Below are 109961 nucleotides of genomic sequence, written 5' to 3'. Positions count from 1 at the left end.
TGGCCTAAACTGTCCTCCCACCGGCGCCCGGCCGCAATGGCTTCCGGGAAGCCTCCCGCCCGGCGCTTGCGTGGCGGGCCCCTTGGCGCATCATGCCCACCGGCAGCGACGCAGGATCCGCATGAGCACCCGCAAGCCCATCAAGCTCGGCCTCTCGATGCGCTATCTCGGCTACCACGCCGCCGCCTGGCGCCATCCGGAAGCCGATCCCGGCGCCGCCTCGAAGCTGGGCCACTTCCTCCGCATCGCCCGCACGGCGGAGGCGGCGAAGTTCGACATGCTCTTCCTCGCCGACGGGATCGGGCTGCGGACGCGGGACGAGCCGCCGGGCGCGCTCTGCCGCTCGCACCAGACGGCGGAGCTGGAGCCGCTGACCCTGCTCTCGGCGCTGGCTGCGCTGACCAGCCGCATCGGCCTCGTCGCCACCGCCTCCACGACCTACAACGAGCCCTTCCACATCGCCCGCAAATGGGCCTCGCTCGACCATCTGAGCGGCGGCCGCGCCGGCTGGAACATCGTCACCTCCTGGTCGGAGGCGGAAGCGTGGAATTTCAACCGCGACCAGCACATGGAATACGACCTGCGCTACGAGCGCGCGGCCGAATTCGTCGAGGTGGTAAAGGGGCTCTGGGACAGCTGGGAGGGCGATGCGCTGGTCCACGACAAGGCCAGCGGCATCTTCTTCGACCAGTCGAAGCTCCATGTGCTGAACCACAAGGGCAAGCATTTCCAGGTCCGCGGCCCGCTGACCGTCGCCCGCACGCCGCAGGGACGGCCGATCCTGGTGCAGGCTGGCGCCTCGGAGCAGGGGCTCGAGATCGCCGCGCGCAGCGCCGATGTCGTCTACTCCGCCTCCCACACGCTGGAGGCGGCGCGGGACTACTACGCTAACCTTAAGGGGCGCCTCGCCAGGCATGGCCGCGGCTGGGATGACCTCAAGGTGATGCCCGGCGTCACCTACTTCATCGGCCGCACCCAGGCCGAGGCCCAGGCGAAGCTCGACCAGCTGAACGAGCTCGTCGCGCCGGAGCTCGGCCTCTCCTACCTCTACGGCCAGATGGGCGATCTCAGCGGGTATGACCCGGATGGGCCGGTGCCGGAGCCGCAGGACCCGCGCATCCGGAGCATGGCGCGGATGGCGCTCGAGCTGGCGCGGCGGGAGAACCTCACGATCCGCCAGCTCTACAGCCGCATCGCCGCCGGCTTCGGCGGGCGCGTCGTGGTCGGCACGCCGGAGAGCATCGTCGACGACATGGAGGAATGGGTCGCGGCCGGCGCGGCGGACGGGTTCAACATCTGCCCGCCGGTGCTGCCGGTCGGCCTCGATGATTTCGTCGAGCTGGTGCTGCCGGAGCTGCGCCGGCGCGGGATGTTCCGCACCGAATACGAGGGCACGACGGTCAGGGAGAATCTCGGCGTGCCGATGCCGGCCAACCGCTACACGGCCGGGTAGGGAGATGCGCGTCGCCATCCTCGGCACCGGCGCCATCGGCCTCGGCGCGGCCGCCCTGCTGGCGGAGCACGGCCATGCGCCGGTGCTCTGGACCCGGTCCGGCACGGCGCCGCCGGTGCAGGAGGTGAGCGGCGCCCTGGCGGGCCGCTTCGCCTTCGCCTTCGAGCCCGACATCGCCCGCGCCGTCGCCGGCGCCGAAGCGGTGGTGCTCGCCCTGCCGGCCCATTGCTACAGGGCAGTGCTGGATGCCGCGCTGCCGCATCTCGCCGAGGGCCGACCGGTGATCCTCAGCGGCCATCTCCCCTTCGCCGTTCTCTATCTGGCAAGGCGCCTGGCCGAGCGGGGGTGCGGCTGCCGATCATCCTCTGGGGCGCACCGTCATCACCGGGCGGCGGCTCGGGCCGGAGGCCCTCCGCATCGACACGCTTCGCGCCAAGGTCGACCTGGCAGCGCTGCCGGCGGGCTGGATCGCGGAGGGGATGGCGCTCTGCGAGGCGCGCTGTTCGGCCCCCCCGCCTCGTCGCGCGGAGGGACCTGATCGCCATCGCGCTCAGCAACGTCAACCCGCCGAACCACATGACGATCGCCCTCTGCAACCCAACCCGCATGGAGCGCGGCGAGGCCTGGTCACAGATCGAGAACATCACCGATGCAGTCGCCGCCTGATCGAGACGCTGGATACGGAGCGGTTGGCCATCGCCGAGGCCTTCGGCGCCGCGGTGCGGCAGCATTTCCGCCTGTCCTTCCACATTCCCGAGGCGCAGCTCGCCGAGATGGCCCGGGCGATGCTGGCGCGCGGCGACCGGAGCCTCGCCCCGGCGACGCTCGAGACGCACTAGGTGCTGGAGGATGTGCCCTTCGGCCTGGTGCCGACGGCCCGGCTCGGCCGCCTCGCCGGGCGCCCCGCCCCGTTGCACGAGGCGGGGATCGCGCTGCTCTCGGCGCTCTATGGCCGCGACCTCGCCGCTGCCAATGACCTGCTGCCCGCCATCGGCTTCGACAGGCTGGGCGCGGAGCGCCTTCGCACCCTGGCCCGCGACGGGATCCAGAGCGGGTTCCGTTCGCATAGGCTCACGGAACCCGCTCCAGCTTGTTGTTCGATCGAGCAAATACCTCCGATCGGGTGCTTCCACCTGATCGGAGCTTGCTCTAGCCCCGCCGCAGGCCCTTGAGGTCGCGCACCGCGCCGCGCGCCGCGCTGGTCACCATGGCTGCATAGGCCTTCAGCGCGGTCGAGACCTGGCGCTTGCGCGGCCGGGCCGGCTGCCAGGCCTCGGCGCCCTTGGCCTCCATGGCCGCGCGGCGCTCCGCCAGCACCGCATCCGGCACGGCGAGGTGGATGCGCCGGTTCGGGATGTCGATCTCGATCCGGTCGCCATCCTCGACCAAGCCGACCAGCCCGCCCTCTGCCGCCTCCGGCGAGAGATGCCCGATCGAGAGGCCGGAGGAGCCGCCGGAGAAGCGCCCATCCGTCACCAGCGCGCAGGCCTTCCCGAGCCCCTTCGACTTCAGGTAGCTCGTCGGGTAGAGCATCTCCTGCATGCCCGGGCCCCCGCGCGGCCCCTCGTAGCGCACCAGCACCACGTCGCCGGACTGCACCGCGCCGCCGAGGATGCCCTCGACGGCTGCATCCTGGCTCTCGAAGACCCGCGCCGGGCCGGCGAAGCTGAGGATGCTGGCATCGACGCCCGCGGTCTTCACGATGCAGCCCTCCTCGGCGAGGTTGCCGTAGAGCACCGCGAGCCCGCCATCATGCGAGAAGGCATGCGCCCTGTCGCGGATGACGCCGCCCGCGCGGTCGGTGTCGAGGCTGTCCCAGCGCTGGTCCTGGCTGAAGGCGACCGTGGTCGGGATGCCGCCCGGCGCCGCCTGGTAGAAGTGCCGGACCTTCTCATCGGCGGTGCGCTGCACGTCCCAGCGGGCCAGCGCCTCGGCGAGGCTCGGCGCGTCGACCCGGCTGACGGAGGTGTCGAGCAGACCCGCCCGGTCCAGCTCGCCGAGGATGCCCATGATGCCGCCGGCCCGATGCACGTCCTCGACATGCACATTGGCGACCGAGGGCGCCACCTTGCACAGCACCGGCACCCGGCGGGAGAGCCGGTCGATCTCGCGCATGGTGATGTCGACGCCGCCCTCATGCGCCGCCGCCAGCAGGTGCAGCACGGTATTGGTCGAGCCGCCCATGGCGATGTCGAGGGTCATCGCATTCTCGAAGGCGGCGAAGCCCGCGATGCTGCGCGGCAGGACGGAGAAATCCTCCGTCTCGTAATGCGCCCGGGTGATCTCGACGATCTTCCGCCCGGCCTCGAGGAAGAGCTCGCGGCGGTCGGCATGCGTCGCCACGATCGTGCCGTTGCCGGGCAGCGCCAAGCCCAGCGCCTCGGTCAGGCAGTTCATCGAATTGGCGGTGAACATGCCGGAGCAGGAGCCGCAGGTCGGGCAGGCCGAGCGCTCGATGACGGCCACCTCTTCATCCGTCACATTGGGGTTGGCGGCGACGATCATGGCGTCGATCAGGTCGACCGAGCGCTTCTGCCCCCGATGCACCACCTTGCCCGCCTCCATCGGCCCGCCGGAGACGAAGATGGTCGGGATGTTGAGGCGCATGGTCGCCATCAGCATGCCTGGGGTGATCTTGTCGCAGTTGGAGATGCAGACCATGGCATCGGCGCAATGCGCGTTGACCATGTACTCGACGCTGTCGGCGATCAGGTCGCGCGAGGGCAGGCTGTAGAGCATGCCGTCATGCCCCATGGCGATGCCGTCATCCACCGCGATGGTGTTGAATTCCTTAGCGACGCCGCCCGCCGCCTCGATCTCGCGCGCCACCATCTGGCCCAGGTCCTTCAGGTGGACATGGCCGGGGACGAACTGGGTGAAGCTGTTGACCACCGCAATGATAGGCTTGCCGAAATCCCCGTCCTTCATGCCGGTGGCGCGCCAGAGGCCCCGGGCGCCGGCCATGTTGCGGCCATGGGTCGTGGTGCGGGAGCGGTATTGCGGCATCGAGGCTTTCCTCCGGGGAGGCGCTTCCATATTACGGCAGCGCGAGCTTGGCCAAGCCCCGTCGCGGGGGAGGAGGAGCCTGATGACCTATGCCTGGGTGGTCCTCGGCAGCGCGCTCGGCGGCCTGGCCCGCTACTGGCTCGTCTTGGCGACCTTCCCGCTCTTCGGCCCGGTCTTCCCCTGGGCGACGGTGCTGATCAACATCCTCGGCTCCTTCGTCATCGGCCTGTTCGGGGCGCTGACGATGGAGGGGCGCTGGGCAGTGCCGGCGGAGGTCCGGGCCTTTGTCATGGTCGGGCTTTGCGGCGGCTTCACCACCTTCTCCTCCTTCAGCCTGCAGACGCTGGAGCTGATCCAGAAGGGGCGGGTGGAGCTGGCGCTGGCCAATATTGGGGTGTCGGTGCTGCTCTGCCTCGGCGCGGTGGCGCTGGGGTACTGGCTCGGGCGGCCGAGCCCCTAGCTGGAGCGGACGACGAGGTTCGAACTCGCGACATTCAGATTGGAAATCTGACGCTCTACCAGCTGAGCTACGTCCGCATACGGAACGAGGCCGCTACGCCGCCCGGCGTTGACCCCGCTCACGCTTCCTGATAGGGCCAGCCGCGCCGGCCGGCAAGGGTGCTGGCTGGTATTGCCGAGAATTATGCCTATATCCCGCGCAGTTTTGCGGGGGTGATCAGGCGGCGGCCCCCTGTCCGCCGGACGGGCCTCGGGCAAGCGACACGACCAGTACGGGATAGCGGAGCCGGGCAATGGCGAAGGCGAAGTTTGAGCGGAACAAGCCGCACTGCAACATTGGCACGATCGGGCATGTGGATCATGGCAAGACGTCGCTGACGGCGGCGATCACCAAGGTTCTGGCGGAGACGGGCGGCGCGACGTTCACGGCGTATGACCAGATTGACAAGGCGCCGGAGGAGCGGGCTCGTGGCATCACGATCTCGACTGCGCATGTCGAGTACGAGACGGCCAACCGGCACTACGCGCATGTGGACTGCCCGGGTCACGCCGACTACGTGAAGAACATGATCACCGGCGCGGCGCAGATGGACGGCGCGATCCTGGTGGTTTCGGCGGCCGACGGCCCGATGCCGCAGACGCGCGAGCACATCCTGCTGGCGCGCCAGGTGGGCGTGCCTGCGCTGGTGGTGTTCCTGAACAAGATGGACCTGGCGGATCCCGACCTGGTCGAGCTGGTGGAGATGGAGGTGCGCGAGTTGCTCTCCTCCTACCAGTTCCCGGGCGACGACATCCCGATCATCAAGGGCTCGGCGGTGGCCGCGCTCGAGGACAAGACGCCCGAGATCGGCAAGCAGGCGGTGCTCGAGCTGATGGCGGCGGTGGACAGCTACATCCCGCAGCCGGAGCGGCCGAAGGACATGCCGTTCCTGATGCCGATCGAGGACGTGTTCTCGATCTCCGGCCGCGGCACGGTGGTGACGGGGCGGGTCGAGCGCGGCATCGTCAAGGTCGGCGAGGAGGTCGAGATCGTCGGCCTGAAGGCCACCGTGAAGACGACGGTGACCGGCGTCGAGATGTTCCGCAAGCTGCTCGACAGCGGCGAGGCGGGCGACAACATCGGCGCGCTGCTGCGCGGCACCAAGCGCGAGGACGTGGAGCGCGGCCAGGTTCTGGCCAAGCCCGGCTCGATCACGCCGCATACCGGCTTCAAGGCCGAGGCCTACATCCTGACCAAGGAGGAGGGCGGGCGCCACACGCCGTTCTTCACCAACTACCGGCCGCAGTTCTACTTCCGGACCACGGACGTGACCGGGATCGTGAAGCTGCCGGAAGGCGTCGAGATGGTGATGCCGGGCGACAACGTGACGATGGATGTCGAGCTGATCGCGCCCATCGCCATGGACCAGGGCCTGCGCTTCGCCATCCGCGAGGGTGGCCGCACCGTCGGCGCCGGCGTCGTTGCGAGCATCGTGAAGTAGGCTGGCCTACGGGGTCGGGCTATCGGACGGGCCGCCTCAGGGCGGCCCGCTTGCGTTCGGGGGGGCTGCCTCTCCCCCTCGACAGCCCGCCACTGCTGACTTATAGGCATCGCCTCGCGCCGCGGCTCCGCCCGGCGTGAAGGGGCGTAGCTCAATTGGTAGAGCGCCGGTCTCCAAAACCGGAGGTTGGGGGTTCGAGACCCTCCGCCCCTGCCACCTGCCCCGGGCTCCCCCGGGTCTTACTGCCTTGTCCAGGGTGGCATCCCTCCCCATGCTGCGGGGGTGGGCGGCCGCCCGCGAAGCGTTAACCGCAGCACAGAAGGTTCCCTGACTTGGCCAAGCTGGATCCCGCGCAGTATGTCCGGGACGTGCGGACGGAGGTGGCGAAGGTCACCTGGCCGAGCCGCAAGGAAACCCTGATCACGACCGGCCTCGTGCTGGCGATGTCGGCGCTGGCGGCCATCTTCTTCTTGGTCGCCGACCAGCTGATCGCCCTGGCGATGCGCGGCCTCTTCGGAATCGGGTGAGGGAGCAGCAGGCGATGGCCAAGCGCTGGTACGTGGTGCACGTCTATTCGGGCTTCGAGAAGAAGATCGCCCAGCAGATCAAGGAGCAGGCCGCCCAGAAGGGCCTCGGCGACCAGTTCGACGAGATTCTGGTCCCCGCCGAGGAGGTGACTGAGGTCCGTCGCGGCCAGAAGGTGAATTCCGAGCGGAAATTCTTCCCGGGCTATGTGCTCGTGAAGATGGAGATGTCGGACGACGCCTGGCACCTGGTGAAGGACACGCCGAAGGTCACCGGTTTCCTCGGCAACAAGAACAAGCCGAGCCCGATCACCGAGGCCGAGGCCCAGCGCATCGTCAACCAGGTGAAGGAAGGCGTCGAGAAGCCGCGCAAGCCCGCCGTGATCTTCGAGGTGGGCGAGCAGGTCCGCGTCGCCGACGGTCCCTTTACCAGCTTCATGGGCACGGTGGAGGAGGTGGACGAGGAGCGCGGCCGGGTGAAGGTCTCGGTCAGCATCTTCGGCCGTTCCACCCCGGTCGAGCTGGAATACACCCAGGTCGAGAAGACCTGACGCCGCCGTATACGCAGCCGCGCGCATCGCGCCAGCCTTGCCGCCGCACGGGCCAGAGAGCCCGGCGGGAAACGGCGGAAAGGCGGGCGCGCATGGCGATCACCCGAAGGGTCCTGCTGGCCGGAGGCGCGCTGGCGCTGCCGGCGCCCTGGGCGAGGGCAGGGGAGGAATACCCGGCCCGGACCATCACCTGGGTCGTCCCCGGCGGGCCAGGCAGCGTGCTCGATGTCGCCGCCCGCTTGATCGCCCTCAAGCTCGGCACCGCCCTCGGCCAGAGCGTCGTCATCGACAATCGCATGGGCGCCGGCGGCACCGTCGCCGCGGAATATGCCGCCCGTGCGGCGCCTGACGGCTACACCCTCTTCTTCGGCAATTTCGCCACCTTCGCCATCGCGCCGCTGCTGATCCCGGGCCTGCGCTTCGAGGCGCGGCGGGACTTCGTCCCGGTCCATGGCATCGGCGCCTCGGCCAATATCGTCATCTCCGGCCTGCGGCAGCCCTTCGCCAGCATCCCGGCGCTGATCGAGCATGCGAGCGCAACCCGGGCGGGGTGACCTACGGCGCCAGCATCGGCTCCGGCCAGCATGCCGCCGGCGCGCTCTTCGCTCAGGCGGCGGGGGTGGAGCTGACGCTCATCCCCTATTCCAACTTCGCCCAGGCGCTGAACGACACCGTCGCCGGCCGGCTCGACCTGATGTTCGACTACCCGCTGAGCGCCCTGCCGCATGTGCGGGACGGCAAGCTCCGGGCGCTGGCCGTCAATGCCGGCGAGCGCCTTGCCATCGCCCCGGAGGTGCCGACTCTGGCGGAGGCCGGGCTCTCGGGCGCCGAGCTGCTGGGATGGTCGGGCCTCTACCTCCCGGCGCGGACGCCGCCCGCCATCCTCGCCCGCCTCGCCGCGGCGACGCATCGCGCGTTGCGCGACCGCGAGGTGAAGGCGCTCTTCGACAACACCGGGACGATCCTCTGGGACGGCGTCGATGGGCCGGCGCTGGGGCGGGCGCTCGAGAAGGAGATCCCCCGGATGCAGCGGCTCATCGGGCCGGCCGCCGCGCGGTGACGCCGAGGAGGCGCTGCCTCCCCGGCTTCTTCGGCAGACTCAGCGCTGGGGGTTATGCCCGCCGCCGAAGATGCTGTTCAGCAGGCCGCCCACGCTGCCGCCCTCCACCTCGCCCTCATGCTGGGGGAGGCGGCCATGCGGAGTCATGCGGTCCACCATCTCGGGCAGGACGCGGCTGACCTCGTTCATCAGCGTGCCCCGGTCGGTGCCGGCGTGCTGCGCCGCCGCGTCGATATCCTGCGGGTCGAAGACGCGCGACAGCTCGTCGGGCGAGAGGTGCTGGTTCGGCCCGGGCTGCACCCAGCTGTCGACATGCTGCTCGAACCCCTGGGTGCGCAGCCCGCCGAGCAACCCGCCGAGGCCGCTGAGCAGGCCGCCTGCCGCTCCGCCGCCGAGCAGCCCGCCCAGCAGGCCACCGAGCCCACCGCCGCCCGTCTGACCGCCGCCCAGCATGCCACCGAGCCCGCCACCTGCCTGACCGCCGCCGAGCAGGCCACCGAGCCCGCCGCCAAGCCCGCCGCCTTGGGGCATGGACGACGGCGCCGCCTGGCTCCCCGAATGTTTCATCAACTGCTGGATGAGCAGCGCGACCGCCGCTGCCTTCATCCCCCCCGAAAGCCCACCCGCCAGGCCACCGCCCGAACGTCCGAACAGGTTCTCGCTCATGGACCACATCTCCCTTTGGCTGCTGCCGGCGAGAACGCGGCCAACCCCCAACACGTTGTTCAAAATTGTATACGTAAAACGGAACCAAGGTCCCGGCTCCGGCTTATTGCCGCGCACCAACAAGGATTCCCGGCCATGGGCATCATCTGGACAATTATCATCGGTTTCCTCGCCGGCCTCGTCGCCAAATTCCTGCATCCGGGCCGGGATCCGTCCGGCTTCATCATCACCACCTTGCTCGGCATCGTCGGCGCCGTGGTCGCAACATATCTCGGCCAGGCTGTCGGCTGGTACCGGGCCGGGGAGGGGGCCGGCTTCATCGGCGCCGTGGTCGGCGCCATCATCGTTCTCTTCATCTACAACATGGTGACCCGGCGCTCCGCCGCGAACCGCATCTAACGCCAAGGGGAGGGGGCCAGCCAGTTAGGGCTTGACTCCCTCCACCGACCCGCCCATACGCCCCCGCTCTACTCAGATCGGGACGCGGGAGGCGTCCGGCCGCCCTATCAGGGCGGCCGGCGCCGTGAGCACCGCGGCTCCCTGACCGCAGGGACGTATCATGGCGAAGAAGATCGCAGGCTACATCAAGTTGCAGATACCGGCCGGCAAGGCGAACCCCTCGCCGCCGGTGGGCCCGGCGCTCGGTCAGCGCGGCCTCAATATCATGCAGTTCGTGAAGGAGTTCAACGCGGCGACCCAGGGCCTCGAGCCGGGCACGCCGACGCCGGTGGTCATCACCGCCTTCTCTGACCGTACCTTCTCCTTTATCACCAAGACCCCGCCGAACACCCATTTCCTGCTGCGCGCCGCGGCGGTGACCAAGGGCAGCCAGACGCCGGGCAAGGGCGGCTCCGTCGGCCGGGTGACCAAGACCCAGCTGCGCGAGATCGCCGCGACCAAGATGAAGGACATGAACGCCAACGACGTGGAAGCGGCGGTGCGCATGCTGGCGGGCTCGGCCCGCTCCATGGGCCTCACCGTGGTGGAGGGCTGATCCGATGGCCAAGCAGGGCAAGCGCCTCAAGGCGATCTATGGCTCCTTCGACCGCGACGCCATCGTGCCGCTGCAGCAGGCGATCGGCCTGGTGAAGGCGAATGCCAAGGCGAAGTTCGATGAGACCATCGAGATCTCGATGAACCTCGGCATCGACCCGCGCCACGCCGACCAGATGGTCCGCGGCGTGGTCGGCCTGCCGAACGGCACTGGCAAGACCGTCCGCGTCGGCGTCTTCGCCCGCGGCCCGAAGGCCGATGAGGCGCTGGCCGCCGGGGCCGACGTGGTAGGCGCCGACGACCTCGCCGCCGCCGTGCAGGAAGGCCGGATCGAGTTCGACCGCTGCATCGCCACCCCGGACATGATGGCCCTTGTCGGCCGGCTCGGTAAGATCCTCGGTCCGCGCGGCCTGATGCCGAACCCCCGCCTCGGCACCGTCACCATGGATGTCCGCGGCGCCGTCACGGCGGCCAAGGCCGGCCAGGTGGAGTTCCGGGCCGAGAAGGCGGGCATCGTCCATGCCGGCATTGGCAAGGCGAGCTTCGACGAGGAGAAGCTCCTCGAGAATGCCCGCGCCTTCGTCGAAGCCATCCAGCGCGCCCGGCCGGCCGGCGCCAAGGGCACCTACGTGAAGAAGGTGTCCCTGGCCTCGACCATGGGCCCCGGCGTGAAGGTCGACATCGCCACCTTGAGCGCGACGGCCTGACATCCCAATTCGCCCGTCCACTGGGACGGGCGCGCAGGGGCGGCCTCGCGGCCGTCCCGAACCTGTCCGAGACCGCGGGTGCCCCCTCGGGGGCCTAAAGGGGCAATCCCCCGCCAGCGATAGACGGGGTGCGGAGCGTTTCGACGCCGGGACGACCCGGCGACGCTGATGGCTTGGCAATCCCGCTCAGACAGTCGAGTCGGGGCTCGTGGCATTCCGCCATGGGCCCCCGCGTGAACCGGCCGGAGCCCCTCCACCAGGCGCCGGCCACCGACGGAGACGGGATATGGACCGCACGGAAAAGCGCGAGTTCATCGCCCAGCTGTCCGCGGTGTTCGCAGATACCTCCTTCGTGCTCGTCGCCCAGAACAAGGGTCTGACGGTCGCGGATGTGAGCGAGCTGCGGCGCCGCATGCGGGCGGCTGGCGCGACGTACAAGGTCGCGAAGAACCGGCTGGCCATGCTCGCCCTCGACGGCACCCGCTTCCAGACCGTCTCGCCGCTGCTGAAGGGCCCGACCGCGCTTGCGTGGTCGACGGACCCGGTGGCGGTGGCGAAGACGGCCGTGGATTTCGCCAAGGGTAACGACAAGTTCGTCATCCTGGGCGGGGCACTCGGGACCCAGGCCTTGAACCCCGATGGGATCAAGGCCCTGTCCGAGCTGCCTTCGCTCGAGACGCTGCGGGCGCAGCTGCTGGGTCTGATCCAGACCCCTGCAACGCGTATTGCCGGGGTGCTTCAGGCCCCCGGCTCGCAGCTGGCGCGGGTGTTCAGCGCCTTCGCGAAGAAGGACGAGGGTGAGGCGGAAGCCGCCTGACCATTGGGATAGCCCCTGCCGCCGGTGGGGGTGTTGCAAACGGCAAGCCAAGCCATTAGATCAAAGGGTACATAGACATGGCCGATCTCGCAAAGCTGGTCGATGAGCTCTCCAGCCTGACCGTCCTGGAAGCCGCCGAGCTCTCCAAGATGCTGGAGGAGAAGTGGGGCGTCTCCGCCGCGGCTCCGGTTGCGGTGGCGGCGGCGCCTGCCGCTGGCGGTGGCGCTGCGGCGGCTCCGGCTGAAGAGCAGACGGAGTTCACCGTCACCCTCACCGCGGCCGGCGACAAGAAGATCAACATCATCAAGGAGATCCGCACCATCACCGGTCTCGGCCTGAAGGAGGCCAAGGATCTGGTCGAGGGCGCGCCGAAGGTGGTGAAGGAGGCTGCGTCGAAGGACGAGGCCGCCAAGATCAAGAAGGTGCTGGAAGAGAACGGGGCGACCGTCGAGGTCAAGTAAGGTCCCCCTTGCAGCAGACCTGATCCCGGCTGCCCTTGCTCGCAACGAGGGCGCCGGGGGAAGGACCAGAGCTTCGGAAGTGCGGGCGGGAACCTCTCGGGTTGCCGCCCGTGCTGCCGTTTTTCCCCGGTGGGGCAACGCGGCAGGCGGGTACGGGTAATGCACGCGGCGGGCGGCGGCCCGGGCGAAAGGGATACGGGACAGGCATGAACGCTATCACCAAGTCGTTCACCGGGCGCAAGCGCATCCGCAAGAGCTTCGGACGGCTGCCCGAGGTGGCGCCGATGCCGAACCTCATCGATGTGCAGCGCGCCTCCTACGAGGCCTTCCTGCAGATGGAGGTCAACCCTGACGCGCGCACCCATACCGGGTTGCAGGAAGTTTTCAAATCGGTTTTCCCAATCGACGACTTCGCCGGCCGCGGCCGGCTGGAATTCGTCCAGTACGAGCTTGAGGAGCCCAAGTACGACGTCGAGGAGTGCATCCAGCGCGGGCTGACCTTCGCCGCCCCGCTGAAGGTGCGCCTCCGCCTCATCGTCTGGGACGTGGATGAGGACACGGGTTCTCGTTCCGTCCGCGACATCAAGGAGCAGGATGTCTACATGGGCGACATGCCGCTCATGACGGACAACGGCACCTTCATCATCAACGGCACCGAGCGCGTCATCGTCTCCCAGATGCATCGCAGCCCGGGCGTCTTCTTCGACCACGACAAGGGCAAGACCCATAGCAGCGGCAAGTACCTCTTCGCCGCCCGCGTCATCCCCTATCGCGGCTCCTGGCTCGACTTCGAGTTCGACGCCAAGGACATCTGCTATGTCCGCATCGACCGGAAGCGGAAGCTGCCGGCCTCGACCCTGCTGCTTGCGCTGGATTCCGCCCGGACCGAGGCGCTGCGCGCCGAGAAGGGCAGCGCCCTTGAGCCGAACGAGATCCGCGGCATGGATGCCGAGGAGATCCTGGGCGAGTTCTACAAGCAGGTCGCCTTCACCCGCAGCGCCCAGGGCTGGTCGCGCCCCTTCGACCCGGAGGCCTTCCGCGGCATCAAGCTGCAGGAGCCGCTGATCGACGCCAAGACCGGCGCCGTGGTTGCGGAGAAGGACGCGAAGCTGACGCCGCGCGCCGCCCGCAAGATCGCCGAGGGCGGCACGACGGAGGTGCTGGTCGGCCGAGCCGACCTGCTCGGCCGCTTCGTCGCCGAGGACCTCGTCGACATGAACACCGGCGAGATCTGGGCCGAGGCGGGCGAGGAGCTGACCGAGCCGAAGCTGGCGGCGATCGAGGCGGCCGGCCTCGACCGGCTGCCGACGCTCGCCATCGACCAGTCGGTCGGCCCCTGGATGCGCAACACCCTCACGGTGGACAAGAACGCCAACCGTGACGAGGCGCTGATGGACATCTACCGGGTCATGCGCCCGGGCGAGCCGCCGACGCCGGAGACCGCCGAGACCCTGTTCCGCGGCCTGTTCTTCGACGGCGAGCGCTACGACCTGTCCTCGGTCGGGCGGGTGAAGATGAACATGCGCCTCGGCTTCTCCGCCGAGGAGGTGCCGGACACCACCCGGACGCTCCGCAAGCAGGACATCATCGCCACCATCCGCGTCCTGCTGGAGCTGAAGGACGGCCGCGGCCAGATCGACGACATCGACAATCTCGGCAACCGCCGGGTGCGCTCGGTCGGCGAGCTGATGGAGAACCAGTACCGCGTCGGCCTGCTGCGAATGGAGCGCGCGATCAAGGAGCGCATGGGGTCGGTCGATATCGACACCGTCATGCCGCACGACCTGATCAATGCGAAGCCGGCCGCGGCGGCGGTGCGGGAGTTCTTCGGCTCCTCGCAGCTCAGCCAGTTCATGGACCAGACCAACCCGCTCTCCGAGGTGACGCACAAGCGCCGCCTCTCGGCCCTCGGCCCGGGCGGCCTGACCCGTGAGCGCGCCGGCTTCGAGGTGCGCGACGTGCATCCGACGCATTACGGCCGCATCTGCCCGATCGAGACGCCGGAAGGCCCGAATATCGGCCTGATCAACTCGCTCGCCACCTTCGCCAAGGTGAACAAGTACGGCTTCATCGAGACGCCCTACCGCCTGGTGCGGGACGGCAAGATCGTCGGCGAGCCGCGCTACCTCTCCGCCATGGAGGAGGAGCGGCTGGTCGTCGCCCAGGCGGATGCCGAGGTCGATGCCGAGACCGGCGAGTTCAAGTCGGAGCTGGTGAGCGTGCGCCAGGGCGGCGACTTCCGGCTGGTGAAGCCGGAGGAGGTCACCGCCATCGACGTCTCGCCGAAGCAGCTCGTCTCGGTCGCGGCGGCGCTCATTCCGTTTCTCGAGAACGACGACGCCAACCGCGCGCTCATGGGCTCGAACATGCAGCGCCAGGCGGTGCCGCTGGTCCGCGCCGATGCGCCGCTGGTCGGCACCGGCATGGAGGCGGCGGTCGCCCGGGACTCGGGCGCGACCATCGTCGCCCGGCGCGACGGCGTGGTGGACAGCATCGACGGCGCCCGCATCGTGGTGCGCGCGACGGGCGATGACGGCACCACCCGCGGCGTCGACATCTACCGGCTGCGCAAGTTCCAGCGTTCCAACCAGTCCACCTGCATCAACCAGCGCCCGCTGGTGAAGGTGGGGGATGGCGTGCGTGCTGGCGAGATCATCGCCGACGGTCCGAGCACGGAGCTGGGCGAGCTGGCGCTGGGGCGTAACGTCCTCGTCGCCTTCATGCCTTGGAACGGCTATAACTTCGAGGACAGCATCCTCATCAGCGAGCGGATCGCCAAGGACGACGTCTTCACCTCGATCCACATCGAGGAATTCGAGGTCATGGCCCGCGACACCAAGCTGGGCCAGGAGGAGATCACCCGCGACATCCCGAATGTGGGTGAGGAGGCGCTGCGCAACCTCGACGAGGCCGGCATCGTCTATATCGGCGCCGAGGTGCAGCCGGGCGACATCCTGGTCGGCAAGGTGACGCCGAAGGGCGAGAGCCCGATGACGCCGGAGGAGAAGCTGCTCCGCGCCATCTTCGGCGAGAAGGCCTCCGACGTGCGCGACACCTCGCTCCGGCTGCCGCCGGGCGTGGCGGGCACCATCGTCGATGTCCGCGTGTTCAGCCGCCGCGGCGTCGACAAGGACGAGCGCGCCATGGCGATCGAGCGGGCCGAGATCGAGCGGCTCGCCAAGGACCGCGACGACGAGAAGGCCATCCAGGAGCGGTCCTTCCACAGCCGGCTGCGCGAGCGCCTGCTGAACAAGAAGGCCTCCGGCGGCTTCCGGGGCGTCAAGGCGGGCACGGTCATCACCGATGAGGTACTCGACCAGTTCGCGAAGGCCACCTGGCGCCAGATCGGCGTGCAGGACGATGCGGCCATGGCCGAGATTGAGGCGCTGAAGCGGGAGTTCGACGCTGCCGTCGAGCGGCTGCAGAAGCGGTTCGAAAGCAAGGTCGAGAAGCTGCAGCGCGGCGACGAGCTGCCGCCCGGCGTGATGAAGATGGTCAAGGTCTTCGTCGCGGTGAAGCGGAAGCTGCAGCCGGGCGACAAGATGGCCGGTCGGCACGGCAACAAGGGCGTCGTCTCGCGCGTCGTCCCGGTCGAGGACATGCCCTTCCTCGAGGACGGCACCACGGCCGACCTCGTACTGAATCCGCTCGGCGTGCCGTCGCGGATGAATGTCGGGCAGATCCTCGAGACCCATCTCGGCTGGGCCTGCGCCAATCTTGGGCGTCAGGTCGGCGATCTGGTCGAGGAGTATCGCCGCACCGGGGCGATGCGGGATGAGCTCATGGCCCATCTCCGCGCGACCTATGGCGACGAGGTCTTCGAGCGGGACATCGCCCCGATGAGCGACGACCAGCTCATCGAGCTCTGCGATAACCTGAAGAAGGGCATCCCCATTGCGACGCCCGTCTTCGACGGTGCGCGGATGGCGGATATCGAGGGCATGCTGGACCGCGCCGGGCTCGACAGCTCCGGCCAGGTCTGGCTGACCGATGGCCGCACGGGCGAGATCTTCGAGCGGAAGGTGACGGTCGGCATCATCTACATGCTGAAGCTGCACCACCTCGTCGACGACAAGATCCACGCCCGGTCCATCGGTCCCTACTCGCTCGTCACCCAGCAGCCGCTGGGCGGCAAGGCGCAGTTCGGCGGCCAGCGCTTCGGCGAGATGGAGGTCTGGGCGCTGGAGGCCTATGGCGCCGCCTATACGCTGCAGGAGATGCTGACGGTGAAGTCGGACGACGTCTCCGGCCGCACCAAGGTCTACGAGGCGATTGTCCGCGACCAGGACAATTTCGAGGCCGGCATCCCGGAGAGCTTTAACGTCCTGGTGAAGGAGCTGAAGTCGCTCGGCCTCAACGTCGACCTGGAGACTCGCGGCAGCTGAGGCTGCCGCCCATATCTTTCCTACACAGCCGCCCCGACGCGCGCGGGGCGGCGGGCTGGACCACAAGGAAGGCCGCATGAACGAGCTTATGAAGATCCTGGGCCAAACCGGCCAGGCAATGACCTTCGACCAGATCAAGATCTCGATCGCCTCGCCGGAGCAGATCCGCTCCTGGTCCTATGGCGAGATCAAGAAGCCGGAGACGATCAACTACCGCACCTTCAAGCCGGAGCGGGACGGGTTGTTCTGCGCCCGCATCTTCGGCCCGATCAAGGACTACGAGTGCCTTTGCGGCAAGTACAAGCGGATGAAGTTCCGCGGCATCATCTGCGAGAAGTGCGGCGTCGAAGTGACGCTGGCCAAGGTCCGGCGCGAGCGCATGGGCCATATCGAGCTGGCCAGCCCTGTCGCCCATATCTGGTTCATGAAGTCGCTGCCCAGCCGCGTCGGCCTGATGGTCGACATGTCGCTGAAGGAGCTGGAGAAGGTCCTCTACTTCGAGTCCTATGTCGTCCTTGAGCCGGGCCTGACCGATCTGAAACTGCATCAGCTTCTGAACGAGGACCAGTACCAGGCGAAGATGGACGAGTTCGGCGAGGACGCCTTCTCCGTCGGCATCGGCGCCGAGGCGGTGAAGGGGATGCTCTCCGGCATCGACTGCGACAAGGAGGCCACCCGGCTGCGCGCCGAGCTGAAGGAGACCACCTCCGAGGCGAAGCGCAAGAAGCTGGTGAAGCGCCTGAAGCTGATCGAGGCCTTCGCCGAGAGCGGCGCGCGTCCCGACTGGATGATCCTCGGCGTCGTGCCGGTGATCCCGCCCGAGCTGCGCCCGCTGGTGCCGCTGGACGGCGGTCGCTTCGCGACCTCTGACCTGAACGACCTGTACCGCCGCGTCATCAACCGGAACAACCGGCTGAAGCGCCTGATCGAGCTGCGTGCCCCGGACATCATCGTCCGGAACGAGAAGCGCATGCTGCAGGAGGCAGTGGACGCGCTGTTCGACAACGGTCGCCGCGGCCGCGCCATCACCGGCGCCAACAAGCGCCCGCTGAAGTCGCTCAGCGACATGCTGAAGGGCAAGCAAGGCCGGTTCCGGCAGAACCTGCTCGGCAAGCGCGTCGACTACTCGGGCCGTTCGGTCATCGTGGTCGGGCCGGAGATGAAGCTGCACCAGTGCGGGCTGCCGAAGAAGATGGCGCTCGAGCTGTTCAAGCCCTTCATCTATTCGAAGCTCGAGAAGTACGGCCACGCTACCACCATCAAGGCCGCCAAGCGGATGGTGGAGAAGGAGCGTCCCGAGGTGTGGGACATCCTCGAGGAGGTCATCCGCGAGCACCCGGTCATGTTGAACCGGGCGCCGACGCTGCACCGCCTCGGCATCCAGGCCTTCGAGCCGGTCCTCGTCGAGGGCAAGGCGATCCAGCTGCACCCGCTGGTCTGCACCGCCTTCAACGCGGACTTCGACGGCGACCAGATGGCCGTGCACGTCCCGCTGAGCCTCGAAGCCCAGCTGGAAGCGCGCGTGCTGATGATGTCGACCAACAACATCCTCAGCCCGGCCAACGGCAAGCCGATCATCGTGCCGAGCCAGGACATCGTCCTCGGCCTCTACTATCTCAGCCTGGAGACGCCGGAGTTCCGCGTCGCCGACGAGAAGGAGGCCCCGGCCTTCGCCTCGATGGGTGAGATCGAGCAGGCGCTGGCCGCCGGCGCCGTCCAGCTCCACACCAAGATCCGCATGCGGCGCCAGGCGATGGACCGCGACGGCAAGGTGGTGACGGAGCGGGTGGTGACGACGCCGGGCCGGGTCATGATGGGCCAGCTGCTGCCGCTGCACCCGCAGCTGCCCTTCAGCCTGATCAACCGCCAGCTGACGAAGAAGTCGATCTCCGACGTCATCGATGCCGTCTACCGGCATTGCGGCCAGAAGGAGAGCGTGATCTTCGCCGACCGGCTAATGGGCATCGGCTTCCGCCAGGCGGCGAAGGCCGGCATCTCTTTCGGCAAGGACGACATGATGATCCCGGCCAGCAAGCCGGAGATGATCGGCAAGACCAAGGCTGAGGTGAAGGAGTTCGAGCAGCAGTATCTCGACGGCCTCATCACTGCGGGCGAGCGCTACAACAAGGTCGTCGATGCCTGGTCGCGCTGCACCGAGGAGGTGGCGCAGGCCATGATGAAGGAGATTTCCCGCCAGGAGGTCGGCCGGCCGACCAACAGCGTGTGGATGATGTCCCACTCCGGTGCGCGCGGGTCGCCGGCGCAGATGCGCCAGCTGGCCGGCATGCGCGGCCTGATGGCGAAGCCGTCGGGCGAGATCATCGAGCAGCCGATCATCTCCAACTTCAAGGAGGGGCTGACGGTCCTCGAGTACTTCAACTCCACCCACGGCGCCCGGAAGGGCCTCGCGGACACGGCGCTGAAGACCGCCAACTCCGGCTACCTCACCCGCCGCCTGGTGGATGTAGCGCAGGACTGCATTATCGTCATGAATGATTGCGGGACCGAGCGCGGCATCACCGTCCGGCCGGTGATGGACGGCGGCGAGGTCATCTCCTCGCTCTCCGAGCGCATCCTCGGCCGCTTCACCCAGCGTGACGTGGTCGACCCGGCGACGGGCGAGGTGCTGGCGGCGCGGAACACGGTGATCGAGGAGCCGGATGCCGAGCGCATCGAGGCGGCGGGCGTGGAGGAGATGTATATCCGCTCCGTCCTCACCTGCGATGCCGGCGTCGGCGTCTGCGGTCACTGCTATGGCCGTGACCTGGCGCGCGGCACTCCGGTCAATGTCGGCGAGGCGGTGGGCGTCATCGCCGCGCAGTCGATCGGCGAGCCGGGCACGCAGCTGACTATGCGCACCTTCCATATCGGCGGCGCGGCGCAGCGTGGCGCCGAGCAGTCGGCGGTGGAGGCCACGGGCGACGGCACGGTGAAGATCGTCAACCGCAACGTCGTCGCCAACAGCGCCGGCGCCCCGGTGGTGATGAGCCGGAACTGCGAGATCGTCCTCAGCGACGCCGCGGGCCGGGAGCGCGCGCGCTACCGCGTGCCCTATGGCGCGAGGCTGCTGACGGATGAGGGCGCGGCGGTCACGCGCGGCCAGAAGCTGGCCGAGTGGGATCCCTTCACCCTGCCGATCATCACCGAGCGGGCAGGCACGCTGGAATTCGCCGACCTCATCGAGGGCGTGACCCTCTATGAGGAGACCGACCCGGTGACCGGCCTCAGCTCCAAGGTGGTGCGCGAGCCCGCCGACAAGGCGCGCAACGCCAATCTCCGGCCGCGGCTGCTGCTGCGCTCGGCGGATGGAATGCAGCAATACTTCCTGCAGCCGGCCTCGGTGCTGAACGTCGAGAATGGCGGCGTGGTGAAGGCGGGTGACGTTCTGGCCCGGCTGCCACGCGAATCCTCGAAGACCCGCGACATCACCGGCGGTCTGCCGCGCGTCGCCGAGCTCTTCGAGGCCCGCCGGCCGAAAGACCACGCGATCATCTCCGAGATCGACGGCCGCGTGGAGTTCGGCAAGGACTACAAGGCGAAGCGCCGCATCGTTGTGGTGCCGGAGCAGCAGGGCGACGAGGCCCCGGTGCCCCGCGAGTACCTGGTGCCGAAGGGCAAGCACGTCTCGGTGCAGGAAGGCGACTATGTGAAGGCCGGCGACCCGCTCGTTGACGGCCCGCGCGTGCCGCATGACATCCTGCGCGTGCTGGGCGTCGAGGCGCTGGCGAACTACCTGGTAAATGAGATTCAGGACGTCTATCGACTCCAGGGCGTGAAGATCAACGACAAGCACATCGAAGTCATCGTTCGGCAGATGTTGCAGAAGGTCGAGATCCTCGAGCCCGGCGACACGACCTATCTGGTCGGCGAGCAGGTGGACCGGATCGAGTTCGAGCAGGAGAACGAGAAGCGGCTCCAGGCCAAGGAGCGGCCCGCCCGGGCCGAGCCTGTGCTCCAGGGCATCACCAAGGCCTCGCTGCAGACGACCAGCTTCATCTCCGCGGCCTCCTTCCAGGAGACGACGCGGGTGCTGACGGAGGCGGCGACGGCCGGCAAGGTCGATGTGCTAGCCGGCCTCAAGGAGAACGTCATCGTCGGCCGGCTCATCCCGGCCGGCACGGGCTCGGTGATGAACCGCCTGAGGGCCCTGGCGGCGCAGCGGGACCGTGGACGCCTGCCCACGGCCCAGCCGGCGCTGCCGGAGCCTGGTGGACGTCAGGCCGCCGAATAGGCCACCTCTACTTCGATACGGGGCCGGGTTCCTTTGGGAGCCCGGCCCTTTCTTTTAGGCGGGCTTTTTCGTTCTCATTGCTTCGCTTCGCTTGACTCATCCCCCGGCACCGCGTAGGTAGCCGGCCCTTGGCGAGGCCGGGCGCTGCGGCGCCGGACAGCCAGGAACTTTGGTCCACAACGCTGCGCGTCCGGCACCGCGACCTCTAAGGTTGCTCAGGCCGGGTGCCGGTCAGGGCGCCCGCCGGCGAGCCATAGGCTCCGCCCGTGCGGGCTTCTGGCTTTGCGTGGCTGCGGGGCCCAGGACGGTACACGAAGGGGCGTCATGCCGACGATCAACCAGCTCATCGCCCAGGGGCGCGAGCCGAACGCGAAGCGGAACAAGGTTCCGGCGCTGCAGGGCTGCCCGCAGAAGCGTGGCGTGTGCACGCGCGTCTACACGACCACGCCGAAGAAGCCGAACTCGGCGCTTCGCAAGGTGGCCAAGGTGCGCCTGACCAATGGCTATGAGGTGGTGAGCTACATCCCGGGCGAGGGCCACAACCTGCAGGAGCACTCCGTGGTGCTCATCCGCGGCGGCCGCGTGAAGGACCTTCCGGGCGTCCGCTACCACATCCTCCGCGGTGTCCTGGATACGCAGGGCCTGCCGAAACGTCGCCAGCGTCGGTCGCTGTACGGCGCGAAGCGGCCGAAGTAGGAGAGGCCTGAGGCATGTCTCGCCGCCACAGCGCGCAGAAGCGCGAAGTACTGCCCGACCCGAAGTTCGGGGATCTCGTCCTCAGCCGTTTCATGAACGTGCTGATGTACGACGGCAAGAAGAGCACCGCCGAGCGTATCGTCTACGCCGCCATGGACACGCTGAAGCGGCGCGTCGGCCCCAATGGGGACCCGCTGCGCATGTTCCATGAAGCGATGGACAACGTGAAGCCGGCCGTCGAGGTTCGCAGCCGCCGCGTCGGCGGCGCGACCTATCAGGTGCCGGTCGAGGTTCGCCCGGAGCGCCGCCAGGCGCTGGCGATCCGCTGGCTGATCGAATCCGCCCGCAAGCGCGGCGAGAACACGATGGAGGAGCGCCTTTCCGGCGAGCTCATGGACGCGGCGAACAACCGCGGCACGGCCGTCAAGAAGCGCGAAGACACGCACCGGATGGCGGAGGCCAACAAGGCCTTCAGCCATTACCGCTGGTAATCCGGACCCGATCGAGGAACGACGACGATGGCGAAGGCGAAGTTTGAGCGGAACAAGCCGCACTGCAACATTGGCACGATCGGGCATGTGGATCATGGCAAGACGTCGCTGACGGCGGCGATCACCAAGGTTCTGGCGGAGACGGGCGGCGCGACGTTCACGGCGTATGACCAGATTGACAAGGCGCCGGAGGAGCGGGCTCGTGGCATCACGATCTCGACTGCGCATGTCGAGTACGAGACGGCCAACCGGCACTACGCGCATGTGGACTGCCCGGGTCACGCCGACTACGTGAAGAACATGATCACCGGCGCGGCGCAGATGGACGGCGCGATCCTGGTGGTTTCGGCGGCCGACGGCCCGATGCCGCAGACGCGCGAGCACATCCTGCTGGCGCGCCAGGTGGGCGTGCCTGCGCTGGTGGTGTTCCTGAACAAGATGGACCTGGCGGATCCCGACCTGGTCGAGCTGGTGGAGATGGAGGTGCGCGAGTTGCTCTCCTCCTACCAGTTCCCGGGCGACGACATCCCGATCATCAAGGGCTCGGCGGTGGCCGCGCTCGAGGACAAGACGCCCGAGATCGGCAAGCAGGCGGTGCTCGAGCTGATGGCGGCGGTGGACAGCTACATCCCGCAGCCGGAGCGGCCGAAGGACATGCCGTTCCTGATGCCGATCGAGGACGTGTTCTCGATCTCCGGCCGCGGCACGGTGGTGACGGGGCGGGTCGAGCGCGGCATCGTCAAGGTCGGCGAGGAGGTCGAGATCGTCGGCCTGAAGGCCACCGTGAAGACGACGGTGACCGGCGTCGAGATGTTCCGCAAGCTGCTCGACAGCGGCGAGGCGGGCGACAACATCGGCGCGCTGCTGCGCGGCACCAAGCGCGAGGACGTGGAGCGCGGCCAGGTTCTGGCCAAGCCCGGCTCGATCACGCCGCATACCGGCTTCAAGGCCGAGGCCTACATCCTGACCAAGGAGGAGGGCGGGCGCCACACGCCGTTCTTCACCAACTACCGGCCGCAGTTCTACTTCCGGACCACGGACGTGACCGGGATCGTGAAGCTGCCGGAAGGCGTCGAGATGGTGATGCCGGGCGACAACGTGACGATGGATGTCGAGCTGATCGCGCCCATCGCCATGGACCAGGGCCTGCGCTTCGCCATCCGCGAGGGTGGCCGCACCGTCGGCGCCGGCGTCGTTGCGAGCATCGTGAAGTAAGCCTTAGGCTCAGTCGAGGATCGGTCCGCTCACCATGGACAGCCAGAATATCCGCATCCGCCTCAAGGCGTTCGATCATCGCGTGCTCGATGGCAGCACGCGGGAGATCGTGAATACCGCGAAGCGGACGGGCGCCCGTGTGCGCGGCCCGATTCCGCTGCCGACGGAGATCGAGCGTTTCACCGTCAACCGCTCGCCGCATGTCGACAAGAAGTCGCGGGAGCAGTTCGAGATTCGCACGCATCGCCGACTGCTCGATATCGTCGACCCCACCCCGCAGACCGTGGACGCGCTGATGAAGCTCGACCTCGCCGCGGGCGTGGATGTCGAGATCAAGCTCTAAGGCCAGGGGAGACTATAGCCATGGCCGCCAAGACCGGCCGCACCGGCCTGATCGCCAAGAAGCTGGGCATGACCCGGATCTTCAATGACGACGGCAGCACGGTCCCCGTGACCGTTCTGCACCTGGACGAAGTGCGCGTCATTGCCCGCCGCAGCGCGGAGAAGGACGGCTACGATGCCGTCCAGCTCGGCATCGGCCGCGCGAAGCCCAAGAACGTCACCAAGGCCAATCGCGGCCATTTCGCGAAGGCCGGTGTCGAGGCGCCGAAGAAGCTCGTCGAGTTCCGGGTGGGCGCCGACGCGGCGCTCGAGCCCGGTGCGCGGCTCGGCCCGGCGCATTTCGTGAAGGGCCAGATCGTCGACGTCACCGGCGTCTCGAAGGGCAAGGGCTTTGCGGGCGCGATGAAGCGCTGGAACTTCGCTGGCCTCGAGGCCTCGCACGGCGTGTCGATCAGCCATCGCTCGCATGGCTCGACCGGCAACCGGCAGGATCCGGGTAAGACCTTCAAGAACAAGAAGATGGCAGGTCATCTGGGTGTTGAGCGCATCACCACCCAGAACCTCGAGGTCGCTGGTATCGATCTCGACCGCGGTCTGCTGCTGATCAAGGGCGCGGTGCCCGGGTCCAAGGGTGGCTATGTGCTGGTGCGGGACGCAGTGAAGCGCGCTCGCCATGCCGACGCTCCCTTCCCGACGGCCGCGGCGTAAGGACCAAGTACGATGCAGGTTCCGGTCATCACGCTGGATAACGGCACGGCAGGCGAGATCGAGCTGCCGGAGGCGCTGTTCGCGGCGCAGCCACGCGCCGATATCATGGCGCGGGTCGTTCACTGGCAACTCGCCAAGCGGCGGGCGGGTACCCACAAGGTGAAGGGGATGGGCGAAGTCTCCGGCACCACCAAGAAGCCGTATCGGCAGAAGGGCACCGGCAATGCCCGCCAGGGCTCGCTGCGCGCGCCGCAGTTCCGCACCGGCGGCGTGGTGCATGGCCCGGTCGTCCGCGACCACGGCTATTCGCTGAACAAGAAGGTGCGGCGCCTCGGCCTCATCAGCGCGCTCAGCCAGAAGGCGGCTGAGGGCAAGCTGGTGGTGCTCGACACCGCCGCGGCCGGCGAGGCCAAGACCTCGGTGCTGGCGAAGCAGCTCAAGGCGCTCGGCTGGTCCAGCGCGCTCGTCGTCGACGCGCAGGTGGATGAGGGCTTCGGCCGCGGCATCCGCAACCTGCCGAACATGCATGTGCTGCCGACGATCGGTGCCAATGTGTACGACATCTTGAACCACGACGTCCTCGCGGTGACCCGCGCCGGCGTTGCGGCGCTGACGGAGCGGCTGGCATGAGCGAGGCCCAGGAGAAGAAGCCGCTCCTCTCGCGGGAGCGCATGTACCAGACCATTCTCTCCCCGGTGGTGACGGAGAAGGCGACGCTGCTGACCGAGAAGGGGCAGGTCGTCTTCAAGGTGTCGCTCGAAGCGACGAAGCCGGAGATCAAGGCCTCGGTCGAGACGCTGTTCGGCGTGAAGGTGCTCGCGGTCAACACCCTCGTGGTGAAGGGCAAGACGAAGCGCTTCCGCAACCGGCCGGGCCAGCGTTCGGACTGGAAGAAGGCCATCGTGCGCCTGGCCGAGGGCCAGACGATCGATCTGACGACGGGGCTCGCCTAAGCCATGGCGCTCAAGAATTTCAATCCGGTCACGCCGAGCCTCCGCGGCACCATCCTGATCAAGCGGGATGAGCTGTGGAAGGGCAAGCCGCTCAAGCAGCTCACCGAGGGCAAGTCGCACTCCGGTGGCCGCAACAACCACGGCCGCACCACCGTCCGGTTTCGGGGCGGCGGGCACAAGCAGAGCTACCGCATCGTCGACTTCAAGCGGCGGACGAAGCTCGGGGTGCCGGCGACGGTCGAGCGACTGGAGTATGACCCGAACCGCACGGCCTTCATCGCGCTGGTAAAGTACCAGGACGGCGAACTCGCCTATATCCTGGCGCCGCAGCGGCTGAAGGCGGGCGACCAGGTCGTCTCCGCCGAGCGTGCCGACATCAAGCCGGGCAATGCGATGCCGCTGGGCTCCATCCCGGTTGGGACCATCGTCCACAATGTCGAGCTGAAGCCGGGTGCCGGCGGCAAGATCGCGCGGTCGGCCGGCACCTATGTGCAGCTGGTCGGCAAGGATGCCGGCTATGCGCAGGTAAAGCTGATGTCGGGCGAGGTCCGCACCGTGCGCGCCGAGTGCATGGCGACGATCGGCGCGGTGTCCAACCCGGACAACTCGAACCAGCAGATCGGCAAGGCCGGTCGCTCCCGCTGGCTGGGCCGTCGTCCGCATAACCGCGGCGTGGTGATGAACCCGGTCGACCACCCGCATGGTGGCGGCGAGGGCCGCACCAGCGGTGGCCGTCACCCGGTCACCCCCTGGGGCAAGCCGACCAAGGGCGCGAAAACGCGCAACAACAAGCGGACGGACCGGCTCATTGTCCGCCGCCGCACCGCGACGAAGGGCTGAGGGCTATGCCGCGCAGCGTATGGAAGGGGCCGTTTGTCGACGGCTTCCTGCTCAACAAGGCAGAGGCCGCCCGGGCTTCGACGCGCAACGAGATCATCAAGATCTGGTCGCGCCGCAGCACGATCCTGCCGCAGTTCGTCGGGCTCACCTTCGGCGTTTACAACGGGAAGAAGTTCATTCCCGTGCAGGTCTCGGAGAACATGGTGGGGCACAAATTCGGCGAGTTCTCGCCGACGCGGACCTTCACCGGGCATTCGTCCGACAAGAAGGCGAAGCGGGGCTGATCCGATGAGCAAGCCGAAGCACGAACGCGGTCTCCCGGAGACCGAGGCGCAGGCCATCCTGCGCAACATCCGCGTCAGCCCGCGCAAGCTCAACCTGGTCGCCGGCCTGATTCGCGGCCGGCGCGCGCAGGACGCCATTGCGACGCTCGCCTTCAGCAAGCGCCGCGTTGCCCAAACCGTGAAGAAAACGCTGGAGAGCGCCATTGCCAATGCCGAGAACAACCACCAGCTGGATGTCGACCAGCTCGTGGTGTCTCGCGCCGAGGTCGGCCGCTCGCAGGTGATGAAGCGCTTTTCCGCCCGCGGCCGCGGCCGCGCGGCGCGCGTCGAGAAGTGGTTCAGCCATCTGAAGATCGTGGTCGCCGAGAAGCCGGCCGCGGCACCGGCCCAGCAGGAGGCCGCGTAACATGGGTCACAAAGTCAATCCGATCGGCTTTCGGCTCGGCATCAACCGGACCTGGGACAGCCGCTGGTTCGCGGATGCCGACTACTCCCGGCTGCTGCATGAGGACCTGAAGCTGCGCGACACGCTGCGCACGCGCCTCAAGGGCGCCGGAGTCAGTCGCGTAGTGATCGAGCGCCCGGCGAAGAAGCCCCGCGTCACCATCCATGCGGCCCGCCCGGGCGTCGTCATCGGCAAGAAGGGCGCCGATATCGAGGTGCTGCGCAAGGACCTGGCCAAGCTCGCCGGGGCCGAGGTGTCGCTGAACATCGTCGAGATCCGCAAGCCCGAGATCGACGCGACCCTGGTCGCCGAGAGCATCGCGCAGCAGCTCGAGCGGCGCGTCGCCTTCCGCCGTGCCATGAAGCGCGCGGTGCAGTCGGCGATGCGGCTGGGCGCCGGCGGCATCCGCATCAACTGCTCCGGCCGGCTCGGCGGCGCCGAGATTGCCCGGATGGAATGGTACCGCGAGGGCCGCGTGCCGCTGCATACGTTGCGCGCCGACCTCGACTTCGGCACCGCCACCGCCAAGACCACCTATGGCACCTGCGGCGTGAAGGTCTGGATTTTCAAGGGTGAGATTCTGGCCCATGACCCGATGGCGCAGGACAAGCGCGCCGCCGAGCAGGCGCCGCAGCGCTGAGGGATGATGTGATATGCTGCAGCCCAAGCGCACCAAGTTCCGCAAGGCCCATAAGGGTCGCATCAAGGGTCTCGCCAAGGGCGGGTTCTCGCTGAGCTTCGGCGGGTTCGGCCTGAAGGCGCTCGAGCCGGAGCGGGTGACCGCCCGGCAGATCGAGGCCGCCCGTCGCGCCATTACCCGCGCGATGAAGCGGCAGGGCCGCGTCTGGATCCGGATCTTTCCGGATGTGCCGGTCTCGACCAAGCCTGCTGAAGTCCGCATGGGCTCCGGCAAGGGCGCGCCGGAATACTGGGTGGCCCGCATCAAGCCGGGCCGCATGATGTTCGAGATCGACGGCGTCTCCACCGAGACGGCGCGCGAGGCGTTGACCCTCGGTGCGGCCAAGCTGCCGATCCGGACCAAGATCGTGTCGCGCCTCGGCGCGGCGGAGGCGTAAGACCATGACCAAGATCGCGGATATCCGCGCCAAGACCCCGGACGAGCTGCAGACGCAGCTCCTCGACCTGCGGAAGGAGCAGTTCAACCTGCGCTTTCAGCGGGCCACTGGGCAGCTCGAGGCGACCGGCCGCATCAAGCTGGTGCGGCGCGACATCGCTCGCATCAAATTCGCCCTGTCCGAGCGGCGTCGCTCGGCAGCCTCTCAACCCAGGGCTTAAGGGGAGACCGGCGGCTATGCCGAAGCGCGTCCTCACGGGCCGGGTGGTCAGCGACAAGATGGACAAGACGGTCACCGTCCTTGTCGAGCGTCGCGTGATGCATCCGCTCTATAAGAAGTTCATCCGGCGTTCGAAGAAGTACGCCGCTCATGACGAGGCCAATCTCTGCAAGGAAGGCGACCTCGTGCAGATCGAGGAGTGCCCGCCGCTGTCGAAGCGGAAGGCCTGGCAGGTGGTTCTCCGCAACGGCAATCCGTTGGTGGCTACGAATGAGGCGGTGTCGGCATGATCGGCGTCGAAGCAAATCTTGACGTCGCCGACAACTCCGGTGCGCGCCGCGTCCAGTGCATCAAGGTGCTCGGCGGCTCGAAGCGGAAGACGGCCTCGGTTGGCGACGTGATCGTCGTCTCCGTGAAGGAGGCGATCCCGCGCGCCAAGGTGAAGAAGGGTGAGGTGCATCGCGCCGTCATCGTCCGCACCTCCTACCCGGTGCGCCGCATCGACGGCACGGCGATCCGTTTCGACAACAACGCCGCTGTTCTGATCAACAAGCAGGGCGAGCCGATCGGCACCCGTATCTTCGGACCGGTCGTGCGCGAGCTGCGGGCGCGGAAGTACATGAAGATCATCTCGCTGGCGCCGGAGGTCCTCTGACCATGGCCGCGAAGATCAAGAAGGGCGACCGGGTCCAGGTGCTGACCGGCCGCGACAAGGGCAAGCGCGGCGAGGTCATCGCCGTGATGCCGACCGAGAAGCGCGCCCTCGTGCAGGGCGTGAACGTGGTGAAGCGCCACCAGAAGCCGCAGGGCATGAACCAGCCCGGCGGTATCCAGGAGAAAGAGGCGCCGATCCACCTCTCGAACCTGGCGCTCCTCGATCCGAAGTCCGGCAAGCCGGCCCGCGTTGGGTTCCGCGTGCTTGAGGACGGCAAGAAGGTGCGGGTGGCAAGGCCTTCGGGCGAGGTGCTTGACGCATGAGCGATTCGAAGAAGGGCGGCGCCAAGAAGGGCGCCGCGGCCAATGCCAAGAAGCCGGAAGCCGCCCGCGAGGAAGGTAGCCGCACCGTGACGACCGTCGCGGCGAAGCCCGGCAAGTCCGCCGCTTCGCCGGCCGAGCGCACGCGCCTGGCGACCTTCTACAACGAGGTCGTGCGGCAGCGCCTGGTTGAGGAGTTCGGCTACAAGAATCCGATGGAAGTGCCGAAGCTCGAGAAGATCGTCATCAACATGGGCGTCGGCGAAGCCGCGGCCGATGGCAAGAAGCTCGACGCCGCGGTTGCCGACCTGACGGCCATTGCCGGCCAGCGGCCGGTGCGGACCAAGGCGAAGAAGGCGATCGCCGGCTTCAAGATCCGCGAAGGCCAGCAGATCGGCTGCAAGGTGACGCTGCGCAAGGCTCGGATGTACGAGTTCCTCGACCGGCTCGTCACCATCGCCCTGCCGCGCGTTCGGGATTTCCGTGGCCTTCCGGGCACCAAGGGCTTCGACGGCCGTGGCAACTTCGCCATGGGCCTGAAGGAGCAGATCGTCTTCCCCGAGATCAACTACGATCGCGTGGATACGGTCCGGGGCATGGACATCCAGTTCGTCACCACGGCGAAGACCGACAAGGAAGCGAAGGCGCTGCTCAAGGCGTTCCAGCTTCCCTTCCAGAACTGATCTTGGAAAACCGCCCGGCACGCCGGGCAGGTTCCGGAGGATAGAACCGTATGGCCAAGACTTCGGCAGTCGAGAAGAACAAGCGTCGGGCGAAGCTGTCGTCGACGCATGCTGCCAAGCGCGCGGCGCTGAAGGGCATCGTCATGGATCGCACCCTGCCGGTCGAGGACCGGTTCGATGCGACCCTGAAGCTCGCCCAGCTGCCGCGCAACGGCGCCAAGGTGCGCGTGCGCCTGCGCTGCGAGCTGACCGGCCGCCCGCGCGGCAACTATCGCAAGTTCAAGCTGAGCCGGAACATGCTGCGGGAGCTCGCCAATACCGGCCAGCTTCCCGGCGTGACCAAGGCCAGCTGGTAAGGGAGCGGGGATATGTCTCTGTCCGATCCGCTCGGGGATCTGCTTACCCGCATCCGCAACGCCCAGCGGGCCCGGCAGACGCGCTGCGTCGCCCCGGCCAGCCGGCTGCGGACCGATGTGCTCGACGTGCTGAAGCGTGAAGGCTACATCCGCGCCTGGCGGGTGGAGCAGGAACGCCCCGGTGTCAGCCGCATCGAGATCGAGCTGAAGTATTCTGAAGGCGAGCCCGCCATCAAGGAGATCGCCCGCGTCTCCAAGCCCGGCCGGCGCGTCTATTCGAAGATCAAGGATCTGCCGAAGTTCTACAACGGGCTCGGCATCTCCATCCTCTCCACGCCCCGTGGCGTGATGAGCGATACCGAGGCCCGCACCGCCAATGTCGGCGGTGAAGTCCTCTGCCGCGTGTTCTAAGGGAGGGATACAGCATGTCGCGCGTCGGCAAATATCCCGTCCCGGTCCCGAGCGGCGTCCAGGTGGCGCTGCAGGGCCGGACCGTGGTGGCCAAGGGCCGGAATGGCGAGCTCAAGCTCGACCTGACGGACGAAGTTGATGTGGAGATCGCGGACAACCAGGTGGCGGTGAAGCCGCGCCGGGACGACCGCCGTAGCCGCACCATGTGGGGCACCACACGCAGCCTGATCAACAGCATGGTGACGGGCGTTTCCACCGGCTTCACCAAGTCGATGGAAATCAACGGCACCGGCTACCGCGCCGCGGTGCAGGGCAAGGATCTGGTGCTGAACCTCGGCTACAGCCACGAGGTCCGCTACCCGATCCCCGAGGGCATCAAGATCACCTGCGAACGCCCGACCGCCGTGAAGGTGGAAGGGGCGGACAAGCGCCAGGTCGGTCAGGTTGCTGCCGAGATCCGCGCCTGGCGTGGCCCCGAGCCCTACAAGGGCAAGGGCGTGCGCTACACCGATGAGCAGATCCTCCGGAAGGAGGGTAAGAAGAAGTGATGGCCGACAAGCTCGCACTGCAGACGCGCCGGCGGTCCCGCCTGCGCTACCAGCTGAAGATCAAGAGCGGGGGCCGTCCGCGGCTCTCCGTCTTCCGCTCGGGCAAGCACATCTACGCCCAGGTGATCGACGACGCCCAGGGCCGCACCCTCGCCGCCGCGTCTTCCCTCGAGAAGCCGATGCGCGAGTCCCTGAAGACCGGCGCCGACAAGGACGCCGCGACCCAGGTCGGCAAGCTGGTGGCCGAGCGCGCTCGTGCCGCCGGGGTCGACAAGGTCGTCTTCGACCGCGGGCCTTACCTGTATCATGGCCGGGTCAAGGCCCTGGCCGACGCCGCCCGCGAGGGCGGGCTGTCGTTCTGAGGATCGCATAGATGGCACGTACCCCCCATAGCGGTGGCGGCGGCGAGCATGGCGGCGAGGGCGGCGATCGCCGTCGTGGCCGCGGCCGTGGCCGCGAGAACGAGAACCGCCAGGAGCGCCAGGACGGCGACGAGCTGAAGGACAAGCTCGTCACCATCAATCGAGTTGCCAAGGTGGTAAAGGGTGGTCGCCGGTTCAGCTTCGCCGCGCTCGTCGTGGTGGGCGACCAGAAGGGCCGCGTCGGCTGGGGCGCCGGCAAGGCCCGCGAGGTACCGGAGGCGATCCGCAAGGCCACCGAGCAGGCGAAGCGGACCATGATCCGCGTGCCGATGCGCGAGGGCCGGACGCTGCACCATGACGTCATCGGCGAGTTCGGTGCCGGCCGGGTCATCCTTCGGGCGGCTCCGGCGGGTACCGGCATCATCGCCGGCGGCCCGATGCGCGCGATCTTCGAGACGCTGGGCATGGGCGATGTCGTGGCGAAGTGCCTCGGCTCGACCAACCCGCACAACATGATCAAGGCCACCTTCTCGGCCCTGACCCGCAGCACGAGCCCGCGTGCCGTCGCCTCCCGGCGCGGCAAGAAGGTCTCGGACCTGCTCGGGCCGCGCAAGGACCAGGCTCCGGCCGAGACCTCGGCCGCGGAGGCTCCGAATGTCTGAGACGAAGAAGACCGTGAAGGTGACCCAGACCGGGTCGCCGATCGGGCGCAAGCCGGGCCAGCGCGAGACGCTGATCGGCCTCGGCCTCAACAAGATGCACCGTTCGCGGGAGCTGGAGGACACCCCCTCCGTCCGCGGCATGATCCGCAAGGTGGCCCACCTGATCAAGGTGGAAGGCTGAGCGGGGAGCAAGACCCATGAAACTGAACGAGCTGCGCGACAATGAAGGCGCGCGCTATAAGTCGAAGCGGCTTGGCCGCGGCATCGGCTCCGGCAAGGGCAAGACCTCCGGCAAGGGCGTGAAGGGCCAGAAGGCGCGCGAGGGCGTGTCCCTGAACGGCTTCGAAGGCGGCCAGCTGCCGATCTATCGCCGTCTGCCCAAGCGGGGCTTCGTCAACATCTTTCGCAAGGAATATGCGCCGCTGAATCTCGGCCGCCTCGAGCAGGCGATCGCCGAGGGCAAGCTGCCGGGCGACCAGCCGATCGACGAGGCGGCGCTGCGCACGGCCGGCATCGTCCGCACCGGCCCGAAGCTCGTCGGCATCCGGCTGCTCGGCCATGGCACGTTGAGCCGGGCGGTGACCATCACCGTCTCCGGCGCCTCGGCCAGTGCGGTTGCGGCGGTGCAGGCGGCAGGTGGCACGATCACCCTGCTGAACCCGCCCGCGGCCACCGAAGAGGCCCCCGCGGAGGCGTGACGCTTGCGGCCCGCGGGGCCGCTCGCTACCTAAGTACAGGTTCGTGGCTGCGGCGCCACGGCCGGGGGGCTCCCCTCCGGTTGTCGGCGCCGTTGTCGTGAGGAGGGTTTAGGATCCATGGCCTCCGCAGCGGAGCAGCTTGCGGCCAATCTCAACCTCGGGGTGCTGTCGAAGGCGACCGAGTTGAAGCGGCGCCTCTGGTTCACCCTGGGCGCGCTCCTGGTCTACCGGCTGGGCACCTATATTCCGGTCCCCGGCGTCGATGCGGGGGTGATGGGCGAGATCCTGCGCCAGCATGGCGGCGGGATCCTCGGCATGTTCGACATGTTCACGGGCGGCGCGCTCGGGCGCATGACCGTCTTCGCGCTGAACATCATGCCCTATATCTCGGCGAGCATCATCATCCAGCTGATGACGGCCGCCGTTCCCGCGCTCGAGACCCTGAAGAGGGAAGGCGAGTCGGGCCGGAAGAAGCTGAACCAGTACACGCGCTACCTCACCGTCCTGATCGCCATCTTCCAGGCCTATGGCATCGCCGTCGGCCTCGAGAGCATGCGCGGCAGCTTCGGGCCAGCGGTGGGCGATCCGGGCCTCTTCTTCCGCCTGTCCTGCGTCATCACCCTGGTCGGCGGGACGATGTTCCTGATGTGGCTGGGCGAGCAGATCACCGCGCGTGGCGTCGGCAACGGCATCTCGCTGATCATCTTCGCCGGCATCGTGGCCAACCTGCCGCATGCCCTGGTCTCGCTGCTGGAGCTCGGCCGCACCGGCGCGCTGTCGACCATCTTCATCATCCTGTTCATCGCCATCGCCCTCGGGGTGATCGCGCTCGTGGTCTTCGTCGAGCGGGCCCAGCGGCGCATTCCGGTGCAGTACCCGAAGCGCCAGGTCGGCAACCGCATGTTCGGCGGCGAGAACACCCACCTGCCGCTGAAGCTGAACACCGCGGGCGTTATCCCGCCCATCTTCGCCTCCTCGCTGCTGCTGCTGCCGGCAACCGTGGCGGGCTTCGCCACCGATCCGGCGGGGGATGGCTGGCTCAGCACCGTTACCAACGCGCTCGCCCATGGCCAGCCGCTCTACATGGCGCTCTACCTGGCGCTGATCGTCTTCTTCTCCTTCTTCTACACGGCCGTGGTCTTCAACCCGGTCGAGACCGCTGACAACCTGAAGAAGTATGGCGGCTTCGTCCCCGGCATCCGCCCGGGCCAGCACACGGCCGACTACTTCGACCGGGTGCTGACGCGGCTGACGGCCATCGGCGCGCTCTATCTCTGCCTGATCTGCATCCTGCCCGAACTGCTGATCAGCAATTACGGCGTCCCCTTCTATTTCGGCGGCACCTCGCTGCTGATCATCGTGTCGGTGACGATGGACACCGTGGCCCAGGTGCAGTCCCATCTCTTCGCGCACCAGTATGAAGGCCTCATCCGCAAGGCCCGGCTGGGTGGCCGCGGTGCACCGCGGCCGCGCTGAGACAGGGGGAGGGGGAAACGCCATGAATCTGATCCTGCTGGGGCCGCCCGGAGCGGGGAAGGGGACTCAGGCCAAGCGCCTGGAGGACCGCCACGGGCTGAAGCAGATCTCGACCGGCGACATGCTGCGCGCCGAAGTCCGTTCGGGCAGCGAGGTCGGCCTGCAGGCCAAGGCGATCATGGAGCGGGGCGAGCTGGTCCCCGACGCCATCATCATCGCTATGCTGGCCAGCCGCGTGGCCCAGCCGGATGTCGCCCAGGGCTTCATCCTAGATGGTTTCCCCCGCACGGTCCCCCAGGCGGAGGCGCTCGACCTGATGCTGAAGGAGAAGGCCATGCCTCTCAATCACGTCATCGAGCTCCAAGTGGATGACGTAGCGCTCGTCGACCGCATCTCGGGCCGGTTCACCTGCCCGAAATGCGGCGAGGGCTACCACGACCAGTTCAAGCCGACCGCCAAGCCCGGCATCTGCGATGTCTGCGGCAACACGGAATTCACCCGTCGCGCCGACGACAAGGCGGAACTGGTGGCGGCGCGGCTCGAAGCCTATCACCGCCAGACCGCCCCCCTCCTGCCTTACTATGCCGCCCAGGGCGTGCTGCGGGTCGTGGATGGCATGGCGGAGATGAACGAGGTCTCGGCGCAGATCGAGGCGATCCTCGGGGAGAAGGGTTGACGGCAGGGGGGCTCTCGGTATAGTCCGCGCCTCTCGCGGTCAGAGGTAGCCCCTGGGCTCAGGTCCAGGGCACTCCCGGCCGCGTTTCGCCGTTGGCATTTTGGGTTGATCATATCGTCGTGGGTGGGCTGTCCACTTCGGCGGGAGCAGGAGCGACAGGCTCCAGGAGTTGAGCAGTGGCGCGCATCGCCGGAGTGAACATCCCCACGAACAAGCGCGTGCAGATCTCGCTGCGCTACATCTACGGCATCGGCCCGAAAAACGCGGCCGAGATCTGCGGGAAGCTCAGCATCCCGGAGGACCGTCGCGTCAACCAGCTGACGGACGAGGAAATCCTCCGCATCCGCGAGCTGATCGACCGTGAGTACCGCGTGGAGGGCGACCTCCGCCGTGAAGTCGCGATGAACATCAAGCGGCTCATGGACATGGCCTGCTACCGTGGCCTGCGCCATCGCCGGGGCCTGCCGGTCCGTGGCCAGCGCACCCACACCAATGCCCGCACGCGCAAGGGCAAGGCCGTGGCCATCGCCGGCAAGAAGAAGGTGACGAAGTAAGATGGCCCGCGAACCCCGTGGCGGCGCCCGCGCGCCGCGCAAGAAGGAACGGAAGAACATCTCTTCCGGCGTGGCCCATGTGCTCGCCAGCTTCAACAACACCATCGTGACGATCACGGATGCCCAGGGCAACGCGATCGCCTGGTCCTCCTCCGGCAGCCAGGGCTTCAAGGGCAGCCGGAAGTCCACCCCCTATGCGGCGCAGGTCGCGGCCGAGGATGCCGGCCGGAAGGCCCGCGAGCACGGGATGGAGCAGCTGGAGATCATGGTGAGCGGCCCCGGCTCGGGCCGCGAATCGGCGCTCCGCGCCCTGCAGGCGGTCGGCTTCTACGTCACCGCCATCCGGGACGTGACGCCCATCCCGCATAATGGTTGCCGCCCGCGCAAGCGCCGCCGCGTCTGAGACGCGCATCCGCTGTTGCCTGAGGCTGGCCTAGGAGACTGTTCGTGATCGAGAGGAACTGGCGGTCGCTCATCCGTCCCGAGAAGCTGGGCGTCGAGGTCGGCGCCGACCCCGAGCGCACCGCGACCATCGTGGCCGAGCCGCTGGAGCGTGGCTTCGGCATGACGCTCGGCAATGCGATCCGCCGCGTGCTGCTGTCCTCCCTCCAGGGGGCGGCCGTCACGGCGATCCGCATCGACGGCGTGCTGCATGAGTTCAGCAGCATCCAGGGCGTCCGCGAGGACGTCACGGATATCGTGCTGAACGTGAAGCAGCTCGCCATCCGGATGCAGGGCGAGGGGCCGAAGCGCCTGGCGCTCACCGCGACCGGTCCAGGCGAGGTGACGGCCGGCCAGATCCAGACCACGGGCGATATCGAGATCGCCAATCCCGATCTCGTCATCTGCACCCTCGACGACGGCGCCCGCCTCTCGATGGAACTGACGGTCGGCACCGGCAAGGGCTATGTCCCCGCGGCGATGAACCGCCCCGAGGATGCGCCGATCGGCCTGATCCCGGTCGACGCCATCTACTCACCAGTCCGCCGCGTCGCCTACCGGGTCGAGCCGACCCGCGTCGGCCAGGTGACCGACTACGACAAGCTGGTCATGACCCTCGAGACTGACGGCACCGTCGCCCCCGAGGATGCCGTGGCGCTCGCCGCCCGCATCCTGCAGGACCAGCTGCAGCTCTTCATCAATTTCGACGAGCCGCGCGAGCGCAAGGTGGAGGAGGAGCGGGACGACCTGCCCTTCAACCGCAACCTGCTTCGCAAGGTGGACGAGCTCGAGCTCTCCGTCCGTTCGGCGAATTGCCTGAAGAACGACAACATCGTCTATATCGGCGACCTCGTGCAGAAGACCGAGCAGGAGATGCTGCGCACGCCGAATTTCGGCCGCAAGTCGCTGAACGAGATCAAGGAAGTCTTGGCCTCGATGGGCCTCGGGCTCGGCCTCACCGTCACCGGCTGGCCGCCCGAGAACATCGAGGACCTGGCGAAGAAACTCGAAGAGCCGTTCTGAGTCCGGCGGATTAGGAAGCCCATACCATGCGTCACGGGATTGCCGGCCGGAAGCTCGGCGTCACCTCCACCCATCGCCTCGCCATGTTCCGCAACATGGCGACGAGCCTGCTCAAGCACGAGCAGATCACCACCACTCTGCCCAAGGCGAAGGAGCTGCGCCCCTATGTGGAGCGCATCATCACCCTCGGGAAGCGCGGCGGCCTGCATGCGCGCCGCCAGGCCTATGCGCAGATCATGGACCAGAAGGTGGTGGACAAGCTCTTCACCACCATCGCCGAGCGCTACAGGGCCCGCAACGGCGGCTACACCCGCGTGCTGAAGGCCGGCATCCGCTACGGCGACGCGGCCACCATGGCGGTGATCGAGCTGGTCGACCGCGACCTGGCGGCGAAGGGCCTCGACAGCGGCCCGAAGCCGGAGCGCCCCGAGGCCGAGGAAGCCGAGGCGGGTTGAGATCCGAGAGGGCGGCAGGGCAACTTGCCGCCCTTCTCAATTGCGCATCATCACCAGCTCGCCATGCGGAAGGGCGGGCAGGCTGGCCGCCGGCACCTCCCTCAGCACGCCATCCTTCGCCACCCGCCAGAAGCCGAAGCCCAGCTCCCCACCCAGCCAGGCAATCAGCGCGCCGAGGTCGCAGCGCATGGCCATCATCGGCGCTGACCACTCGGTGACGATGCGCAGCCGCGGCGAGCGCCCGATCAGCGCCGCCGCCCCGCGCATCACCTGCGGCTCCGACCCTTCGGCATCCATGCGCAGCAGGTCGAGGGACGGCAACTCCGCCAGCGTCGCATCGAGCGTCACCGCCGGCACGGTCACACGCCGCGAGTAGTTCGGCGCTTCCGCCGCGATGGCGAGGTGCCCGCTGCCGATATGGTCCGGGTCGCTGCTGAAGGCCACCTCGCCCGCCGTATCCAGGGCCGCCACCGGATGCAGCGTGACCCGCTCGCCGAGCCCGTTCACCGCGATCGTCGCCCGCAACAGCGGCAGCACCGCCGGGTTCGCCTCGAAACTGTGGACATGCCCGGTCGGCCCGACCGCCTCGGCCATCGTCAGGGTGTGGTAGCCCATATTCGCCCCGACCTCGGCGACGCGGTCGCCGCGCCGCAGCAGCCGGCCGAGCACCGCCTCGACATCCAGCTCCCAGCTGCCATGGATGGCGATATGCGGGGTCAGGCCGTGGTCGCGCGTGTCGAGATAGATCATGTGCCCCCGGCGCGTCAGCGCCAGCGCCCGGTGCCCGCCGAGATAGCAGTAGGGCTGCGGGGGTCGTGCCGGCGGATGGGGCAGCGCCGGGTTCCCCAGCCGCATCCGGCGCAGCGCCGCACGCATAATGAATGGCATTCCAGACCCGACCCCCGACACCGCCGCAATCTCCATCCTGACCGGCCTCCGCACAAGCCTCGCCCGCGGCTTGCGTCGGGCCGGCCTGCATCGGACACTCGGCGCCGGGGCTTCGCGCCCAGGGAGGAAAGAACGCATGCGCCCTTGGCTTCTGGCGGGCATCATCGCAACCGGGCTCGGCAGCGGCGGGGCCTCGGCCCAGCTGCTGCTGTCGGCCAACGACAACAAGATGACCCTCGAGAACGGGGCGGTCCGCACCCTCCGCGAATCGCCGCCCGATACGCTGACGGTGATCGACCTCGCCTCCGGCACGCCGCAGGTCCGCGCCGAAATCCCGGTCCCCGCCAGCGTCGTCGGCCCACCCGTCTCGGTCGCCCTGACGCCGGATGAGCGCCTGGCGCTGGTCACCGCCAACCAGCAGCGCGACCCGGCCGACCCGGCGCGCCTCATCCCCGGCAACACCATGGCCGTGGTGGACCTCGCCGCCACACCGCCCCGGGTCGTGGCGACCGTCCCGACCGGCGCCGGCCCCGCCGGCCTGTCCATCAACCGCGCCGGCACCCTGGCCCTCGTCGCTAACCGGGCGGAGGGGACGGTCGGCGTCTTCCGCATCGCCAACGGCCAGGTGACCCCGATCGGCAAGGTCGAGATCGGCCCGGTCTCCTCCGAGGTCTCGCATGTCGCCTTCACCCCGGACGGGCGGCGGGCGCTTGTCACCCGCTATGGCGACCATCAGGTCAATGTCCTGCAGATCGAGGGCGAGCGGGTGGTGAAGCTCGACCGCGAGATCACCACCGGCGTCCGTCCCTACGGCCTCGCCGTCACCGCCGATGGCCGCCATGCGGTCGTCGCCAATATCGGCCGCGGCAGCGGCGATGCCGACACGGTCAGCCTTATCGAGCTGACGCGGGAGCCCTACCGCATCGTCGACACGGTGAGCGTCGGCCAGACGCCGGAGGGCGTACAGGCCAGCCACGACCCGCGCCTCGTCGCGGTGACGGTGATGAACGGCTCCAACAAGCCGGCCGGCTCGCCCTTCGCCGGGCCCGGGCTGGTGAAGCTCCTGCGCATCGAGAATGGACGCCTCTCCGTCGTGTCGGAGGCGCAGGTCGGCACCTGGTCCCAGGGGGCGGCCTTCTCGCCGGACGGGCGGATGCTCTTCGTCGGCAACATGATCGAGAAGGACATCTCCGTCTTCCGCGTCGCCGAGGACGGCAAGCTGAGCGATGGCGGCCCGCGCATCCGCGTCGGCGGCGGCTCGGCGGCGCTGCGGGTGGCCGACCGGCCGCGCTAGAGCAAGCTCCGATCGGGTGGAAACACCTGATCGGAGGTATTCGCTCGGCAAAACAATAAACCGGAGCGGCTTCCGTGAGCCGGTGGGAACGGAAACGCCCTAGCACCTCGGTTGACCGCCCCGCCGGGCGTTCCTTAGCCTCCTTCGACGTCTGAGAAGAAAGGCACCTCCATGGCCCATCGCGGCTTGCGCTTCGGCATCTTCCTCGCGCCCTTCCACCGCGTGGGCGACAACCCGACCCTCGCCCTCGGCCGCGACCTGGAGCTGATCCAGTGGCTCGACACCCTCGGCTATGACGAGGCCTGGATCGGCGAGCACCATTCCGCCGGGTGGGAGATCATCGCCTCGCCGGAGATCTTCATCGGCGCGGCGGCCGAGCGCACGAAGCACATCATGCTTGGCTCCGGCGTCACCTCGCTGCCCTACCACCACCCCTTCCTGGTTGCGCAACGCTTCGTCCAGCTCGACCACATGACGCGCGGGCGCGCCATGCTCGGCTGCGGCCCCGGCGCCCTGGTCTCGGATGCCTATATGATGGGCATCAGGGCCGAGGATCAGCGGCGGATGATGGATGAGAGCCTCGGCGCCATCATGCAGCTCCTCGCCTGCGAGGAGCCAGTGACGATGAAGACCGACTGGTTCGAGCTGAACCAGGCGCGCCTCCACCTCGCCCCCTATACCTATCCCTGCTTCCCGATCGCGGTGGCCAGCGCCACCACCCCATCCGGCGTGCTGACCGCGGGCAAGTACGGCGTCGGCCTGCTCTCGCTCGGCGCCGGCCTGCCAGGCGGCAATGCCAAGCTTGCCGAGCACTGGCGCCAGGGCGAGGCCGAGGCGGCGAAGCATGGCAAGACCATGCCGCGCGACGGCTGGCGCCTGGTGGTCAACATGCACTGCGCGGAGGAGGATGAGCGTGCCCTCCGCGACGTCGCCCGCGGCGAGCGGCTGGAGACGCTCACCTATTTCAGCGAGACCCTCGGCCGCCCGCCCATGCGCAGCGAGGACCCGCTCGGTGACGGGCTGAGGGCCGGCACCACCTTGGTCGGCAGCCCGGAGACGGTGGCGAAGGGCATCGAGCGCCTGCTCGAATACACCGAGGGGGGCGCCGGCGCCGTGCTCTTCCGCGCCCATGAATGGGCCAACCGCGAGGACACGCTGCGGAGCTACGAGCTCTTCGCCCGCTGGGTCATGCCCCGCTTCCAGGGCAGCCTGGCGATGCCCGCCCAGTCGCGCGAATGGTGCAGCGAGAACCGCAGCGGCATCTTCGGCCCGAGCATGAATGCGCTCCGCAAGGCCTTCACCGATGCCGGGCAGGAGGTGCCGGACCATATCCGGCTCCGCCTGCATACTGGCAAGGTCGAGTTGTAGCGCCTACCGGAAGGGCGCCACCACCAGCGCCGGCAGCACCACCGCCGGGCGCAGCGCCGTGAGCCGCGCCCCGGCCGCCCCGGCCTCGAGCTGCAGCACCCGGTCATGGTGCTCGGCAAGCCCCGGCCGGTGGCCGATCGAGACCAGCGTCGCCTCGGCCAGGTCGGTGGCGAAGAGCCCCATCAGCGCCGCCTGCCCGGCATCGTCGAGCGCCGAGGTCGCCTCGTCCAGCAGCACCCAGCGCGGCCGGTGCAGCAGCAGCCGGGCGAAGCCGATGCGCTGCTGCTGGCCGAGGCTGAGCGAACGGTCCCACCGCCCCTGCTCGTCGAGCCGGTTGATGAGCGCCGGCAGCCCGCAGCGGATCAGCGCCGCCTGCACCGCGGCATCGCCGAAGCGCCCGGCCGGCGCCGGGTAGCAGACCGCCTCGCGCAGCGTCCCGAGCGGCAGGTAGGGCCGCTGCGGCAGAATCATCATCGCCTCCCGCGCCGGTGCCCGGACCACGCCCTCGCCCCAGGGCCAGAGCCCGGCGGCGGCGCGGAACAGCGTGCTCTTCCCTGTGCCGCTCTCGCCGCGGATCAGCACCCGCTCCCCGGCGCGGATCTCGGCCGAGGCGCCGGCGATCAGCACATTCCCCTCCGGCCCGCGCACCGTGAGGTCCTCGAAGGCCAGCACCTCGCCGCCTTCCTCGATCTCGATGGCGCTCCCGGCCGCCAGCGCCTCCGCGGCGTCGAGGCTGTCCTCCAGCGCGACGATGCGCTCCACATGGCTGCGCCAGTCGGCCAGCCGCGGCCAGCTTTCCTGGAACCAGGACAGGGCGCGCACCACCTCGGTGAAGGCCTGCGCCATCTGCATCAGCGCGCCGAGCGTCAGGGCGCCTGCAAAATACTGCGGGCTCGCCAGCAGCAGCGGGATGACCGCCGCCACCATTCCGAAGCCCGAGCCGAGCCACATCAGCTGCCGCTCCGAGCGCAGCAGCTGATGCATCACGCCGACGACGCGCCCGAAGCTGCCGCGCAGCCCCGCCGCCTCGTCCGCACCGCCGCGGATCAGCGCCACCGCCTCGGCGCTCTCGCGCAGCCGCAGCAGGGCGAAGCGATGGTCGGATTCCGCATGGTTGCGGCGGATGTTGATGCCCACCATCGGCCGCCCGATCAGCCAGGTCAGCACCCCGCCTGCCAGCGCATAGAGCCCGGCGACCAGCACCAGGCTCCCCGGCACCTCCATGCCTCCGAGCCGCACGGCGTCCGACAGCGTCCAGAGCACCCCGGTGAAGGAGGCGAGGGTCAGCAGCGCCTGCAGCAGCCCCGTCGCCAGGTCGACCGCCATGGCGGTGGCCCAGCGGGTGTTCTCGCTGATCCGCTGGTCCGGGTTGTCCACCGCATCCGGCATCAGCCCCATGCGGTAGTGGCAGGCATCCGCCAGCCAGCGCTCCTGCAGGTGATGCACCAGCCAGCGCCGCCAGCGCAGCGCCAGCATCTGCCGCGCCCAGAGCAGCGCGACGGCGATCGCCATGCTCAGCCCCGCCAGCAGCAGGAAGAGCGAGACCTGGTCGCCGCTCGCCCCCGCCTGCCGCTGCTCCAGCGCGTTGAAGAAGTCGCGGTGCCAGAGATTGAGGCGCAGCTGCGTGCCGATCTGCGCCAGGGTCAGAAGAAGGGTTGCCGCCGTCAGCGCCCAGGCCACGCCCCGCTCTTCCGAGCCGTACCAGCCGCGGGCCATGCGCCAGGTCCGCCGGAAGGCCCCTTGGGAGGCGGTCGGGGTGCGGGAAGCGGCCAAGGCGAAATCTCCCGTCTGAAATCAGTACGGGATGGGATATACAAAACGCCGTGAGGGTCGCAAGCAAATTGGGGCAGGATTGCGGCGGAAGCATGGCAAGTGTGGCTTTCCGGCACGCCAACAATCCGCGACATTCCCATGGCAAGACGCTGGAATCCTTAACGCCTTGTCCCTGCGCCAATGAAAAGGGCCGGTCTGCGCCGGCCCTTTCCCTCCGCTCGAATGTGGCGAAACCTGGCTACATGGTCGCACCCATCGGCCAGGGCGCGAATTCCGCCCCTCCGAAATCGAAGGCCTCGCTCTTCGTCCGCTTGCCGCTCGCCGTCCGCAGCATGTGCTGGAAGATGCGCTCGCCCACCTGCTGCACCGTCTCCTCGCCGGTGACGATGGTGCCGCAATTGATGTCCATGTCGTCCACCATCCGCTCGTACATCGGCGTGTTGGTGGCGAGCTTGATGGAGGGCGTCGGCTTGCAGCCGAAGACGCTGCCGCGCCCGGTGGTGAAGCACAGGAGGTTCGCGCCCCCCGCCACCTGGCCGGTCGCCGCCACCGGGTCGTAGCCCGGCGTGTCCATGAAGACGAAGCCCTTCTGCGTCACCGGCTCCGCATAGCGGACCACGTCGACGAGATTGGTCGAGCCCGCCTTCGCCATGGCGCCGAGCGACTTCTCGAGGATGGTGGTCAGCCCGCCGAGCTTGTTGCCGGGAGAGGGGTTGGCATCCATCTCGGCCCCGAGCCGCGCCGTGTACTCCTCCCACCAGTGCATCACCTCGACCAGCTTCTGTCCGACCTCCTGGCTGACGGCGCGCCGGGTGAAGAGATGCTCGGCGCCGTAGGTCTCCGGGCTCTCGGAGAGAATCACCGTGCCGCCATGCCGCACCACGAGGTCGGAGGCCGCGCCGAGCGCCGGGTTGGCCGTGATGCCCGAATAGCCGTCGGAGCCGCCGCATTGCAGCGCGACGCAGAGTTCGCCGGCCGGCACCGTCTCGCGCGTCACGCGGTTGGCCTCGGCGACGACTTCGCGCACGAAGTCGATGCCCGCCTGCACGGTCTTCCGGCTGCCGCCCATCTCCTGGATGTCCATGCTGCGCAGCCGCCCGGCCAGCCGCTGCTCCTCGAGCAGCCCGCCGATCTGGTTCACCTCGCAGCCGAGGCCGATGCCGATGACATGGCTGAAATTCGCATGACGCGCGAAGCCGCCTAAGGTCCGGCGCAGGATGCTGAGCGGCTCGCCCTGGGTCATGCCGCAGCCCGTCTTGTGGGTCAGCGCGACGACCCCGTCGACATTCGGCCACTCCGCCAGCGGGTCCTCCCCGGTCAGCGGGTTGCGCCGGAAGGCCTGGGCGATGAGGTCAGCCACATGGGCCGAGCAGTTCACCGAGGTCAGGATGCCGATGTAGTTGCGCGTCGCCACCCGCCCATCCGGCCGGCGGATGCCCTGGAAGGTCGCCGGCTCGGCCACGTAGTCGGTCGGCCTGGCATCCACGCCCCAGGCATAGTCGCGGGCGAAGTCGCCCATGGCGAGGTTGTGGCTGTGCACCCATTGCCCGGGCGTGACGGCCTCCGTCGTGAAGCCGATGATCTGGCCATAGCGCGTCACCGGCTCGCCCTTCTGGTGGAAGCGCACCGCCACCTTGTGTCCGGCCGGGATGCGCGCCGCCGCGACCACGTTCGGCGCGACCGGCGTCCCCGGCGGCAGCACCTGGCGGGCGATGACGACGCCATCCCCCGGATGCAGGCGGATGACGGGCGGCTGGGTGATGGCATCCATGACGGGGCTCCCTTTCCGGCCAATCTAGCCCCTGGCACCGGGGGTTTCGATCCCCCCTGGGCCTTGTCCCGGTCCCGCCGCATGATGCAGGCCCGGGCCGCAGAGCCCGTCTTGGGAGGGTGTTCGGCATGAAGGGTGTGGTCTTCCTTGGCGACCGGCAGCTGGCCCTGCAGGACTTCCCCGACCCGACGCCCGGGCCGGACGAGGTGGTGCTGGAGATCAAGGCCTCCGGCATGTGCGGCAGCGACCTGAAATTCTACCGAGCGCCTGCCGGCGGTGCTTCCGCCTCGCTCGGCTTCACCAAGGGCCTCTCCGGCCCGATCATCCGCGGGCATGAGCCCTGCGGCGTGGTGGTCGCGGTCGGCAAGAACGTCTCGCCGAAGCAGGCGCGCATCGGCCAGCGGGTGATGCAGCACCACTACGTCGGCTGCGGCGTCTGCCCGCAATGCTCGACCGGCTGGATGCAGCTCTGCGACGACGGCGTCGACCAGGTCTATGGCGCGACCGGCCACGGGGCGCACGCCAATTACATGGTCTGCCCGGCGCGGACGGTGGTAACGCTGCCGGAGGAGCTGTCCTTCGAGACCGGCGCCGCCATCTCCTGCGGCACCGGCACGGCCTGGGGCGCGCTGCAACGGCTCGGCCTGCAGGGCGACCATACGATCGCGGTCTTCGGCCAGGGCCCGGTCGGCCTGTCCGCGACGCAGCTCGCCTCGGCCATGGGCGCCCGCGTCATCGCCCTCGACACCAGCCCGGAGCGCCTGGCCCGGGCCCGCGAGTTCGGCGCCGACCTGCTGATCAACCCGGTCGAGACCAATGACGTGGTCGGCGCCATTCGCGAGGCGACGCATGGCCTCGGCGCCCATCTCTCGCTCGACGCCTCCTCCTCGCCCCAGGCGCGGGCCCAGGCGGTGCGCTGCATCCGCACCTGGGGCAAGGCCTGCTATGTTGGGGAGGGGGGCGAGGTGACGTTGGATGTCAGCCCGGACATGCTCCGCCGGCAGGTGACGCTGATCGGCTCCTGGACCTTTTCCACCGTCGGCCAGGCGGACTGCGCCCGCTACATCGCCGATCGCGGCATCGAGGTCGACAAGCTCTTCACCCATCGCTGGCGGCTCGACCAGGCAGAGGAGGCCTATAAGCTCTTCGACGCCCAGACTTCCGGCAAGGGCGTGATCCTGCCGAATTAGCCGGGGAGCAGGTGGATCGCCGCGTCGTCGGCAAAGCGCTCCGCCAGCCGCCGGTCCGCGGTGGCGAGCGGGGCGCCCTCCTGCATGGCGAGCGCGACGTAGAAGCAGTCATAGGCCGGGTGGTCGCGGCGGAGGGCGAGGTCGAGGGCCGCCGCCGCCAAATCCTCGGTCGGTACCAGACGATCGAAGTAGTTCGGCACGCGGGCGAGGATGCGCCGCGCATCGGCCCCGCCGAGGCGCTGCGTCCGGTGTGCCCGCCAGAGCCCGTTGGCGATCTCCGCCAGGATCATCTGCGGCGCGACCACCGGCTGCCCGGCGAGCGCCGCCTTCGCCGCCGGTGACGCAGCCTCCTCAAGGTAAATCGCCAGCATCACCGAGGCGTCGGCGATGATCGTCACCGGTTGTCGCGGTCCTCGCGGATCATCTCGGCCACGGTCGGCTCGCCCGGCTGCAGCGGACGGGTACGGGCGCGAATGGCATCGGCCTCGGCCAGCAGTTCCTCCTTGGTCGGCCGCGCCGCCCGGCGCAGGATCTCCCGCATCTCCGCCTCCAGGCTCCGCCCATGCGCGGCGGCCATGGCCTTCAGCCGCGCGATGGTCTCCTCTTCCAGGCTGCGCACCAGGACCTGTGGCATGGTACCACCCAACTTGCTATCACGGTGATAGCATAGGCAGCCGCCCTCGGAGGAACAACCATCATGACGCCGATCCGGCCCACCGAAACCGACATGCTCGGCCTCATCGACGTGCAGCCGGCCTTCATGCCGGGCGGCGCCCTCGCCGTGGCCGGGGGCGATGAGGTCGTCCCGGTCATCAACCGCCTGCTCGCCGGCCCCTTCGACCACGCCTTCGCCACCCAGGACTGGCACCCGCCCGGCCATTCCTCCTTTGCCTCCAGCCATCCCGGCCGAACGCCCTGCGACAGCATCACCATGCCCTATGGCCGGCAGACCCTCTGGCCCGACCACGCCATCCAGGGCAGCGCCGAGGCTGCGCTGCACCCCGGCCTCGACCAGCGCCGCATCGAGCTGATCGTCCGCAAAGGCTTCCGCCCTGCCATCGACAGCTACTCCGCCTTCTTCGAGAACGACCGCACCACCGCCACCGGCCTCGACGGATGGCTACGCGCCCGCGGCATCCGGCGCCTTTTCCTGGCCGGGCTGGCGACGGATTACTGCGTCGCCTTCTCCGCCGAGGACGCCGCTCGCCTCGGATACCACGTCTGCGTCATCGAGGAGGCCTGCCGCGGCATCGGCTTGCCCCTGCCCGAGGGTGGGGACACCATGGCCGCAGCGAAGGCGAGGCTGGCTGCGGCCGGCGTGCGCTTCATCCACGCGGCCGACCTCGCCTCCTGAAAGGCGCATCGGCATGGGCGAGGCAAGGCTGCTGCTGGAATTGGCGGGCGAGGCGGCCTTGCTGCTCTGGGGCCTGCACATGGTGCAGAGCGGCGTGCAACGCGCCTTCGGCAGCCGGTTGCGCCAGGCGCTCGGCATCGCCCTCGGCGGGCTGGGCCGCGCCTTCCTCGCCGGGCTCGGGGTGACGGCGGCGCTGCAGAGCAGCACGGCGACCGCCCTGATGGTCGGCTCCTTCGCCGCCTCGGGTGCGGTGGCGCTGGCCCCGGCGCTCGCGGCCATGCTCGGCGCCAATCTCGGCACCGCGCTGATCGTCCAGCTCCTCTCCTTCGACGCCACCGCCGCCTACCCGGCGCTGGTCCTGGTCGGCGTGCTCGCCTTCCGCCGCGGCAGCCGGGCGCGGACGCGCGATCTCGGCCGGGTGGCGATCGGCCTCGGGCTGATGCTGCTGGCGCTGCACGAGCTGGTCGGCAGCATGGCGCCGGTCGAGGCCTCGCCGACGCTTCGCGCCCTGCTCACCGCCGTCGCCGACCAGCCCCTGCCCAACCTGCTGCTCGCCGCCGCCATAGCCTGGGCGGCGCATTCGAGCATTGCCGGCCTGCTCTTCGTCGCGGGCCTCGCCGGCAGCGGGGCGGTCGGCCCGGCGGCGGCGCTGGCGATGGTGCTCGGCGCCAATCTCGGCAGCGCGCTGAACCCGCTGCTGGAAGCGGGCGGCGACCGCGAGGACCGGGCCCGCCTCCGCGTCCCCGCCGGCAACCTGCTGAACCGGCTGATCGGCTGCGCCATCGGCCTGCTGCTCCTGCCGGAGGCCACCGCCTGGCTCCAGGCGATCGACCCGGCGCCGGCGCGGCTGGTCGCGAATGCGCATCTCGCCTTCAACCTGGCGACCGGGCTGCTCGCCCTGCCGCTGGTGCCGGCGCTCGCCGCGCTGCTGCGCCGGTGGCTGCCGGAGCGGGACGCCAGCGCCGATGCCGGCGCCCCGCGCTACCTGGACGAGGCCGCGCTCACCACCCCCTCCGTCGCGCTGGCCAATGCGGCGCGGGAGGTGCTGCGCATCGCCGACCAGTTGGAGGCGATGCTGCGCGGCTCCGCCGCCGCCTTCCGCGGCCAGGACCGCGAGGTCGCCCGCGCCATCATCCGCATGGACGACGTGGTCGACCGGCTGCACCGCGCGGTGCATTCCTACCTCGCCCGCATCCCGCGCGAGACGCTCGGCGACGAGGAAAGCCGCCGCCTCGGCGAGATCCAGGCCTTCGCCATTGCCCTCGAGCACGCCGCCGATGTGGTGGAACGGGACCTGGTGCGGCATGCGGCCAAGCGCCTGCGCCGCGGCCTCGCCCTCGGCCCCGGGCCGGCGCGGGAGATCGAGTCGCTGCACACGGCGCTGCTGGAGCAGCTCCGCCTGGCGATCGCCGTTTTCATGATGGAGGATGCCGAGGCCGCCCGCCGCCTGGTCCGCGGCAAGGAGGGCCTGCGCGCCGCCGAGCGCGACGCCGCCCGGCGCATGGCCGAGGCCGGCGCCCTCACGGCCACGGAAGGTGGCGGCGCCGCCGGCCTGTTGCTGGACGCGGTGCGGGACCTGCGCCGCGTCGGCGGCCACCTCGCCGCCGTCGCCCATCCGCTGCTGGAGCGGCGCGGCGAGCTGCTGCCGAGCCGCCTCGCGCCGGAGGATGCGGCCGAGGAAGACTAGGGCAAGCCCCGGTCAGATGGAGCCATCCGATCGGGGCTTGCCCAGCGGCACGACAAGTCGGGGCGAGTTCCGTGCGCCTGGGCGCTCGGAGCCTGCGTCAGTCATCCCCGCCGACGCGCCAGGTCTGGGTCCGGCTGCCCGGCTTCGCACCGCCGCCTTCGCGGAAATCGCCATCCCGCCAGCGCCGGTCGCTTCGGGTCTGCTCGCCGATGGTGGCCGGCATTGCCCGTCGCCGCGTCTGGTTGGCGGTGCCGTTGCCCGCCGGCCGCTGCTGCTGCCCGCCCGGCTGGCCCTGTGGCCGCGGCGCACCGCCGCGCCCGCGCCCCTGGCCGCCCCGGTGGTTCTGCGGCCGCGCGGCCGGACGCCCCGCCTGCACCGGCCGCGTCACCGGGCTCGACTGGTCCTGCCGATGATCCTCGGCCGGGATCGGCGTGCGGATCAGCTTCTCGACGGCCCAGAGCTTGTCCAGCTCCTCCGCCGCGACGAGCGCCACCGCCTCGCCCGAGGCGCCGGCCCGGGCCGTCCGCCCGATGCGGTGCACGTAGCTCTCCGGCACGTCCGGCAGGTCGTACTGCACCACGTGCGTCACGTTATCGACGTCGATGCCGCGTGCCGCGATATCCGTCGCCACCAGGATCGGCGCCGAGCCCTCGCGGAACTCCTGCAGGGCCCGCTCGCGCTGGCCCTGGCTCTTGTTGCCGTGGATGGCATTGGCCGAGAGCCCGTCCTGCGCCAGCTGCTTCACCACGCGGTCGGCGCCGTGCTTGGTGCGGGCAAAGACCAGCGTGCGGCCGACACCCTCGCCCTTCAGCAGCCGTGCCAGCAGCAGGCGCTTCCGCGCCGTCTCGACATGCAGGACGCGCTGCGCCACGCGCTCCGCCGTGGTGGCGACCGGCGCCACCTCGACCCGTGCCGGGTCGCGCAGCAGGTCGCCCGCCAGCCGGCCGATCTCGGTCGGCATGGTAGCGGAGAAGAACAGGGTCTGCCGCGCCTTGGGCAGGGCCGGGATCAGCTTGCGGATGGCGGGCAGGAAGCCCTTGTCCAGCATCTGATCCGCCTCATCGAGCACCAGCACCTCGACGCGGTCGAGCCGCGCCGTGCCGGCCGCCATGTGGTCGAGCAGCCGGCCAGGTGTGGCCACTAGCACGTCGATGCCCGTTGCCAGCGCCCGGCGCTGCCCGCCATGCGGCACGCCGCCGAAGACGGTCGTCACGCTGAAGCCGAGATGCGCGCCATAGCTCTTGAAGCTGTCGGCGATCTGGGTGGCGAGCTCGCGCGTCGGCGAGAGCACCAGCACGCGGCTGCCGCCGCGCGGCGGCCGGCCGCCCTTGGCGATGAGCTGGTTCAGGATCGGCAGCGCGAAGGCCGCCGTCTTGCCCGTGCCGGTCTGGGCGATGCCGAGGATGTCGCGCCCCTCGAGCACGAGCGGAATCGCCTGCGCCTGGATCGGCGTCGGCGTCGTATAGCCGGCCTCGTCGAGCGCGCGCAGGAGCGGCGTGGCGAGGCCGAGTTCGGTGAAGCTTGTCACGAAATGAGTTATCCCAGACACGCGGCGCCTGACGCGGACCCGGTCACGGGTCGCCGCGGGGTTTCAGGTGGAGACCCCGCGTGGCTGGGTCGATCCGGAAGATGGCTTCCTGTGCGCCGGCAGTTCGACCGGGTCCCGCTTCGCCCAGCAAAGCCAGCCTGGAAGGCCGCGCGCGGACTGAAACCGGACAGGGTGGCCGCTCACGCGGCCGGGCACCACCGGAGCATAGCGCCGCCGGTACGACCTACATGCACCTTCGCAGCTGCGAAAGCAAGGGAGGACGTCTGGTGGCCCGCATATCCCACCCGTTCGTGCGCACAGCGCACGAGCGGGTGGGGCGAGGCGCTAGGCCGCCCGCATATGCTCCTTCAGCCGCGGCATCAGCTCCACCAGGTTGCAGGGCCGGTGCCGGGCATCGAGCTGGAACAGGAGAATGTCGTCCCAGGCATCCTTGCAGGCCCCAGTCGAGCCGGGCAGGGCGAAGAGATAGGTCCCCCCCGCCACGCCGCCGAGCGCCCGGCTCTGCATCGTGCTGGTGCCGATCTTGCGGTAGCTGAGCATGCGGAACAGCTCGCCGAAGCCCTCGATCTCCTTCTCGAGCACCCGCTTGAAGGCCTCCGGCGTCACGTCGCGGCCGGTGATGCCGGTCCCGCCCGTGGTGATGCCGCAATCGATGCTGGGGTCGGCGATCCAGCGCCGCAGCACCGCCTCGATCGCATCCGCCTCGTCGCGGACGATCTCGCGGGCGACGCAGCGGTGCCCCGCCCCCTCGATCCGTTCCTGCAGGGTCTGGCCCGAGCGGTCGGAGGCGAGGTCCCGCGTGTCGGAGACGGTGAGGACGGCGATGTTTACCGGGATGAAGGGCAGGCTCTCGTCGATCGGCATGGCTGGCGCTCCGTATCTCGTCGGGCGCTACCGTAGCGCAGCCGGGCGCCGGCGCAGCATGGCCGTCACCTCCTCCGGCCCGGCGAATCGCGGGGCGCTGCCGGCCGCCAACTGGTCGAGGCTCGGCGCCGGCAGGCCAAGCCGGCTGGCATAGATCCAGGAATAGGCCATGACGCGTTGGACGAAGGCCCGGGTCTCGTCGATCGGGATGGCCTCGATGAAGAGGAACGGGTCGTCACGGTGTCCGCTCGCCGGCAGCCACTTCTGCAGGTTGCCCGGCCCGGCATTATAGGCCGCCAGCAGCCGGATGAGGTTGCCCTCCACCCCCTCCTGCCGCGCCAGGTAGTGCACGTAGCGCTGCCCGAGCTCGAGCGAGAAGCCGGGATCATGCAGCCGGTTGCGGTTCTCCGCCGAGAGCGACGGGTCCCCCGCCACGTAGCTCGCCGTCGCCGGCATCAGCTGCATCAGCCCCCGCGCCCCGGCGGGCGAGACGGCCGCGGCATCGAAGCGGCTCTCCTGCAAGGCCAGCGCATAGAGCAGCGAGGGATCGACCCGGAACCCGCCCTGCGGCTGCAGGCGCGGCAGCGGGAAGCGGGCGAAGTCGCGCGGCCGCCCATCTGCCCCCTGGCTCGCCGCCGCGAGCTGCGAGGCGAGCCCGTTCATCCCCGCCGCCGAGGCGACGGCGAGCATGGCCCGCACCAGGGCCGGGTTGTTCCGCGCCTGGCCCCAGAGCTGCCGCAGCTCCGCCTCCGCCCGCTCCCCCTGGCCGATCTGCAGGAGGGCGAGCGCGCGCCAGCCGCCGGCCGTCTCGGCCAGCGCCGCCGTCTCCGCCTCGCCGGCCAGCTCGCCTTCCCAGGCGAATTTGTTCGGCAGGCCGAGCGCCCGCCGCGCCACCTGGCCATAGAAGGTCCGCGGCTCCTGCGCCGCCTGCGTCATCCAGGGGACGTAGAGCTGCGGCTGCCGCGCCCGCACCGCCGCCCTGCCGGTCCAGAAGGCGGCTGCCGAGCGAAGCGCCGGCGCCGCCGCCTCGCTCCGCGCCGCCCGCTCGAAATAGGGCAGCGCCAGATCGTAGCGCTCCATCCCCCAGGCCGCGAGGCCGGCGGCGAAGGCGGCGACGCCGTTCTCGCCCCGGCCCGGGGACTGGCGCAGCGTCTCGGAGGCGATGCGGAAGGCCTCCTCGTCCCGCCCGGCGCGGAACAGGCCGATGGCGAGGTCGGCCCGCAGCAGCGCCGCATAGGCCGGCGACAGGCCGCGCGTCCGCGCGATCAGGCCGAGCGCCGCCGCCGCATTCCCCTCCCGCGCCCGGTCCCGCACGGCCCGGTCGAGCGCCGGGTTGCGGGTGACGGCCGCGCCGTCTCGCTCCTCCGGCGCCAGCGACTGGTCGGGCGAGAGCGCCTCCGCCGCGTCCGGCGGGGCCGGCAGCGCCGTCCCCCGCGGCAGCAGCCCGGCGAGGCGCTGGTGGATGCGCAGCGCATCCGGATGGTCGGGATAGTGCGCCAGCCAGGATTGCAGCGCCGCCGGGCTCGGCCGCGCTGCCGGCCGCAGCCAGCGGTCGGCGAGCACCTGGCCGAGCAGCCGTTGGTCCGCGAGCCGCTCCGCCTCCCGCTCCGCCGCGGCCAGGTCGCCCGCCGCCTGTGCCTCGAAGATCCGCCGGAGCCGCGCGGCCTCGGAGGGGGCCAGCACCTGTGGCAGCCCGGCCACCCCGCCGGCAGGGGCGGGGCGGGACAGGATCATCGCAGTCTGGCCGAGCGGGGCCGGAATGGCGGTCGAGGCTGTGACCCTCTGCGCCTGGGCCGAGGCCGTGGCCCCCGCCGTCAGCGCCGCCCCCAGCAGGACCCCGCGGAGCAGGGGGCGAAGGGGGCTGCGGGCCATGGGTCTGATCGCGCGCATGGCCCGTTTCCGTTAGCGTTCGCGAGCATCGAGGCGCAACCCCTCAATTGCGGGGTCAGCATGAGACGGCTTCCACCGCGGCGTGAAATGCCCGCCATTCCGCGGCTCCGGGCATGTATAACAATCCCGTTGGCATCTAATCGGTGCCGTCGATCCTCCGCCGCAGCAGCAGCAGATCGCTCCATGCCTCGCGCTTGGCCGAGGGCGTTCGCAGCAAGTAGGCAGGATGCAGCGTGGCGAGCGCCGGCAAGGCTTGCCCCTCGCCAACCGTTACTTGATGCCAACGTCCGCGGAGCCGGGTTATCCCCTCCTTCGAGCGCAGCAGCGCCTTGGCGGCGACCCCGCCGAGCAGCACTAGATGCCGCGGCCGCGCCAGCTCGACATGCCGCAGGATGAAGGGCAGGAAGAGCGCGATCTCGGCATCCGTCGGTGTCCGGTTGCCGGGCGGGCGGAAGGGCAGGATGTTGGTGATGTAGAAGTCCCGCTCCCGGCTGAGCCCGACCGAGGCCAGCATCCGGTCGAGCAGCTGGCCCGAGACGCCGACGAAGGGCCGCCCGAGCCGGTCCTCATCCGCCCCGGGCGCCTCGCCGATGAGCATCAGCCCGCTCTCGGCCACGCCATCGGCGAAGACGAGGTTCATGGCCGTCTCGCGGAGCGGGCTGTCCTCGAATTGCGCCATGGCCTCGCGCAGCGCGGCGAGGCTGCCGGCGCCGGCCGCCAGCTCCTGCGCCCGCGTCCCGACCGCGCTCGCCGGCAGCAGCTGTGGCTGGGCCCGCAGGGGCGCCGGGGCCCGCGCCGGCGGCGCCTCCACCCGTTCCGGCATGGCCTCCGCCCGCGCCTGCGACCGTGCCGCGTGGTCCTGCGGCTCCGCCTCGAGCGCCTCGTCGGCGCCCCAGTCGAGCTGCAGCCGGAGCGCCGCGATCAGCGCGTCCCGTGTCTCCGCCTCCATCCGTGCCCCCCGTTCACGGCCTATATTCCTGCCCCCGGGGTTCCGCGCAACCCGAAGCGACGCTACATGCGGGGGCGAACCAGGAGGAGCCAGGCATGTCCGGGGCCGAAGAGCGCGAAGCGATGGAATTCGATGTGCTGATCGTGGGAGGCGGGCCCGCCGGCCTCGCCGCCGCGATCCGCCTCAAGCAGGTCGCGCCCGATGCCACGGTCTGCCTGGTCGAGAAGGGCAGCGAGATCGGCGCCCATACCCTCTCCGGCGCCGTGCTGGAGCCGCGGGCTCTCGACGAGCTGCTGCCCGACTGGCGCGAGGACCCGCCGGCGCTGGCGACGCCGGCGACCGATGACCGCTTCATGCTGCTGACGGCGACGCGCGCCATCAGGATGCCGACGCCGCGGCAGATGAACAACCACGGCAATTACATCGTCTCGCTCGGCAATGTCTGCCGCTGGCTCGGCGCGAAGGCCGAGGCGCTCGGCGTCGAGATCTACCCTGGCTTCTCGGCTTCCGAGACGATCATCGAGGACGGGCAGGTGAAGGGCGTCGTCGCCGGCGTGGCGGGCATCCAGAAGGACGGCACCAAGGGCCCGGGCTACGAGCCGGGGATGGAGCTGCGCGCCAGCTACACCCTCTTCGCCGAGGGCTGCCGCGGCTCGCTCACCAAGCAACTCGTCGAGCGCTACGACCTGCGCCAGGGCGTCGCGCCGCAGACCTATGCGCTCGGGGTCAAGGAGCTCTGGGAAATCCCGAAGGAGAAGCACAAGCCCGGCCTCGTCTGGCACTCGACGGGCTGGCCGCTGACCTCGGACACCTATGGCGGCTCCTGGCTCTACATGCTGGGCGAGAACCTGGTCTCGATCGGCTTCGTCGTCGGGCTCGACTACTCGAATCCCTGGCTCTCGCCCTTCGACGAGTTCCAGCGCTTCAAGACCCATCCGACGGTCCGGGCGATGCTGGAGGGCGGCAAGCGCGTCGCCTATGGCGCCCGCGCGCTGAACGAGGGCGGCTTCCAGGCCATCCCGAAGCTGGTCTTCCCCGGCGGCGCCCTGATCGGCGACTGCGCCGGCTTCCTCAACGTGCCGAAGATCAAGGGCACGCATACCAGCATGAAGACCGGCATGCTCGCCGCCGAGGCGGCCGCCGCGGCGATCGGCGGCGAGGAGCGCCCGCCCGTGCTGGACACCTACCCCGCCGCCCTCGAGCGGAGCTGGGTCTGGGAGGAGCTGAAGGGCGTCCGCAACATCCGCCCCGGCTTCGCCAAGTACGGCTTCTGGGGCGGCCTCGCCAACGCTGCGCTCGACACCTATGTCTTCCGCGGCAAGGCGCCCTGGACCTGGCCGCACCATGCCGACCACGAGACGCTGAAGCCCGCCTCCCAGGCGAAGCGCATCGAGTACCCGAAGCCGGACGGCGTGCTGACCTTCGACCGCCTCTCCTCGGTCTTCCTCTCCAACACCAACCATGAGGAGAACCAGCCCGCCCACCTCCAGCTCCGCGACCCGGGCCGCTGGAAGGGCGTGAACTGGGACCAGTTCCGCAGCCCGGAGAGCCGCTACTGCCCGGCCGCCGTCTACGAGGCCGTCGGCCCCGATGCCGAGCGCGAGCTGAAGGGCACGCCGGACCCCGAGGCCACCGGCCCCGGCGGCGATGTCGAGGCAGGCGATGGCGGGGCACGCCTCGTCATCAACGCGCAGAACTGCGTCCACTGCAAAACCTGCGACATCAAGGACCCGACGCAGAACATCGACTGGCGTACGCCGGAGGGCGGCGGCGGACCGAACTACATCGGCGGCATGTGAGGCGCCCGCCGCCCGGCCGCTTCGGGCAAAGCCGGGCGGCGGCGGATCGAGCTACATCGGCGGGTTGTCAATTGCCGACATAGCGGCACCTGCTGGTGCCGCTACCCCTCGATGCATTCGAGGCCCCGCCGCGCGAAGGCCACCGACAGCTCCCCGACCTTCGCTGCATCCGCCGAGGCCGCCGTGCCCGTCCGCGCGCGCACCGCGATCCCCTCGAAGATCACGGCGAAGCGGAACATGGCGAAGGCGCGGTGGAAGGGCTCGAGCCGCGGCGCCGGCGTTCGGCGGCAGGCATAGTAATGCGCGACATACTCCTCCTCGGCCGGAATCCCGAGCCCGGCGAGGTCGAGCCCTCGCATCCCGCCATACTCCTCCGGCGTGCTCCGCCAGGGGATGGTGCTGAAGGCGAGGTCCGCCAGCGGATGCCCGATGGTCGAGAGCTCCCAATCCAGCACCGCCACCACCTGCGGCCCGTCGGGGGCGAACATCACATTGCCCGGCCGGTAGTCGCCATGGACGATGCTCGCCTCGCCGTCATCGGGCGGAATATGCGCCGCGACCCAGCCGGCCAGCTCGGCCAGCTCCGGGATGTCGCGGAAGCGCTGCCCCTCCCACTGCCTGGTCCAGCGCCCGACCTGCCGCTCGAAGTAACTCCCCGGCCGCCCGAACCCCTCCAGCCCCACCTTCCGCCAGTCGGCATCATGCAGCCGCGCCAGCGTCTCGGCGAAGGAGAGATACATCGCCCGCCGCTCCATGGCCGAAGCCCCCGGCAGGTCGCAGGTGCCGAAGACCCGGCCCTCGACCCGCTCCATGACATAGAAGGGCGTTCCCACCACCTCCGCCCCGTCATGGAACAGCACGACCGGCGGCACCGGCACCCCGCTCCCGGCCAACGCCCGCAGCACCCGCGCCTCCCGGTCGACGGCATGGGCCGAGGGCAGCACCTCCCCCGGCGGCTTCTTCCGCAGTACCAGGCGGCGATTGGCATAGGTGACGAAGAAGGTCGGGTTGGACTGCCCGCCCGAGATGCGCTCGACCGCCATCTCCCCCGCGAGGCCGGGGATCGCCCCGCGCAGGAAGCCATCCAGCCGCGCAGCCTCGAACTCCGGCGCCTCGCCCATGCCCGCCTCCTTCCCAATTCGCGGAAGCATGGCCGGGGCGAGGGGAGGGAGCAACCGTTCCGCCCCGTTTGCGCTAAGCTGGCCGCATGACCCCCAACACCCTCGCCCTGCTCGGCTTCTTCGCGGCCTGCTTCCTCGTCGCCTGCTCCGGCGCCGTCTTCCGCCCGGACGACTGGTACGAGAACCTGTCGAAGCCAAGCTGGAACCCGCCCAATTGGCTCTTCGCCCCGGCCTGGACGCTGCTCTACATCCTGATCGCCATCGCCGGCTGGCTGGTCTGGAAGGAGGTCGGCTTCGGCCCGGCGCTCCTTCTCTATGCCGTGCAGCTCGTGCTGAATGCCGGTTGGTCCGGCGTCTTCTTCGGGATGAAGCGCCCGGACCTCGCCTTTGCCGAGCTGGTGCTGCTCTGGCTCTCCATCCTCGGCTGCATCCTGCTCTTCGCCCCGGTCAGCGCGACGGCGACCTGGCTGATGGTGCCCTACCTCGCCTGGGTCACCTTCGCCGGCGCGCTGAACTACGCGATCTGGCAGCGCAACCCGCGCGCGGCCTGATCAACTGCGTTTGCGGCTCATGCCGGAGGCGATGAGCGCCGCCTCGACCCCCGGCTGCACCTCGCGGATCGCGGCGAGCGTCCGCGCGCCCTCAATCACCCGGCTGGCGATGCCGCCCGCCGCCTGGCGCGCCTGCACCTCCGGGTCCCGCGCCGCCGCCATCAGCGCCGCCTCCAGCCGCTCGCGGATCGGCGCCGGCAGCCCCGCCGGCCCGGCCCAGATGATGAGCTGCCGCGTCGCCGTCTCGTAGCCCTGCTCGATCAGCGTCGGCACTTCAGGGAAGTCCGGCCAGCGGTCGACGCTCGCACTCGCCAGCATCCGGAGCTGCCCGCCGCGCACCAGCCCGATCATCTCCGAGGTGCCGGAATAGGTGTCGACATGCCCGCCCGCCACCTGGCTCGCCGCCTCGGTGATGCTGCCGAAGGGCACGTAGCTGATCTGGATGCCCGCCAGCCGCGCCAGGTCGAAGAAGCTGACCGCGGAGCCGGGATTGGTGCTGGCCACTGTGATCGGCCGCCGCTTCCCCTCCGCGATGAAATCCGCGAGCGTCCGGACGTTCGGCATGGACGGGCCGACCGGAACCCCGATCCGCAGCTCCGAGGTGCAGCCGAGGAAGTCGAAGCTCTCCCAGGGCTTGTAGGGCAGGTCCATCGTCAGCGGCGCCACCACCAGCGCCGACAGGCCGACGAGGCCGAAGGTATAGCCATCCGGCCGCGCCTGCGCGATCCGCCCGGGCCCTAGCGTCCCGCCCGCGCCCGGCGTGTTCCGCACCGGGATGGCGACGCCGAGCGTCTTCTCCATATGCGCGGCGATGGCGCGGGCCACCACATCCGTGCCCCCGCCCGGCCCGAAGCCGGTGACGAGGCTGATCTCCCGGCTCGGCCAGCGCTCGCCCTGCGCCAGTGCCGGCGCGGCGAGCGTCATCCCGGCGAGAAGCGTTCTACGCTTCATTCTTTCTCTCCTCCCCAAAACCCCTCCGCGTCGGGCGCTATCTCCCGACCCAGCGCGGCGGCCTCTTCTCCACGAAGGCCCGCGGGCCTTCCTGGAAATCCTCGGTTTCCTTGATGCGGGCGCTGGCCTCGCGGCTCATCTGCCAGAGCGCCTCGTCGTCCAGGACGAGGGCCTGCCGCGCGATGGCGAGGCTCTCCCGCACCGCAACCGGCGCATTGGCGGTGACGCGCCGGGCGAGGCCGAGCGCCGCCTCCCGCACCTCCGCCGCCGGCACCACCGCATTCACCAGCCCATGCTGCAGGGCGAGCGAGGCCGCAATCGGCTCGCCGGTTGCGATCATCTCGAGCGCGACGGCCTTGGGCAGCGCCCGCGGCAGGCGGAACACGCCGCCCGCCGCCGCGACCAGGCTCCGCTTCACCTCCGGCAGGCCGAAGGTGGCGGTTTCCGCAGCGATGGCCATGTCGCAGGCCAATAGCAGCTCCAGCCCGCCTGCCAGCGCATGCCCCTGCGCCGCCGCGATCCAGAGCTTGGTCCGCGGCGCCCGCACGAAGCCGGCAAAGCCATGCCGCTCCGTCGCCAGCGCCGCGCTGCGCCCGGCCGAGACCTCCTTCAGGTCGGCGCCGGCGCAGAAGGCATGCGGCCCCGCCCCGGTCAGCACGACGGCCCAGATGTCGGGGTCCGCCTCCGCCCGGTCGACCGCCGCCTCCAGCCCGGCGGCGACCGCGGCATTCACCGCATTCCGCGCCTCCGGCCGGTTGATGGTGACGAGCGCGATGTGCGGCTCCACCACCTCGAACAGCACTGCCTCGCTCATGCCATGCCTCCCGCCGGGGCCAGCCCCGCCGCCTCCGCCATGACCTCGATCGCTGCCGGCTGGCGCGAGCGCACGCTGAGCGCATTCGCCCCGCTCTCCGCCCAGGCCTTGAACCTCTCCCTGATCCGCGCCGGCGGCCCGACCAGTGACTTCATGTCCACCCAGTCATCCGGCACGGCGGTGATCGCCTCCTCCTTCCGCCCGGCCAGGTAGAGCTCCTGGATGCGCGCGGCGGCCTCGCCGAAGCCGCGCCGCTCCATCATGTCGCGGTGGAAATTCTTGTCCTTGTGCCCCATGCCGCCGACATAGAGTGCGACCTCCGGCTTCAGCCTGGCGAGGCCGGCCCGGACGTCATCGGTGACCTCGACATGCACGCTCGCATGGATGGTGAAATCCGCCCGCGTCTTCGGCCGGCCTGCCGCCTTCTCCGCCCGCCGGAAGCCCTCCTCCAGCAACGGCATGAAATGCGGCAGCGTGCCAGGGACGAAGCCGAGCGCCAGCCAGCCATCGGCGATCTCGCCGGTCAGCCGCACCATCGCATCCGTCTCCGTGCCCAGATAGACGGGGATGGAGGGGTTCATGTGCAGGATCGACTTCAGCGGCTTGCCGATGCCGAGCGCGCCGGGCCCGGTATAGGGCAGGGCGATCTCCGGCCCGTCATGCGCGACGGGCGCCTCGCGCGCCCAGATCTTCCGCATGATGGCGACATAATCCTTCACCCGGTAATAGGGCTTGCCCCAAGGCTGCCCGTACCAGCCCTCGACGATCTGCGGCCCGCTCACCCCGAGCCCGGCGATGAAGCGCCCACCGCCCGCGAGGCTGTCGACCGTGCCGGCGCACATCGCCGCATTCGCCGGCGTCCTTGCCGCGAGCTGCATCACGCCGGTGCCGAGCTTGATGCGCTTCGTCACCGCCGCGAGATAGGCGAGCGGCGAGACCGCATCCGAGCCATAGGCCTCCGCCGTCCAGACGGAGTCGTAGCCCAGCGCCTCCGCCCGCTGGATGAGCGCGACCGGCACGTCCAGCCGCGCATTCGAATAGCCGATCGAGAGCCCGAGCTTCATCCCCACACCTCCTCCGGCATCGGCAGGCCGGCGAAGACCTCCGGCCCCAGCCTGCCCTCGGGCTCGATCCCCATCCGCTCCAGCACCCACATGAGCTGCCGCGTGTGCTGCCCGCTGTGCCAGACCGTGCGCTCGAAGAACTCGTGCAGCGACTGCCGCCCGTAATAGACCTGCGCCGCCTCGGTCCAATCCCGCCCGCGCCCCGGCCCGGCGAACCAGGCGGCGAGCCGCGCCTCGACATCCGCCGCATAGGCCAGCAGCGCGGCCTTCTCCGCCTTGGGCGGCAGGCGGAAATAGGCCTCGTAGCGGAGCGGGATGCCTGCCTCATGCTCGAGGAAGGCATCGACGATGTTGACGATGTGGTAGACGAGGTCGGCATGGGAGCGCGGCCGGTCCGGCAGCAGCGTGCCGAGGCTCGCCTCCGGCAGCTGCGCCGCAAAGCGTCGGGCCCCGGCGAGGATCGCCTCCTGCCGCCGCCTGAGATCTGCCACCGGCAGGATCTGCGGCGCTCCGAGATCGATGCCGACCAGCTCGGCCACGTCCCGCAGCACCTGCCCGTTGGCCCAGGCCTCGCCGCGCGTCACGATCGGCACCTGCCGCAGCCCGAAGCGCTCCAGCTCGGCGTAGGCCGCCTCGTCGGCAAGCACGTTGCGCGAGGCGAAGGGCACCCGGTGCCGCGCCAGGAACTCCTTGGTGCGCAGGCAGCTCGTGCAGCCGGTCATCCAATAGACCCGCACCTCGTCCTGCATGGCGACGATCCCCCGGTCGTTTTGCCGAAGCTTATACGCCCCTGCGGATACCGCCAGCCGGGGACTTCCCCGCCGGGCCCATCCATGGTTCTTCCCGCCTCCGAAAGCATCCGGAGGGAACCCAGAGATGAACCGCAGAGCCATCCTCGGCCAGACCGCGCTCGCCGCCACCCTGGCGACGCCCGCCCTGGCGCAGACCACGCCCACGCTGCGCTGGCGCCTGACCAGCAGCTACCCGACCTCGCTCGATGCCATCCATGGCGCCGCCCAGGTCTTCTCCCGCACCGTCGCTGAGCTGACCGAGGACCGCTTCCAGATCCGCGTCTTCGGCCCTGGCGAGGTCGTGCCCGCCCTGCAGGCGCTGGACGCCGTCCAGGCCGGCACGGTGGAGTGCTGCCACACCACCGCCTCCTTCTATGTCGGCAAGAACCCGGCCTTCGCCTTCGCCACCGGCGTGCCTTTCGGCCTCAATACCCGGCAGCAGAATGCCTGGATGTACGAGGGCGGCGGCATCGACCTGCTGAACGAGCTCTTCCGCCAGTACAACACCTATGCCCTTCCGCTGGGCACGACCGGCGCGCAGATGGGCGGCTGGTTCCGCAAGGAGGTAAAGACGGTCGAGGACTTGCGCGGCCTCAAGATGCGCATCGCCGGCCTCGGCGGCACCGTCCTCCAGCGCGTCGGCGGCGTGCCGCAGCAACTCGCCGGCGGCGACATCTACCCGGCGCTCGAGCGCGGCACCATCGACGCCGTCGAGTGGCTCGGCCCCTATGACGACGAGAAGCTCGGCTTCAACAAGGTGGCGCCCTTCTACTACTACCCCGCCTGGTGGGAGGGCGCGGCCAACACCACCTTCGTCGCCAATCTCGATCAGTGGAACGCGCTGCCGAAGAGCTACCAGGCCGCCATCCGCACCGCCTGCTCGGAGGCGACGCATTGGATGGTCGCCCGCTACGACACCCGCAACCCGGAGGCGCTGCGCCGCCTGCTGGCCGGCGGCACCCAGCTCCGCGGCTTCCCACGCGAGGTGATGGATGCCTGCTACCGCGAGGCCCTGGCGCTGGAGCAGGAGCTGGCCCAGAAGAGCCAGGAATATGCCAGGATCCATGCCGCCTGGTCGAAGTCGCGCGACGACATGCGGGCCTGGTTCCGCGTCGCGGAACTGTCCTTCGACAACTACATCGCCCAGGCCTCGCAGCGGCGGTGAGGAGGGCGCTGCCCTCCTCGAGCTCCACCCGCCAAGGGCCGAAGAGCCCTTGGAACCCTTGAGCTAGTCGCGCAAGGCACGCCGCGCCGCGGCGCTCAGCGGGGTCCAGAGGTAGGCGAAGGGCGTCCGCCTCTCGCCGAGGATGTAGAGCTCCGCCGGCATGCCCGCGACCGGCGCCAGGTCCGGCACCGAATCCAACTGCCCGGGATCGAACTCGACGCGGACGAGGAAATAGGGTTCGCCGCCGTTGTTCGGCGGCACCTGCACATCGGCGCCGACGACGATCACCTGCCCCTCCAGCATCGGCACGTTGCGTGCGCGATAGCTGCTCAGCCGGATGTTCGCCCGCTGCCCGATCGAGACCTGCTCGATATCCGTCGGCAGCACGCGCCCTTCGACCACCAGCCGGTCGTTCAGCGGCACCAGGTCGAGGATCGGCTGCCCGGTCTGGATCGTAGCTCCCGGGGTGAAGGCCTGGATGTTCGTCACCTTGCCGGCCTCGGGCGACAGCACCTCGCGCCGGTTCAGCACGTCCTGCGCCGCGCGCAGCTGCTGCAGCGCCGAGGCCGTCGTCGCCTCGGTGGTCTGCAAGTCGTTGGCGATGTCGGAGAGCCGCGTCAGCCGCAGCCCCTCCAGCTGCCGCTGCGCCTGGATGATGCCCTCGCGCAGCTGCGCCTCCTGCGCATTGGCCTGGCCGATGGTGGCAACGAATCCCGCCTCCTGCTGCTGCAGGTTCAGCACGGTGAAGCGCGAGGCGTAGCCCTGCGTCAGCAGCCGGTTGTAGCCCGCGATCTGCTCCCGCACCGCCAGCAGCTGCCGCCCCGCCCCGTCGCGCTGCGCCTGGGCGCCGGCCACCTGCTCCTGCAGCTGGGTGATGGCGCGCTCCTGCACGCCCATCTGCCCGTCGAAATTCGCCCAGCGCGCCGCGAACAGCGCCTGCTCGGCGCGGAGGAAGACCTGGATCGCCGAATTCGCCGCGGCCTCCGTCTCCAGGTCGACCGGGAAGGCCAGCTGCCGCTGCTCCGCCTGCTCCGTCCGCAGCCGGGCGATGCGCGCCCGCCCGCTCCAATAGGCGGCACGGGCCTGGCCCGCGATCGCCTCCGCCTGCGTCACGTCGAGCTGCAGCAACGGCTGCCCGGCCTGCACCACTGTCCCCTCCTGCACCAGCAGCCGGCGCAGGATGCCGGGCTCCAGCAGGTTGACGGTCTTCCGCCGCCCCTCGGGCACGAGCTGCCCGCCGGCCAGCACCGCCCGCTCGGCAACCGTCATCGTCGCCCAGCCCGCGATGGGCAGCAGGGTGATGGCGAGCGTCAGCAGCGAGCGCCGCACCAGCCGGTCGACCGGCGGGCTCTGCACCGCCCGCTCCAGCTGCTTCTGCAACGACTCCTGGGGGAGGGCGGGCGGCAGCGCCGCGGCCTCGCCATGCTTAACCAGCTGCTGCACGATGCTGCTCCATTCCCGTCGCGCCGGGGCCGCCGGCCAGCCATTCGAACCCGCCGCCGGCCTCCAGCCGCAGCCGGTGCCCGGCGAGGTCCGCCCAGGTCGCCGCCTCATGCGTCACCAGGATCACGACGGCGCCGGCGGCGCTCGCCTGGCCCACCGCCGCCCGCATCCCCCGCCGCGCCGCGCCGTCGAGGCCGATCTCCGGCTCGTCCAGCACCAGCAGCCGCGGCATGCCGTAGAGCGCGCGGGCCAGCCCGACCAGCCGCCGCTGCCCAGCCGAAAGCCCGGCGCTGTTCCCGGCCGGCGTCTGGTAGCCCAGGGGCTGCCGCCCGATCATCTCATGCGCGCCCGCCATCCGCGCGGCCGCCACCACCAGCTCCGCCGGCGCTCCCGGCCCGCGGCCGATATTGGTGAAGATGTCGGCCTCGAGCAGCTGGATATCCTGCGGCAGGTAGCCAATCCGCGCCCCAAGCTGGCCGCGGTCGCAGAACCAGGTGTCCTGCCCGTCGAGCAGCACCCGCCCCGCATCGGGCGGCACCAGCCCGAGGAGGAGGCGCAGCAGCGTCGTCTTGCCCGCGCCGTTGCCGCCCTCGACCAGCAGCACCTCCCCCGGCGCCAGGGCGAAGCCGAGCCCGGCGAGGACCGGCCGCTCCCGCTCCGCCGGATGGAAGCCGAGCCCCTCGGCCACCAGCCCCGCCGGCGCCCCGGCGGCCGGCAACCGGGCGACGACCGCCGCCTCCTCCGCCAGCGCCTCGCGCAGCCGCCCCCAGGCGCGCATCCCGGCCCGCCAGGCCTCGAAATGCTGCACCATCCCGGCCAGCGGCCGCAGCGCGAACTGCCCGAGCAGCACGGCGCCGAGCACCAGCCCGATCGACCCCTGCCCATCGACGATGCGGAGGATGCCGAAGCCGGCCAGCGCCATCGCGGTTAGCGCCGCAACCAGCGCCTGCAGCTCGCGGAGCGCATCCGCGCGCGCCTCCGCCCTATCGGCGAGGCCGAGCGCCGCCTCGTAGCGATGCTGCCAGCGCGCCAGCAGCGCCGGCATCTGCCCGAGACCGCGCACCAGGTCGGCATGCACGAGCTGCCCGGCCAGCTCATGCGCCGCGGCGCCCAGCTCCGCCTCCGCCTTGGCCGCGACCGGGCCCGCCGCCCGCCGCAGCACCAGGGCGAGCGCCGCCGTCGCCGTCAGCCCCGCGGCGAGGATCCAGCCGAAGCCCGGATGCAGGTGGAAGAGGAGCGCCAGCGCCGCCGCCGCGCCCGCCAGGTCGAGCAGCCCCGCCACCGCATCGCCCGCGACGAGGCGCTGCGCCGCCGCGACGTCCTGCAGCACGCCGAGCCCCGCCACCATGCCGCGCCGCGCCGCCCGCCGGATCGCCGCCTGCAGCGCCTCCGCCCGCAGCGCGAGGCCGAGCCGCTCCGCCATCGCCTGCAGCAGCGCCTCGCGCCGGTGGCGGTAATAGGCCGAGAGCAGCGTCGCCAGCGCGAAGACCAGCAGCAGCGCCAGCACGGTATGGCCGTTCTTGCTCTCCAGCACGCCATCGGTGATGTGCGCGATGCTGAGCACCAGGTCGAACACCCCGAGCACGCCGCCCAGGCTCAGCAGCAGGATCGCCAGCGCGCCCCCCGGCCCGAACCCCATGGCCCTGAGCCAGCCGTGCCGGTGGGACAGGCTCGCGCTCATGCCGCCGCCGCCTTCCGGCCCGGCAGCATCGGCGCCTGCGTCGCCCCGCCGATCCGCTGTGGCCCGTCCTGCGCTCCCGCTGGCACCAGCGAGCCGTTGCGCAGCGCCAGCACCCGGTCCGCCGCGCCGACCAGCGCCGGCCGATGCGTAGTGAAGACCACCGCCACCCCCTCGCGCCGCAGCTCGGCGAGCAGGAGGATCACCTCCGCCTCGCCCGCGGCATCCAGCCCGGCGGCCAGCTCGTCCAGCACCAGCACCCGCGGCCGGCCATAGAGCGCCCGGGCCAGCGCCAGCTGGTGCTGCTGCCCCATCGAGAGCGGCCAGGCCCCGTCCACCGGCGTCGCATAGCCGAGCGGCAGGGCGGCGACCGCCTCATGCACGCCCGCACGCCGCGCCGCCTCCAGCACCTGCGGCATGTCCGGCGTGCCGAGCCGGGCGATGACCTCCGCCACCGCCCCCCGCCCGAGCAGCGGCTGCTGCGGCAGGAAGCCGAGATGCCCGGCCAGCGCCTCGCGGTCCCACTGGTGTACCGCATGCCCGTCGAGATAGACGCCGCCCGCGGAGGGCGGGAACATCCCGACCAGCACCCGCAGCAGCGTCGACTTGCCGCAGCCGGACGGCCCGACGATCGCCACCGCCTCGCCCGGCTCGGGCGCCAGGTCGATGTTGCGCAGCAGGATCGGTTGCAGGCCGCGGAAGGTGAAGCTCATATGCTCCGCCACCAGCCGTGCCTGCGGGCAGGGGAAGGCCGTGCCGCGGTTGAAGCTCGGCGTCTCAGCGAGCATCCGCCGCAGCCGCTGCCAGGCCGCCATCGCCTCCGCCGCCTCCCGGCTGCCGCCCGCAAAGGCCGCGAAGGGCCCGACGAGGCCGAAGGTGAGGAAGAAGAACCCCATCCCGACGCCGCGCCCGGTCATCCCGCCGAGGACCAGGGCGGCCATGAGGAACAGGAAGGCGCCGCCGAACAGGCCGAGCAGCGCATCCAGCGCCAGCCGCAGCCGCCTCGCCCGCTGCCGCGCCAGGAAGGCCTCGCCCGCCGCCACCGCCTCGGTCGCCAGCAGGCTCCCCGCCAGCCGCGGCAGCATCCCCATGGCGAGGATCGCCTCGCCCGCGCGCATCGCGTCGGCGGCGAGGCCCCGCGCCTGCGCCGCGCCGGCCCGCACCAGCTCCATCTCCCGCCGCAGCGCGCCGACCAGGGCATGGCTCAGCAGGCCGGCCGCGCCGTAGAACAGGATGGCTAGCACGGCAAAGGACCAATGCGCCGCAAAGGCCAGGATGATCAGCAGGGGCAGGGCCAGGATCTGCACCAGCGCCCGCGCCGCCAGCCCGGCGACGCCCCGCCGCACCGCCGCCAGGTCCTCGAGCGCCGCGCTGCCGAGCGCCTCCGGCCGCCCGGCCCGTTGGGCCAGGGCCAGCGCCGTCGCCACGCCCAGCCGTCCGGCGATGAACCGCCCGAGCCGCCTCAGCCCCGCCCACTGCTGCAGGCTCAGCGCGGCGGCGGCCACCAGCAGCAGCGCCCAGAGGCAGAGGATGGTGGCGACCGTCCCCGCGCTCCGCGTTTGCGGCACGGAGACCAGCAGCGTCGCCGCGGCCTCGACCATGGCGAAGCCCAGGCCCGCGGCGAAGAGCCCCAGCATCACCAGGAAGGCGGCCAGCCGCCGGACGACCAGCCTGACCGAGCCCATCGCCTCCGACAGGGTGGTCTGGAGGCCGCTCTCGACCGTCGCGCGGGCCAAGGGCCTAGATCCCGTAGCGGGCGAAGATGAAGGCCAGCACGCCGCAACCGAGGCCGACCAGCAGGGCGATCAGCACCACCTGCCAGACATCGACCCCGCCCTTCGCCCCTGCCTCCGGCGGCGCCACGAGCTGCGCCAGCTTGTCGTCCAGCCGGGTGAGCCAGAGCTCCATCGTGTCCACCCGGCGCTGCATTTCCTGGCCGGCCTGGGCGACGGCCTCGAGCGCCGCGCCGTCCGGCAGGCCGGCCATGCGCCGGCGCATGGCCTCCATCTCCTGCCGGATGGCAGCCTGCTCGGCCACCAGCGCCTCGGCGGCAACCTGCAGCTGCGCTGTGGCCGTCGCCGGCACCAGCGCCTCCTCCTGCCGGCGCGCATGGACCGGCACCTGCATGGTGGCGCCGTCCCGGCCATGGGCGACGACGGTGAGATCGCGCAGCTGGCGGAACCACTGGCGCTGCAGGGCGAATTCGAAGGCATGGGCGCCATCGCCGATGCCGTGCCTGGCCAGGTCCGGCCGCTGGTTGCCGGCAACGCCGGTGGCCACTACCTCGCCCGCCAGGCGCAGCTCGACCGTCACCCGGTCCTCGGGATGCGCCGCATCCCAGACCCAGCCGTACAGGCGGTCCGCCGTCGCATTGTCGATCAGCCCGCGCAGATCGGAGGGGGCGGCCATCCCGTCGGCCGGCGGAGCTTCCTCGGCCAGCGTGGCATCCATCGGCATCGGCGAAGACTTTCCTTGAGCAGGCCCAGGCCGGGCCATGCGCTCGACCAGATGACATCCCGGGGCGGCAGGCGCCCCGGACCGGGCGGCATTCTAACCGGGCGCGGGCGCCAACGCAGCTTTATACAACTCAAGGTGCCGGCGCGCCGCCTCGGCCAGCGTCACCGGCGGGGCGATGCCCGCGACCAGCCGCTCCCACAACCCTTCGGTCTCGACCGCGCGGCGCATCACCTCGGCGAGCCCCGCCGGGTCCTTCACCGGCGCATGCAGCCCGTCGACGCCGTCGCGCACCATCTCCGCCATGCCGCCATGTCCGCTGCAGATCACCGGGCGGCGGTGGCGGAAGGCCTCCTGCACCACGAGCGGCGCGTTCTCCCACCAGATGGACGGGATCACGACCCAGTCCACCTGCGCCATCAGCCCCGCCAGCGCGTCGGCGGCATAGGCGCCGCGGTAATCGGCCGCCGGCGCCTCGGCGAGGGCGGTGTTGAACTCCGCCATGAAGGCGTCGGACTGGTAGGCCGCCCCGCCATTCAGCGCGACGCGATGCGCGACGCCCGCCTCGCTCAGCCGCTGCGAGGCGCGCAGCAGCATCAGGCTGCCCTTGAAGCGGTTGACATGGCCGAAAAAGCTGAAGCGGTCCCGCCGCCCGTCCGGCGCGGCGCGGAAGGGCGCCGCCGGCAGCTCCGGCACGCCGTTCGGCATGACGCGGAAGCGCTCCATCGGCCAGCCGGACGCCGCATAGCGCCCGCGGGCGAATTCGCTCGGCACCAGGATGTGGTCGAAATCCGCGAAGACGTCGCGCAGCTCAAGCTGCCGCATGACGATGTCTGTCGCCCCCCGGTCGGGGAAGCAGCGCAGGCACCCGTCGAGCGTCGGCCCGGCGCAGAGCCGCCCGTCCGTGGTGAGCAGCTGCCCCTCCTGCGGGCAGATCGGGAAGAAGTCGTGCGCGGTGAAGACGAAGCGCGCCTGCGGCGCCAGCCGCCGCAGCAGGTCGATGGTCTCGGTGCCGAGCTGCAGCGCGTGGTGGACATGCACCACATCCGGCGCCAGCGCCTCGACCAGCGGGGCGAGCGTCGCCAGCCCGTAGGTGTCCGGCTGCGACAGGAAGAAGCGGTCGAAGCTGTTCAGCCAGAGCAGCATCTCGTCCGTGGCCTGGCCGACCGCCTGCATCAGCGTGCCCGGCAGCGGCTCGCGGTGGGCGCCGGTGACGGCGGCGAGGAACAGCCCCTCCACCCCATGCCGGTCGCGCAGCTCGCGGAACAGGTTGCGGGCGAAGACCTCGGTCCCCCCCGCCTGGAGCGTCGGGTGGTTGTGGCAGAGGAAGAGCACGCGCATGGCCCTCACCCCGCCCCGCCGCGGCCGGGCAGGGTGCCCGCAGGCCAGCCGCGCCCCATCAGCGCCGCGATGTCGCCGGCCCAGCGGCGGTGATGCAGGCCGCGGTTATAGGCGGCCGCCAGGGTCTTGGCGTAGCCGCCATGCAGCGTGATCGACTGCCGCTCGAAATGGTAGAGCTCCGCCTCCGGCACATAGGCGATGCCGTGCCCGGCGGCCCGCAGCTTCAGGCAGAGGTCCGAATCCTCGTAGTCGCCGACCACGTAGTCCGTGGTGACGCCGCCGACCGCCTCGAACGCCGCGCGCCGCACGCAGAAGGCCGCGCCGGTGATGCCCGGCACCTCCCGCGCCGCGTTCGCGGGCGGGAAGTGCCGCGGCAGGCCCTTGAAGTAGTGGCTGTTGTACCAGTCGCCATCGCCGCCGAGCTGCTCGAAGTAGAGCCCGGCATGCTGCAGCGACTGGTTGCCGTAGAGCAGCTTGGGGCCCACCGCGGCGATCCCCGGCGCCGCCTCCAGCATGCCGAGCAGCGGCCGCAGCCAGCCGCGCCGCGCTGGCACGACATCGGAGTTCATCAGCAGCAGCACCGGCGCCCGCGCCTCCGCGGCGCCCGCGTTGCAGGCGCTGCCATAGCCGTAGTTGGCCGGCTGCACGACGAGCGTCACCGACCGGCCGCCGATGCCATGACGGCCGCGCAGGTTGTGCTCCAGATCCTCCCGCTGCTCCGGGCTGTCGAGCACGAAGATCAGCTCGGCCTCGTCGAGGCTTGGATCCCGCGCGAAGGCCGCCAGCTGGTGCCGCAGGAAGAAGACGTTGCGGTAGATCGGGATCACTAGGCTCGCCACCGGCGCCGCCACGGGCCGCCCGATACGGACCACCTCCGGTACCTGCCGCGCCGCCATCACCCGTCGGTGCAGCCGCTCCACCGGCGGCGCGAGGCAGCGGGCCATGATCTCCGGCGTCACATGCGAGGGCGCGATGCCGCCCAGCACCCGGTCGCGCGCGAGCAGCGGCGTGGTGATGGCAGGCGGCGCCACCAGCGCCACCTCGTCGCCCGTGCTGAGCCGCACCTGCAGCCGCCATTGCGCCGAGGGCCGCAGGGCCGCCCGCGGCAGATGGGCGACGAAGCCGGCCTTCAGCTCCGGCCCGCCATGCGCCGCCTCGCCGAAGCGCTTGCCGAGGTCCGGCCGCGGGAAGCGCAGCATCTGCTCCGGCAGCAGGCGCTGCTCGCCGAACCGCCCCTGCAACGTCAGCCGGTCGACGAGGCCGAGCGGGTCCCGCAGCCAGCCACGGAGGAACAGCCCGCCGCCATGATCGTCGACCACGAGGTCCAGCGCGCCGCCGAAGGGCTCCTCCGGCTGGCTCATCTGCGCCGCGGGCTGCGCCGGCAGCAGCAGCTGGTGGTCCCGCAGCAGTTGCCGCTGGTCCTCCTCGGTCACGGCGCGCCGAGCCAGCTCGGTCGTGGCCAGCCGGTAGAGGCTGCGCCCAGCCGGATCCTGCCGCCGCGCCAGCTCGGCGAGCGTCGGCAGCCGGCCGGGCGCCGGCGCCAAATGGACCGGCCCCGCCGCGCCGGCGGGCAGCAGGAACCCGCCCTCGAATCCGCGGTTGGCAAGGATCAGCGCCCCGCCCGCATGGCTCACCTGCCGCAGGCGGTGCTGCCCGAGGACGAAGGAGGTGGCCGGCTCCGCCGCCAGGCTGCGGGGAAGGGACCAGAGCAGCGCGTCGGCACCGCAGAGGGCAACCGGCCTGGCGCTTCGCTCCGGGGCCTGGGCCAGGCCGGCCAAGGCATGGCAGGAGGCGGCGAAGGCCGCATCCTCGGCCCCCCGCAGCAGGCGCCGCCCGCGCGCGGCGAGGAACCCGACGACTCGCAGGATCGCGGCCGGCTGCAGCCCGCCGAAGACATCCGCCAGCACGGCCGGCTCCGGCCGCAGGCGCAGCCGCCTGCCTGCATCGTCGGCGGCCTCCAGCGGCTCGCCGATGGCGAGGCCGGGTTGCGTGCGCAGCAGCAGAAGGGAGAGCGCCGGCTCCGTGCCCGGCACCGATTGCCAGGACATGGGCGGCTGGATCGGCCCGTGGGCCGAGGCGAGGGAGAGGCTCCCCGTATCGATGTCCGGCAGCCCCCGCGGCAGGACGAGCAACGCGACGCCGGGAGAAAGCGCCAGCAACGCCGCAGAAGCGAAGTCGGCGACATCCGAGGATGTCGCCGGCAGTGGGTCGGTCGTGTCCAGAACCCTTGCCCCTGTCGTCATGGGACACAGGTATCGGAGAAAGCTTTCCGCAGTCTTTACCCCGGGCGGCTCACTGGACGATCTTGATCCAGTTCTCCGGATGCGCGACTAGCTCGGATGCGCTGGCGCCGGTGACGCCCTTGATGACGATGGTGTCGCCGCTGCTCAGGCTGATCTTCACGCTCGAGCCCTCGATGGTGATTTTGCCGGCCAGGTCGTTGAGGCTACTCACGCCGTCCATGCCGGCCTTGATCTGCACGACATCCTCGCCGTAGCTGAAGCCGAGGATCGTGTCGTGGCCGCCGAAGCCCTGTTCGTAGGTGAACAGGTCCGTGCCGTTGCCGCCGACGAGCAGGTCGTTGCCGACGCCGCCCATGAGCGTGTCATCCCCGTTTCCGCCCAGCAGGGTATCGTCGCCGCCGCCGCCCCAGATGCTGTCCACGCCGTTGCCACCGGAGATGCTGTCGTTGCCGTCGCCAGCGGTCAGCGTGTCGTTGCCGTTGCCGCCCTGGATGTTGTTGTCGCCGTTGCCGCCGTTGATCGAGTCGTCGCCGTTGCCGCCGAGCAGCGTATCGTTACCGCTGCCGGCGACGATGGTGTCGTTGCCCGAGCCGCCGTCGACATAGTTGTTGCCGTTGCCGGCATCGACCTTGTCGTCGCCGCCGCCGGCGCTGACCGTGTCGTTGTACTGGCCGCCCTTGAAGCCCCACTGGAAGGTCGTGCCGTCGGCATTCGCGCTCCCGCTGTCGCCGATGTCGCTGCCCTTGTAGGCCACCCCTCCGGCGGCACCGCTGGCGTCGACCTGGGTGAGGCCGGTCGCAAGGCTGCGGTCAATGAACACCCCGCTCGTCTCGATGTGGTAGAAGGCGTCCACGCCGCCCGGGACCGAGCCGAAATGAGCGAGGTCGTAGGTGCCGCCCCCGACAACCGATGCAAAATCCGCCATGACCCACACCCCGCCGCCAATGCCAGGCGCCGACGAGGCGCCGTCCCATGGCCTTGGTCTTTAACCAGCGGTTGTACGGTGGTCAATCTGAAGGCACGTACTGCGACAACTCATTACACCGAGGCCAGCTCGGCCTGCCGTGACGGCTGTAACCTTTGCTGCCCCGCAGCAACGTGTCAGCCCCGCCGCCAAGGGCCTGAACATCCTCCAAAACCATCACATGGGCTGTATAGCGCGCCCGTGATACAGGTTAACCGTTGCAAAAGTTAACGGGAAATCTCCTAAGGCCCGTCCACTTCTGGTACAAATTGAGACGCCCTGCCTTCTTCACCACAGGTTGTGAACTCCGTATAAAGTGAGGGTATAGGTTGAATGGGACGTCCCATGGGGGTCGGCTCCTGTTCGCTTCTTTCATGCGGAGGCGCCTCGATGGGACTGATTTTTGGGACTAACGGCAAGGACACCCTGCCCGGAACGCCGGACGGCGACGTGTTCATCCCCTACGCCGGCGACGACATGATCTCCGCCCTCGCCGGCAACGACACGATCTGGGGCGGCAACCTCGGCAACGCCACGGTCGACCTCGGCACCGGCGCGGACGAGGCGCATCTCGCTGACGGCAACAACACCGTCATCGCCAATGCCGACACAGGGCCCGGCGCGCTGGGCGACATCATCATCGTCGGCAGCGGCAGCGACACGATCTACGCCGGCGGTGGCTCGAACTGGATCGTCGCCGGCGGCGGCAACGATGTCGTCTACTGGGTCGAGGGCGTCGGCGGCGAGATCCGGGGCGGCGAGGGCACCGACACCTTCGACATGTCCCAGGCCGCCTCCGGTCACGTGATCCTCGCCGCCGCCGGCAATGTGGTCGGCGAGGACCTCTGGTTCGGCGGCTTCGAGAAGCTCGTGGGGACCGACCAGGACGACACCATCTGGGGCGGGCTGGCGACGATCGAGGGCGGCGCCGGCAACGACTACATCAACGTCTACGGCGGCGCTGCCGCCACGATCGACGGCGGGACGGGCGACGACGTCATCATCGGCAGCGCCGGTGCGGACCTCCTCCTCGGCGGCGATGGCGACGACTACATCGCCGGGGCTGGCGGCCAGGACACGATCTTCGGCGGTGACGGGAAGGACGACATCCATCTTGGCGACGGCGGTGCCGAGGCCCATGGCGGCAGCGGCAACGATACCATCATCGGCGGCTCCGGCGCCGACAAGCTCTTCGGCGATGAGGGCGACGACTACCTGGCCGGCGGCGACGGCGATACCGTCGACGGCGGCGAGGGCAACGACCGGATCGAGCTCTCCGGCAGCGTCGGCGCGACCGCCTTCGGCGGCGCGGGTGACGACACCATCATCGGGAGCGACGGCGCCGACACCATCGACGGCGGCAGCGGCAGCAACTACATCGTCGCCGGCGCCGGCAACGACGTGATCTTCATCCACGGCAGCTGGAACTACGTCATCGGCGGCGAAGGCTTCGACACGGCCGACCTGTCCGACTCGACCGCCGACCTGTCGATCGACCTGAAGCGTGACCCCAGCTTCGCCTTCGACCTGAACCTCGTCTCGATCGAGGCCGTCAAGGCCGGCAGCGGCAGCGACACCATCACCGGCAGCGACGTGGGCAACCTGCTCGACGGCGGCGCCGGCAATGACGAGATCACCGGCGGGGCCGGCAACGATACGATCATCGGCGGCCTGGGCGACGACGTGCTGACCGGCGGCGCCGGGTCCAACACCTTCGTCTTCGGCGGCAACTTCGGCGGCGACCTGATCCTCGACTTCAAGATCGGCCAGGACAAGGTGGAGCTCAAGGGCATCACCGCGGACCAGATCACCTGGTCGGCGGATGGCGAGATCGCCTCCGGCAGCAACCACATCTTCGTCCTCGCCGACGGCAACCTCAGCCTCAGCGACTTCATCTTCAGCTGAGGCGAGACGGGGGGCAGGGACCCCACTAAGAAAGCGTGCAGGAAGGCCGGGCCCCAAGCCCGGCCTTTCGCGTTCACGCCCTTCCCACCGGCGGGACGTTGCGAAATCGTTTGATTTAGATGTATCGATATCGTAATAATACTGCATGCCGGACTCGCTCCCGTCGCTCCTTCCGCGCCCCGCCAGCCTGGCGGAGCCGCTTGCGGCGCGGCTCCGGGCTCGGGAGGTGACGGTTGCCGTCATCGGCCTCGGCTATGTCGGCCTGCCGCTGGTCCTCGCCCTGGTCGAGGCCGGCTTCCGAGCCATTGGCATGGATGCCGACAGGGCGCGCGTCGCCGAGCTCGCCGCGGCGCGCAGCCCAATCCGCCAGGTGCAGTCCGACTCGATCCGCGCCGCGCTGCGCACAACCCGCCTCCGCCTCACCGGGGAGGGAAGGGCGCTGGCCGAGGCCGATGCCATCCTCGTCTGCGTCCCGACGCCACTCGGCCCCCACCGGGAGCCCGATCTCGCCGCGGTCGGATCCGCCACCCGGCTGGTCGCCGCCCAACTTCGCCCCGGCCAGCTCGTCATCCTCGAATCGACGAGCTATCCGGGCACCACCCGGGGCGTGATGCAACCGATCCTCGAGTCGACCGGCCTCCGCTGCGGGCGGGACTTCTTCCTCGCCCATGCACCGGAGCGGGAGGATCCGGGCAATGCCCAACACCACACCGCCAGCATCCCCCGCGTGATCGGCGGCACCGACCCTGCCTCGCTCGAGCTGGCCCTTGCCCTCTACGGCGCCTTCGTCGCCCGCACCGTCCCCGTCGCCTCGGCCGATGTGGCGGAGGCGGTCAAGCTCACCGAGAACACTTTCCGCGCCGTTAACATCGCCCTGATGAACGAGCTGAAGCTGGTCTTCGAGCCAATGGGAATCGACATCTGGGAGGTGATCGAGGCCGCCCGCACCAAGCCCTTCGGCTACATGCCCTTCTTTCCCGGGACCTGGCCTCGGCGGCCACTGCATCCCGGTCGATCCGCACTACCTCACCTGGCAGGCACGGGCGCATGGCGGGCCCACCCGCTTCATCGACCTCGCCAGCGAGATCAACGCGGCCATGCCCCGCCATGTGCTCGACCGCCTGGCCGAGGCGCTGGACCGCGGGCAGGGCAGGGGCCTCCGCGGCAGCCGGATCCTCGTCATCGCCCTCGGCTACAAGCGCAACCTCGAGGACCTGCGCCACAGCCCGGCCCTGGTGCTGATGGAGATGCTGAAGGCGCGCGGCGCCGATGTCCTTTACCTCGATCCGCTGGTGCCGGTGATCCCGCCCCAGCCCGACCACCCAGGCCTCACCGGCCGCTGCGGCATCGCGCCCGGCGCGCTGGCGGGCTTCCAGGCCGGCCTGATCGTCACCGACCATGACGGCATCGACTATGGCGCCCTTGCCGCGGCACTGCCGCTGCTGGTCGATACCCGCAATGTCTGCGCCCGGCTTGGCCTGGCCGGGCCCCACATTGTCAAAGCGTAAGTTCCCGGGTGCTCACGCGTTTGTCACTCGGGCGCCGGCCCGAGGCATGCACGATGCGGTCAGACAACCGGGGATGGCAGCCATGGATCGTGAGGACACGCGCCGTTTCGGCCCCGGCACCTCGATCCTCGGCGGTGCCGCCGGCGGGTTGAGCTACGAGGGGGCGCTGCGCGATGCCGTCGCCCGGGAACAGGCCGCCCGCCGCAGCGAGGCCGGCCATCTCCGCCTGTCCGTCCAGCCGCCGCAGCCCGGCCGCAAGCGCCAGCCCGAAGCCGCCGAGGCCTGATCAGTACATCGTATCCACCAGCCGTTGCGGCGCCTCCCGGTCATAGGTGGCCGGATCCACCATCCCGCCGGTATGGGCCGCGATCATCTCCCCCATGCTCGGCACCGTCTCCGGCCGCCCCCGATCGCCCCAGAGCCTCGAGCGGAGCACCGCCTTGGCGCATTGTAGGTAGGCCTCGCGCATCTCGATCAGCACGACGGTCGCCGGCAGCCTCCCGCGCTCCGCGAAGCGCTCGCGCAGCGCCGGGTCGGCGGTGATCCGCGCCGTCCCGTTGACCCGCAGCGCCTCCCCCGCTCCCGGCACCAGGAAGAGCAGCGCCACGGCCGGGTTGGCGATGATGTCCCGCAACGCATCCAGCCGGTTGTTTCCCCGCCGGTCCGGCAGGGCGAGCGTCCGGTCGTCGAGCGGGCGGATGAAGCCCGGCGCATCGCCCCGCGGCGTCGCATGCACGCCCTCCGGCCCCACCGTCGCCAGCACCGCGAAGGGCGAGGCGGCGATGAAGGCCATCGCCTTCGGCTCCAGCCGATGGATCACCTTCCGCAGCACCAGCTCCCGCGGCGGGTCGTAGTGCCGTGCCAGCTCCTCCAGCGAGGTGACGGCGAAAGGATCCGGCACATGCGCCGGATTGGGGGCCAGGGCGTCCATGGCGAGGAGCCTGCCAGCCCGCTGCCCGGCTCCGCAACCCTCCCCGTGGCATTCCCTTTGTCCGCCAGCTATAAGCCCCGCTTCGCTTTGAATCTCAGGATCGGGAGAAGGCTGGGGCCATGGCCGGCCACTCGCACGCCAAGAACATCATGCACCGCAAGGCGGCCCAGGGCGCCAAGAAGGCCCGCGCCTTCGGCAAGCTGATCCGCGAAATCACCGTCTCCGCCAAGATGGGCCTGCCGGACCCGGCGATGAACCCGCGCCTCCGCGCCGCGGTCAAGGCCGCGCTCACCGCGAACATGACGCGCGACACCGTCGACCGCGCCATCAAGCGCGCCAGCCAGGCCGGGCAGGGGGAGGACTACCAGGAGGTCCGCTACGAGGGCTACGGCCCCTACGGCGTCGCCATCATCGTGGAAGCCCTGACCGACAACCGCAACCGCACGGCGGGCGACATCCGCAGCGCCTTCGCCAAGGCCGGCGGAGCGCTGGGCGAGACCAACAGCGTCTCCTTCCAGTTCGAGCGGCGCGGCGTGCTCTGGTTCCCCGGCCTGCCCGGCCAGGAGGAGGCGATGCTGGAAGCCGCCATCGAGGCCGGCGCCCAGGACGTCGAATCCGACGAGGAGGGCCATGAGGTCAGTTGCGCGCCGGAGGATTTCTTTGCCGTCCGCGACGCGCTCGAGGCCCGCTTCGGCAGCCCGGAGAGCGCCCGGATCGAGTGGGTGCCGAATGTCCGCATCGACCTCGACGAGGAGAAGGCGGCGGACATCCTGAAGCTGATCGACCGCCTGGACGAGAGCGACGACGTGCAGAACGTCTACGCCAATTTCGAGGTGTCGGAGGCCGTGTCGCAGCGGCTCTCCGCCTGACCGGGCCCGTCCGCCTTCTGGGACTCGACCCCGGCCTGCAGCATACGGGCTGGGGCCTGGTGGAGAGCACGGGCAACCGCCTCCGCCACCTCGCCGACGGCGTCATCTCCACCGATGCCGACCAGCCGCTGGCCGAGCGCCTCTGCACGCTCCATCGCGGCCTCGTGGCGCTGATCGAGCAGTGGCGGCCGCAGGAGGCCGCGGTCGAGCATACCTATGTCAACAAGAACCCCGGCGCCGCGCTCAAGCTCGGCCAGGCCCGCGGCGTGGTGCTGCTCACCCCCGCCCTCTCCGGCATCCGCGTCGCGGAGTACCAGGCGATGGAGGTAAAGCGCGCGGTGGTCGGCACCGGCCATGCCGAGAAGGCGCAGGTGGAGGCGATGGTCCGCCGCCTGCTCCCCGGCGCCACCATCCGCCGCGCCGATGCGGCGGATGCGCTGGCGGTCGCCATCTGCCACGCCCATCATCGCGGCACGCGCATCGCCTTCGCGAAAGGCTACGTGCCCGCATGAGCCCGCCGATCCAGACGTCCGGCCCTGCGGCCACCGGAGCGCAGGCATGATCGGGAAACTAACCGGCAAGCTGGACGGGCTACTCGAGGGCGGCTGCATCTTCGACGTCAACGGCGTGGGCTACTTGCTGTCCTGTTCCACCAAGACCCTCGACCGGCTGCGCGACGTGCAGGGCCAGGCCGCGATGCTGGTGGAAACCCAGGTACGCCAGGACGCCATCGTGCTGGTCGGCTTCGCCAGCGCAGCGGAGCGCGACACCTTCCGCAAGCTCACCTCCGTCCAGGGCGTCGGCACCAAGCTGGCGCTCGACATCCTCTCCGCCTTTGCGCCGGAGGACCTGGCCGAGGCGGTGCGCCGCGCCGACCGCACCGGGCTGCGCCAGGCCAATGGCGTCGGCGCCAAGCTCGCCGACCGGCTGGTGACCGAGCTGCGCGACTGGGCGGGCGGCATCCAGCCGCCGAGCGGCATCGCCGCCGGCCCCGCCACGGCCGCGCCGCCGCCCGGTGCCGCCGCCGATGCGGTCTCGGCGCTGATCAATCTCGGCTGGCGGCGCCCCGAGGCCCAGGCCGCGGTGAACCGCGCGCAAGGCCGCCTCGGCGAGGAAGTGCCGCTCGAGGCGCTCATCCGCGACAGCCTGAAGGAGCTTGCCCGATGAGCGGCTCCCGCCGGCGCCCTCCGCCGCCGCCTGAGACGGAGGCCGACGACCGCATCACCACCCCCGCGCGCACCGACGAGGATGCCGCCGAGGCAACGCTTCGCCCGCAGGTCCTGGCCGACTTCACCGGCCAGCAGGCGCTGCGCGAGAACCTTGCCGTCTTCATCCAGGCCGCCCGTGCCCGGGGTGAGGCGCTGGACCACGTCCTGCTCCATGGCCCGCCCGGCCTCGGCAAGACGACCCTCGCCCAGATCGTCGCCCGCGAATTGGGCGTGGGCTTCCGCGCCACCTCCGGCCCCATCCTGCAGCGCGCCGGCGACCTGGCCGCGATCCTCACCAACCTGCAGCCGCGCGACGTGCTCTTCGTCGACGAGATCCACCGCTTGCAGCCGGCGCTCGAGGAGACGCTCTACCCGGCGATGGAGGACTTCCAGCTCGACCTCATCATCGGCGAGGGCCCGGCCGCCCGCACGGTGCGGATCGACCTGCCGCCCTTCACCCTGGTCGGCGCGACGACGCGGGCCGGCCTGCTGGCGACGCCCCTCAGGGACCGCTTCGGCATCCCGCTCCGCCTGCAATTCTACACGCCGGAGGAGCTGCTGCGGATCGTCCGCCGCGGCGCCGAGAAGCTCGGCTTCCAGCTCGCCGAGGCCGGCGCGCTGGAGATCGCCCGCCGCTCCCGCGGCACGCCCCGCATCGCCGGACGCCTGCTCCGCCGCGTGCGGGACTTCTCCAGCGTCACCGGCATGCCTGCCGACCGCGCCATGGTCGACGGCGCGCTCACCCGCCTCGAGGTCGACAGCAAGGGGCTGGACGCGATGGACCGCCGCTACCTGCGCCGCATCGCCGAGCACCACAATGGCGGCCCGGTCGGCGTCGAGACCCTGGCCGCCGCACTGGCCGAGAGCCGCGACACCATCGAGGACGTCATCGAGCCCTACCTGATCCAGGAGGGCCTCGTCCTCCGCACCCCGCGCGGCCGGATGCTGGGGATGCCGGGCTGGACCCATCTCGGCCTCAGCCCGCCCGCCAGCTTCGCCATTCAGCCCGACCTGCTTTCGGGCAGCGAGTCGTGAAGCTTCCGCCGCCCGGCCCCGCCCACGGCTTCCCGATCCGTGTCTATTTCGAGGACACCGATGCGGGCGGCGTCGCCTATCACGCCAACTACCTCCGCTGGGCCGAACGGGCCCGGACGGAATCCTTGCGCGACATGGGCTTGCCACATCAGCTTATGATGGAGCGTCACCATTCGATACTCGTGGTGCGGCGCATCGAAGTAGAGTATTGGCGCCCCGCGCGGCTCGATGACGCAATCGTGGTCGAGACGCGGGTGATGGCGGTCCGCGGCGTCACCCTCCTGCTCGACCAGCGCATGGTCCGGGAGGAGGAGGCGCTGGCCGCCCTCCACGTGGAACTGGCCTGCATCGACCGGGACACCTTGCGGCCGAGGCGCATACCCGAGCCCTGGCGCGCTGCCCTCGGCGGCGCCCCGGGCGAGGCTGGATAGAGGAGAGTAGCGGTGGACCGCAGCGTGACGGCGACGGATCTGGGCGGCGCATTGCACGACCTGTCCCTCTGGGGCCTGTTCCTGCAGGCGGACTGGGTGGTGAAGCTCGTGATGGTCGGGCTGCTGCTCGCCTCCGTCTGGGTCTGGGCCATCGTCTTCGAGAAGATCACCAGCCTCCGCCGCGCCAACCGCGCGGCCGACGCCTTCGAGGACAGCTTCTGGTCCGGCGGCAGCCTCGACGACCTCTTCCGCAAGGAGGGCGAGCAGCCCTCGCACCCCATGGCCGCCGTCTTCGCCGCCGCCATGCGCGAGTGGCGCCGCAGCGCCCAGCGCCTCGTCGGCTCCGACCTCGTCGCCGCCGGACTGAAGGAGCGCATCGACCGCAGCATGAACCTCGCCGTGCAGCGCGAGATGGACCGGATGGAGCGCTGGATGGTCTTCCTCGCCTCGGTCGGCTCGGTCGGGCCCTTCGTCGGCCTCTTCGGCACGGTCTGGGGCATCATGAACAGCTTCGCCGCGATCGCGGGGATGCAGAACACCAACCTCGCCGTGGTGGCCCCCGGCATCGCGGAGGCGCTCTTCGCCACCGCGATCGGCCTCGTCGCCGCCATCCCGGCGGTGCTCGCCTACAACAAGATCAGCACCGACCTCGCCCGCTTCGCCGGGCGGCTGGAGGGTTTCGCGGCCGAGTTCGGCGGCATCCTCTCCCGCCAGTCGGAGAGCGCGGTGATCGGCACCGAGGCCCGCACCCCCGCTGCGGTCGCGGAGTAGCCCCATGGCCGCTTCCCTGAACGCCGGCCGCGGCAGGGGCAGTAGTTCCCGTGGGGGCCGCTACCGCCCGATGGCCGAGATCAACGTGACGCCGCTGGTCGACGTCATGCTCGTGCTGCTCATCATCTTCATGGTCGCGGCGCCGCTGATGACGGTCGGCGTCCCCGTCGACCTGCCGAAGACCCAGGCGAGCGCGCTCAACCAGGACAACGAGCCGATCACCATCACGGTGAACCCGGAGGGCAAGATCTTCCTCCAGGAGACCGAGGTGCCGCTGGAGGGGCTGGTCGCCCAGCTCCAGGCCATCGCCGGCGCCAACGCGCAGGGGCCGAACGCGCAGGAGCGCCGCATCTTCGTCCGTGGCGACAAGGCGATCAGCTATGGCCGCGTCATGGAGGTGATGGGCGTCATCAGCGCCGGCGGCTTCAGCAAGGTGGCGCTGCTCGCCGAGCAGCCGGCGGGCCGACCGGCCACCGGCGCGGCCCCGGCCGCGCGCCCCGCCTCTCGTCCCGCTACCCCTCCGGCCCGCTGAGCCACGGAGGCCACGCGCGGGGGCGCGGTCATGCAGAACAGGGGAATGCGTTTCTGGGGGCTCGTCTCGGCGGCATTGCACGCCGTCGCCCTGCTGCTCGGCCTGGTCTTCGGCTTGCCTCCGAAGCTGGAGGAGCCGAAGGAGGAGGCGATCGCCGTCGAGCTCGTCGCCAGCCTGCCGGCGCAGCAGGCCCAGGGCGCGTCCGAGGCGGCGCCCGTCGCCGCCCCCGCCTCCGTCCCGCAGCCGCCGCGGCCCGAGCCGCCGGCGCCCGAGCCGGTGCGCGAGGACCGCCTGCCGATGCCCCCGCCACCCCCTCCGCCGCCGCCCACGGCCGCCCCGCCGCCTCCCGCGCCCCAGGCCCAGGCCACCCCGCCGCGCCCGAGCCCGCCGACACCCCCTCCGCCGCAGCCCGCGCCGACGCCGCCCGCGCCGGCCCCGCCGCGCCCGCAGCCGCAGCAGCAGGTGGCCGAGGTCGCGCCGCTGCCCCTGCCGCCGCCGGTGCCCGAGCCGCCGCGCCCGACGCCGCCCGCGCCGACGCCGCCCGCCCAGCCGCCGCGCCCGCAGCAGCAGGCCCAGCCGACCCCGCCCACGCCGCCGGCGCCGCCCCGCCCGCAGCAGCAGCAGGCCCAGGCGACGCCCGCGCCGCCGCGCCCGGATGCCCGCCCCGCGCCGCCCACCCCCGTCCCGCCGCCGCCCCAGCCGACGCAGCAGGCTGGCACCGGCCGCACGCCCCCGGTCGCGCGCCCGCAGGAGCTCAGCAACAGCGTCCAGAACACCCTCGACCGCCTCCGCCAGATGCAGGCCTCGAACGAGGCGCCGCGCGGCCGTCCGCAATCCGCCCCCGGCGCCCCGCAGCAGGGCGGCGGCACGCCCACCGGCACCGCGGCGCTGAGCGCCGGCGAGCGCGCCGGCCTCGCCGAGAAGATCAGCGAGTGCTGGAGCGTCGATGCCGGCGGCCTGAACATCCAGAGCATCGTCGTCGAATTCCGCGTCGAGGTGGATCCGGGCGGCACCGTCCGCAACGTCCGCCCCAACGGCTCGCCGCCCTCCGAGCCGCGTGCCCGCGCTGTCTACGAGGCCGCGCGCCGCGCCCTGCTCGACCCCAAATGCAACCCGCTGCCGTTGCCGCGCAATCGGCTGGCTGCATTGAACGATACGGTATTCCGCTTCAACCCGCGCGACCTCGGCCTGCGCTGAGGCCGGCCCGGCCTGCAATCAACGGAGGAAGACCCAGATGGACGAGGCTGCGATCCGCCAGCTCTCCCGCCGCGCCGCGATCTTCGGCGGCGCCGCGCTCGGCCTGCCGCTCATCGGCGCCCGCGCCACCTTCGCCCAGAGCTCCGTCGTCGACATCACCAAGGCCCGCACCGACCCGATCCCGATCGCCGTGCCGAATTTCGCCGGCGGCTCGGACGAGGCGCAGCGCCTCGGCCAGAACATCGCCGCCGTGATCCAGACCAACCTGCGCAACAGCGGCCTCTTCCGCCCCGTCGACCGTGCCGCCTACATCCAGACGGCCGAGGCCGCGGCGCAGACGCCGCGCTTCCAGGACTGGCGCGTCATAGGCGCCCAGGCGCTGACCACCGGCCGCGCCGAGGTCTCGGGCGACCGCCTCCGCGTCGAGTTCCGCCTCTGGGACGTGCTGCCGGAGGCGCAGATCCAGGGCACCGCCTTCACCGCGCCGGCCGGCAACTGGCGCCGCATCGCCCACCTCATCTCCGACGTGATCTACGAGCGCCTGCTCGGCGAGAAGGGCTATTTCGACACGCGCGTCGTCTATGTCGCCGAGACCGGCCCACGCGACCGCCGCACCCGGCGGCTGGCCATCATGGACCAGGACGGCGAGAACCAGCGTTACCTGACCGACGGCTCCTTCGCAGCGCTGACGCCGCGCTTCCACCCGAATGCGCAGCAGATCGCCTTCATGTCCTATGCCCGCAACGAGCCGCGGGTCTATCTCTTCAACCTCGACAGCGCGCGGCAGGAGGTGCTCGGCAGCTTCGCCGGCATGACGCTCTCGCCCCGCTTCGCGCCGGACGGCCGCAGCGTCGTGCTCTCCTCGACGCGCGGCAACGACGCCAACATCTATGTCGTCGACCTTGCCAGCCGGCGCGAGCGCCAGCTCACCTCCGGCGGCGGGCTCGATGTCTCGCCCTGCTTCTCGCCGGACGGCTCGCAGATCGTCTTCAACTCCGACCGCGGCGGCGACCAGCAGATCTACGTCATGGATGCGGGAGGAGGGGGCGTGCGCCGCATCTCCTTCGGCCGCGGTCGCTATGCGACGCCGGTCTGGTCGCCGCGCGGCGACCTCATCGCCTTCACCCGCATCGCCGGCGGCCAGTTCGCCATCGGCGTGATGCGCCCCGACGGCTCGGGCGAGCGCATCCTCTCCGAGGGCTGGGGGATGGAGGGCCCGACCTTCGCCCCCAACGGCCGGGTGATGATGTATTTCCGCGAGACGCCGGCGCGCGATGCGCGCGGCAACGGCTTCTCATCGCGCCTGGCCAGCATCGACATCACCGGCTTCAACGAGCGCCAGATCGTCACCCCGACCGACGCCTCGGACCCGGCCTGGTCGCCCCTGCTGGCGTGATTGCAAGCTTGGGTGAAACAACGGGAAACAAAGTGCACGCCGACTTGTCGTCCCAGTAATGGCGGTGTTGCAGCGAAAGCATGAACGGGCGCCGGTATTGCTACGGCGGTGCCCGTTTTGCTTGACGCTCTAGCGCCCTGGTTGTAACGCCCCCGGCAGTATTCCGCAGTGCCGGGCTGCGCGATGGCCAACAGGAAAGGGACGACACCCATGCTGAACACCAAGGTCATGACTGCCTTCGCGGCGCTTGCCCTGTTCTCCGCCTGCAGCTCCTCCTCCGACAACGCCGCCACCGGCGCCGGCGCGGCGACCACCACCTCGGCCGGCCCGCGCCCGGGCAGCCAGGAAGACCTCGTCGCCAATGTCGGCGACCGCGTCTTCTTCGACACCGACGAGAGCAGCATCCGCGGCGACCAGCGCCCGGTGCTCGAGCGCCAGGCCGCTTGGCTCGCCCGCTACCCGCAGGTGACGGTGCAGGTCGAGGGCCATGCCGACGAGCGCGGCACCCGCGAGTACAACCTCGCCCTCGGCCAGCGCCGCGCCAATGCGGCACGCGACGTGCTCGTCGCCAACGGTGCCGCCGGCGCCCGCATCGCCACCATCTCCTACGGCAAGGACCGCCCTGCGGCGCTCGGCTCGACCGAGGATGCCTGGGCACAGAACCGCCGCGCCGTCACCGTCGTCCGCTAGGCCCGGTCCATCACGTCGCGGGGCGCTGTCCCGCGCGTGATGGCGGCGGCTGCCCTTTGGGGGCTTCACCCCCTGGCCGATACGGGCCGGCTGCCTTATCCAGCCGGCCCGTACCCATTTTCGCCCCGCGCCGCCCCGGAGGCCTCGTGACCCGTCCCTTCCTCGCCGCCATCCTCGTCGCCGCCCCGCTGCTGCTGCCCGCCCAGGGCGCCTGGGCCCAGGCCGAGAGCCGCGAGGGCATCTACTTGCAGAACCAGATCCTCCAGCTCCGCCAGGAGCTCGACCAGGTGCGCCGCAGCGGCGGCGCGCTGCCGGCCCCGAGCGCCCCGCGCGGTAGCGCCCCGGGGAGCGAGCTGGTCGGCACCCTGCTCGACCGCGTGACCGCGCTGGAGGAGGAGATGCGCCGCCTGCGCGGCCGCCTCGACGAGGTCGAGTACCGCAACCGCACGCTCCAGCAGACTGTCGAGAAGCTGCAGGGCGACCTCGACTACCGCCTGCAGCAAATCGAGAACCAGCCCGCCGGCCGCCCGGCCGCCGCGCCTCGCACCCCGGCGCCGGCCCCCACGCCTGCCCCGGCGCCGGCAAGCCCCGCCCCATCCGCCGGCCGCACCCCGGAGCGTGCGATCTCCGAAGGCCAGGCCGCCCTCGCCCGGCGCGACTATACGGGCGCCGAGGCCGCCGCGCGCGAAGTGCTGGCCAACCGCAACTCCCCCCGCGCCACGGACGCCCAGCTCCTGCTCGGCGATGCCCTCTCCGGCAAGCGCGACTATGCCGGCGCCGCGCTGGCCTATAACGACGCCTACACGCGCGGCCGCACCGGCCCCCGCGCGCCCGAGGCGCTGCTCGGCCTCGCCGCCTCCTTCAACAACCTCGGCAACAAGCGCGAATCCTGCGACACGCTGGACGACCTGCGGAGCAACTTCCCCAACCTCCGCGGCGCCCTGGCCGAGCGCGCCGCCGATGCCCGCCGCCGCGCCGGTTGCCGGTAGGGCGGATCGCCGGAGGGCGGCATCGCCCGGAGGCGTGACGCCGCCCGCTCCGGCTGATCCCCTCTCGGCGGAGGAATTCGCCGGCCTGATGGCCCCGCTCGGCCCCTTCGGCCGGGGCCCCCGCCTCGCCGCCGGCGTCTCCGGCGGCCCCGACAGCCTTGCCCTTGCCCTGCTGGCCGACCGATGGGCCCGCGCCAGGGGCGGCAGCCTCCTCGCCCTCGTCGCCGATCACGGCCTCCGCCCGGACAGCGCCGCCGAGGCCGAGGCCACCCTCAGCCAGCTCCTCCGCCTCGGCATCCCGGCCCGGCTGCTGCCCCTCCGCCTCGCACCTGGCCCCGCCCTGCAGGAGCGCGCCCGCGAGGCCCGCCTCGCCGCCCTCCTCGCCGCCTGCGCCGAGGCCGGCACGCCCTGGCTCCTCCTCGGCCATCACCAGGCCGACCAGGCAGAGACCCTGCTCTTCCGGGCCCTGCGCGGCAGCGGTGCGTCCGGCCTCGCCGCCATGCCGCCCGTCCGCGCCACGGCCGAGGCGCTGATCCTCCGACCGCTCCTCCCCGTCCCGCCCGCGCGGCTTGCCGCCACCGTCGCCGGCCTCGCCCCCATCCGCGACCCGAGCAACAGCGACCCGCGCTTCGCCCGCGCCCGCCTCCGCGCCCTGCTGGACCCCGCCGCAACCGAAGCCCTCGCCGAGGCAGCCACCGCCTTCGCCCGCCGCCGCGCGCGGCTCGAGGCCGCCCTCGGCGCCCGCCTCGCCGCATCCACCACGCTCCGCCCCTCCGGTTTCGCCGAGATCGACCCGGCCGCCCTCGGCACCGATGCGCTGGCCGATGCCCTGCTCGCCCGCCTCGTCCAGGCGGTCGCCGGCGCCCGCCACGCCCCGCCCGCCGCCGCCGTGGCCGCCCTTCGCGGGCGGGGGGAGGGGACGCTCGCCGGCGCCTGGCTCCGCCCGCGCCGCGGCGCCTGGCTCCTCTTCCGCGAACCCGCCGCCATCGCGCCGCCGGTCGAGGCGCTGGCCGGCGCCCTCTGGGACCGGCGCTTCCGCCTGTCCGGCCCCGGCGCGCCCGGCCATGAGGTGAGTGCCCTCGGCCCCGCCGATGCCGCGCGCCTCCGCCGGCTCGCCCCCGCCTGGCCCGCCGCGTTGCTTGCCGGACTGCCCGCCATCCGCCACAACGGAATGCTGGTGGCCGTCCCCGCTCTGGACTATCCTGATCCAGATCGCTGCAAGCCCTTCCGGGCAGTGTTCGCCCTGGTTGGGTTCCTCCCAGCTGGGGAGGCGGCCACGGGGGTCAATTCCGCGGGCGGCATGGTCTTGTCGCATCGGGGGCATTCACGGCCGGGGCTTGCCTCCCTATCTTAGGGATCGCTGGCCTCGGGCAGAGCCTGAGGCACCAGGGCCCGATCGGGGTCATGGCGGGAACGGGATACGCATCGGTGAACAATTTCGGCCGGAATCTGGCGCTCTGGGTGATCGTGGCGCTGCTGCTCGTGGCGCTCTTCAACGTGTTCCAGCCCAGCGGTTCGGCGCAACGGGGCGCCCAACAGGTTGCCTACTCGGACTTCCTCAACGAGGTCGGCGCGGGCCATGTGCGGGACGTGACCATCCAGGGGCGGACCGTCAGCGGCCAGCTCTCGGACGGGCGCACCTTCCAGACCTACACGCCGGAAGACCCCAACCTAGTCTCCCGCCTGACGGAGAAGGGCGTCCGCGTCGTGGCGCGGCCGGAGGAGAGCGACGTCAACCCGCTCTTCCACTACCTGCTCTCCTGGTTCCCGATGCTGCTCCTCATCGGCGTCTGGGTCTTCTTCATGCGCCAGATGCAGTCGGGCGGCGGCCGGGCCATGGGCTTCGGCAAGTCCCGCGCCCGCCTGCTGACCGAGAAGCAGGGCCGCGTCACATTCGAGGACGTCGCCGGCATCGACGAGGCCAAGGGCGAGCTCGAGGAGATCGTCGAGTTCCTGCGCGACCCGCAGAAGTTCCAGCGTCTCGGCGGCAAGATCCCGAAGGGCTGCTTGCTCGTGGGTCCCCCGGGCACGGGTAAGACGCTGCTCGCCCGCGCCATCGCCGGCGAGGCGAACGTTCCCTTCTTCACCATCTCCGGCTCCGACTTCGTCGAGATGTTCGTGGGCGTCGGCGCCAGCCGCGTGCGCGACATGTTCGAGCAAGGCAAGAAGAACGCTCCCTGCATCATCTTCATCGACGAGATCGACGCCGTCGGCCGCCATCGCGGCGCGGGCCTCGGCGGCGGCAACGACGAGCGCGAGCAGACCCTGAACCAGATGCTCGTCGAGATGGACGGCTTCGAGTCCAACGAGGGCGTCATCCTCATCGCCGCCACCAACCGGCCGGACGTGCTCGACCCCGCCCTGCTGCGTCCAGGCCGCTTCGACCGCCAGGTCGTGGTGCCGAACCCGGACGTGATGGGCCGCGAGAAGATCCTCCGCGTCCATATGCGGAAGGTCCCGCTCGCCTCCGACGTCGACCCGAAGGTCATCGCCCGCGGCACCCCCGGCTTCTCCGGCGCCGATCTGGCCAACCTCGTCAACGAGGCCGCCCTGCTCGCCGCCCGCACCGGCCGCCGCACCGTCGGCATGCACGAGTTCGAGCAGGCCAAGGACAAGGTGCTGATGGGCGCCGAGCGCCGTAGTCTCGTCATGTCCGAGGACGAGAAGCGCATGACCGCCTATCACGAGGCCGGCCACGCCCTCTGCGCCATGAAGCTCCCGGAGTGCGACCCCGTCCACAAGGCGACGATCATTCCCCGCGGCCGCGCCCTCGGCCTGGTGATGTCTCTGCCGGAGGGCGACCGCTACTCCAAGCACAAGTCGAAGCTGCTCTCCGAGCTGGCGATGGCCATGGGCGGCCGCGTCGCCGAGGAGCTGATCTTCGGCCCAGACAAGGTTTCGAATGGCGCCTCGGGCGACATCAAGATGGCCACCAACCAGGCCCGCATGATGGTCACCGAGTGGGGCATGAGCGAGAAGCTTGGCATGATTGCCTATGGCGAGAACAGCCAGGAGGTCTTCCTCGGCCACTCCGTGACGCAGTCGAAGAACCTGTCGGAGAACACCGCGCAGATGATCGACGGCGAGATCCGCCGCATCATCGACGAGGCCTATGCCAAGTGTAAGCAGCTGCTCTCCGAGAATATCGACGAGCTGCACCTGCTGGCGAAGGGCCTGCTCGAGCACGAGACCATCTCGGGCGACGAGATCAAGCTGATCATCCGCGGCGAGCCGATCGTGCGCGACCGCCCGGACGAGCCGGTGCCGCAGGGCCGCGGCAGCGTCCCGACCAGTGGGCGCTCTACCCGCCCGAGCGGCGGGTTGAACCCCGGCCCGGCGCCCGCCACCTAGGCCGGACGCCAGCCACAGGCCTGACGATCAGCGCGCCCCCGGGCGCGCTGATTGCGTTTCGGGGGATGCCATGCCCGACCGATGGATCGAACCGCTTGGCCTGCTGACCGGCCCTGGCGCCGAGGCGGCCCTTCGGGCGGGCCTCGCCCTGCCGCTTCAGGGCGGCCCCACCGCCTTCACCCTGGCCCGCCTCATCGCCCGCGGCGCCGAGCCCAGCCTGGTCCCGGTCGCCGCCATCCCACCCGGCTGGCGCGACCTGCTGCCGCCGCTGATCGAGGCGCCGGCGCCCTTCGCCGGCCTCGCGCCCCGTCTCGGCCCCGGTGCGCCGCTGGTCATGGGCGTCGTCAACGTCACCCCCGACAGCGTCTCCGGCGACGGCCTCCTCGCCGCCGGCCTTGAGGGCGAGGCCCTGGTCGCGGCCGCCCTCGCCCAGGGGCAGGCGATGCTCGCCGCCGGTGCCGACATCCTCGACATCGGCGGCGAGAGCACCCGCCCCGGCGCCGCCCCCGTCACGCCGGCGGAGGAGTGCCGTCGCATCCTCCCCGTCATCCGTGCCCTGGCCCCGCTCGCGCCCCTCTCGGTCGATACCCGCAACGCGCCCACCATGCGCGAGGCGCTGGCTGCTGGCGCCCGGATCGTCAACGACGTCTCCGCCCTGCGCCACGACCCGGGCGCCGCCCGCGTCGTCGCCGAATCCGGCGCCCCGCTCATCCTCATGCACATGCTCGGCCGCGACCCGCGCACCATGCAGGACGACCCGCGCTATGCCGATGTCACCCTCGATGTCGGCGACTTCCTGGCCGACCGGCTCGCCGCCGCCAAGGCCGCCGGCATTCCCCGCAGCCGCATCGCCCTCGACCCGGGCCTGGGCTTCGGCAAGCTGCTGGAGCACAACCTGGCCCTGCTGCACCGCCTGCCGCTGCTCGCCGGCCTCGGCTGCGCGCTGCTGGTCGGGGCCTCGCGCAAGCGCTCCATCGGCCGCCTCTCCGGCGCGACCGAGGGCGGCCGCGCCCGCATGCCCGGCAGCGTTGCCGCCGCCCTTTTCGCCGCCGGCCGCGGCGCCGCCATCCTCCGCGTGCATGACGTGGCGGAGACCGTCCAGGCGCTGCGCGTCTGGCAGGCCGCGCTTTCCGGTGACAGGCCGCCCGGCGGGCGCTAATCCACCAGCATGACCCAGACCACCCGACGCCTCTTCGGCACCGATGGCATCCGCGGCAAGGCCAACCAGGCGCCGATGGATGCTGCCACCGCCCTCCGGCTCGGCCAGGCGGCGGGCCAGTACTTCAACCGCGGCACCCACCGCCACCGCGTCGTCATCGGCAAGGACACGCGCCTCTCCGGCTACATGCTGGAGCCCGCGCTGACGGCAGGCTTCGTCAGTGCCGGGATGGATGTCGTCCTGGTCGGCCCCATGCCCACCCCTGCCATTGCCCTGCTGACCCGCAGCCTTCGCGCCGATCTCGGCGTGATGGTCAGCGCCTCGCACAACCCCTTCGAGGACAACGGCATCAAGCTCTTCGGCCCCGACGGGCTGAAGCTCTCCGACGCGCAGGAGGCGGAGATCGAGGCGCTGATGGCCGGCGACCTTTCCGGCTCCCAGGTTGCGCCTGCCCGCCTCGGCCGCGCCAGCCGCCTCGAGGACGCCCCCGGCCGCTACATCGAGGCGGCGAAGCAGAGCTTCCCCCGCCGCCTGACGCTCGAGGGCCTGCGCATCGTCGTCGACTGTGCCCATGGCGCCGCCTATCGCGTGGCACCCACCGTGCTGTGGGAGCTGGGCGCCGAGGTCGTCTCCATCGGCGTCGCGCCGGACGGCTTCAACATCAACCAGGGCGTCGGCTCCACCGCCCCGGGCCAGCTCGCCGGTCTGGTGCGCGAGCGCCGCGCCGATATCGGCATCGCCCTCGACGGCGATGCGGATCGGCTGGTGCTGGTGGACGAGGCCGGCACGCTGATCGACGGCGACCAGATCCTCGCCCTCATCGCCGGCTCCTGGAAGGCGGAGGGGCGGCTGCGCGGCGACGCCGTGGTGGCGACGGTGATGTCGAACATGGGCCTCGAGCGCCACCTGAAGACGCTCGGCCTCGGCCTGCTCCGCACCGCGGTCGGCGACCGCTATGTCGGTGAGCGGATGCGCGAGGCCGGCTGCAACCTTGGCGGCGAGCAGTCCGGCCACGTCATCATGGCCGACTTCGCCACCACCGGGGATGGGCTGATCGCCGCGCTGCAGGTCCTCTCCGTCCTGGTGCAGGAGGGGAAGCCCGCCAGCGAGGTCTGCCGCCGCTTCACCCCGCTGCCGCAGCGCCTGGTCAATGTCCGCTTCGCCGGCGCCTCGCCGCTGAAGGACCCTGGCGTGCAGCGCGAGATCGCTGCCTTCGAGGAGCGGCTCGGCGAGCGCGGCCGCATCCTGATCCGCGCCAGCGGCACGGAGCCGCTGATCCGCGTCATGGCCGAGGCGGAGGACGAGGCCCTCGTCACCGAGACGGTCGAGACGCTGGCCGCCACCATCCGCGCTCGGATCGCAGCCTAGATGCAAGGCCGCGTCCTCATCATCGCCGGCTCGGATTCGGGCGGCGGCGCCGGCATCCAGGCCGACATCAAGGCCGTCACCGCCCTCGGCGCCTTCGCCATGACGGCGATCACCGCGCTCACGGCGCAGAACACCAAGGGCGTCCACGGCGTCCTCCCCATCCCGACCGGCTTCATCCGGCAGCAGATCGAGGTCGTCCTCGGCGATCTCGGCGCCGATGCGCTGAAGACCGGCATGCTGCACGACAGCCCGACCATCGAGGCGGTCTGCGACGCGCTTCCTCCCGGCATCCCGCTGGTCGCCGACCCGGTGATGGTGGCGAAGGGCGGCCACCCCCTGCTGCAGCCCGACGCGGTGGAGACGCTGAGGCGCCGCCTCGTCCCCCGCGCCGCCGTCCTCACCCCGAACCTGCCGGAGGCCGAGGTACTGACCGGCCGCCGGATCACCACCGAGGCGGAGATGCAGGCCGCCATGCCCGCCCTCCTGGCCCTCGGCGCCGAGGCGGTGCTGCTGAAGGGCGGCCACCTCGACGGCCCCATCCTCGTCGACCTGCTCGGCACGCGGGAGGGCGTCACCCGCTTCGAGGATGCGCGGATCGAGACCCGCCACACCCATGGCACCGGCTGCACCCTGGCATCCGCGATCGCCGCCGGCATCGCCCAGGGCCTGCCCTTGCCGGAGGCGGTCGCCCGCGCCCGCCGCTATGTCCGCGCCGCCATCCTTGCGGCACCCGGCTTCGGCCGCGGCCATGGCCCGCTGGACCACGCCGTCACCATGGACCCGGCGCGCATCGGATGAGGCGCTACCCCTTCGTCACCGTCGATGTCTTCACATACCGCCGCTTCGGCGGCAACCAGCTTGCCGTCTTCCCTGATGCGCTGGGCCTCTCGGATGCCGAGATGCAGGCCCTCGCCGCCGAGTTCAATTTGAGCGAGACCACCTTCGTCCTGCCGCCGGAGGATCCAGCGAACACGGCCCGCCTCCGCATCTTCAACCGCACGGCCGAAATGCCCTTCGCCGGCCACCCGAATGTCGGGACCGCCTTCGTGCTGGCCGACCGGGCCCGCGATGGACTTCTCCGCTTCGAACAGCCGGCGGGCGTGGTGGAGATCACGGTGGAGCGCGACGCGGCCGGTGCCGTCCTTTCGACGACGGTCGGGGCCCCGCAGCCCCTCAGGATCGGCGCCATGGTGCCCGTCGAGCCCATCGCCGCCTGCGCCGGCATCGCCCCCGCAGGCATCCTCACCGCCCGCCATGCCCCGACCCTTGCCTCCGATGGCGGCAACCCCCGCGTCCTGCTGGAGGTGACGCCCGAGGCCCTGGCCTCCGCCGCCCCCGACCACGCCGCCTTCCGCCGCGCGGTGGAGTCGCTGCCGGAGCTCGGCGGCCGCCTCTCCCTCTATCTCTACCGCCCGGATGGCGAGCGTCTTCGCGCCCGCATGTTCTCGCCCCTCGCCGGCACGCCCGAGGACGCCGCTACCGGCAGCGCGGCGACGCCGCTCACCGGCTTCCTGCTCTTCCTGAGCGGCGCCGAGCGCCACGCTTTGGACATCCTCCAGGGTGTCGAGATGGGCCGCCCCAGCCTGCTGCGGACGACGGCCCGCCGCACCCCCTCCGGCATCCGAGCGACGGTCGGCGGCGGCTGCGTCCCCGTCCTCCGCGGCGAAGCCCAACTCTGACCGGTCCAGGCCGGGTTCCGGCCTGGTGGGAGGGGCCTGGGGAGGGCAAAGCCCTCCCCAGCTCCTTAGTGCTCAGCCTTCTCCTTCGGCCAGTCCAGCCACCCCTCGACATAGCCTTTGCGGACGACCACCATTCCCAGTGCCGAGAGCGGCGCCGCCAGCGCCACGCCGAGCAGCCCGAACAGCGCCCCCGTCAGCACCTGGGTGACGAGCAGCAGGGCGGGGGGCAGGTCCGCGGTCCGGCTCTGCACCATCGGCGTCAGGAAATTCCCCTCGACATTCTGCACCAGCACGATGAGGCCGAGCACCCAGAAGGGCAGCAGCGGGTCCTGCGTCAGCGCCAGCAGCATGGCCGGCACCGCGCCGATCAGCGGCCCGATGACGGGGATGAAATTCAGCAGCGCGACGATCGTCGCCAGCAGCCCCGCCAGGGGCACGCCGAGCAGCATCAGCCCGATCCAGGTCAGCACCCCCGCGACGATCATGGCGAAGGCCTGACCCAGCAGCCAGCCCCGCAGCGTATGCCCAGCCTCCTCGAGCGTGTCGCGCACCCGGTCGTCGATATCCGGCGCGAAGAGATGCCGCAGGCCGCGGATGTAGCTCTCCGGCTGCACCGCCAGATAGAGGCCGAGTAGCACCACCAGAACCAGGTTGCCGAGCCCCCCGAGCGTCGAGCTGGCCGCCGAGGCTGCCGCCGCGGCCGCATTCTCCGCCCCGCTGATGCCGAAGAGCCGCCCGGGATCGACCTGCCGCAGCACCCAGTCCCCCCAGCCCGTATCCGCCAGCTTGTCGCGCAGCGTTTCGAAGCTGCGCGGCAGTTGCTGCGCCAGCTCCCGCGCCTGCTCCGTCAGCGGCCCGGCCGCCGCCCAGCCCGCGAGCCCGATCGCTACCACCACCAGCACCGCGACGATCAGCACCCCCGCCCAGGCTGGAAGCCCCACCTTCCGCGCCAGCGGCTCGCCCCCTGCGCGCAGGGCGAGGGCCAGCAGCACCGCGGCGAAGCCGAGCAGCGGCACCTCCGGCGCCAGCCAGAACAGCGCCAGCACCAGGCCGAGCAGGATGAGGACGGAAGCCTGGGATCGGGTCATGCAGCGCGAACAGCCGGGAGCCGGATCGGTTCCTTCGCGTTCCATCCGCCGTGAATCGCCAAGCGCGAGGCCGCCGCTATGATGCGCCCGCCTTCCGGAGACCGCTGATGCCCGTCCGCACCGTCGCCACCCGCCCCTTCGCCGACCAGAAGCCCGGCACCTCGGGGCTGCGCAAGAAGGTCACGGTCTTCCGGCAGCCGCACTACATCGAGAATTTCATCCAGGCGATCCTGGACACGGCGGGGGAGGGGCTGCGCGGCGCGACGCTCGTGCTCGGCGGCGACGGCCGCTACCTGAACCGCGAGGCCATCCAGTCCGCCATCCGCCTCGCCGCGGCGAACGGCGCAGGCCGGCTGCTGATCGGGCAGGGCGGCCTGCTCTCGACGCCCGCCGCCTCCGCCCTGATCCGCTCGAGCGGCGCCATCGGCGGCATCATCCTCTCCGCCAGCCACAATCCCGGCGGGCCGGAGGGCGATTTCGGCATCAAGTACAACATGGCAAATGGCGGCCCGGCGCCGGAGGAGGTGACGTCCGCCATCCACCGCCGCGCCGCCGCCCTCGCCGAGTACCGCACCACCGACACGCCCGACCTCGACCTCGACCGCATCGGCGAGACCCGCATCGAGGGCATGGTGGCGATGGTCGTCGACCCCGTCGCCAACTACGCCGCGCTGATGGAGAGGCTGGTCGATTTCGACCGCATCGCCGGCCTGTTCCGCCGCGGCTTCCGCATGCGCTTCGACGCGCTCTCCGCCGTCACCGGCCCCTATGCGCAGGAGATCCTGGAGCGCCGCCTCGGCGCCCCCGCCGGCACGGTGATCAACGCCACGCCGCTGCCCGATTTCGGCGGCCACCACCCGGACCCCAACCCGGTCCATGCCAAGGCGCTGATGGCCGAGATGATGGGGCCGGACGCGCCCGATTTCGGCGCGGCCTCCGACGGCGACGGCGACCGCAACATGATCGTCGCGCCTGGCCATTTCGTCACGCCGAGCGACAGCCTCGCCATCCTCGCGGCACAGGCGCATCTCGCCCCCGGCTATAGCCGCGGCCTCGCCGGCGTCGCCCGCTCCATGCCGACGAGCCGCGCGGTGGACCGCGTCGCACAGCGCCTCGGCATCCCCTGCTTCGAGACGCCGACGGGGTGGAAGTTCTTCGGCAACCTGCTCGATTCCGGCCGCATCACCCTTTGCGGCGAGGAGAGCGCCGGCACCGGCTCCGACCATGTGCGGGAGAAGGACGGGCTCTGGGCCGTGCTGCTCTGGCTCGACATCCTCGCCGCTACGGCCAAGCGGGCGGATGCCATCCTGCTCGAGCACTGGGCGAGCTTCGGCCGCGACTACTACACCCGCCACGACTATGAGGAGGTCGATGCCGCGGCGGCGAATGCGCTGATGGACTCGCTGCGCGAGCGCCTCGCCTCGCTCCCCGGCCAGCGCGTCGCGGGCCTCACAATCACGACCGCCGACGACTTCGCCTATGCCGACCCGGTGGATGGCTCCACCACCGCCGCCCAGGGCGTCCGCATCCTCTTCGCCGAGGATGCCCGCGCCGTCTTCCGCCTCTCCGGCACCGGCACGGTCGGCGCCACGCTGCGCGTCTATCTCGAGCGCTTCGAGCCGGACCCGTCGCGCCACGCCCTGCCGGTGCAGGAGGTGCTGGCCCCCGTCATCGCCGCGGCGGGGGAGATCGCCGGGATCGCCCGCCATACCGGCCGCGACGCCCCCTCCGTCGTCACCTGACGGGCGTTAACCCCGTCTCAACCCGCGCCTGCCAGGATGGCGCCGTCATGCAGGTCACCGCCACCCTGGCGTCCGCGCTTTTCGGCGCGTCGGCCGCCGGCTCCGCTAATGCCGGCGACGCCGCGTCCAGCCTCGCCGTGCTGAAGGCCGCCGAGGCGCCCGGCGCCACCGCCAAGGGTGTCGCCCGGGAGAGGAAGGCCCCGGTCACCATCGCCGCGCTGAACCAGTTCCAGGCCGCGATCGCCAGGGCGAAGGACGTGAAGACCGCCCTGCAGGACCCGCGCGTGCTGAATGTCCTGCTTCCCGCCCTCGGCCTCGCCGACCAGGCGGCCTATCCGGGCCTCGTCCAGAAGGCCCTCACGGCCGACCCGAAGGACAGGAAGGGCCTGCTCGCCAGCCTCGACAAGCGCTTCGCCGCCGCCGCCACGACGCTCGACCTGAAGGCCAGGGGCTTCGCCGGGCTGAAGGATGCGAAGGTCCAGCAGACGCTGATGGACGGCTTCGTCGAGTACCAGTACCGCACCGGGCTCGACGAGAAGAATGCCGGCATCTCCGACGCGCTCTACTTCCTGCAGAACGCCAAGGGCCAGACCAACATCTACAGCATCCTCGGCAACAGCGTGATGCGCCGGGTCATCACCGGCGCGCTCGGCCTGCCCAGCTCCATCGTCGTCCAGCCGGTCGAGACGCAGGCGGCCGCCATCACCTCGCGCCTGAAGCTTTCCGACCTCAACGATCCGGAGGCGCTCGAGAAGCTGGCCCAGCGCTACGTCATCGCCGCCGCCGGCTCGGGTTCCGGCGGCGCAGCGAGCCCCTTGCTCTCCCTTCTCGCCTGATCTAGGCCTTGCGGCGGGCCACGCCCCCCCACCGGGGCGCATCCGCTTCTGGAAGGGAGCTGCATCATGGCAAGCGCCACCAAGCCCGGACTCCGTCCGGCTAACCCGCAATTTTCCTCAGGCCCCTGCGCCAAGCGCCCCGGCTGGTCGCTGGACGCGCTCTCCGGCGCCTTCCTCGGCCGCAGCCATCGCGCGGCCGGCCCGAAGGCCCGCCTCGCCGAGGTCATCACCCGCAGCAAGGCGATCCTCGGCATGCCGGCCGATTGGCGCCTCGGCATCGTCCCCGCCTCCGATACGGGCGCGGTCGAGATGGCGCTCTGGTCCCTGCTCGGCCCCCGCGGGGTCGATGTGCTGGCCTGGGAGAGCTTCTCCAAGGACTGGGGCACGGATGTCGTCAAGCAGCTGAAGCTGCCGGATGCCCGCGTCATTACCGCGCCCTATGGCCGGCTCCCCGACCTCGCCGCGGTGGATGCGGCGCGCGACCTCGTCTTCGTCTGGAACGGCACGACCAGCGGCGTCCGCCTCGCCGATGCCGACTGGATTGCCCCCGACCGCCAGGGCCTCGCCATCTGCGACGCGACCAGCGCCGCCTTCGCCATGGACCTGCCCTGGGACAAGCTCGATGTCGTCACCTGGTCCTGGCAGAAGGTCCTCGGCGGCGAGGCGGCGCACGGCATGCTGGCGCTCAGCCCGCGGGCGGTCGAGCGGCTGGAATCGCACAAGCCTGCCTGGCCGCTCCCGAAGATCTTCCGCATGACCAAGGACGGCAAGCTGAACGAGGGCATCTTCAAGGGCGAAACCATCAACACGCCCTCCATGCTGGCCGTCGAGGACGCGCTGGACGGGTTGCGCTGGGCCGAGGGGATCGGCGGCCTGCCCGCCCTGATCGCCCGCTCCGAGGCCAACCTCGCCGCTATCGCCGCCTGGGTCGGGCGCACACCCTGGGTCGACTTCCTCGCCGAGGTCCCGGCGACGCGCTCCTGCACCTCCATCTGCCTGAAGGTCGTGGCGCCCTGGTTCACCGCGCTCGATGCCGAGGCCCAGGCCAAGGCGGCCAAGGCCCTCGCCTCGCTGCTGGAGAAGGAGGGCGTCGCCCTCGATGCCGGCGCCTATCGCGACGCGCCCCCGGGCCTTCGCATCTGGGGCGGCGCGACCGTCGAGACCTCGGATATCGAGGTCCTGCTCCCCTGGCTTGACTGGGCCTTCGCCAGTGTCGAGGCCGAGCAGCAGAAGGCGGCCGCCTGATGCCGCGCGTCCTCATCTCCGACAAGCTCTCCCCCGCCGCGATCGAGATCTTCAGGCGGCGCGGGATCGAGGTCGAGTTCCGCCCCGGCCTCTCGCCCGCCGAACTCCGCGCCGTCATCGCGCCCTATGACGGCCTCGCCGTCCGCAGCGCCACCAAAGTGACGCGGGAGCTGCTCGACGCCGCGCCCAACCTCAAGGTCGTCGGCCGCGCCGGCATCGGCGTCGACAATGTCGACGTGACGAGCGCGACCGCGCGCGGCGTCGTGGTGATGAACACGCCCTATGGCAATGCCATCACCACCGCCGAGCATGCGATCGCCATGATCTTTGCCCTCGCGCGCCAGATCCCGGAGGCCTCGGCCTCCACCAAGGCGGGCCGCTGGGAGAAGAACCGCTTCATGGGCGTCGAGCTCTTCGGCAAGACGCTCGGCCTGATCGGCTGCGGCAATATCGGCTCCATCGTCGCCGATCGCGCCGTCGGGCTGAAGATGAAGGTCGTCGCCTTCGATCCCTTCCTCTCCGAGAAGCGCGCCGTCGAGCTCGGCGTCGAGAAGGTCGAGCTGAACGAGCTGCTGGAACGCGCCGACATCGTCACGCTGCACACGCCGCTGACGGAGCAGACGCGCAACATCCTCAGCCGCCAGAACATCGCGAAGCTGAAAAAGGGCGTCCGCATCGTCAACTGCGCCCGCGGCGGCCTCGTCGACGAGCAGGCGCTGGCCGAGGCGCTGCAATCCGGCCATGTCGCCGGCGCCGCGCTCGACGTCTTCGAGGCGGAGCCGGCGATGGAGAGCCTGCTCTTCGCCCTCGAGAACGTCGTTTGCACCCCACATCTCGGCGCCGCCACCGCCGAGGCGCAGGAGAACGTCGCCCTGCAGGTCGCCGACCAGATGGCCGACTACCTGCTGACCGGCGCCGTCTCCAACGCCATCAACATGCCGAGCGTGACGGCTGAGGAGGCGCCGCGCCTCAAGCCCTATATGGAGCTCGCCCGCCTGCTCGGCGGCATGGCCGGGCAGCTGACGGCGGCGCAGGACGACGCCATCCGCTCCATCCGCGTCGAATACGAGGGCCATGTGGCGGAGCTCAACCGCCGACCCCTGACGGCGGCCGCGCTCGCCGGCGTGCTGACCCCGTTGATGGGCGCGGTCAACATGGTGAACGCGCCGGTGGTGGCGAAGGAGCGCGGCATCGAGGTCGCCGAGACCGTCCATGAGCGCCGCGGCGACTACGCGACCCTGCTGCGCGTCACCGTGGTGACGGAGGGCCGCACCCGCAGCGTCGCCGGCACTCTGGTGGGCGAGGCGAAGCCCCGCCTGGTGGAGATCAAGGGCATCGCGGTGGAGGCGGATTTCGCCCCGCACATGCTCTACGTCACCAACCAGGACCGGCCCGGCTTCATCGGCCGCTTCGGCATGACGCTCGCCAATGCCGGGATCAACATCGCCACCTTCCATCTGGGGCGCGCATCCCAGGGCGGCGATGCCATCTGCCTCGTCTCGCTGGACGGCCCGCTGCCCGAGCCGGTGCTGGCCGAGGTGCGGTCCCTGCCGCTTGTGATGCAGGCGACCGCATTGCGCTTCTGAGGATCATGAAGCAGGCGTGATGAATGTTACCCCTCTGCCGGTGCAATCTGCACCGGCAGAGGGGAGGCAGGAACCATGTCCAACGAGGCATTCGGCGAAACCAACCGCAAGTTCGAGGAGGCCATCGCTCGCCGCGACTTCGCCGCGCTGGCGCATGTATACACCGCGGAGGCGCGGCTGTTCTCGCCCGGCGTGCCGGCGATCACCGGCCTCAGCGGCATCCAGGACTACTGGAGTTCTGCCGTCAGCGGGCTCGGCGTGATCCGCGCGAAGCTCCACTCGCTCGAGCTCACCGTCACCGGCGATCGCGCCGCGGAAGTCGGTCGCGCCGAGATCTTCACCAATCCGGACACACCGCCGGTGGCGCTGAAATATGTCGTCCTCTGGAAGCAGGAGGGCGGCACCTGGAAATGGGATGTCGACTGCTGGAACATGGACGCCTGACCGGCTGGCCCGACGCTACTTTCCCTGGAACCGCGGCGGGCGCTTCTCGATGAAGGCCCGCAGCGCCTCCTGGTGGTCCTCCGTCTCCCGCGTTCGCATCATGCCGAAGGCCTCGGCATCCAGCGCCTCGGCCAGCGTGCCCTCCTCGGCGATCCGCATGTTGCGCTTCATGTAGCGCCAGGCGACGCGCGGCCCCCCGCCGAGCTGCCGGGCCAGCCGCTCCGTCTCTGCCCGCAGCTGCTCGTCCGGCACCAGCCGGTTGACCAGGCCGAGCCGCTCCATCTCGCCGGCATCGAGCTTGACGCTGGTGAAGTAGAGCTCCCGCGCCTTGCCCGGCCCTACGAGCCTCGCCAGGAAGTAGTGCCCACCGAAATCCCCCGAGAAACCCATATTGGCGAAGGCGGTCGTCATCCGCGCGCTGCTGCCGGCGATGCGCATGTCGCAGGCGAGTGCGAGGGACATGCCCGCCCCGGCGGCGACGCCGTTCACCATGGCGATGGTGGGCTTCGGCATCTCGTGCAGCAGGCGGGAGCATTCCATCCGGCTGCGCAGCTCGTCGGCGCCCGCCTCCGGCGTCGCCGGCGGCGGCTTGGCGCCCGTCGCCCGCGCCTTCATGTCGCCGCCCGCGGAGAAGCCGCGCCCCGCCCCGGTCAGCACCACGCAGCCGATCTCCGGGTCCGTCGCCGCCTCGCCCAGCGCCCCCAGCAGGTCCCACATCATGGCGCCGCCGAGGGCGTTCAGCACCTCCGGCCGGTTCATGGTAAGCCACAGCACGCCCTCCGCGCGCTCCTGCAACAGCTCCATGATGGGCTCCTCCCGCTCTGGTGCCGCGGAGCCTAGGTGCTATCGTCGAGGGGTCCAAGAGGGGAGAGCGCCGCCATGAAAGCCGCCGTCCTGCATGAAGTGAACCAGCCGCTGACCGTCGAGGAGGTCACGCTGCAGAAGCCGAAAGCGCGCGAAGTGCTGGTGCGCACCGCCTATGCCGGCCTCTGCCACTCCGACCTGCATTTCATCGAGGGCCTCTACCCCCACCCGCTGCCGACCGTCCCCGGCCATGAGGTCGCGGGCGTGGTCGAGGCCGTCGGCTCCGACGTCACCTACCTCAAGCCCGGCGACCACGTAATCGGCTGCCTCTCGGTCTTCTGCGGCGCCTGCTCGCAATGCACCACGGGCCATACGGTGCTCTGCGAGAACACCGAGGTGAAGATGATGCCCGGCCAGTCCCGCCGCCTGTCCTGGAAGGGCGGGGAGCTGATGAACCAGTTCCTCAACCTCAGCGCCTTCGCAGAGCAGCTGCTCGTCCACGAGAACGCCTTGGTGAAGATCGACCCGGACATCCCGCTCGACCGCGCGACGCTGGTCGGCTGCGGCGTCATCACCGGCGTCGGCGCCGTCTTCAACACCGCGCGGATCGAGGCGGGCTCGACGGTCGCCGTCATCGGCTGCGGCGGCGTCGGCCTCTCGGCGGTGAACGGCGCGGCGCTGGCCGGCGCATCGCGCATCATCGCCATCGACCGGCTGCAGTCGAAGCTCGACCTCGCCCGCATCATGGGCGCGACCGACACCATCCTGGTCGGCAACGACGACCCGGTGCAGCAGGTGAGGGAGCTGACCGGCGGCGGCGTCCACTACAGCTTCGAGGCGCTGGGCCTGAAGGCGACCGCCGAGCAGAGCTTCAGCATGCTTCGCCCGGGCGGCACGGCGACCATCATCGGCATGGTGCCCTTCGGCGTGAAGATCGAGCTGCACGGCTTCGACTTCCTGCGCGAGCGGAAGATCCAGGGCTCTTCGATGGGCTCCAACCACTTCCGCGTCGACATGCCGCGGCTGCTGAAGCTCTGGCAGCAGGGCCGCCTGCATCTCGACCACCTGATCAGCGGCACGCTGAAGCTCGACGAGATCAACGCCGGCTTCGCCCGCCTCAAGTCGGGCGAGGCGGTGCGCCAGCTCATCGCCTTCGGCTGAGGCGAGGCGGTCCGCGCCTATCCCGGCCGGAAGCCGGGATGGGACGGCACCCAGGGGCGTGCGGGCTCCTCGATGGCGATCGCGTCGCACCGCTCCGCGCCGGACAGGTCCAGCAGGCTCACCCCCGCATCGCGGAAGGTCTGCTGCTCGGTGACGCGGCCGAGCTTCCCTGCGAGGAAATTCACGAAGCGAATGTCCTCGATGCCGTTGCGGACGATCGGGTGCGACCAGACGAACCACGCCCGCCGGCCGCAGAGCTTCTGGATGTCGGCCATCATGTAGTTCCAGTCCGTCCGCGAATCCCGGCCCCAGACGACGCCCTCGGGCGAGGCGATCAGCGCCTTCCCGTAGATCTGGAAGGCGGGGACGGCTCCGTAATAGACATAGACGAGGTCCCCCGGCCGCTTCGCGCGCTCCACCGCGGCGATGCTGCGGTCGAGCTCCTCCCGGGCGAAGGCAGGCGGGATGCGAAAGTCGAGGGCGGTCGAGAAGCCCATCAGCGCCAGCACCAGCCCGACCGCCGCCACCGCCGGCAGGCGCAGCTCCCGCGCCGACCGGATGGCCAGCGCGACGCCCGCCGCGACCGCCAGGATCAGCCCCGGCGCCAGGAACAGCAGGAACCGCCCGGTCATCGGGTAGTACCGCGCCATCGAGGCGGCGACCGTCGCCAGCACGGCAAGGATGAGGAACACGGCCGTGCGCTGCGACAGGCGGAGGATCTCCCCGAGGCCGGCCAGCGCGAAGAACAGCAGCGCCAGGCTGGCGGCTGGGGGGAAGCCCATGCCCTCCGGCCCCTGCAGCATGATCTTCACCGCCATGATGAAGCGCGAGGGCACGAAGATCCGGGGCGGGATGAACCACTCGGCCCAGTATTTCCGCATGGCATCCACCAGCGTGCCGGAATCGCTGGTGGCCAGCAGCGTCACCCCAGCGAAGCAGGCGAGCCAGAGCAGGCCGGCAAGGCCCAGCGCCACCAGCGTGCGGTAGCGCCGCGCCAGCGCCTCATGGACGAAGAGGCTGAGGCCGGCGCCGAACAGCACGAAGACCGCGGTATGGCTCAGCAGCAGCGCCACCGCCCCCGCCGCCGCTAGGAACGCGATTCCGCCCCAGCTGGCGAGGAGGCGCTGCGCCCGCGTGGCGACGACCCAGAGGAAGAAGGTGCTGACCAGGATGTCGGTCGAATACTGCTTCGCCTCGGCGGCGTAGTAGATCAGCGGCCCGGCCAGGCAGAACAGGCCCGTGGCCAGCGCCGCCCCCGGCCCGTCCAGCAGCCGCCGCGCCGTCGCGGCGAAGAGCAGCACGGAGCCAAGCCCGGCCAGCAGCGGGATGAGCCGCAGCGCCAGCTCGCCCTGTCCCAGGAGCTGAATGACGAGCTTGGTGCCGAGCAGCCAGAGGATGGGCGCCGACTGGTCGTATTTCAGCGGCGCCAGCAACCCCGCATAGGAGCGGTCGAACAGGTTGAGCGCGATCATCGCTTCGTCATGCCAAAGCGGCCGCGCCTGGGCGTAGGCAACAATCCGTAGTAAAATACCAGCCAGAACGATAACCAACAAGAACAGGTCGGTTTGCCGCAGACGGGCCGAAATCACCGCTGAGTCGAGCATTCATGGCCCCGTTCAATCGCGCCGCGGCGCAGGGCCTGAATTCTGGCCCGTGGCCGGCCGGGACCTTCTGGCACGGATCGGAAGGATTGAAACCGACCTCAAGGCCAGGGCCGCGATACCTCCAATCCCTGTGATGAGGTCTATCGCCGCTGCGGCCCGGCCTCGTTCAACGCCAAGTTCTGCTGCGCCAGGTCGGCCGTCGCGCTGTCCGGGGCGAGGGCGACCGCCCGCTGCCAATCCGCCTTCGCCCCGGCCGTGTCGCCCTTGAGCTGGCGGATGATGCCCCGCTCCAGCAGGGCCTCCGCATTGTCGGGGGCAAGGGCCAGCGCCTGCCCGACATCCTCGGCCGCCTGGTCGGCCCGGTCGAGATGCCGGTTCGCCGCCGCGCGGAACACCCAGGCCTCCGCTCGCTGCGGGTCGAGCGCCACCACCCGGTTCAGGTCGTCCATCGAATCCGCGTAGCGCCCGAGCGTCCCGAGCGCCACCGCCCGGTCGAGCATCAGGTCGGCATCGTCGGGCGCGAGCGCCAGCCCCATGGTGGCGGCGCCATAGGCCCGTCCGGCCTCGCCCGCCATCATCCAGGCCTGCCCCGCCTGGGCGAAGAGCGAGGCCCGCGTCGCGGCGCCGGCCTGGCTGGCCCGGCCGAGGCCCTCCAGCCGCTCCGCCGCCCGCTCCGGCTCGCCCGCGGCCATCAGCGCCAGCGCGCCGCAATGCCGCGCGCCCTCGCCGCCGCCGTCGCTCTCCCAGCCCTCGGCGAAGCTCCGCGCCTCGTCGGGATCGGTGCGCACCAGCGCGAGACAGCGGGCATAGTCCGGCCCCTCGGCCAGCCGCGGCACGTCCGGCGGCAGGGGAAGGGAGTCGCTCGCCGCCTCCGCCGGCGCCCACAGCGCCAGCCAGCCGATGCCCGCGCTGGTCGCCAGGCCGGCCGTCAGCAGCGCCACGAGAACGGGGGAGGCAGGCTTCACGCCGCGCAGTCTAGCCACCTGCCCCCGGCCGCGCCAGATAAGCCGCATGAGCGACCCCGTGCCCTCCCATCTCCTGATCGCCGGCCTCGGCTACAGCGGGGAGGCCGTGGCACGGGAGGCGGCCCGGCTCGGCTTCCGCGTCACCGGCACCAGCCGCAACCCGGAGGCCGCGGCACTGCCCCCCGGCACCCGCCTCATCCCCTTCGCCGCGGCGGGCGAGGCCCTGGCGAGCGCCACCCACCTCCTCGTCACCGCCGCGCCGGGGGAGGGGGGCGACCCCGTGCTCGCCGCCCATGCCGAGGCCCTGGCGGCCGCCCCCGCCCTCCGCTGGATCGGCTACCTCTCCACCACCGGCGTCTATGGCGACCGCGGCGGCGCCTGGGTCGACGAGGCGACGCCCCCCGCCCCCGGCCAGGACCGCAGCCGCCGCCGCCTCGAGGCGGAGGAGGCCTGGCGCGCCGCCGCCCTGTCCACCTCCGGCCGCGCCCTCGACATCTTCCGCGTGGGCGGCATCTATGGCCCCGGGCGCAGCGCCATCGAGGAGCTGCGCTCCGGCACCGCCCGCCGCACGGTGAAGCCCGGCCACGCCTTCAGCCGCATCCACCGCGACGACATCGCCCAGGCCGTCGCCGCCGCGCTCCGCCAGACGCCGCTGCCCGGCCTGCGCATCCTCCACCTGGTCGATGACGAGCCCGCCGAGAGCGCCCTGGTCGTGGAGGAGGCCGCCCGCCTCCTCGGCCTGCCCCCGCCGCTGGCCGTGCCCTATGAGGAGGCCGCCCGCGCCATGTCCCCCATGGGCCGCAGCTTCTGGGCGGAGAACCGCCGCGTCGCCAATGCCGCGACTAAGGCCGCGCTCGGCATCGCCTGGCGCTACCCGAGCTATCGCGAGGGGCTGGCGGCGATCCTCGGGACGCCGGACTGAGCGCGCAGCTCGCGGCCGGGCAGGGAGGATGCCAGGCGGCCTGCCTGCGCCGTCCGGCCGTCCGGCGCGTTATGGCAGGACGCGATAGCGAAGCCGCACCCCGCCGGAGGCCGCACCATGCATAACGACGCCTTCTACGCCGAAACCGATCCCATCCTCTACGAGGCCGACCCCGCCTATTACGACGGGACCAACGTCGCCTATTATGAAGGGTACGACCTCGCCTATTATGACGGGGCCGTTCCCGTCTACGCCGAGCCTGCCGTCGTCTTCATCGAGCCCGCCCCCGTCTTCGTCGAGCCCGTTCCCGTCTTCGTCCAGCCGATCCCCGTCGCCGAGCCCTACGGCGTCTATCCGGGCGAGGCCGCCGTGCTGTTCGACGACTATTTCTACCTCGCCACCAATCCCGATGTGGCAGCGGCCGGGCTCGACCCGCTCGGCCATTACGCGACGGATGGATGGCGGGAGGGACGCGACCCGAACGCCTATTTCGACACGGTCGGCTACCTGACGGCCTATCCCGACGTGGCTGCCGCAGGGGTCGACCCGCTGATCGACTATGCCAGGCTGGGCTGGCGCGAGGGGCGCGACCCGTCCGGCGACTTCGACACGGATGCCTATCTCACGGCCTACCGGGACGTGGCCCTGACCGGGGTGAACCCGCTGGAGCACTACCTGTACTGGGGCGCTGCGGAGGGCAGGCTGGCCTTCGCGGACGGCGTCTTCGACTGACCAGAAGGGTCCTCGGCGGCAGCGCCACGGGCCTGGCCAAACGGGAGGATCAGAGAGGCGCGCGGCCACCTGGCCCATGGCCGCCGCGCCGTCCCCTACATCCCGGCCACCTCCTCGACCACGCGCCGCAGCAGCGCCAGGTCCTGCGGCCGCGACAGGCGGTGGTCGCCGTCCTTCACCAGCAGCACCTGCACGTCGTCGCCGGTCACCGTCCCGGCGATGCGGAGCGCCGTCTCCCAGGGCACGTCCGGGTCCCGCTGCCCCTGCAGCAGCCGCACCGGGACAGCGAGCGGGAAGGGCGCATCGAGCACCAGTTGTCGCCGCCCGTCCTCCAGCAGCCCCCGGGTGATCGGATAGGGCTCGCCATAGGCGCTCGTCCGGTGCCAGACCCCCTCGCGCTCCAGCGCCGCCCGCGCCGCCGGCGGCAGCGCCGCCTCGATCCTCGGGGTGAAGTCCGGCGCCGCCGCCACCCCGACGAAGGCCGCCACCCGCTCCGGCCGCTGCCGCGCCAGCAGCAGCGCGATCCACCCGCCCATCGAGGAGCCGACCAGCACCTGCGGCCCCTCGGTCAGCGCCTCGACCGCGGCCTCCGCATCGGCCGCCCAGCGCCCGATGCTCCCCGCCTCGAAATCGCCCCCGCTCGCCCCATGTCCGGAATAGTCGAAGCGGAGGAAGGCGCGCCCCGTCCCGGCGCAGAAGGCGGACAGCGCCTCGGCCTTCGTCCCCGTCATGTCGCTGCGGAACCCGCCGAGGAAGACGATCCCCGGCCCGCGCCCGGCGATCCGCCGCCAGGCCAGCGCGGCGCCGTCCCCGCGGTCGAGCCGCCCGCACTCCTCGCTCATGCCCGCGGCAGCCCGCGCCGGGCGAGATTGGCCATCAGCGCCCCGGCGCCGAAGACCCAGGGCGGGCAGGCATCCGTCCGGTCCACCTCGTTCACCAGCGCCCCGAGCCGCGCCGAGGCGATCCGCACCACATCCCCTGGGTGATGGGTGAAGCCCATCCCCGCCGCGCCGCGGTCCTTGCTCGGCGAGAAGGGGGTGCCGAGGAACAGCACCGCCCCATCCGGGTACTGGTGATGCGGCCCGATGAGCTGATCGACCACCTCCGTCGGATCGCGGCTGATGGCCCCGACCTTGCCGGTCTCCTCCAGCCGGAACCCGTCCCGGCCCTCGATGGTCAGCGCGATCTCCGCCCGCCGCACATCCTCGAGCGTGAACCCGCCATCGAAAAGCCGCAGCACCGGCCCGAGCGCGCAGGCGGCATTGTTGTCCTTGGCGCGGCCCAGCAGCAGCGCCGACCGCCCCTCGACGTCGCGCAAGTTGACGTCGTTGCCGAGCATCGCGCCGAGGATCGCCCCGCGCGCATTCACCGCCAGCACCGCCTCCGGCTCCGGATTGCTCCACTCGCTCGTGGGATGCACCCCAATCTTCGCCCCGACCCCGACCGAGGCCATGGGCTGGCACTTGGTGAAGATCTCCGCATCCGGCCCGATCCCGACCTCGAGATACTGGCTCCACCAGCCCTTCTCCATCAGCGCCGCCTTCACCGCGCGCGCCTCCGCGCTGCCCGGCCGCAGCGCGGCGAGGTCGTCGCCGATGATCTGACGCACCTCGGCGCGCACCGCCTCCGCCTGGCTCGCATCGCCGCGGCAGCGCTCCTCGATCACCCGCTCCAGCATGGACCGCACATAGGTGACGCCGCAGGCCTTCACCGCCTGCAGGTCGACCGGCGCCAGCAGCCAGGGCTTGCCCGCATCGCGCACCGCATGGTGGCTGTTGCCGAGCACCGCCGTCAGGTCGAGCGGCACCGGCACCCCGCGGTGGCGGATCGCCGCCACGGGATCCGCCTCGTTCAGCCAGGCGCTGACCGTGCCGAAGGCCGGCGTCATGTCGAAGGCCGCGCCGTTCAGCAGGCCGATCGCGCTCGGCCCGTCCGGCGTCATGATCCGTGCCGCAAAGGCCCCGTCCGGCCAGTCCTGCGGCAGGGCCGTGCTATCCAGGCGCATCATCCGCGTCCTCTCCTTGTTTGCCCGCCACTCTAGCCGCCCCGACAGCGGCGCGAAGTCCCGTGCCCGCAACGGGCCGGCCCGGAACCCCAACGACCGACTGGCGTTCAGCCCCCGCTCAACCCATAGTCGAAGAGTCGATGCCCCGATTCCTGCGCTGCCTGCTCGCCCTCTGCTCCGCCCTCAGCCTCGCCGCCTGCGGCGCCGTCGACTTCACCCGCCCCGGCATCGCCGACCCAGAGGCCGGCTACGCCAGCGCCTTCCCCCGCTATGCCGAGTTCTGCGCCCTCTCCCAGATCAAGAAGCGCCCCGGCTTCGGCGCCGAGATCCGGGGCGAGATCGGCGGCCATGCCGTACTCTACCTGAACGGCGCCTGCCGCGGCCCGGACGGCACGCTGATCCCCTGCGACGCGCCCGGCGCCGGACCGGAGGAGGGGGTCGGCCTCTCGATGAACGCCCATTTCCGCAATGCCAAATGGGTGGCGATCCCCGGCCGCGACTTCTTCTTCGAGGGCAACCTCCGCCCCGGCGAGGCGCTGACCCGCGCCCGCTATGCCGAGGTCCAGGCCGAGGCCCGCCGCCTCGGCCTCTTTGACGGCATCGCCTTCCACGAGGAGGCCTTCGCCGAGGCCCCCGCCGGCCTCCACCGCGAAAACGCCAAGTACGAGATCTCCATCGCCACCGACTACGCGGTCGGTCTCGGCCGCGGCCGCTACTGCGCCCGCGTCCCTGTCACGCGCCCGCAACTGCTGGCGATGATCGCCTTCCTCAACGCCGAGAACGCCCCCTACCGCAGCGGCGCCCGCGAGTTCCGCTGGTCGCTCTTCCGCGACAACTGCATCCACCTGGCGCACAACGCCCTCGCCGCCGCCGGCTTCTGGCAGCCCTGGCCGACCAACATGCCCCTGCCGCTGGCCATCCTCGACTTTCCCGTGCCGAAGAACGAGTTCGTCAACCTCATGCGCCGCGGCAACGACGAGGCCCTGCTCGACCCGGAAGCCGCCTTCGCCGACCCGGCCGCCCGCCGCTCCGTCCTCGAGTTCGGCACGCTGCCCGTGCGCCCGGGGGCCATCGCCCTCTCCGCCCCCGCCTGGCCGGCGAACGAGGTCTACGAGACCGAGCTCGGCCTCATCTTCTACGACGAGCCGAATATCGGCCCCTACCGCTTCTGGCTCGCCGACATCCTCCGCCGCCCGCGCGACCATGCGCTGGAGCCGAACCTCCACTGGTACGCCGCCCGCCTCGACCGCCTGCGGGAGGAGCGCCGCCCCCTGCCGCCGGAGATGGCCGAGTTCGGCCGGCGCTTCCATGCGGCCGTGGAGCGGGAGCTGGTTGCGACGGACGCCCGCCTCGAACGCCTCCGCGCGGCCCGCGCCGTGCCGGCGACCGGCCTCGCCTTGCAATGACCCATCCTCTAGTGTTCTGACCGAGACAGAGGATTCCCTATCCGATTGGGATGTGCGATCCGG

At 70.7% G+C, this 109961-nt stretch carries 112 protein-coding genes, 2 tRNA genes and 2 pseudogenes; 85 read left to right on the top strand and 31 right to left on the bottom strand.

All coding sequences use genetic code 11. The annotated features are described in order from the left end of the window. Positions 1-121: 121 nt before the first annotated feature. The 4 genes from AC5JJ1_RS12615 to AC5JJ1_RS12600 all read left to right on the top strand — a co-directional run bounded on the left by AC5JJ1_RS12615 (position 122) and on the right by AC5JJ1_RS12600 (position 2625). A complete protein-coding gene (locus AC5JJ1_RS12615) occupies positions 122-1453 on the top strand; it encodes an LLM class flavin-dependent oxidoreductase (RefSeq protein ID WP_495785456.1) in 1332 nt (443 codons plus the stop codon). Positions 1454-1457: 4 nt separating this feature from the next. Then, a complete protein-coding gene (locus AC5JJ1_RS12610) occupies positions 1458-1991 on the top strand; it encodes a 2-dehydropantoate 2-reductase N-terminal domain-containing protein (protein WP_495785455.1) in 534 nt (177 codons plus the stop codon). Positions 1992-2142: 151 nt separating this feature from the next. Continuing rightward, entirely contained in the window at positions 2143-2292 is a 150-nt protein-coding gene (locus AC5JJ1_RS12605) for a hypothetical protein (protein WP_495785454.1), read from the top strand. After that, positions 2293-2625 (top strand): hypothetical protein, encoded by a 333-nt coding sequence (locus tag AC5JJ1_RS12600; protein ID WP_495785453.1) that lies wholly within the window; start codon positions 2293-2295, stop codon positions 2623-2625. Here the strand turns inward: AC5JJ1_RS12600 and ilvD are convergent. Next, positions 2603-4459, bottom strand: coding sequence for a dihydroxy-acid dehydratase (gene ilvD / locus AC5JJ1_RS12595; RefSeq protein ID WP_495785452.1), 1857 nt, complete (start codon positions 4457-4459; stop codon positions 2603-2605). The genes AC5JJ1_RS12600 and ilvD overlap by 23 nt on opposite strands. A gap of 82 nt (positions 4460-4541) precedes the next feature. On the opposite strand from ilvD, the gene crcB reads away from it, so the two are divergent. After that, positions 4542-4919 carry a fluoride efflux transporter CrcB gene (gene crcB, locus AC5JJ1_RS12590; protein ID WP_495785451.1) on the top strand — a complete coding sequence of 126 codons (378 nt, stop codon included), beginning with the start codon at positions 4542-4544 and terminating at the stop codon, positions 4917-4919. 1 nt (position 4920) lies between these two features. Here crcB and AC5JJ1_RS12585 read toward each other — a convergent pair. Continuing rightward, a tRNA-Gly gene (locus AC5JJ1_RS12585) sits at positions 4921-4996 on the bottom strand. Between the two features lie 215 nt (positions 4997-5211). Between AC5JJ1_RS12585 and tuf (AC5JJ1_RS12580) the strand changes: the two genes are divergently transcribed. The 5 genes and pseudogenes from tuf (AC5JJ1_RS12580) to AC5JJ1_RS12560 all read left to right on the top strand — a co-directional run bounded on the left by tuf (AC5JJ1_RS12580) (position 5212) and on the right by AC5JJ1_RS12560 (position 8534). Beyond that, positions 5212-6399: an elongation factor Tu gene (gene tuf / locus AC5JJ1_RS12580; protein WP_495785442.1), complete on the top strand. Its 1188-nt coding sequence runs from the start codon at positions 5212-5214 to the stop codon at positions 6397-6399. Between the two features lie 140 nt (positions 6400-6539). Further along, positions 6540-6615: transfer RNA gene (locus AC5JJ1_RS12575), tRNA-Trp, on the top strand. 116 nt (positions 6616-6731) lie between these two features. Beyond that, positions 6732-6926, top strand: a complete 195-nt coding sequence (gene secE / locus AC5JJ1_RS12570; protein WP_043339530.1) for a preprotein translocase subunit SecE — start codon at positions 6732-6734, stop codon at positions 6924-6926. Positions 6927-6940: 14 nt separating this feature from the next. Continuing rightward, positions 6941-7474, top strand: a complete 534-nt coding sequence (gene nusG, locus AC5JJ1_RS12565) for a transcription termination/antitermination protein NusG (protein WP_495785450.1) — start codon at positions 6941-6943, stop codon at positions 7472-7474. A gap of 92 nt (positions 7475-7566) precedes the next feature. Further along, positions 7567-8534: pseudogene (locus tag AC5JJ1_RS12560) on the top strand (Bug family tripartite tricarboxylate transporter substrate binding protein). Between the two features lie 39 nt (positions 8535-8573). On the opposite strand, the gene AC5JJ1_RS12555 reads toward AC5JJ1_RS12560, so the two are convergent. After that, a complete protein-coding gene (locus AC5JJ1_RS12555) occupies positions 8574-9200 on the bottom strand; it encodes a YidB family protein (RefSeq protein WP_495785449.1) in 627 nt (208 codons plus the stop codon). A 135-nt stretch (positions 9201-9335) separates the two neighbouring features. Here AC5JJ1_RS12555 and AC5JJ1_RS12550 point away from each other — a divergent pair, with 135 nt between their 5' ends. The 37 genes from AC5JJ1_RS12550 to rplQ all read left to right on the top strand — a co-directional run bounded on the left by AC5JJ1_RS12550 (position 9336) and on the right by rplQ (position 37383). Further along, positions 9336-9599, top strand: a complete 264-nt coding sequence (locus tag AC5JJ1_RS12550) for a GlsB/YeaQ/YmgE family stress response membrane protein (protein WP_495785448.1) — start codon at positions 9336-9338, stop codon at positions 9597-9599. A 160-nt stretch (positions 9600-9759) separates the two neighbouring features. Beyond that, the gene (rplK, locus tag AC5JJ1_RS12545; protein WP_495785447.1) at positions 9760-10194 is read left to right on the top strand and encodes a 50S ribosomal protein L11; all 435 of its coding nucleotides are present in this window, start codon (positions 9760-9762) and stop codon (positions 10192-10194) included. A gap of 4 nt (positions 10195-10198) precedes the next feature. Further along, positions 10199-10900, top strand: coding sequence for a 50S ribosomal protein L1 (gene rplA, locus AC5JJ1_RS12540; protein ID WP_495785446.1), 702 nt, complete (start codon positions 10199-10201; stop codon positions 10898-10900). Positions 10901-11186: 286 nt separating this feature from the next. Next, positions 11187-11717 carry a 50S ribosomal protein L10 gene (gene rplJ, locus AC5JJ1_RS12535; protein WP_495785445.1) on the top strand — a complete coding sequence of 177 codons (531 nt, stop codon included), beginning with the start codon at positions 11187-11189 and terminating at the stop codon, positions 11715-11717. Between the two features lie 77 nt (positions 11718-11794). Beyond that, positions 11795-12178 carry a 50S ribosomal protein L7/L12 gene (gene rplL, locus AC5JJ1_RS12530; protein ID WP_043337540.1) on the top strand — a complete coding sequence of 128 codons (384 nt, stop codon included), beginning with the start codon at positions 11795-11797 and terminating at the stop codon, positions 12176-12178. Positions 12179-12384: 206 nt separating this feature from the next. After that, complete coding sequence (gene rpoB / locus AC5JJ1_RS12525; protein WP_495785444.1) at positions 12385-16563, top strand: DNA-directed RNA polymerase subunit beta; 4179 nt, start codon at positions 12385-12387, stop codon at positions 16561-16563. A 76-nt stretch (positions 16564-16639) separates the two neighbouring features. Further along, complete coding sequence (gene rpoC / locus AC5JJ1_RS12520) at positions 16640-20794, top strand: DNA-directed RNA polymerase subunit beta' (protein WP_495785443.1); 4155 nt, start codon at positions 16640-16642, stop codon at positions 20792-20794. A gap of 324 nt (positions 20795-21118) precedes the next feature. Next, on the top strand, positions 21119-21490 hold the full coding sequence (gene rpsL / locus AC5JJ1_RS12515) for a 30S ribosomal protein S12 (protein WP_043337543.1): 372 nt from the start codon (positions 21119-21121) through the stop codon (positions 21488-21490). Positions 21491-21504: 14 nt separating this feature from the next. Next, on the top strand, positions 21505-21981 hold the full coding sequence (rpsG, locus tag AC5JJ1_RS12510) for a 30S ribosomal protein S7 (RefSeq protein ID WP_043337545.1): 477 nt from the start codon (positions 21505-21507) through the stop codon (positions 21979-21981). A gap of 27 nt (positions 21982-22008) precedes the next feature. Continuing rightward, entirely contained in the window at positions 22009-23196 is a 1188-nt protein-coding gene (tuf, locus tag AC5JJ1_RS12505) for an elongation factor Tu (RefSeq protein WP_495785442.1), read from the top strand. A 34-nt stretch (positions 23197-23230) separates the two neighbouring features. Beyond that, the gene (gene rpsJ, locus AC5JJ1_RS12500; RefSeq protein ID WP_007004401.1) at positions 23231-23539 is read left to right on the top strand and encodes a 30S ribosomal protein S10; all 309 of its coding nucleotides are present in this window, start codon (positions 23231-23233) and stop codon (positions 23537-23539) included. Between the two features lie 20 nt (positions 23540-23559). Then, complete coding sequence (rplC, locus tag AC5JJ1_RS12495) at positions 23560-24246, top strand: 50S ribosomal protein L3 (RefSeq protein ID WP_495785441.1); 687 nt, start codon at positions 23560-23562, stop codon at positions 24244-24246. 12 nt (positions 24247-24258) lie between these two features. Continuing rightward, positions 24259-24876 (top strand): 50S ribosomal protein L4, encoded by a 618-nt coding sequence (gene rplD, locus AC5JJ1_RS12490; RefSeq protein ID WP_495747181.1) that lies wholly within the window; start codon positions 24259-24261, stop codon positions 24874-24876. Then, complete coding sequence (locus tag AC5JJ1_RS12485; protein ID WP_495747180.1) at positions 24873-25199, top strand: 50S ribosomal protein L23; 327 nt, start codon at positions 24873-24875, stop codon at positions 25197-25199. The genes rplD and AC5JJ1_RS12485 overlap by 4 nt, the downstream gene beginning before the upstream one ends. Before the next feature lie 3 nt (positions 25200-25202). Next, positions 25203-26039, top strand: a complete 837-nt coding sequence (gene rplB / locus AC5JJ1_RS12480) for a 50S ribosomal protein L2 (protein WP_495785440.1) — start codon at positions 25203-25205, stop codon at positions 26037-26039. Positions 26040-26044: 5 nt separating this feature from the next. Next, entirely contained in the window at positions 26045-26323 is a 279-nt protein-coding gene (rpsS, locus tag AC5JJ1_RS12475) for a 30S ribosomal protein S19 (RefSeq protein ID WP_043340447.1), read from the top strand. 4 nt (positions 26324-26327) lie between these two features. Next, positions 26328-26729, top strand: coding sequence for a 50S ribosomal protein L22 (gene rplV / locus AC5JJ1_RS12470; RefSeq protein ID WP_495785439.1), 402 nt, complete (start codon positions 26328-26330; stop codon positions 26727-26729). A gap of 1 nt (position 26730) precedes the next feature. Next, on the top strand, positions 26731-27408 hold the full coding sequence (gene rpsC / locus AC5JJ1_RS12465; RefSeq protein WP_495785438.1) for a 30S ribosomal protein S3: 678 nt from the start codon (positions 26731-26733) through the stop codon (positions 27406-27408). Positions 27409-27421: 13 nt separating this feature from the next. Continuing rightward, entirely contained in the window at positions 27422-27844 is a 423-nt protein-coding gene (gene rplP, locus AC5JJ1_RS12460; RefSeq protein WP_495785437.1) for a 50S ribosomal protein L16, read from the top strand. 4 nt (positions 27845-27848) lie between these two features. Then, positions 27849-28064: a 50S ribosomal protein L29 gene (gene rpmC, locus AC5JJ1_RS12455; protein ID WP_495785436.1), complete on the top strand. Its 216-nt coding sequence runs from the start codon at positions 27849-27851 to the stop codon at positions 28062-28064. 16 nt (positions 28065-28080) lie between these two features. Beyond that, positions 28081-28353 carry a 30S ribosomal protein S17 gene (rpsQ, locus tag AC5JJ1_RS12450; RefSeq protein WP_495785435.1) on the top strand — a complete coding sequence of 91 codons (273 nt, stop codon included), beginning with the start codon at positions 28081-28083 and terminating at the stop codon, positions 28351-28353. Beyond that, positions 28350-28718 carry a 50S ribosomal protein L14 gene (gene rplN, locus AC5JJ1_RS12445; RefSeq protein ID WP_043340437.1) on the top strand — a complete coding sequence of 123 codons (369 nt, stop codon included), beginning with the start codon at positions 28350-28352 and terminating at the stop codon, positions 28716-28718. The genes rpsQ and rplN overlap by 4 nt, the downstream gene beginning before the upstream one ends. A 2-nt stretch (positions 28719-28720) precedes the next feature. Then, on the top strand, positions 28721-29041 hold the full coding sequence (gene rplX / locus AC5JJ1_RS12440; protein WP_043364847.1) for a 50S ribosomal protein L24: 321 nt from the start codon (positions 28721-28723) through the stop codon (positions 29039-29041). A 146-nt stretch (positions 29042-29187) separates the two neighbouring features. Next, a complete protein-coding gene (gene rplE / locus AC5JJ1_RS12435; RefSeq protein ID WP_495747183.1) occupies positions 29188-29721 on the top strand; it encodes a 50S ribosomal protein L5 in 534 nt (177 codons plus the stop codon). Between the two features lie 50 nt (positions 29722-29771). Beyond that, positions 29772-30077, top strand: coding sequence for a 30S ribosomal protein S14 (gene rpsN, locus AC5JJ1_RS12430; RefSeq protein WP_043340433.1), 306 nt, complete (start codon positions 29772-29774; stop codon positions 30075-30077). Positions 30078-30089: 12 nt separating this feature from the next. Then, positions 30090-30488 carry a 30S ribosomal protein S8 gene (rpsH, locus tag AC5JJ1_RS12425; protein WP_495785434.1) on the top strand — a complete coding sequence of 133 codons (399 nt, stop codon included), beginning with the start codon at positions 30090-30092 and terminating at the stop codon, positions 30486-30488. A gap of 14 nt (positions 30489-30502) precedes the next feature. Beyond that, entirely contained in the window at positions 30503-31036 is a 534-nt protein-coding gene (gene rplF, locus AC5JJ1_RS12420) for a 50S ribosomal protein L6 (protein WP_043340427.1), read from the top strand. Next, complete coding sequence (gene rplR / locus AC5JJ1_RS12415) at positions 31036-31398, top strand: 50S ribosomal protein L18 (RefSeq protein WP_495785433.1); 363 nt, start codon at positions 31036-31038, stop codon at positions 31396-31398. Before rplF ends, rplR begins: the two co-directional genes overlap by 1 nt. A gap of 11 nt (positions 31399-31409) precedes the next feature. After that, positions 31410-32060, top strand: coding sequence for a 30S ribosomal protein S5 (gene rpsE / locus AC5JJ1_RS12410; protein WP_202831620.1), 651 nt, complete (start codon positions 31410-31412; stop codon positions 32058-32060). Beyond that, positions 32053-32241, top strand: coding sequence for a 50S ribosomal protein L30 (gene rpmD, locus AC5JJ1_RS12405; protein WP_090570006.1), 189 nt, complete (start codon positions 32053-32055; stop codon positions 32239-32241). The genes rpsE and rpmD overlap by 8 nt, the downstream gene beginning before the upstream one ends. Before the next feature lie 16 nt (positions 32242-32257). Next, the gene (gene rplO / locus AC5JJ1_RS12400; RefSeq protein ID WP_495785432.1) at positions 32258-32758 is read left to right on the top strand and encodes a 50S ribosomal protein L15; all 501 of its coding nucleotides are present in this window, start codon (positions 32258-32260) and stop codon (positions 32756-32758) included. A gap of 117 nt (positions 32759-32875) precedes the next feature. Beyond that, positions 32876-34234, top strand: coding sequence for a preprotein translocase subunit SecY (gene secY, locus AC5JJ1_RS12395; protein WP_495785431.1), 1359 nt, complete (start codon positions 32876-32878; stop codon positions 34232-34234). A 22-nt stretch (positions 34235-34256) separates the two neighbouring features. Then, entirely contained in the window at positions 34257-34910 is a 654-nt protein-coding gene (locus AC5JJ1_RS12390; protein ID WP_495785430.1) for an adenylate kinase, read from the top strand. Positions 34911-35086: 176 nt separating this feature from the next. Next, positions 35087-35464, top strand: a complete 378-nt coding sequence (gene rpsM / locus AC5JJ1_RS12385; protein ID WP_043340414.1) for a 30S ribosomal protein S13 — start codon at positions 35087-35089, stop codon at positions 35462-35464. A 1-nt stretch (position 35465) separates the two neighbouring features. Next, the gene (rpsK, locus tag AC5JJ1_RS12380) at positions 35466-35867 is read left to right on the top strand and encodes a 30S ribosomal protein S11 (protein ID WP_043340413.1); all 402 of its coding nucleotides are present in this window, start codon (positions 35466-35468) and stop codon (positions 35865-35867) included. A 44-nt stretch (positions 35868-35911) separates the two neighbouring features. Then, on the top strand, positions 35912-36928 hold the full coding sequence (locus AC5JJ1_RS12375) for a DNA-directed RNA polymerase subunit alpha (RefSeq protein WP_043340411.1): 1017 nt from the start codon (positions 35912-35914) through the stop codon (positions 36926-36928). Between the two features lie 26 nt (positions 36929-36954). Continuing rightward, positions 36955-37383, top strand: a complete 429-nt coding sequence (rplQ, locus tag AC5JJ1_RS12370) for a 50S ribosomal protein L17 (RefSeq protein WP_495785429.1) — start codon at positions 36955-36957, stop codon at positions 37381-37383. A 36-nt stretch (positions 37384-37419) separates the two neighbouring features. Here the strand turns inward: rplQ and AC5JJ1_RS12365 are convergent, their stop codons facing one another. Next, positions 37420-38259, bottom strand: a complete 840-nt coding sequence (locus AC5JJ1_RS12365) for an FkbM family methyltransferase (protein WP_495785428.1) — start codon at positions 38257-38259, stop codon at positions 37420-37422. Positions 38260-38407: 148 nt separating this feature from the next. Here AC5JJ1_RS12365 and AC5JJ1_RS12360 point away from each other — a divergent pair, with 148 nt between their 5' ends. Both AC5JJ1_RS12360 and AC5JJ1_RS12355 read left to right on the top strand, forming a co-directional pair. Further along, entirely contained in the window at positions 38408-39565 is a 1158-nt protein-coding gene (locus tag AC5JJ1_RS12360) for a beta-propeller fold lactonase family protein (RefSeq protein WP_495785427.1), read from the top strand. 171 nt (positions 39566-39736) lie between these two features. After that, the gene (locus tag AC5JJ1_RS12355) at positions 39737-40933 is read left to right on the top strand and encodes an LLM class flavin-dependent oxidoreductase (RefSeq protein WP_495785426.1); all 1197 of its coding nucleotides are present in this window, start codon (positions 39737-39739) and stop codon (positions 40931-40933) included. 3 nt (positions 40934-40936) lie between these two features. On the opposite strand, the gene AC5JJ1_RS12350 is transcribed toward AC5JJ1_RS12355, so the two are convergent. Both AC5JJ1_RS12350 and AC5JJ1_RS12345 read right to left on the bottom strand, forming a co-directional pair. After that, positions 40937-42649, bottom strand: a complete 1713-nt coding sequence (locus AC5JJ1_RS12350; RefSeq protein ID WP_495785425.1) for an ABC transporter ATP-binding protein/permease — start codon at positions 42647-42649, stop codon at positions 40937-40939. Positions 42650-42944: 295 nt separating this feature from the next. After that, on the bottom strand, positions 42945-44477 hold the full coding sequence (locus tag AC5JJ1_RS12345) for a UxaA family hydrolase (protein WP_495785424.1): 1533 nt from the start codon (positions 44475-44477) through the stop codon (positions 42945-42947). Between the two features lie 128 nt (positions 44478-44605). On the opposite strand from AC5JJ1_RS12345, the gene AC5JJ1_RS12340 reads away from it, so the two are divergent. After that, complete coding sequence (locus AC5JJ1_RS12340; RefSeq protein ID WP_495785423.1) at positions 44606-45667, top strand: zinc-dependent alcohol dehydrogenase family protein; 1062 nt, start codon at positions 44606-44608, stop codon at positions 45665-45667. Here the strand turns inward: AC5JJ1_RS12340 and AC5JJ1_RS12335 are convergent. After that, positions 45664-46065 carry a type II toxin-antitoxin system VapC family toxin gene (locus AC5JJ1_RS12335; protein WP_495785422.1) on the bottom strand — a complete coding sequence of 134 codons (402 nt, stop codon included), beginning with the start codon at positions 46063-46065 and terminating at the stop codon, positions 45664-45666. The genes AC5JJ1_RS12340 and AC5JJ1_RS12335 overlap by 4 nt on opposite strands. Further along, a complete protein-coding gene (locus AC5JJ1_RS12330; protein WP_495785421.1) occupies positions 46062-46301 on the bottom strand; it encodes a FitA-like ribbon-helix-helix domain-containing protein in 240 nt (79 codons plus the stop codon). Before AC5JJ1_RS12330 ends, AC5JJ1_RS12335 begins: the two co-directional genes overlap by 4 nt. A gap of 63 nt (positions 46302-46364) precedes the next feature. On the opposite strand from AC5JJ1_RS12330, the gene pncA reads away from it, so the two are divergent. Beyond that, positions 46365-47021, top strand: coding sequence for a bifunctional nicotinamidase/pyrazinamidase (gene pncA, locus AC5JJ1_RS12325; protein ID WP_495785420.1), 657 nt, complete (start codon positions 46365-46367; stop codon positions 47019-47021). A gap of 13 nt (positions 47022-47034) precedes the next feature. Then, positions 47035-48708, top strand: a complete 1674-nt coding sequence (locus AC5JJ1_RS12320; protein WP_495785419.1) for a Na/Pi cotransporter family protein — start codon at positions 47035-47037, stop codon at positions 48706-48708. Positions 48709-48805: 97 nt separating this feature from the next. On the opposite strand, the gene AC5JJ1_RS12315 is transcribed toward AC5JJ1_RS12320, so the two are convergent. The 4 genes from AC5JJ1_RS12315 to AC5JJ1_RS12300 form a co-directional block, all read right to left on the bottom strand. Then, a complete protein-coding gene (locus tag AC5JJ1_RS12315; RefSeq protein ID WP_495785418.1) occupies positions 48806-50236 on the bottom strand; it encodes a DEAD/DEAH box helicase in 1431 nt (476 codons plus the stop codon). Positions 50237-50581: 345 nt separating this feature from the next. After that, positions 50582-51121 (bottom strand): molybdenum cofactor biosynthesis protein B, encoded by a 540-nt coding sequence (moaB, locus tag AC5JJ1_RS12310; protein ID WP_495785417.1) that lies wholly within the window; start codon positions 51119-51121, stop codon positions 50582-50584. A gap of 27 nt (positions 51122-51148) precedes the next feature. Beyond that, the gene (locus AC5JJ1_RS12305; protein ID WP_495785416.1) at positions 51149-53011 is read right to left on the bottom strand and encodes a lytic transglycosylase domain-containing protein; all 1863 of its coding nucleotides are present in this window, start codon (positions 53009-53011) and stop codon (positions 51149-51151) included. Positions 53012-53147: 136 nt separating this feature from the next. Beyond that, complete coding sequence (locus AC5JJ1_RS12300) at positions 53148-53960, bottom strand: uracil-DNA glycosylase (protein ID WP_495785415.1); 813 nt, start codon at positions 53958-53960, stop codon at positions 53148-53150. 95 nt (positions 53961-54055) lie between these two features. Between AC5JJ1_RS12300 and AC5JJ1_RS12295 the strand changes: the two genes are divergently transcribed. After that, on the top strand, positions 54056-55759 hold the full coding sequence (locus tag AC5JJ1_RS12295) for an electron transfer flavoprotein-ubiquinone oxidoreductase (RefSeq protein ID WP_495785414.1): 1704 nt from the start codon (positions 54056-54058) through the stop codon (positions 55757-55759). Between the two features lie 101 nt (positions 55760-55860). Here AC5JJ1_RS12295 and AC5JJ1_RS12290 read toward each other — a convergent pair whose 3' ends face one another. Continuing rightward, positions 55861-56880, bottom strand: coding sequence for a phosphotransferase family protein (locus tag AC5JJ1_RS12290; protein ID WP_495785413.1), 1020 nt, complete (start codon positions 56878-56880; stop codon positions 55861-55863). Between the two features lie 86 nt (positions 56881-56966). Between AC5JJ1_RS12290 and AC5JJ1_RS12285 the strand changes: the two genes are divergently transcribed. Beyond that, complete coding sequence (locus AC5JJ1_RS12285) at positions 56967-57431, top strand: TspO/MBR family protein (protein WP_495785412.1); 465 nt, start codon at positions 56967-56969, stop codon at positions 57429-57431. On the opposite strand, the gene AC5JJ1_RS12280 is transcribed toward AC5JJ1_RS12285, so the two are convergent. The 4 genes from AC5JJ1_RS12280 to AC5JJ1_RS12265 are packed head-to-tail and all read right to left on the bottom strand — an operon-like array spanning position 57432 to position 61009. Next, on the bottom strand, positions 57432-58382 hold the full coding sequence (locus AC5JJ1_RS12280; RefSeq protein ID WP_495785411.1) for a Bug family tripartite tricarboxylate transporter substrate binding protein: 951 nt from the start codon (positions 58380-58382) through the stop codon (positions 57432-57434). A 37-nt stretch (positions 58383-58419) separates the two neighbouring features. After that, the gene (locus AC5JJ1_RS12275; RefSeq protein WP_495785410.1) at positions 58420-59196 is read right to left on the bottom strand and encodes an enoyl-CoA hydratase-related protein; all 777 of its coding nucleotides are present in this window, start codon (positions 59194-59196) and stop codon (positions 58420-58422) included. Continuing rightward, complete coding sequence (locus AC5JJ1_RS12270) at positions 59193-60260, bottom strand: LLM class F420-dependent oxidoreductase (RefSeq protein ID WP_495785409.1); 1068 nt, start codon at positions 60258-60260, stop codon at positions 59193-59195. Before AC5JJ1_RS12270 ends, AC5JJ1_RS12275 begins: the two co-directional genes overlap by 4 nt. Then, positions 60257-61009 (bottom strand): glutaredoxin domain-containing protein, encoded by a 753-nt coding sequence (locus tag AC5JJ1_RS12265; RefSeq protein ID WP_495785408.1) that lies wholly within the window; start codon positions 61007-61009, stop codon positions 60257-60259. Before AC5JJ1_RS12265 ends, AC5JJ1_RS12270 begins: the two co-directional genes overlap by 4 nt. 127 nt (positions 61010-61136) lie before the next feature. Here AC5JJ1_RS12265 and AC5JJ1_RS12260 point away from each other — a divergent pair, with 127 nt between their 5' ends. Then, a complete protein-coding gene (locus AC5JJ1_RS12260; protein ID WP_495785407.1) occupies positions 61137-62216 on the top strand; it encodes a TRAP transporter substrate-binding protein in 1080 nt (359 codons plus the stop codon). Positions 62217-62279: 63 nt separating this feature from the next. Here the strand turns inward: AC5JJ1_RS12260 and AC5JJ1_RS12255 are convergent, their stop codons facing one another. The 7 genes from AC5JJ1_RS12255 to AC5JJ1_RS12225 all read right to left on the bottom strand — a co-directional run bounded on the left by AC5JJ1_RS12255 (position 62280) and on the right by AC5JJ1_RS12225 (position 72300). Next, the gene (locus AC5JJ1_RS12255; RefSeq protein WP_495785406.1) at positions 62280-63659 is read right to left on the bottom strand and encodes an HlyD family type I secretion periplasmic adaptor subunit; all 1380 of its coding nucleotides are present in this window, start codon (positions 63657-63659) and stop codon (positions 62280-62282) included. Then, a complete protein-coding gene (locus AC5JJ1_RS12250; RefSeq protein ID WP_495785405.1) occupies positions 63643-65340 on the bottom strand; it encodes an ATP-binding cassette domain-containing protein in 1698 nt (565 codons plus the stop codon). The genes AC5JJ1_RS12255 and AC5JJ1_RS12250 overlap by 17 nt, the downstream gene beginning before the upstream one ends. Then, positions 65337-67073: an ATP-binding cassette domain-containing protein gene (locus tag AC5JJ1_RS12245; protein ID WP_495785404.1), complete on the bottom strand. Its 1737-nt coding sequence runs from the start codon at positions 67071-67073 to the stop codon at positions 65337-65339. The genes AC5JJ1_RS12250 and AC5JJ1_RS12245 overlap by 4 nt, the downstream gene beginning before the upstream one ends. A 4-nt stretch (positions 67074-67077) precedes the next feature. Then, a complete protein-coding gene (locus tag AC5JJ1_RS12240; RefSeq protein ID WP_495785403.1) occupies positions 67078-67794 on the bottom strand; it encodes a hypothetical protein in 717 nt (238 codons plus the stop codon). Positions 67795-67887: 93 nt separating this feature from the next. Beyond that, a complete protein-coding gene (locus AC5JJ1_RS12235) occupies positions 67888-69132 on the bottom strand; it encodes a glycosyltransferase family 4 protein (protein ID WP_495785402.1) in 1245 nt (414 codons plus the stop codon). A gap of 5 nt (positions 69133-69137) precedes the next feature. Beyond that, positions 69138-71375, bottom strand: coding sequence for a glycosyltransferase (locus AC5JJ1_RS12230; protein ID WP_495785401.1), 2238 nt, complete (start codon positions 71373-71375; stop codon positions 69138-69140). A 49-nt stretch (positions 71376-71424) separates the two neighbouring features. Then, a complete protein-coding gene (locus AC5JJ1_RS12225) occupies positions 71425-72300 on the bottom strand; it encodes a calcium-binding protein (RefSeq protein WP_495785400.1) in 876 nt (291 codons plus the stop codon). A 429-nt stretch (positions 72301-72729) separates the two neighbouring features. On the opposite strand from AC5JJ1_RS12225, the gene AC5JJ1_RS12220 reads away from it, so the two are divergent. The 4 genes and pseudogenes from AC5JJ1_RS12220 (at position 72730) to AC5JJ1_RS12205 (ending at position 76038) form a co-directional block, all read left to right on the top strand. Beyond that, positions 72730-74244, top strand: coding sequence for a calcium-binding protein (locus AC5JJ1_RS12220; RefSeq protein WP_495785399.1), 1515 nt, complete (start codon positions 72730-72732; stop codon positions 74242-74244). A 145-nt stretch (positions 74245-74389) separates the two neighbouring features. Then, positions 74390-75166, top strand: a pseudogene (locus AC5JJ1_RS12215) (nucleotide sugar dehydrogenase); the annotation flags it as partial. Positions 75167-75341: 175 nt separating this feature from the next. Continuing rightward, complete coding sequence (locus tag AC5JJ1_RS12210; RefSeq protein ID WP_495785398.1) at positions 75342-75752, top strand: UDP binding domain-containing protein; 411 nt, start codon at positions 75342-75344, stop codon at positions 75750-75752. Positions 75753-75834: 82 nt separating this feature from the next. After that, on the top strand, positions 75835-76038 hold the full coding sequence (locus AC5JJ1_RS12205) for a hypothetical protein (RefSeq protein ID WP_495785397.1): 204 nt from the start codon (positions 75835-75837) through the stop codon (positions 76036-76038). Here the strand turns inward: AC5JJ1_RS12205 and AC5JJ1_RS12200 are convergent, their stop codons facing one another. Then, positions 76039-76683: an MSMEG_1061 family FMN-dependent PPOX-type flavoprotein gene (locus AC5JJ1_RS12200; RefSeq protein WP_495785396.1), complete on the bottom strand. Its 645-nt coding sequence runs from the start codon at positions 76681-76683 to the stop codon at positions 76039-76041. 119 nt (positions 76684-76802) lie between these two features. Here AC5JJ1_RS12200 and AC5JJ1_RS12195 point away from each other — a divergent pair, with 119 nt between their 5' ends. From AC5JJ1_RS12195 to AC5JJ1_RS12115, 17 genes are all read left to right on the top strand, one after another. Continuing rightward, on the top strand, positions 76803-77552 hold the full coding sequence (locus AC5JJ1_RS12195) for a YebC/PmpR family DNA-binding transcriptional regulator (RefSeq protein WP_495785395.1): 750 nt from the start codon (positions 76803-76805) through the stop codon (positions 77550-77552). Then, entirely contained in the window at positions 77549-78064 is a 516-nt protein-coding gene (gene ruvC, locus AC5JJ1_RS12190; RefSeq protein ID WP_495785471.1) for a crossover junction endodeoxyribonuclease RuvC, read from the top strand. The genes AC5JJ1_RS12195 and ruvC overlap by 4 nt, the downstream gene beginning before the upstream one ends. A gap of 46 nt (positions 78065-78110) precedes the next feature. Continuing rightward, positions 78111-78719 (top strand): Holliday junction branch migration protein RuvA, encoded by a 609-nt coding sequence (gene ruvA, locus AC5JJ1_RS12185; protein ID WP_495785394.1) that lies wholly within the window; start codon positions 78111-78113, stop codon positions 78717-78719. Further along, positions 78716-79795, top strand: coding sequence for a Holliday junction branch migration DNA helicase RuvB (gene ruvB / locus AC5JJ1_RS12180; protein WP_495785393.1), 1080 nt, complete (start codon positions 78716-78718; stop codon positions 79793-79795). The genes ruvA and ruvB overlap by 4 nt, the downstream gene beginning before the upstream one ends. Continuing rightward, positions 79792-80226 (top strand): tol-pal system-associated acyl-CoA thioesterase, encoded by a 435-nt coding sequence (gene ybgC / locus AC5JJ1_RS12175; RefSeq protein ID WP_495785392.1) that lies wholly within the window; start codon positions 79792-79794, stop codon positions 80224-80226. Before ruvB ends, ybgC begins: the two co-directional genes overlap by 4 nt. A gap of 12 nt (positions 80227-80238) precedes the next feature. Further along, positions 80239-80997 carry a protein TolQ gene (gene tolQ, locus AC5JJ1_RS12170; RefSeq protein ID WP_495785391.1) on the top strand — a complete coding sequence of 253 codons (759 nt, stop codon included), beginning with the start codon at positions 80239-80241 and terminating at the stop codon, positions 80995-80997. Between the two features lie 4 nt (positions 80998-81001). Then, complete coding sequence (gene tolR / locus AC5JJ1_RS12165) at positions 81002-81529, top strand: protein TolR (RefSeq protein WP_495785390.1); 528 nt, start codon at positions 81002-81004, stop codon at positions 81527-81529. A gap of 45 nt (positions 81530-81574) precedes the next feature. Further along, positions 81575-82726: a cell envelope integrity protein TolA gene (gene tolA, locus AC5JJ1_RS12160; protein ID WP_495785389.1), complete on the top strand. Its 1152-nt coding sequence runs from the start codon at positions 81575-81577 to the stop codon at positions 82724-82726. 37 nt (positions 82727-82763) lie between these two features. After that, positions 82764-84122 (top strand): Tol-Pal system beta propeller repeat protein TolB, encoded by a 1359-nt coding sequence (tolB, locus tag AC5JJ1_RS12155; protein WP_495785388.1) that lies wholly within the window; start codon positions 82764-82766, stop codon positions 84120-84122. 213 nt (positions 84123-84335) lie between these two features. Beyond that, entirely contained in the window at positions 84336-84812 is a 477-nt protein-coding gene (gene pal, locus AC5JJ1_RS12150; RefSeq protein WP_495785470.1) for a peptidoglycan-associated lipoprotein Pal, read from the top strand. 146 nt (positions 84813-84958) lie between these two features. Continuing rightward, positions 84959-85801 (top strand): YbgF trimerization domain-containing protein, encoded by an 843-nt coding sequence (locus tag AC5JJ1_RS12145; protein WP_495785387.1) that lies wholly within the window; start codon positions 84959-84961, stop codon positions 85799-85801. 34 nt (positions 85802-85835) lie between these two features. Beyond that, a complete protein-coding gene (gene tilS, locus AC5JJ1_RS12140) occupies positions 85836-87155 on the top strand; it encodes a tRNA lysidine(34) synthetase TilS (RefSeq protein ID WP_495785386.1) in 1320 nt (439 codons plus the stop codon). Positions 87156-87229: 74 nt separating this feature from the next. Further along, the gene (gene ftsH, locus AC5JJ1_RS12135; RefSeq protein ID WP_495785385.1) at positions 87230-89152 is read left to right on the top strand and encodes an ATP-dependent zinc metalloprotease FtsH; all 1923 of its coding nucleotides are present in this window, start codon (positions 87230-87232) and stop codon (positions 89150-89152) included. Between the two features lie 70 nt (positions 89153-89222). Further along, positions 89223-90311 carry a dihydropteroate synthase gene (gene folP, locus AC5JJ1_RS12130; RefSeq protein ID WP_495785384.1) on the top strand — a complete coding sequence of 363 codons (1089 nt, stop codon included), beginning with the start codon at positions 89223-89225 and terminating at the stop codon, positions 90309-90311. A 9-nt stretch (positions 90312-90320) separates the two neighbouring features. Continuing rightward, positions 90321-91679, top strand: coding sequence for a phosphoglucosamine mutase (glmM, locus tag AC5JJ1_RS12125; RefSeq protein ID WP_495785383.1), 1359 nt, complete (start codon positions 90321-90323; stop codon positions 91677-91679). Next, positions 91680-92477 (top strand): bifunctional hydroxymethylpyrimidine kinase/phosphomethylpyrimidine kinase, encoded by a 798-nt coding sequence (thiD, locus tag AC5JJ1_RS12120; RefSeq protein ID WP_495785382.1) that lies wholly within the window; start codon positions 91680-91682, stop codon positions 92475-92477. It abuts the gene before it with no gap. Beyond that, complete coding sequence (locus AC5JJ1_RS12115; RefSeq protein WP_495785381.1) at positions 92474-93358, top strand: PhzF family phenazine biosynthesis protein; 885 nt, start codon at positions 92474-92476, stop codon at positions 93356-93358. Before thiD ends, AC5JJ1_RS12115 begins: the two co-directional genes overlap by 4 nt. Positions 93359-93423: 65 nt before the next feature. Here the strand turns inward: AC5JJ1_RS12115 and AC5JJ1_RS12110 are convergent, their stop codons facing one another. Then, entirely contained in the window at positions 93424-94446 is a 1023-nt protein-coding gene (locus tag AC5JJ1_RS12110) for an AI-2E family transporter (RefSeq protein WP_495785380.1), read from the bottom strand. A gap of 107 nt (positions 94447-94553) precedes the next feature. Between AC5JJ1_RS12110 and AC5JJ1_RS12105 the strand changes: the two genes are divergently transcribed. The 5 genes from AC5JJ1_RS12105 to AC5JJ1_RS12085 all read left to right on the top strand — a co-directional run bounded on the left by AC5JJ1_RS12105 (position 94554) and on the right by AC5JJ1_RS12085 (position 100299). Continuing rightward, positions 94554-96188, top strand: coding sequence for an alpha-D-glucose phosphate-specific phosphoglucomutase (locus tag AC5JJ1_RS12105; RefSeq protein WP_495785379.1), 1635 nt, complete (start codon positions 94554-94556; stop codon positions 96186-96188). A 47-nt stretch (positions 96189-96235) separates the two neighbouring features. Continuing rightward, entirely contained in the window at positions 96236-97024 is a 789-nt protein-coding gene (locus AC5JJ1_RS12100) for a DUF1217 domain-containing protein (RefSeq protein ID WP_495785378.1), read from the top strand. A gap of 66 nt (positions 97025-97090) precedes the next feature. Further along, positions 97091-98269, top strand: a complete 1179-nt coding sequence (locus tag AC5JJ1_RS12095) for a phosphoserine transaminase (protein ID WP_495785377.1) — start codon at positions 97091-97093, stop codon at positions 98267-98269. After that, positions 98269-99855, top strand: a complete 1587-nt coding sequence (gene serA, locus AC5JJ1_RS12090) for a phosphoglycerate dehydrogenase (protein WP_495785376.1) — start codon at positions 98269-98271, stop codon at positions 99853-99855. The genes AC5JJ1_RS12095 and serA overlap by 1 nt, the downstream gene beginning before the upstream one ends. A 75-nt stretch (positions 99856-99930) precedes the next feature. Next, a complete protein-coding gene (locus AC5JJ1_RS12085) occupies positions 99931-100299 on the top strand; it encodes a YybH family protein (RefSeq protein WP_495785375.1) in 369 nt (122 codons plus the stop codon). Positions 100300-100314: 15 nt separating this feature from the next. On the opposite strand, the gene AC5JJ1_RS12080 is transcribed toward AC5JJ1_RS12085, so the two are convergent. Beyond that, complete coding sequence (locus AC5JJ1_RS12080; RefSeq protein ID WP_495785374.1) at positions 100315-101103, bottom strand: enoyl-CoA hydratase; 789 nt, start codon at positions 101101-101103, stop codon at positions 100315-100317. 75 nt (positions 101104-101178) lie between these two features. Here AC5JJ1_RS12080 and AC5JJ1_RS12075 point away from each other — a divergent pair, with 75 nt between their 5' ends. Further along, a complete protein-coding gene (locus AC5JJ1_RS12075) occupies positions 101179-102264 on the top strand; it encodes a Zn-dependent alcohol dehydrogenase (RefSeq protein ID WP_495785373.1) in 1086 nt (361 codons plus the stop codon). A gap of 17 nt (positions 102265-102281) precedes the next feature. Here the strand turns inward: AC5JJ1_RS12075 and AC5JJ1_RS12070 are convergent, their stop codons facing one another. After that, positions 102282-103736: a glycosyltransferase family 39 protein gene (locus AC5JJ1_RS12070; protein WP_495785372.1), complete on the bottom strand. Its 1455-nt coding sequence runs from the start codon at positions 103734-103736 to the stop codon at positions 102282-102284. Between the two features lie 272 nt (positions 103737-104008). After that, a complete protein-coding gene (locus AC5JJ1_RS12065; protein WP_495785371.1) occupies positions 104009-104881 on the bottom strand; it encodes a tetratricopeptide repeat protein in 873 nt (290 codons plus the stop codon). Between AC5JJ1_RS12065 and AC5JJ1_RS12060 the strand changes: the two genes are divergently transcribed. Together AC5JJ1_RS12060 and AC5JJ1_RS12055 are read left to right on the top strand one after the other, a co-directional pair. Further along, positions 104880-105755: a Rossmann-fold NAD(P)-binding domain-containing protein gene (locus tag AC5JJ1_RS12060; protein WP_495785370.1), complete on the top strand. Its 876-nt coding sequence runs from the start codon at positions 104880-104882 to the stop codon at positions 105753-105755. The genes AC5JJ1_RS12065 and AC5JJ1_RS12060 overlap by 2 nt on opposite strands. A 117-nt stretch (positions 105756-105872) precedes the next feature. Next, positions 105873-106487, top strand: a complete 615-nt coding sequence (locus tag AC5JJ1_RS12055; RefSeq protein ID WP_495785369.1) for a hypothetical protein — start codon at positions 105873-105875, stop codon at positions 106485-106487. Between the two features lie 95 nt (positions 106488-106582). Here AC5JJ1_RS12055 and AC5JJ1_RS12050 read toward each other — a convergent pair whose 3' ends face one another. Together AC5JJ1_RS12050 and AC5JJ1_RS12045 are read right to left on the bottom strand one after the other, a co-directional pair. Further along, the gene (locus AC5JJ1_RS12050; protein WP_495785368.1) at positions 106583-107329 is read right to left on the bottom strand and encodes an alpha/beta hydrolase; all 747 of its coding nucleotides are present in this window, start codon (positions 107327-107329) and stop codon (positions 106583-106585) included. Next, positions 107326-108495, bottom strand: coding sequence for a fumarylacetoacetate hydrolase family protein (locus AC5JJ1_RS12045; protein ID WP_495785367.1), 1170 nt, complete (start codon positions 108493-108495; stop codon positions 107326-107328). The genes AC5JJ1_RS12050 and AC5JJ1_RS12045 overlap by 4 nt, the downstream gene beginning before the upstream one ends. A gap of 137 nt (positions 108496-108632) precedes the next feature. Between AC5JJ1_RS12045 and AC5JJ1_RS12040 the strand changes: the two genes are divergently transcribed. Next, the gene (locus AC5JJ1_RS12040; protein WP_495785366.1) at positions 108633-109898 is read left to right on the top strand and encodes a hypothetical protein; all 1266 of its coding nucleotides are present in this window, start codon (positions 108633-108635) and stop codon (positions 109896-109898) included. The last annotated feature ends 63 nt before the right edge of the window (positions 109899-109961 follow it).

The organism is Belnapia sp., assembly GCF_059504005.1.
The sequence above is the reverse complement of the archived record's forward strand: the minus strand, read 5'-3'. Positions and strand labels throughout refer to the sequence as shown.

Coding starts and splice junctions, on each gene's coding strand:
- AC5JJ1_RS12615 (WP_495785456.1), top strand. CDS start 122: ATGAGCACCCGCAAGCCCATCAAGCTCGGCCTCTCGATGCGCTATCTC.
- AC5JJ1_RS12610 (WP_495785455.1), top strand. CDS start 1,458: ATGCGCGTCGCCATCCTCGGCACCGGCGCCATCGGCCTCGGCGCGGCC.
- ilvD (WP_495785452.1), bottom strand. CDS start 4,459: ATGCCGCAATACCGCTCCCGCACCACGACCCATGGCCGCAACATGGCC.
- crcB (WP_495785451.1), top strand. CDS start 4,542: ATGACCTATGCCTGGGTGGTCCTCGGCAGCGCGCTCGGCGGCCTGGCC.
- tuf (WP_495785442.1), top strand. CDS start 5,212: ATGGCGAAGGCGAAGTTTGAGCGGAACAAGCCGCACTGCAACATTGGC.
- nusG (WP_495785450.1), top strand. CDS start 6,941: ATGGCCAAGCGCTGGTACGTGGTGCACGTCTATTCGGGCTTCGAGAAG.
- AC5JJ1_RS12555 (WP_495785449.1), bottom strand. CDS start 9,200: ATGAGCGAGAACCTGTTCGGACGTTCGGGCGGTGGCCTGGCGGGTGGG.
- AC5JJ1_RS12550 (WP_495785448.1), top strand. CDS start 9,336: ATGGGCATCATCTGGACAATTATCATCGGTTTCCTCGCCGGCCTCGTC.
- rplK (WP_495785447.1), top strand. CDS start 9,760: ATGGCGAAGAAGATCGCAGGCTACATCAAGTTGCAGATACCGGCCGGC.
- rplA (WP_495785446.1), top strand. CDS start 10,199: ATGGCCAAGCAGGGCAAGCGCCTCAAGGCGATCTATGGCTCCTTCGAC.
- rplJ (WP_495785445.1), top strand. CDS start 11,187: ATGGACCGCACGGAAAAGCGCGAGTTCATCGCCCAGCTGTCCGCGGTG.
- rplL (WP_043337540.1), top strand. CDS start 11,795: ATGGCCGATCTCGCAAAGCTGGTCGATGAGCTCTCCAGCCTGACCGTC.
- rpoB (WP_495785444.1), top strand. CDS start 12,385: ATGAACGCTATCACCAAGTCGTTCACCGGGCGCAAGCGCATCCGCAAG.
- rpoC (WP_495785443.1), top strand. CDS start 16,640: ATGAACGAGCTTATGAAGATCCTGGGCCAAACCGGCCAGGCAATGACC.
- rpsL (WP_043337543.1), top strand. CDS start 21,119: ATGCCGACGATCAACCAGCTCATCGCCCAGGGGCGCGAGCCGAACGCG.
- rpsG (WP_043337545.1), top strand. CDS start 21,505: ATGTCTCGCCGCCACAGCGCGCAGAAGCGCGAAGTACTGCCCGACCCG.
- tuf (WP_495785442.1), top strand. CDS start 22,009: ATGGCGAAGGCGAAGTTTGAGCGGAACAAGCCGCACTGCAACATTGGC.
- rpsJ (WP_007004401.1), top strand. CDS start 23,231: ATGGACAGCCAGAATATCCGCATCCGCCTCAAGGCGTTCGATCATCGC.
- rplC (WP_495785441.1), top strand. CDS start 23,560: ATGGCCGCCAAGACCGGCCGCACCGGCCTGATCGCCAAGAAGCTGGGC.
- rplD (WP_495747181.1), top strand. CDS start 24,259: ATGCAGGTTCCGGTCATCACGCTGGATAACGGCACGGCAGGCGAGATC.
- AC5JJ1_RS12485 (WP_495747180.1), top strand. CDS start 24,873: ATGAGCGAGGCCCAGGAGAAGAAGCCGCTCCTCTCGCGGGAGCGCATG.
- rplB (WP_495785440.1), top strand. CDS start 25,203: ATGGCGCTCAAGAATTTCAATCCGGTCACGCCGAGCCTCCGCGGCACC.
- rpsS (WP_043340447.1), top strand. CDS start 26,045: ATGCCGCGCAGCGTATGGAAGGGGCCGTTTGTCGACGGCTTCCTGCTC.
- rplV (WP_495785439.1), top strand. CDS start 26,328: ATGAGCAAGCCGAAGCACGAACGCGGTCTCCCGGAGACCGAGGCGCAG.
- rpsC (WP_495785438.1), top strand. CDS start 26,731: ATGGGTCACAAAGTCAATCCGATCGGCTTTCGGCTCGGCATCAACCGG.
- rplP (WP_495785437.1), top strand. CDS start 27,422: ATGCTGCAGCCCAAGCGCACCAAGTTCCGCAAGGCCCATAAGGGTCGC.
- rpmC (WP_495785436.1), top strand. CDS start 27,849: ATGACCAAGATCGCGGATATCCGCGCCAAGACCCCGGACGAGCTGCAG.
- rpsQ (WP_495785435.1), top strand. CDS start 28,081: ATGCCGAAGCGCGTCCTCACGGGCCGGGTGGTCAGCGACAAGATGGAC.
- rplN (WP_043340437.1), top strand. CDS start 28,350: ATGATCGGCGTCGAAGCAAATCTTGACGTCGCCGACAACTCCGGTGCG.
- rplX (WP_043364847.1), top strand. CDS start 28,721: ATGGCCGCGAAGATCAAGAAGGGCGACCGGGTCCAGGTGCTGACCGGC.
- rpsN (WP_043340433.1), top strand. CDS start 29,772: ATGGCCAAGACTTCGGCAGTCGAGAAGAACAAGCGTCGGGCGAAGCTG.
- rpsH (WP_495785434.1), top strand. CDS start 30,090: ATGTCTCTGTCCGATCCGCTCGGGGATCTGCTTACCCGCATCCGCAAC.
- rplF (WP_043340427.1), top strand. CDS start 30,503: ATGTCGCGCGTCGGCAAATATCCCGTCCCGGTCCCGAGCGGCGTCCAG.
- rplR (WP_495785433.1), top strand. CDS start 31,036: ATGGCCGACAAGCTCGCACTGCAGACGCGCCGGCGGTCCCGCCTGCGC.
- rpsE (WP_202831620.1), top strand. CDS start 31,410: ATGGCACGTACCCCCCATAGCGGTGGCGGCGGCGAGCATGGCGGCGAG.
- rpmD (WP_090570006.1), top strand. CDS start 32,053: ATGTCTGAGACGAAGAAGACCGTGAAGGTGACCCAGACCGGGTCGCCG.
- rplO (WP_495785432.1), top strand. CDS start 32,258: ATGAAACTGAACGAGCTGCGCGACAATGAAGGCGCGCGCTATAAGTCG.
- secY (WP_495785431.1), top strand. CDS start 32,876: ATGGCCTCCGCAGCGGAGCAGCTTGCGGCCAATCTCAACCTCGGGGTG.
- AC5JJ1_RS12390 (WP_495785430.1), top strand. CDS start 34,257: ATGAATCTGATCCTGCTGGGGCCGCCCGGAGCGGGGAAGGGGACTCAG.
- rpsK (WP_043340413.1), top strand. CDS start 35,466: ATGGCCCGCGAACCCCGTGGCGGCGCCCGCGCGCCGCGCAAGAAGGAA.
- rplQ (WP_495785429.1), top strand. CDS start 36,955: ATGCGTCACGGGATTGCCGGCCGGAAGCTCGGCGTCACCTCCACCCAT.
- AC5JJ1_RS12365 (WP_495785428.1), bottom strand. CDS start 38,259: ATGCGTGCGGCGCTGCGCCGGATGCGGCTGGGGAACCCGGCGCTGCCC.
- AC5JJ1_RS12360 (WP_495785427.1), top strand. CDS start 38,408: ATGCGCCCTTGGCTTCTGGCGGGCATCATCGCAACCGGGCTCGGCAGC.
- AC5JJ1_RS12355 (WP_495785426.1), top strand. CDS start 39,737: ATGGCCCATCGCGGCTTGCGCTTCGGCATCTTCCTCGCGCCCTTCCAC.
- AC5JJ1_RS12350 (WP_495785425.1), bottom strand. CDS start 42,649: ATGGCCCGCGGCTGGTACGGCTCGGAAGAGCGGGGCGTGGCCTGGGCG.
- AC5JJ1_RS12345 (WP_495785424.1), bottom strand. CDS start 44,477: ATGGATGCCATCACCCAGCCGCCCGTCATCCGCCTGCATCCGGGGGAT.
- AC5JJ1_RS12340 (WP_495785423.1), top strand. CDS start 44,606: ATGAAGGGTGTGGTCTTCCTTGGCGACCGGCAGCTGGCCCTGCAGGAC.
- AC5JJ1_RS12330 (WP_495785421.1), bottom strand. CDS start 46,301: ATGCCACAGGTCCTGGTGCGCAGCCTGGAAGAGGAGACCATCGCGCGG.
- pncA (WP_495785420.1), top strand. CDS start 46,365: ATGACGCCGATCCGGCCCACCGAAACCGACATGCTCGGCCTCATCGAC.
- AC5JJ1_RS12320 (WP_495785419.1), top strand. CDS start 47,035: ATGGGCGAGGCAAGGCTGCTGCTGGAATTGGCGGGCGAGGCGGCCTTG.
- moaB (WP_495785417.1), bottom strand. CDS start 51,121: ATGCCGATCGACGAGAGCCTGCCCTTCATCCCGGTAAACATCGCCGTC.
- AC5JJ1_RS12305 (WP_495785416.1), bottom strand. CDS start 53,011: ATGCGCGCGATCAGACCCATGGCCCGCAGCCCCCTTCGCCCCCTGCTC.
- AC5JJ1_RS12300 (WP_495785415.1), bottom strand. CDS start 53,960: ATGGAGGCGGAGACACGGGACGCGCTGATCGCGGCGCTCCGGCTGCAG.
- AC5JJ1_RS12295 (WP_495785414.1), top strand. CDS start 54,056: ATGTCCGGGGCCGAAGAGCGCGAAGCGATGGAATTCGATGTGCTGATC.
- AC5JJ1_RS12290 (WP_495785413.1), bottom strand. CDS start 56,880: ATGGGCGAGGCGCCGGAGTTCGAGGCTGCGCGGCTGGATGGCTTCCTG.
- AC5JJ1_RS12285 (WP_495785412.1), top strand. CDS start 56,967: ATGACCCCCAACACCCTCGCCCTGCTCGGCTTCTTCGCGGCCTGCTTC.
- AC5JJ1_RS12280 (WP_495785411.1), bottom strand. CDS start 58,382: ATGAAGCGTAGAACGCTTCTCGCCGGGATGACGCTCGCCGCGCCGGCA.
- AC5JJ1_RS12275 (WP_495785410.1), bottom strand. CDS start 59,196: ATGAGCGAGGCAGTGCTGTTCGAGGTGGTGGAGCCGCACATCGCGCTC.
- AC5JJ1_RS12270 (WP_495785409.1), bottom strand. CDS start 60,260: ATGAAGCTCGGGCTCTCGATCGGCTATTCGAATGCGCGGCTGGACGTG.
- AC5JJ1_RS12265 (WP_495785408.1), bottom strand. CDS start 61,009: ATGCAGGACGAGGTGCGGGTCTATTGGATGACCGGCTGCACGAGCTGC.
- AC5JJ1_RS12260 (WP_495785407.1), top strand. CDS start 61,137: ATGAACCGCAGAGCCATCCTCGGCCAGACCGCGCTCGCCGCCACCCTG.
- AC5JJ1_RS12250 (WP_495785405.1), bottom strand. CDS start 65,340: ATGAGCGCGAGCCTGTCCCACCGGCACGGCTGGCTCAGGGCCATGGGG.
- AC5JJ1_RS12240 (WP_495785403.1), bottom strand. CDS start 67,794: ATGCCGATGGATGCCACGCTGGCCGAGGAAGCTCCGCCGGCCGACGGG.
- AC5JJ1_RS12235 (WP_495785402.1), bottom strand. CDS start 69,132: ATGCGCGTGCTCTTCCTCTGCCACAACCACCCGACGCTCCAGGCGGGG.
- AC5JJ1_RS12230 (WP_495785401.1), bottom strand. CDS start 71,375: ATGACGACAGGGGCAAGGGTTCTGGACACGACCGACCCACTGCCGGCG.
- AC5JJ1_RS12225 (WP_495785400.1), bottom strand. CDS start 72,300: ATGGCGGATTTTGCATCGGTTGTCGGGGGCGGCACCTACGACCTCGCT.
- AC5JJ1_RS12220 (WP_495785399.1), top strand. CDS start 72,730: ATGGGACTGATTTTTGGGACTAACGGCAAGGACACCCTGCCCGGAACG.
- AC5JJ1_RS12210 (WP_495785398.1), top strand. CDS start 75,342: ATGCCCCGCCATGTGCTCGACCGCCTGGCCGAGGCGCTGGACCGCGGG.
- AC5JJ1_RS12205 (WP_495785397.1), top strand. CDS start 75,835: ATGGATCGTGAGGACACGCGCCGTTTCGGCCCCGGCACCTCGATCCTC.
- AC5JJ1_RS12200 (WP_495785396.1), bottom strand. CDS start 76,683: ATGGACGCCCTGGCCCCCAATCCGGCGCATGTGCCGGATCCTTTCGCC.
- AC5JJ1_RS12195 (WP_495785395.1), top strand. CDS start 76,803: ATGGCCGGCCACTCGCACGCCAAGAACATCATGCACCGCAAGGCGGCC.
- ruvA (WP_495785394.1), top strand. CDS start 78,111: ATGATCGGGAAACTAACCGGCAAGCTGGACGGGCTACTCGAGGGCGGC.
- ruvB (WP_495785393.1), top strand. CDS start 78,716: ATGAGCGGCTCCCGCCGGCGCCCTCCGCCGCCGCCTGAGACGGAGGCC.
- tolR (WP_495785390.1), top strand. CDS start 81,002: ATGGCCGCTTCCCTGAACGCCGGCCGCGGCAGGGGCAGTAGTTCCCGT.
- tolA (WP_495785389.1), top strand. CDS start 81,575: ATGCGTTTCTGGGGGCTCGTCTCGGCGGCATTGCACGCCGTCGCCCTG.
- tolB (WP_495785388.1), top strand. CDS start 82,764: ATGGACGAGGCTGCGATCCGCCAGCTCTCCCGCCGCGCCGCGATCTTC.
- folP (WP_495785384.1), top strand. CDS start 89,223: ATGCCCGACCGATGGATCGAACCGCTTGGCCTGCTGACCGGCCCTGGC.
- glmM (WP_495785383.1), top strand. CDS start 90,321: ATGACCCAGACCACCCGACGCCTCTTCGGCACCGATGGCATCCGCGGC.
- thiD (WP_495785382.1), top strand. CDS start 91,680: ATGCAAGGCCGCGTCCTCATCATCGCCGGCTCGGATTCGGGCGGCGGC.
- AC5JJ1_RS12115 (WP_495785381.1), top strand. CDS start 92,474: ATGAGGCGCTACCCCTTCGTCACCGTCGATGTCTTCACATACCGCCGC.
- AC5JJ1_RS12110 (WP_495785380.1), bottom strand. CDS start 94,446: ATGACCCGATCCCAGGCTTCCGTCCTCATCCTGCTCGGCCTGGTGCTG.
- AC5JJ1_RS12105 (WP_495785379.1), top strand. CDS start 94,554: ATGCCCGTCCGCACCGTCGCCACCCGCCCCTTCGCCGACCAGAAGCCC.
- AC5JJ1_RS12100 (WP_495785378.1), top strand. CDS start 96,236: ATGCAGGTCACCGCCACCCTGGCGTCCGCGCTTTTCGGCGCGTCGGCC.
- AC5JJ1_RS12095 (WP_495785377.1), top strand. CDS start 97,091: ATGGCAAGCGCCACCAAGCCCGGACTCCGTCCGGCTAACCCGCAATTT.
- serA (WP_495785376.1), top strand. CDS start 98,269: ATGCCGCGCGTCCTCATCTCCGACAAGCTCTCCCCCGCCGCGATCGAG.
- AC5JJ1_RS12085 (WP_495785375.1), top strand. CDS start 99,931: ATGTCCAACGAGGCATTCGGCGAAACCAACCGCAAGTTCGAGGAGGCC.
- AC5JJ1_RS12080 (WP_495785374.1), bottom strand. CDS start 101,103: ATGGAGCTGTTGCAGGAGCGCGCGGAGGGCGTGCTGTGGCTTACCATG.
- AC5JJ1_RS12075 (WP_495785373.1), top strand. CDS start 101,179: ATGAAAGCCGCCGTCCTGCATGAAGTGAACCAGCCGCTGACCGTCGAG.
- AC5JJ1_RS12070 (WP_495785372.1), bottom strand. CDS start 103,736: ATGATCGCGCTCAACCTGTTCGACCGCTCCTATGCGGGGTTGCTGGCG.
- AC5JJ1_RS12060 (WP_495785370.1), top strand. CDS start 104,880: ATGAGCGACCCCGTGCCCTCCCATCTCCTGATCGCCGGCCTCGGCTAC.
- AC5JJ1_RS12065 (WP_495785371.1), bottom strand. CDS start 104,881: ATGCGGCTTATCTGGCGCGGCCGGGGGCAGGTGGCTAGACTGCGCGGC.
- AC5JJ1_RS12055 (WP_495785369.1), top strand. CDS start 105,873: ATGCATAACGACGCCTTCTACGCCGAAACCGATCCCATCCTCTACGAG.
- AC5JJ1_RS12050 (WP_495785368.1), bottom strand. CDS start 107,329: ATGAGCGAGGAGTGCGGGCGGCTCGACCGCGGGGACGGCGCCGCGCTG.
- AC5JJ1_RS12045 (WP_495785367.1), bottom strand. CDS start 108,495: ATGATGCGCCTGGATAGCACGGCCCTGCCGCAGGACTGGCCGGACGGG.
- AC5JJ1_RS12040 (WP_495785366.1), top strand. CDS start 108,633: ATGCCCCGATTCCTGCGCTGCCTGCTCGCCCTCTGCTCCGCCCTCAGC.